Genomic DNA, 109,694 nt, shown 5'->3' on the forward strand with positions numbered 1-109,694 from the left:
TCCTTCCTCGCGGCGATCCTGCCCGAGCTCCTCGGTGTCGCCGTCCTGGCCGCCGCGGGCTACTGGGCCTGGGGCCGGCTCTCCGCCCGGCGCGAGGAGGCCACCGGCTGACGAGGCAGGGACTCCTCGTCACCCTCTGGGTGGCCCCGCCGGTCGGACCTCGTGTCCGACCGGCGCCGTCGTGCGCGGGCGCGCTCAGGCGTCCACGAGCCGCGTGCGCAGGTCGACGAGCTCCTCGACCAGGGCCTGCGCAGCGGCCAGGCGGTCCGCGGCCCAGGCGACCGCCTCGTCGACCCGGGCGGTGAGGTCCTCGGCGCTCAGCGGGTCGAAGAACCGCCCGTCACCGGCCGGGAAGTCCGCCAGGTCCGGCACCGCGACCTCCGGCAGGTCCGAGGCCGCGAGCTCGTCGCGCAGGTGCCCGACGACCTCGTCGGCGGCGGCGACCTGGCGCCGCACCGCGCGCAGCCCGTCGAACCAGTAGAGCCCGCCGTGCGGGTCGGCCATCGAGACCGACGCCTCGATCCCGGCCGCCACGACCGGGATGCGCCGGTGCACCCGCTCCAGCTCGGCCACCAGCTGCCGGGCGACGGGGAGCACCACGTCGACCTCGGCCCGCTGGCTGATCTGCCGCTGCCTCCGCTCGGCCCAGCCGAGGACCTCTCGGGGTCCACGACCTCCTCGGCAGTCCCGCGCGTGGACCGACCGCCGAGGTGACCGCGTGCCCGCGACGCGAGGACGAGGTCGCTGAGCGCCTCCTGGTAGGCCGTCTCGGGGTCCCCGAGCAGGGCGATGTCACCGTCGAGCCGGTCCGCCTCGAGTGCCAGCGTGGCCAGCCTCGCCTGGATCTCCTCCACCCGGGCCGCCGCCTCCTGCGCCTGGGCGAGCTCCTCGACCCGACGCTCGTCCAGCGTCCCGTCGAGCATCGCCCGCAGCCGCGCCACGCCGATGCCGTGCAGCCGGTCGACGTGCGCCTGCTCGGCGGCATACGCCCGCTCGCGCTCGGCGAGCAGCGCGCGGTCGCGGTCGATGCGCGGCTGCAGCAGCTCGCGCGAGAGCCGCAGCCGGCGCCACCGCGAGCGCTCGTGCTCCAGATCGAGCACCCGCTCGCGGAGCCGTCCGAGATCGGCCACGTCAGTCCGCGGTCGCCGGCTCGGCCGGCACCACGGACATCAGCTGCCGCGCCGCGAGGAGGCACAGCACCCCGCCGAAGGCGCTCAGCACCAGGCCCGGCCCCGGCATCCACCCCTGGAGCCCCACCCGGCTCAGCAACGAGACCACCTGCCACACCGGCAGCCCGACCCCCACCGCCCCGCACAGCAGCGCCTGGCCGATCACCAGCGTCCGCAGCCGGGCGGCGGGCAGCAGCCCTCCCGCGAGCGCGAGGAGCCCGGCGTAGAAGACCCACAGCCCCGCGCCGACCGCGCCGCTCACCGGCCCCAGGTGGGTGTAGACCCAGGGGAGGAAGCCGCCCAGCGCCATCATCCCGGCGGCGAGCAGGAGCCGGCCCTGACCGGGGGCACGTCGCGACCGCATGCGGGCACTGTATGCCACCACCGGCCTCCTCCCGGTGCCGCTCGGCGCACCCTGTCCACCGTTCGGCGCACCACGCCACCGCTGTGCTTGCCGCGGCGTCCGGGCTTCGGTTGCGTGGTCCCCCGACCACACGTCCCGCAGAGCAAGGAGGCTCCATGCTTGACGTCGACCAACGGCGTGAGTACTGGCGGCGCAACGTCCGCCTGATGTCGGTCCTGCTGGTGATCTGGGCCCTGGTGTCCTTCGGCGCCGGGATCCTCTTCGTCGACGCCCTCAACACCGTCTCGATCTTCGGCATACCGCTGGGCTTCTGGTTCGCCCAGCAGGGCTCGATCATCGTCTTCGTCCTCCTCATCGCGTTCTACGTGTGGCGGATGGACAAGCTGGACGCGGAGTTCGGCATCACCGAGTACGAGCAGGAGGTGCACCACCAGTGAGCACCATCCAGGCCTGGACGCTCGTCTTCGTCATCCTCACCTTCGGGTTCTACATCTGGATCGCCTACCGCAGCCGGGTCTCGGACACCGCGGGCTTCTACGTCGCCGGCGGCGGCATCCCGGCGCCCGCGAACGGCGCCGCGGTCGCGGCGGACTGGATGAGCGCCGCCTCGTTCATCTCGATGGCCGGCCTCGTCGCCTTCAGCCAGAACGGCTACGCCGGCTCGGTCTTCCTCATGGGGTGGACCGGCGGCTACGTGCTGCTGGCGCTGCTCCTCGCGCCCTACCTGCGCAAGTTCGGGAAGTACACCGTGCCCGACTTCGTCGGCGACCGCTACAACGAGACCGCCCGGCTGGTCTCGGTCGTCTGCGCGCTCGTCGTGTCCTTCGTCTACGTCGCCGGACAGATGGCCGGGGTCGGCGTCGTCTTCCAGCGGTTCCTCGGCGTCGACCGGACGTGGGGCGTCGTCATCGGCATGACGATCGTCTTCCTGTATGCCGTGCTCGGCGGCATGAAGGGCATCACCTGGACCCAGGTGGCGCAGTACTCCGTGCTGATCATCGCCTACATCATCCCGGCCGTGGCGATCTCGCTGCAGCTCTCCGGCAACCCCTTCCCGCAGATCGGCTTCGGCCAGATCCTCGGGGAGCTGGACCAGCTGCAGCAGGAGCTGGGCCTCGCGGCCTACACCGAGGCCTTCACCCAGACCTCCATGGTCAACATGGTCCTCATCACCGCCGCCCTGATGTTCGGGACGGCGGGGCTGCCGCACGTCATCGTCCGCTTCTACACCGCCAAGTCGGTGCGCGCGGCGCGCTACTCGGCGCTGTGGGCGCTGTTCTTCATCTCGCTGCTCTACACCATCGCCCCCGCCGTCGGCGCCTTCAGCAAGTACAACGTGCTGACCCAGATCCCGGGGTCCGGGATCGAGGACACCCCGCAGTGGTTCAACACCTGGCGCGACGTCGGCCTCATCACCACCGAGGACCTCAACGGCAACGGCGTCATCGACGTCGCCGGGGCGATCGGCGAGGGCACCGAGCTGGCGATCAACAACGACATCGTCGTCCTGGCGGCGCCGGAGATCGCGGGCCTGCCGGCCCCGATCGTCGGGCTGGTCGCCGCGGGTGGTCTGGCTGCGGCGCTGTCGACCGCCTCCGGCCTGCTCCTGGTCATCTCCAGCTCGGTGGCCAACGACATCTACTGGAAGAAGGTCAACCCGCGGGCGACGGACGCCCAGCAGCTGCGGGTCGGTCGCATCGCGATGGCCGCGGCCATCCTCGTCGCCGGCTACCTCGGCATCAACCCGCCCGGGTTCGTGGCCGAGGTCGTGGCGCTGGCCTTCGGGCTGGCCGCCGCCTCCTTCTTCCCGATCCTCTTCCTCGGGATCTTCTGGAAGAAGGCGACGGCCACGGCAGCCGCGACCGGTATGGCGGTCGGGCTCGGCGTGACGCTGCTCTACCAGCTGTGGACGCTGCCGACCTTCTTCGGCAACGAGCCGATCTGGGGCATCCCCGCGACCGGCATCGGCACGATCGTGATGATCCTCAACCTCATCACGATCATCGTCGTCTCGCAGTTCACCGAGGAGCCCAGCGAGCTGATGCAGCAGGTGGTGGAGGACGTCCGCTACCCCGGCCGCTCCGAGCTCGTGGCCGCCCACGCCGAGGGCCACCTGGAGGACTACGCCCGTGACCACGACGGGCACGACGAGCACGACCGGCACGACGGGCATACCGGACGGGACGGGGACGGGCGCGGCTGAGCCCACCCTCACCCCACCCGACCGACCGCGCACTCTGCTCGCAGGGTGCGCGGTCGGTCCTCGGGAGGCGGGGGAACCGGGCAGGATGACGCGGCGTCAGAGCCCTGACCGAAGCACCACCCCCGACGAGACTCGTCGCCGAGCCCCGCCCTCTCCCGCCTGGAGACCGCCATGACACCGACGTCAGGCCGCCGCACCGCCCTCATCGCCCCGCTGCTCGCCGTGCCGCTCGCGCTGGCGGCGTGCTCCCCCGCCGACCTCGTCGCCCCGCCCGCCGCCGGCGCGGCCGAGCTCACCGACTTCGGTTCGTGCGAGGAGCTGCTCGACTACTTCCAGGAGCACGCGCTGGAGCGGGTGGGTCCGTGGGGCTTCGGCGGCGGAGGCTGGTTCGGCGCCGACGACATGGTGATGGAGGACTCCGGCGACATGGCCGCCGCGGACTCGGCAGCGGGATCGGCGGAGAGCGCCGCCTCCGGCGCGGCCCAGGAGGGCACCGACTTCTCCGGCACCAACAACCAGGAGGAGGGTGTCGAGGAGCCAGACGTGGTGCAGACCGACGGCGAGATCGTCGTCACCACCCACGCGGGGCGACTGGTGGTCGTCGACGTCGCCACGTCGGCGCAGGTCGGTTCGGTCCGACTCCCGGGCCGCGACACCGGCTCCGAGGCCGAGCTGCTGCTGGACCGGGAGAACGACCGCGTGCTGGTGCTCACCCGGGAGTGGAGCGGCGGCTCCTCGCCGCTGCCGACGATGGACGGCCTGTCCACCTACCCCGCCTTCGAGGCGGTCCGCACCGTGGTGACGCTGGTGGACGTCTCCGACCCGACCGCTCCCGCCGCGGGCGGCACCATCCGGCTGGAGGGTGACTACCGCTCGGCGCGGATGCACGACGGCACCGCGCGGGTGGTCATGGTCACCCCTCCCCCGGGCCTGGCCCTGGCCCAACCACGCAACAGCTCGCTCACCGCAGAGGACGAGGCGGAGGAGCGCAACCGGGAGATCATCGAGTCCTCGACCCTCGACGACTGGCTGCCGCACCTGCAGACCATCCAGGGCACCCGCGGCGACGACACCGACGCCACCAGGGCCGTGCCGTGCGAGGACATCGCCCGCCCGCCCGACTTCTCCGGCCTGTCGACGATGTCGGTGCTGACCTTCGACCTGGCGCAGTCCCAGCTCGACGTCAGCTCGGCGACCGGCGTCGTCGCCTCCGGCTCCACGGTGTATGCCTCCGCCGACCGCCTCGTCGTCGCCACCAGCCCGTGGGAGGCGTGGGCGCTCGCGGACGGCTCCGACGCGGTGCTCCCCCGCGACGCCGGGACGGCCGGCACCGCGCTGCACACCTTCGACCTGACCGAGCCCGGCTCCACCGACTACGTCGCCTCGGGGTCGGTCGAGGGCCGCATGCTCAACCAGTTCAGCCTGGACGAGGCCGACGGCGTCATCCGCGTCGCGACCACGACCGACGCGCGGGGCAGCACACCGTCGTCGAGCTCGCTCGTCGTGCTCGCCGAGGAGGGGGACCGGCTCGTCGAGCAGGGCCGCGTCGACGGTCTCGGCGAGACCGAGCGGATCTACGCGGTGCGCTACCTCTCGGCCGACACCGCGGCCGTCGTGACCTTCCGGGAGACCGACCCGCTCTACCTCGTCGACACCTCCGACCCCACCGCGCCCGAGGTCACCGGTGAGCTCAAGATCCCCGGCTACTCGGCATACCTCCACCCGGTCGGTGAGGACCTCCTGCTCGGCGTCGGACAGGACGCGACCGAGCAGGGCCGGACCACCGGGCTGCAGGTATCGCTCTTCGACATCTCCGACCCGGCCGCGCCGACCCAGGTCGCCAAGCAGACCTGGAAGGACCACTACTCGCAGGCCGAGCACGACCACCGGGCCTTCCGCTACTGGCCGCAGACCGGGCAGCTCTTCCTGCCCGCCGACGCCTGGACCGAGGAGAGCGAGTGGACGGGCGTGATCTCCGCGAGCCTGGACGGGACCGCGCTCGACCAGGGCCCGCGGCTGCAGCTGGGCGGCAGCTCGGCGGCCGGCTGGGACTGGGCGCGCCGCACGCTCGTCATCGACGACCAGCTCTGGGTGCTCGGCGAGGACACCCTGCACGTCGCGGACCTGGCCACGCTGGAGCCGGAGGGGACGGTCGACCTCTGACCCACTCTGCACCATCGTGCGATTCCGCGGTATGCCTGGAACGAGTCATTCTTCTCCTGCCCGACACCTGATGAAGCAAAGAATCCTGGGTGATGTGAGATCCTGACGAAGATATTGCGGAGACCTTGCCTCAAGTCATACCTGCAGCGCATTGACTTCGCCCTGCGCCTGCTGCTTCACTGGCGTCATGACGACCTGGTCCCGCCGAATGCGCCGCTGCTGAGCCCACCCCTCGCAGCCGATGCGCAGCCGACGCGACCGTCGTCCCGTGCCATCCCCTCCCGCTGCTGAGGCGGGCTCAGCAGAGTGATCGACCACCCTGCACCCCTCCGGCGAAGCGAGACACGATGGCCACCTACACCGACTTCAGCACCCGGCAGATCCACGCCGGTCAGACCCCCGACTCCCAGACCGGCGCGCGGGCGCTGCCGATCTACCAGACCACCTCCTACGTCTTCGACGACGCGGACCAGGCCGCGGACCGGTTCGCGCTGGCCGAGCTGGGCCCGATCTACACCCGCATCACCAACCCCACCACCGAGACGGTGGAGAACCGCATCGCCGACCTCGAGGGCGGCGTCGGGGCGCTGCTCCTGGCCTCCGGCTCCTCCGCCGTAACCCTGGCGATCCTCAACGTCGCCGGAGCGGGCGACCACGTCGTCTCCTCCCCCAGCCTCTACGGCGGCACGCAGAACCTCTTCGCCCACACCCTGCCCCGGCTCGGCATCGAGGTCACCTTCGTCGAGGACCCGACCGACCCCGAGCAGTGGCGGGCGGCCGCGCGCCCCACGACCAAGGCGTTCTTCGGCGAGACCATCGCCAACCCCAGCAGCGACGTCCTGGACACCCGGGCCCTCGCCGACGTCGCGCACGAGGTCGGCGTCCCGCTCATCGTGGACAACACGGTCGCCACACCCTTCCTGTCTCGCCCGATCGAGCACGGCGCCGACGTCGTGGTCCACTCCGCCACCAAGTTCCTCGGCGGCCACGGCACGTCGATCGCGGGGGTCATCGTCGACGCCGGGCGCTTCGACTACGGCGCCGACCCGGGCCGCTTCCCCGGCTTCACCGAGCCGGACCCCAGCTACCACGGCCTGGTGTATGCCGAGGCGCTCGGCGAGGGCGGGGTGCTCGGGGCCAACGTGTCCTACATCATCAAGGCCCGGGTGCAGCTGCTGCGCGACCTGGGCCCGGCGGTCTCGCCGTTCAACGCCTTCCTCATCGCCCAGGGTCTGGAGACGTTGTCGCTGCGGATCGAGCGGCACGTCGCCAACGCGCAGCGGGTCGCGGAGTGGCTGACCGGGCAGGAGCAGGTGACCTCGGTCGCCTACGCCGGGCTCCCCGACCACCCCTCGCACGCCCGCGCCCAGGCATACCTGCCGGGCGGTGCCGGCGCCGTCCTCGCCTTCGAGATCGAGGGTGGCGCCGACGCAGGGCGCGCCTTCGTCTCCGCGCTGGAGCTGCACAGCCACGTCGCCAACATCGGCGACGTGCGCTCCCTGGTCATCCACCCCGCGAGCACCACGCACTCCCAGCTCACGCCGGAGGCGCAGGCGGCAGCCGGGGTGACGCCTGGACTGGTGCGGCTCTCGGTGGGCATCGAGGGGATCGAGGACATCCTGGCCGACCTGGAGCGCGGCTTCGCCGCCGCCTCCGCCGCCCGCCGCGACCCCGAGGCCGCCTGAGATGGCCGCCCTCCCCGGCCCGGAGCCGGCGCAGCCCCCTCCCGCCCCGCGCACCCGCCGTCGCACCCAGCCCGTCGGCGACCTGGTCCTGGAGTCGGGTGAGGTCCTCGAGGACGTGCGCGTCACCTACCAGACGTGGGGCCGGCTCAACGCCGACCGCAGCAACGCGGTCCTCGTCCTGCACGCGCTCACCGGCGACAGCCACGTCGTCGGGGACCGCGGCCCGGGCCAGCCGACCTGCGGCTGGTGGCCGGGGCTCATCGGGCCGGGCGCCCCCCTGGACACCGACGAGTGGTTCGTCGTCGCACCCAACGTGCTCGGCGGCTGCGGCGGCACGACCGGTCCGTCCTCGGCCGCGCCGGACGGGCGCCCCTACGGCAGCTCCTTCCCCCGGGTGACGGTCCGGGACCAGGTGCGGGCCGAGGCGCTGCTGGCCGATCGGCTGGGCATTCCCGCCTTCGCGCTGGTCGTCGGTGGCTCGGTCGGGGGTATGCGCTCGCTGGAGTGGGCGGCGACCTTCCCCGGTCGGGTGAAGCGGTGCGTGGTGCTCGCCGCGAGCGCTGCCGCGAGCGCGGACCAGATCGCGTGGTCGGTCCCGCAGCTGCACGCGATCCGGCTCGACCCGGCCTTCCACGGCGGCGACTACTACCCCGGCCCCGGCCCGCGCGCCGGGCTCGAGATCGCCCGGCAGATCGCGCACACGACCTACCGCTCGGCGACCGAGCTGGCGCTGCGCTTCGGCGGCGACGCCCAGGAGGGCGAGCAGCCGCTGCGCGGCGGCCGGTATGCCGTCCAGTCCTACCTGGAGCACCACGGCCGGAAGCTGGTGCGCCGGTTCGACCCCAACGCCTACCTCACCCTCACCGAGGCCATGAACAGCCATGACGTCGGGCGGGACCGAGGCGGCGTGGCGGCCGCGCTGCGGCGGATCACCGCCGAGCTGACGGTGGCCGTCGTGTCCAGCGACCGCCTCTTCACCCCGGCCGACGGAGAGGTGGTCGCGACCGCGCCGGCCTGCCGGGAGCTCGCCGTCATCGACAGCCCGTACGGCCACGACGCCTTCCTCATCGAGACCGAGCAGGTCTTCGCGATCATCGCTCGCGCGCTGGCCGGTGACCGCCCGGCGGGTGACTGCCCCGCGCAGGTCGAGCAGGCGCAGTCCCCTCGCCTCGTCGGCACAGGCCTCTGGTAGGAGCGGGCCCGTCCCACCCCGGCGCACTCCCACCTGGCCGGTGGGGAGCCTGGCCTGCGGTGCATACCTTTGCCCAGGTCGACGGGGCGCGTGGGGCTTGTCCCGCCAACCCCACCGACGCCGGCCAGCCGACCCCGAGCAGGAGCCTCACAGCCCTGTGGGCTCGGCCAACCAGTCGACCTCCGCGCAGACGGCGCCGGGCACGAGCCCGGCGAGGGCCACGGTCGCCGCCGCGGTGGGGTTCACCACCCGGTAGTCGATCGAGGTGACGACCAGGCCGTCCTGCTCCTCCACCGTGAAGGGCTCGCCCTCCAGGCCGGGCGGCAGCCCCAGCGCGTCGGACCACCCGACGCTCTCGGTCGTGGGCCAGGTCTCTGCGAGCGCCACCCGGGCAGCCGCGTCGGCGCGGGCCGCCTCGGGGCCGACGCCCTCCTCGTGGACGAGATCGAGGGTCGCCTCGCTGCCGGTGAAGGCCAGACTCCAGGCCCGGGGCGAGCGCAGGTCGTCGACCCTCGTGCCACCCACGGCGACCTCCTGCTCCTCGACGGTCGCGTCGACACCGAGGGCGGCGGGCCAGGACAGGCAGCCGGGCACGACGAGCCTGCTCTCCTCCTCCCCGTCAAGCAGCGCGGCGATCTCGCCGCGGCTCGCGAGCGGCGCGTCCGTGGCCTCGCCCCGCACCAGGAGGTGCACGTCGCGCAGCACGGTCGCGCCGGCCACGCCGGGCACCCCGTCACGGGTCGCCCGGTCCAGGCCCGCCAGATCCAGGTCGTCACGCAGCCGCAGCGCGAGCCCGTCGGCGTCCTCGTCGCCGGCCCAGCGCACCTCCCACAGCGCGTCGTCCTGGGTGGTGGCATACCGCAGCCGCAGCCGACTGTTCTCCGCGCGCAGCGCACCGTCGGTGAGCAGCACGGTGCTGGACCCGACGGAGCGCCAGAAGGCGATCGTGTCCGTCTGGAGGCTCTCGCTGGTCAGGTCGGCGGCGCCCAGGCGGTCCTTGATCGCCGCCCAGTCCGTGACGGTGAGGTATGCCGTCTCCGCCGGCGCCAGCGCGAGCGCCGCCGCCTCCGGGCCAGGGTCGGGCTGGGGCGCGGGCGCGGGCGTGGAGGTCGAGGTGGTGATGGCGCCCGCCCCAGCCTCGGGATCGACCGTGGCCGAGTTGACGACGTCCGGGGAGGGTGCGGTGCCTCCGGGATCGGTGGTGGAGGCCAGCGGGACGCTGCTGCCGCCGCACGCAGCGACCAGCAGCGGGGCGACGACGACGGTGATCAAGCTGCCTCTCACGCACCTCAGTCTGCCCGCCGTGAGCCATGGCAGGGAACCGGCCGCGCCGCTGCTGCGTCCACGCCGTAGGCTGGACCACCACAGGGGAAAGGAGCCCACGATGCCGGAGTGGTTACGAGACGCGCAATGGCTGTGGTGGGTCGGTGCGGCCCTGGCCTTCGGGATCGTCGAGATGACGACCCTGGACCTGCTCTTCCTCATGCTCGCGCTGGGCGCGCTCGTGGCGGCGATCGTCGCGGGCACCGGCCTCGGCCTCATCTGGCAGGTGCTGCTCTTCGCCGTCGCCTCCGGGCTGTTCGTCTTCGCGCTGCGCCCGGTCGCGCTGAAGTACCTCCGCCTCGAGGGCCGTGGCGGCAAGATGGGCATCGAGGGCAACATCGGGCAGACCGCGACCGTCCTGGAGCCGGTCTCCGACCGCGACGGGCTCGTCAAGCTGCGCGGCGAGGACTGGACCGCCCGGTCCGAGCTGGAGGGGCAGACCTTCGCCACCGGTGACCTTGTCACCGTGGTCCGCATCGACGGTGCCACCGCTGTCGTCACCGCGGCCACCCCCGAGGACAAGCCCTTCGACCTCGAACCGCCCACCATGTGACGCCGTGGCGCGTCCCCGCATACCTCTCGCTCACCCCACCAAGGAGACCTGATGGATCCCATCAACCTCATCGTCTGGGCCGTCGTGCTGCTGCTGGCGCTGTTCGTCGTGGTCGCGATCGCCCGGGCGATCCGCATCGTGCCGCAGGCGACCAGCGTCATCGTCGAGCGGCTGGGCAAGTACGACCGCACCCTCGACGCGGGGCTGCACTTCCTCGTGCCCTTCGTCGACCGCCCGCGCTCGGTGGTCGACCTGCGCGAGCAGGTCGTGAGCTTCCCGCCGCAGCCGGTGATCACCAGCGACAACCTGGTCGTCTCGATCGACACGGTCATCTACTTCCAGCCCACCGACCCCAAGGCGGCGACCTACGAGATCGCCAACTACATCCAGGGCATCGAGCAGCTCACCGTCACCACGCTGCGCAACGTCATCGGCTCGCTCGACCTCGAGCAGACGCTGACCAGCCGCGACATGATCAACGGCCAGCTGCGCGGCGTGCTGGACGAGGCGACCGGGCGCTGGGGCATCCGGGTCAACCGGGTGGAGCTCAAGGCCATCGACCCGCCCGCCAGCGTGCAGGACTCGATGGAGAAGCAGATGCGCGCCGAGCGCGACCGTCGCGCGGCCATCCTCAACGCCGAGGGCGTCAAGGGCAGCCAGATCCTCACCGCCGAGGGCGAGAAGCAGGCGCAGATCCTGCGCGCCGAGGGCGCGGCCCAGTCCGCGATCCTGGAGTCCCAGGGTGAGGCCCGCGCGATCCTGCAGGTCTTCGACGCCATCCACAAGGGCAACCCGGACAGCAAGCTGCTGGCCTACCAGTACCTCCAGATGCTGCCCGAGATCGCCAAGGGCGACTCTAACCAGATGTGGGTCGTGCCCACCGAGCTCACCGCCGCGCTCGCCGGGATCGGCAACGCGCTCGGCGGTGGCAAGGGACCGGACTCCGCCGGCCTGGACGCCCCCTCCAGCGGGATCAGTTCCGAGGTCGGCGACATCGACCTCGGGGTGGACGCACCGATGCTGGAGGACCCGCGCGAGGCACTGCGCCGGGCCCGTGAGGAGGCCGAGGGCGCGACCCGCGACGCGGAGATCTCCACCCGCAAGCGCTCCAAGCAGGACGCCGACGCCGCCATCGCCGAGGCGGCGGAGAAGGCCCGTCAGGCCGCCAAGCCGCACGCGGGCGAGGAGCAGGACGACGCCTCTCAGGCCGAGCTCGGCACCCTGGAGCAGCCGGAGCAGGTCGCTCCCGACCTCGGCCAGCAGGCCGGTGCCGACCAGCCCGACGCGCAGTCCCAGCCGCAGCCGGACCACGAGGCGGGGCCGTGGGAGCGGCCCGAGGGTCAGGGCCAGCCGTGGAAGCGGGACGACCAGGGCTGACCACCGACTGCCGAGCACCGAGACGGGGCGCGACCACCACGGTCGCGCCCCGTCCCGCGTCCGCGGGCCTGCTGCCGAGGTTGGACCCATGTGGATCACCGACGCGCGCCCGTGGGCCGGAGCACCGGCCGATGTCCTGATCGAGGGCGAGCCGATCGCGCAGGTATGCCCGCGCGAGGGCGGCGCGGGAGCGCCCGGGCGTGAGGGCGAGGCCGTCGTCGAGGGGCGCGGACGGCTGCTGCTGCCCGCCTTCGCCGACGTGCACGTGCATCTCGACTCCAACGGCTTCCGCGCCGACGCGCTCAGCCTCGTCTGACCAGCACGACCGACTCCCAGCCCAGCAGCACGCCGCCGTCCTGCACGCCCGCCGCGGCCTCCGGTGAGGTTGAGATCGCCACGTCCGCCTCACGCCAGCCGTCGAGCAGGTCCTCCGGCAGGCTGATCGGCTCCCGGGTGAACGAGGCCAGGGTCAGCAGCCGGGCGTCGCCGAAGTCCCGGCCGAAGGCCCACAGGTCGGGATGCTCCATCGCCAGCGGCGTGACGCCGCCGCGCGCCACGACCGGCTCGTCGTGCCGCAGCGCGATGAGCGCGCGGTAGTGCTCGAGGACCGACCCGGCCACCCCCACCTGGGCCCGCGCGTTGATCTCCGTGTGGTTGGGGTTCACGCCGATCCACGGCTCGCCCGCGCTGAAGCCTGCCCCGGGGCCGGCCGTCCACTGCACCGGCGTCCGGGCGTTGTCGCGACCCACCTCACGCACCCCCGGCAGCAGCTCCTCGACGGAGGCGCCGCCCGCCTGCCGCTCGGCGAGGTGGTTGAGCGACTCGATGTCGCGCAGCTCCTCGGGACCGGCGAAGGGGAGGTTGGTCATCCCCAGCTCCTCGCCCTGGTAGACGTAGGGCGTGCCGCGCAGCGTGTGCAGGACGGTCGCGAGCGTCTTCGCCGAACGCTCCCGCCAGACCGGGTCGTCGTCGCCGAAGCGGGACACGGCTCGGGGTTGGTCGTGGTTGTCCCAGTAGAGGCTGTTCCAGCCGCGCTCGGCCAGCCCGGTCTGCCAGCGCATGAGGCTCTCACGCAGCTGCGGCATCGTCACCGGCACCCGGTCGAACTTCCCGCCCGGCCCGATGCCGAGGTCGACGTGCTCGAACTGGAAGACCATGTCCACCTCCTGCCGCTCCGGGTCGGTGTAGCGGCGGGCCTCGTCGACGTCGACACCCGGCATCTCACCGACGGTGAGGAAGGCGCGGGGATGCTCGGCGAAGACCTCCTGGTGCATCTCGTGGAGGAACTCGTGCATCCGCGGCCCGTCCACCACCGCGTGGGAGGCGTCGCCGTCGGTGAGGGTCGCGGGCTTCGAGACGAGGTTGATGACGTCCATCCGGAAGCCGTCCACCCCGCGGGCCAGCCACCACCGCATCATCGCGTAGACCGCCTGCCTGACCTGCGGGTTCTCCCAGTTGAGATCGGGCTGCTTACGGCTGAACAGGTGGAGGTAGTACTCCCCCGTCGCCTCGTCCCAGGTCCACGCCGGGCCGGAGAAGAACGAGCGCCAGTCGGTCGGCTCGGCGCCCGACTCCCCTCCGGTATGCCCCTCGCGCGGCGGGCGCCACCAGTACCAGTCGCGCCGGTCGGACCCCCGGGAGGACCGGCTCTCCTCGAACCACGCGTGCTCGTCGCTGGTGTGGTTGACCACGAGGTCCATGACCAGCCGGATCCCCCGGGCGTGCAGCGCCGCGACCACCTCGTCCAGGTCCGCCAGCGAGCCGAAGACCGGGTCGACGTCGTGGTAGTCGCTGATGTCGTAGCCGTTGTCGTCCTGCGGGCTGCGGTAGACCGGGCTCAGCCAGACCACGTCGACGCCGAGGTGCTCCAGGTGGTCGAGGTGGTCCAGGACGCCCCGCAGGTCCCCGATGCCGTCGCCGTCGCCGTCGGCGAAGCTGCGGGGGTAGATCTGGTAGACGACGGCGGAGGTCCACCAGTCGCGGGGAAGGTGCTGGTCGAGAGCAGACGGCATACCCGCCAGCCTAGGGGCGGGAGGGGGCAACCACACGCGACGCTCGGTGGGGTCTGAGGGGTCAGTCCCGGTCGAGCTGGGCGAGCACCATCCGCGCGATCCGCTCCGGCGGGTTGGCGACGTCGTAGACCGCGCCCCGTTCCTCGGCGCCGAGCGGCTCCAGCGTGTCGAGCTGCGACTCCAGCAGCGAGGGCGGCATGAAGTGCTCCCGCGAGCTCATCCGGTCCAGCAGCAGGCCCTTGTCACCGACGAGGTGGACGAACCACGTGCCGTCGCCACCGCGTCGCAGGATGTCGCGGTATGCCTCCCGCAGCGCCGAGCAGGTGAGGACCGTCGGCTCGCCACGGGCGTCCCGCTCGGCGGTCCAGGCGGCGAGCGCCTCCAGCCAGGGCCAGCGGTCCTCGTCGACCAGCGGTCGGCCGCTGGCCATCTTGGCGACGTTGGCCTCGGGGTGGAAGTCGTCGCCCTCGGCGAACTCCCAGCCCAGCCGTGCCTCCAGCGCCTGGGCGATCGTGGACTTGCCCGTGCCGGAGACCCCCATGACCACCAGGTGCACCGGCTCGCCGGCCGGGTCCGGCAGCGGCGTCACGGGACCACGAACCAGACGAGCAGACCGATGAGGAAGATCGAGACGCCGAGCGTCGTCTCCAGCACCGTCCAGGTCCGCAGCGTGGTCTTGACGTCCATCCCGAAGAACCGGCTGACCAGCCAGAAGCCGGAGTCGTTGACGTGCGAGAGCACGGTGGCCCCCGCGGCGATCGCCAGCACGAGGCAGGCGATCTTCAGGTCGGACAGGTCCGCCGCCGCGACACCGGCCGCCATGAGCCCGGAGGTCGTCGTCAGCGCCACGGTCGCCGAACCCTGGGCCACCCGCAGCAGGGTGGCGATGAGGAAGGCCGAGACGATGAGCGGCAGCCCGAGGTCGGCCAGGCTCTCCGAGAGCGCGGCACCGATCCCGGAGTAGCGCAGCACCCCGCCGAACATGCCACCGGCGCCGGTGATGAGGATGATCGCGCAGATCGGCCCGAGGGCGTCGTTGAGCAGGCTCTCGACCGTGGCGAGCGAACGGCCCCGCGTGCCGAGGGTGTAGGTCGAGACCAGCAGCGTGATGAGCAGGGCCACCGGTGTCTGGCCGATGAAGACGAGGGCGTCCAGGATGGGGCTGTCGCCCAGCGTGCCCGCGGCCCGCAGCGTCTCGATGCCCGTGTTGAGCGCGATGAGGACGAACGGCAGCAGCAGCAGCCCCAGCACCGTGCCGAAGGAAGGTGGCGCCACCTTCTCCTCGCCCGAGGCGATCCGCTCCGCACGCTCGTCGTCGTCGCCGTCGTCGAGGTCCGAGGGCTCCCCCGAGACCGTGCCGCGCAGGATCGTGTCGTTGATGGGGACGTAGACCCGGCCCGCGTAGCCGACGGTCACGAGGTGGACGCCGACGTACCACGCCACGAAGGCGGCCGGGATGCCGATGAGCATGCTCAGCCCGATCGACCCGCCCAGCTCGGTCGCCGCCGTGACCGGACCGGGGTGCGGCGGCACGATCGCGTGCATGGCGGCGAAGGCACCGGCGGCGGGGAGGGCATACAGGAGCACCGACCCGCCGAACTTGCGGGCGACCGAGAAGATGATCGGCAGGAAGACCATGAGGCCGGCGTCGAAGAAGATCGGTATGCCGAAGAGCAGCGCCGCGACGCCCAGCGCCATGGGGGCGCGTTTCTCCCCGAAGCGGTTGATCATCGTGTCGGCGAGCACCTGCGCGCCGCCGGTGACCTCGAGGATCCGCCCGATCATCGCCCCGAGGCCGACGAGCAGCGCCACCGAGCCGAGAGTCGAGCCGAAGAAGCTGGTGGCGACGCCCGCGAGCTCCCGGAACGGGATGCCGGCCGCCAGGCCGGTGACGAGACTGACGGTGATGAGCGCCACGAAGGCGTGCATCCGCAGCGTGATGATGAGGAAGAGCAGCACCGCCACGGCGACCGCCGCGATGGTGAGCAGGGTCCCCGCTCCGTAGACGGGATCCATGGGCTCCATGAGCACCCCCGGGCGTGTCGACGACGTGGTCCCGACCACCCTAGACCGACGCTGCCGCCATGGCGCGGCCACGAGGGGCAGGGAGGTTTCGCGCCCGTGGGGCCGCGGTGCTGCTCGTCGGCGCCGCTGATCAGGTGTCGTCGGGCGCGTCGACCCAGCGGCGACGGGCGCTGGCGGCGACGAGATCGGCCCGACCGCCGGAGAGCTCGGCCAGCAGGTCCGGCAGCGAGGGCGCGTCCCGCACCGGGACCAGGACCGGCAGCGTGACCTCCTGGGCATACCGCGCCTCGCCGATGCTCACCCCGCGCACCCGCAGGTCGTGCTCCAACCGGCCGGCCAGGTCGTGCCCGATGCGCACGTCGACCTCCTCGACGAGCACCCGGGTGAGCGGCACCGCCTGCTCCAACGCCTCGCGCACCACGCCCCCGTAGGCCCGGGCGAGGCCGCCGGTGCCCAGCTTCGTCCCGCCGAACCAGCGGCTGACCACGGCGACGACGTCGGTGAGACCGGCGTGCGTGAGCGCCTCGAGCATCGGCATACCCGCGCTGCCGGCGGGCTCGCCGTCGTCGTTGCTCCGGACCACCGAGGCGTCCACGCCGAGCACGAAGGCGGAGCAGTGGTGCCTGGCGTCCCAGAGCGTCCGTCGGGCCTCGTCGACGACGCCCCGGGCATCGGCCTCGTCCTCCACCCGGCGCAACCAGCACTCGAAGACCGAGCGCCTGTCCTCCAGACGCGCCACCACCGGGGCGGCGAGGGTGCGGCAGGTCGTGGGCTCCACCTGGTGAGGGTATGCCGCTCAGCCCCGGCTCCTACACTGCAGCCATGGTCCTCACGCGCAGACTCCTCGCGGCCCTGCTCGCTGCCGGCTTCCTCACGGTCCCCGTGGCCGCCCAGGCCCACGACGAGCTGACCGGCAGCGAGCCCGCCGACGGCGACAGCGCCGAGGCGCCCGACGAGCTGACGCTGACCTTCAGCGGGGACATCGCGGAGGTCGGTGCGGCGGTCACCGTCACGGCCCCGGACGGGTCGTCGGTCACCGACGGTGAGCCCGAGGTCGACGGGACCGAGGTCGAGCAGGACCTCGTGGACGAGCTCGGCGACGGTGAGTATGCCGTGGCCTGGCGGGTGACCAGCGAGGACGGCCACCCCATCTCCGGTGAGTTCGCCTTCACCGTCGAGGGTGAGGGCTCGCCGACCGAGGAGGATGAGGACAGCTCGGCGGAGGCCACGTCCGAGGCCGCCGCGCCGGAGGAGTCGGGCGACGCCCCCCAGGAGAGCGACGAGGCCGAGCCGGCGCCGACACCGGAGGACACCGACTCCGCCGCGGCCGAGGAGGAGACCACCGAGGACGCCGGCGAGACCTCGGGCGAGGCCGCCGCAGGGCCCACCGGGGTACCCGCATGGGCCTGGGCCGTGGTGGCCGTCGCCGCCGCGGGACTGCTCGGCATGCTGGCCTGGACCTGGCAGCGGGGACGCTCCTGACGGCGGTCCGGATGCGGGAGCACGGCCCCCTCTCATGTACCGTAGAGCCCACGGATTACACACATTCCCGGGCCGGCTCCGCGACCTGACTCATCAGCCAGCGATGCCGCTCCGGCAGACTCGATGCAAGGGGGTCACGCCATGGGGCGCGGCCGGGCCAAGGCAAAGCAGATCAAGGTTGCACGGAAGCTGAAGTACTCAGCCCCCGACACCGACCTCTCGGCTCTCGAGCGGGAGCTGCACTCCACGCGTGGGGAGTTCGACTACACCCCGCCGAGCGAGGAGTCCGACAGCGACGACGACCTCGACTCCGAGGACGACCCCTACGCCGAGGACGAGGGAGACGACTACGGCTCCTGGGCCGCCGGCGGCCGTTGACACCGTGACGCCGGGGGGTCGTCGGTGAGCACACGCAGCCGGCACGAGGCACGGTGGACCCACGCCGACGCGAAGGCCACCGGTCGGTTGCCCCGCAACGCCTGGTGGATGCTGCCGCTGCTGGCGGCGCTGTCCCTGGTGGCCCTCTACGGCGGCTACCGCGTCTACATGGGCATCGCCACCGTCACCTACGAGGTGCGCCAGTGCCAGGAGCCGCTGACCGAGCAGTCCACCTGGGCGGATGTCCAGTCAGCGGCGTGCGAGCCGGTATCGGCCGACGCGCTGACCATGGCGCTCATGCGCGGTGAGGAGCGGGTGGAGCCGGACGGCGTCTCGGGGTCGGTCCTCACCTGGGAGGCGTGGGCGGTCAACTCCCCCGAGCACAGCGTGGACCTCGACCTGACGCAGCCCGCGGAGACCGTCGTCATCGGCGAGCCCGAGGCCCAACGGGTGCGGGTGGCGCTGACCAGCGACGCGAGCGACACCAGCTGGGGCGGCTTCATCGGCGGTCGCGGGCCGACCTCCTACTGGGTGCTGCTGACCCCAGCCGGCTGACAAGACCTCGACTGCGGGAGCCGGTCAGGGGCGGTAGCTCCCGACGACGCGCACCGATCCTCCGTCCACACCCTTGGCGCCCTGCACGACGTCGGCGTCCGGCTGCCCACCGTCGCCGCGCTCGACCGTGCCGATCGGCCAGGTATCGATGCCGGCCTCGGTGAGCAGGTCGACCGCCCGCTCGGCACGGTCGGGGTCGAGGACCGCGACGAAGCCCACCCCCATGTTGAGCGTCTGCTCCAGGTCCGGCTGGGGCACCTGCCCCAGCTCCTGGACGAGGGTGAAGACCGGCGGTGGCGTCCACGACCGCTCGATCGTGGCGAGCGTCCCGGCGGGCAGGACCCGAGCCAGGTTGGCCGCGAGCCCGCCCCCGGTGACGTGCGAGAGCGCGTGCAGGTCCTCCCCGAGGTCACGGACGAAGGCGAGCAGCGGGCGGGTGTAGATGCGGGTCGGCTCCAGGCACTCCTCGCCCAGCGTGCGGCCGAGCTCGGGCACCTGGCGGTCCCAGGCCCAGCCCGCGGCGGCGACGACCCGGCGGACCAGGGAGAAGCCGTTGCTGTGCAGGCCCGAGCTGGCCAGCGCCAGGACGACGTCGCCGTCGGCCACCCGGTGCGGCCCGAGCACCGCGTCGTGCTCGACCACCCCGGTCGCCGCGCCCGCCACGTCGTACTCCTGCGGGTCGAGCAGGCCCGGGTGCTCCGCGGTCTCGCCGCCGACGAGCGCGACGCCCGCGAGCTCACAACCGCGGGCGATGCCCGAGACGATCGCCGCGATCCGCTCGGGCACGACCTGCCCGCAGGCGATGTAGTCGGTCATGAACAGCGGCTCGGCCCCGCTGACCACGATGTCGTCGACCACCATGCCGACCAGGTCCTGCCCGATCGTGTCGTGCACGTCCATCGCCTGGGCGATCGCCACCTTGGTGCCGACACCGTCCGTGGAGGTCGCGAGCACCGGACGGCGCATGCCCTGCAGCGCGGAGGCGTCGAACATCCCGGCGAAGCCGCCGAGCCCACCGAGCACCTCCGGGCGCTGGGCCCGCCGGACCGACTCCTTCATGAGCTCCACCGCGCGGTCGCCGGCGTGGACGTCGACGCCGGCGCTGGCATACGTGATCGGCTGGTCGCTCATCAGGTGCGTTCCCTCAGGGGTCGGGGCGGGTGCGCCCCCAGGGTATGCCGCCGCTCACCGACGCGGGTGACCGGACCTGCCCCGTCGGCGAGCGCTGAGGCTCAGCCGTGCCCGCCGTCGCGGATCTATTCGCCGTGCCCATCGGCCTCGACGCCACCGTCGCCGTCCGTCGTCAGCGTGGCCTGGTCGGTCTCGAGCTGCTGCGGCTCCTCGTCGTCCCCGGCCACCCAGTCGCCCGGCTGCCGGAAGTCCTCGCCCGCGGCGACGTCGTGGTCGGCCGGGTCGTGCTCCCGGGCGAACTCCTCCTGCCGCCGACGGGTCTCCTCCGCCTCCTGCGCGTCGCGGTCCCCCGCGGCCGACGACGCGTCGGGCGCGTCGTCGGCCGTCCCCTCCGGCTCGTGGGCGGCCTGGTCCTCAGGCTCCGGCGTGGTCTGGTCGTCGTGCTCGCTCATGGCGCCTCCGCATCCCGGGTCGCCGACCCGTCGCCTCGGACGCTAGACCTGGTTCCCCCCGACCGCGCGGCGAAGCGCCCCGCGTCCATCCTGAGCGCACTCGGACCTCGCCAGGCAGCCGGTGCCTACGTTGTACACGATGCACAGCGGTGCACAGGTTCGGCACACCGACGAGGACCCAACCGTTCGCGACATCCCGCCGTTGGGACAGGGTGAGAGGAGGTGCCACGTGGCACGAGCGGCCCGCCCGGTCGACGAGGACTTCGCCCGCTTCGTCGGGGCTCACCAGCACACGCTGCAGCGCGCGGCCTACCTGCTGTGCGGTGATCGTGAGCTGGCCCGCGACCTGACCCAGGAGGCGTTGACCCGGACCGCCCAGCGCTGGCACAGGGTCAGGGACGGACTCCCGCTCGCGTATGCGCGGCGCATCCTCTACACCGTCAACGTCGACCGTTGGCGGCGCACCGGGCCAGAGGTCCTCACCGACACCCCGCCAGAGCGTGCGTCGTCCGGGGACGACGCGTGGGCGACCTCCCTGGCGATCCGTGACGCACTGCAGCAACTACCTCCCCGGGTGCGGGCCGTGGTGGTGCTGCGCTACGTCGAGGACCTCGACGTCGCGACGACAGCGCAGACGCTCGGCATCAGCGACGGCACGGTGAAGAGCCAGACCAGCGACGGCATCCGCCGCCTGCGTGAACTCCTGACCGAGGTGAGGACCGATGCATAACGACGAGCTCAAGGATCTGCTCGAGCGGGCGACCACAGGGGCACCAGGTGAGGATCTGACCGAGGCGGCCTGGCGCGACGGTCGACGCCGCGCTCGGCGGCACAGCTGGAGTGTCGGCTCGCTCGGCGCAGTGGCCGGCGTGGCCGCAGTCGTCGCTGCGTGGTCGCTCGGGGGTGGCAGCACCGACGCCTCCCCCGGGCCGGCCGAGAGTGGTGGCGTGGACGACACAGCGGTCACGAGCATCCCGCCGGGAGCGGAGATGGTGCCCTATCGGGTCGTCTTTGAGGTGGTTGAGGGTGAGCCGCGGCCCGACGGGCCCGTGGACTCCTGGGCCGACGTCGAGGAAGTGGTCGCCTCCCCGACCGAGTTCGTGGTCGAGGGCCCGCGGGGGATCATCAGCACTGACTGGGCGTCGCCGCTGCGGCTCGGCGGACCGATCAACTTCACGGAGCCGGAGACCATGACGCTGGAGGTCGACTGCTTCACCATGGTCTTCGAGGACGTAACCTTCACAGAGAAGGGCCGCATCGCCTCTCCGGAGATCGGTCGACCCGCAGTCGACAGCTGTCTCGGCTACAACGGCGTGACACCTGTGACTGCCCTGGCGACCGATCCGGAGGCGAGCCTGAGCTGGGCAGGCGGGAAGCTCGAGCTGACCGGTCACGAGGATCTCCTCTCCCTCGACGACGCCAGCGAGGAACTGGAGGAGAGCGTCCTGTTGGCCAATGTGCCTCCGACGGAGCTGACCGCTCTTCAGGGCGCGAGCCTCGAGCCCGGAGGCCCTCCCGACATCGAGCGCGTCATCGGCGAGTGGTGGGTCGTCGACACACGATGGCTCGAACCACAGGGGGATGCCGCCCGGATGCGCTTCGACGGCGAACGCTTGACGATCACCGCCTGCGGACGCGCTCTGAGCGCTCCAGCCGTTCTGGTTGGGACGCAGCTCCGGATCGAAGACGACTGGGAATCTCCCACGGGAAGCCATGCAGCTGCCGCGACCGCTGGGCAGCCGGGCTGCCCCTCAAGCGCCTGGCAGAACCTCCACCAGTTGCAAGAGTGGGTCACAGGCGACCGGGAGCTCTGGCTCGAGGAGACGGATGAGGAGGAACTGCTCCTCACCCTCAACCGGTGAGGATCAGGGGCGGCGGACGGCGTCGGCGCCACCCGCGCCGGCGGTGACCCCGACCCGGTCGACGTCCAGGGTGCCGACCTCGGTCGGGTCGACGTCGGCCTCGTTGACCGGGAACTGCAGCTCCAGGACGTCCTTGCCGAGCTGGTCCTCGGCGGGGAGCTCGATCGGGTAGTCGCCCGAGAAGCACGCCGTGCACAGCGCGGCCCGGGGCTGCTCGGTGGCCGCCACCATCCCGTCCTCGCTGATGTAGCCCAACGAGTCCGCTCCCACGGAGGCGCAGATGTCGGCCGCCTCCAGCCCGGTGGCGATGAGCTCGGCGCGGGTGGCGAAGTCGATGCCGTAGAAGCACGGCCAGCGCACCGGCGGGGAGGAGATCCGCACGTGCACCTCCGCGGCCCCGGCCTCCCGCAGCATCCGCACCAGCGCCCGCTGAGTGTTGCCCCGCACGATCGAGTCGTCGACGACCACCAGCCGCTTGCCCTTGATGACGTCGCGCAGCGGGTTGAGCTTGAGCCGGATCCCGAGCTGCCGGATCGTCTGGCTGGGCGCGATGAAGGTCCGGCCGACGTAGGCGTTCTTCACCAGCCCCTGGCCGTAGGGGATGCCGGACTCCTCGGCATACCCGATGGCTGCCGGGGTGCCCGACTCCGGGGTCGGCATGACCATGTCCGCCTCGACCGGGTGCTCGCGCGCGAGCTGGCGTCCCATCTCGACCCGGGAGTCGTAGACCTGCCGCCCGGCGATCGTGGTGTCCGGCCGCGCGAGGTAGACCCACTCGAAGACGCACCGCTTCGGGGCCGCCTGCGCGAAGCGGCTCGAGCGTAGGCCGTTCTCGTCGATGGCGATGAGCTCACCCGGCTCCACCTCACGGACCACCGAGGCGCCGACGATGTCCAGCGCGGCGGTCTCCGAGGCGACCACCCAGCCACGCTCCAGCCGACCCAGGACGAGCGGGCGCACCCCCTGCGGGTCGCGCGCGGCATACAGCGTGCCCTCGTCGCAGAAGACGAGCGAGAAGGCGCCGCGTAGCTGCGGCAGCACCCGCATCGCCGACTCGTGCAGCGACAGGTCCGGGTCCGAGGTCAGCAGCCCGGTGACGATGGCGGTGTCCGTCGTGTTGCCCCGCCCGACCTCGCCGGCGGAGCGGCTGAGATCGCCGCCCAGCGCCTCGCGGAGCAGGTCACGGAGCTCGGCGGTGTTGATGAGGTTGCCGTTGTGCGTCAGCGCGACCGTGGCGTCCGTGGTCCCCCCGAGCGTCGGCTGGGCGTTCTGCCACGAGTTGCGCCCGGTCGTGGAGTAGCGGCAGTGGCCGACCGCGAGGTGCCCCTGGAGCGAGGCGAGCGCGGACTCGTCGAAGACCTGGCTGACCAGCCCCACGTCCTTGTAGACCACGAGGCGCTGCCCGTCGCTGGTCGCGATGCCGGCCGCCTCCTGGCCGCGGTGCTGCAGGGCGTAGAGGCCGAAGTAGGTGAGCTTGGCGACCTCCTCGCCCGGCGCCCACACCCCGAACACCCCGCAGGCGTCCTGGGGCAGGCGCTCCTCAGGGAGCAGGTCGTGCGAGAGCCGTCCGTCAGCGCGAGCCACGCGGCCATGCTCCCACAGCCGGCATGCCCGTCGCACCGGCCGCGGCGGCCGCGGCGGCCGCGCGGGACGTCAGGAGCCGAGCCGCGGGCGGTCGGCGACGAGGAAGGCCAGGGCACCGACGGCCACCCCGGCGCCGCCCCCGATGAGCGCGAAGATGAGGTATTCCTCGAGCCCGTTGACGTAGGGCACGTCGCGTCCGACGACCGCCACCAGCAGGGCGATCAAGGCACCGAGGACTCCCCCGGTGCCGAGGAACCGGGGCAGGCGTGGGTGACGGGGTGCCACGACGGTCAGCGGCGGCCGCTGCGGTCGACGACGAGGTAGACGATCGCGGCGAGCAGACCGCAGAAGATCGCACCGGTGGCCCCCAGCAGGATCGCCTGCTGCCCGGCGGTGCTGCCCGGCGCGTCCGGGCGCGTCAGCGAGATCACGACCCCCACGACCAGACCCAGCACCGCCCCCGCGACGAGGAAGCGGCTGAGCTGGGGTCGCCGGTGCACGGGCGTGCGTGACGGGTCGTCCGGGGTCTGGGCGGAAGCCATCACCCCAGTATCCGTCAGGACGGCGAACGGCGCGGCAGCCGGGTGGCTGCCGCGCCGCTGCGTCACGGGACGCCGGACCTCACCCCTGGGGGATGTTGCTCTCGCTCGACCCTGCGCCGGAGCGCTCGGTCGGGTCGGCGAGCCCGCCGACCAGGCCCAGCAGCTGGGTCTTGACGGTGTCGTGCACCGCCACCTCGCCGCCGACGATGGTGATGAGCGGGAACGAGAAGCCGGTGATCAGCCGCTCGACCTCGTCCAGCACGCCGACGGGGACCGCCTCCGGCCGGGTCAGCGCCACGCCGGCGCCGGTCCGCGCGGCGACCGGCACGGCGGTCAGGCTGTCCGGGAAGTCCTGACCGGGGCGACCAGCACCTTGCCCTCGGCCGGGAACTGCTCGAGCACCTGCTGGGCCGTCGCGTAGCGGTCGGTGCCGCTGTAGCGGGTCCAGGGCATACCCCCGGCGACGTCGTCGAGCACGTCGTCGGTGAGGACCGTGGTGCCTCCGGCGGCATAGACGTCGTCGAAGGACAGCGCGCCGAGTGCCGCGTCCGTGGCCGGCGGCAACCTCGTCGTGCTTGACCAGCACCAACGGCGCCTGGTGCCGCGCGGCGCGCTGAGCACCAACGCGTCCGGGAAGTCCTGGCCCGAGGCGACGAAGAGCTCCGCCGAGCTGTCCTGCACCACGCGTTGCGCGATCTCGCCGGCGGTGCCGTAGCGGTCGGACCCGGAGACCCGCTCCACGGTCGCGCCCGGGAGCGCGGCCTGGACGTCGGCCAGCACCTGGTCACCGACGGCGGTGGTCCCGCCGACGACGTAGACCGAGGTCGGCATGAGCCGTGTCAGCTCGTCCACGGTGGCGGTGGGCAGCCCGCCGGGGTTGGTGAGCAGCAGCGGGGCGCCCAGCTGCGCGGCCCAGGGGGCGGCGGTGAGCGCGTCCGGATAGGCCTTGGCGGTGGCGATCACGGCCGTGTCGGCCATGACGAACTTCTGCTCCGAGAGCATCGCCGCGGTCTCGATCCGCGTCGGGCCGCCGATCCGCTCGACGTCGAAGGTGCACGGGCCGTCGACGTCGTCGGGGTAGAACGGATCCTCGCTCATCAGGGTGGAGACGTCGTTGTCGTCCGCGTCGACGTCGTTGATCTGGATCCCGACGCCCGGGGCGCCGTGGCCGTAGAGGCCGACGAACGAGAGGAAGGCGTGCAGGTCGCGGGTGGCGCCCACCTCGACCTCGAGGGTGCGGCTGTCCATCAGCGTGCCGTCGTCCCAGACCTCGAAGCGCACCCGGTCGAAACCGGCGACGTCGTCGGTGGTGCCGGTGATCGTGGCGTCGATGGCGTACTCGTTGCGGCTGCAGTCGTCGTTGACGAACTGCACGCCGGCGATCTCGTAGTCGCCGAGCGTGGCGGCGAAGGCCGGTACGGCCCCGGCCAGGGCGGTCGTCCCGAGGGCGAGCGCGGCGCCGGCCGCGATCCCCGCCCGTCGACGGACCAGTGGTGTGGTGGGCATGGTGCTTCTCCTTCACGGGCCGGTCAGCACTGACCGGTGACGCCGGGAGGTCCCTCGCCTCCGCCGGGGCGTCGGCGCTACAGAGGGCGCACGCCGACCTCAGATACCGGTGCTCGACGGGACCCGGTCGAGCTCGTGCGCGTCCACGAGGCGCTGCGGGACCCGGACGACGACAGAGGCTGAGCCGCCCTCAGCGCAGCGGGAGGTATGCCGTGAGGTCGGCCCGCTGCCCCGACGCACGCACCGCGCCGCTCGCCACAGCCTCGGCCCAGGTGGCGCGGCCGGTCACCAGCGCGAGCCAGGTCTGCGGATCGGTCTCGACGACGTTCGTCGGTGTCCCGCGCGTGTGCCGCGGCCCCTCGATGACCTGGGCGGCGGCATACGGCGGGACGCGGACCTCGACCGACCGCCCGGGGGCGCGCGCGGCCAGCTCCTCGATCGTGTAGCGCACCGCGGTGGCGAGCATCCCGCGGGCCGGCTCCTCCCCCGCCTCCCAGGCGGCGAGCGCCTGCTCGCCCGCGGCCGGGTCGATCCGGCGCCGCGGCGGCATCAGGTGAGCGGGTCGCGCTCGACCGGGCAGGACATGCAGCGCGGTCCACCCCTGCCCCGGCCGAGCTCGGAGCCGTCGATCTCGAGGACCTCCACCCCCTGCTCGCGCAGGTGGGCGTTGGTGACCGTGTTGCGGCGGTAGCCGACGACGACCCCGGGCTCCAGGGCGAGCACGTTGCAGCCGTCGTCCCACTGCTCGCGGGCCGCGGCCCGCGGGTCCTGGTCGGCGGCCAGCACCCGGAGACGCTCCAGCCCCAGGCCGCGGGCGATGACCTGCTCCATCTGCTCCGGCTCGTGCCGCTCGATCGACAGGTGCAGGTCCGCGGGGTCGGCACCCTGCTCGCCCTCGGCCGCGGTGATCGTCCACGAGGTGAGGTCGGGCAGCCCGAGGTAGCGGGTGAAGGTGCGCTCGTCGACCATCGTCATCACCGTGTCCAGGTGCATGACGGCCCTCGCCTTGGGCATGTCGAGGGCGACCACCCGCTCCGCCTGGCCGGAGGCCAGCAGCCGGCGCGCCAGCCGCTCCACGCCCATGGCGGTGGTCCGCTCGGAGAGCCCGACGAGCACCATGCCGTGACCCGGCACGAGGATGTCGCCGCCCTCGGCCGTGGCGGGCCCGTCGTCCACGCCGTGGCTCCACCACTGCATCCCCGCCTCGGCGAACATCGGGTGGTAGCGGTAGATCGCGTCGTAGTGCACGGTCTCCCGGCGGCGCGCCTTCTTGTGCATGGAGTTGACCGCCACGCCGGAGTAGGCCCAGGCGGAGGTGTCCCGGGTGAACAGGTGGTTGGGCAGCGGCGCCAGCACGGAGTCGTGCGTCCCGAGCTGCTCGATGACCACCGAGCTGGGGCTGCCGATCCGCTCGAGGACCTCGGCCTTGGTGATGCCGCCGATGAGGTGGGTCGCCAGCTCGGCGTCGTCCATCTCGTCGAACATCGCGCGCAGTTCCTCGGCGGCCTGCGGGCCGACGTGCCGCTCGTCCAGGCTGTGGCCGAGCACGTGGGCGCGCGCCTCGGGGACCGCGAGCGACTCCCGCAGCAGCGCGTCGAAGTGGTGCACCGTCACGCCCCGCTCGCGCATCACCTGGACGAAGTAGTCGTGCTCCTCCTGCGCCTTCTCCACCCAGAGGATCTCGTCGAAGAGGTAGCGGTCCTTGTTGTCCGGCGTCAGGCGGTGCATCTCCAGCCCGGGCCGGTGGACGATCACCTGACGCAGCCGACCGACCTCGGAGCCGACGTGGAAGGGCATGAGCGGGGTCCTTTCGCAGGGGTGCGGACATCCTGCCATGCGGGGCGAGGGCGCCGCTCGGGCCACGGAGCAGGACGTGAAGAACCCCTCGCGCACCTGGAAGAGCCCGGTTGCCCTTGCTGCATTCCTGCCCTGGGGGAGTTCACCGAGGTACCACCGCACGAGGGGTCCGGAACCGAGTCTAGGCGTTCGCCGCGGCCCCTCCAAGCCGGCGGGTCGGCCCACCAGGATTAGGGCCGCTCCCTCGCTCTCGGCTATCCTTCTCGGCGGAGGATTCGCATAGCGGCCTAGTGCGCACGATTGGAAATCGTGTTGGGATAAAACCCTCGGGGGTTCAAATCCCCCATCCTCCGCCGATGTCCTCATCTCAGGACATGAGAAACCCCCGGACCCTCGGTCCGGGGGTTTCGTCGTCCGCCCTCGGGTGTGCGGGCGGTATGCCTCAGCGCCGTCGGGTCCCGAAGATCGACCGGCTGATCTCCCGCCCGATCACGGTCCCGGCCGAGCGCAGCATGGAGCGGAACGCGGTCGAGGAGACGACCTGCTCCACCATGCCCCTTTCCTCGCCCCTCTCTTCACCACGCCGTGACCGGCTGCGCCGGCCTGCTCACGCGCATCGGCCTGCGCCGCGGCGTCCTCGGCCGTCTGTGCCTCAGCGGCGTCGGCCGCCCGGGTCGCCTCCTCCATGCGCGCAGCCAGCATCTCGTACGCCGACTCGCGGTCAAGCGGCTCGGCATACTTGCCCGCCAACGCCGAGCCGGCGACCGCGGTGCGCACGACCTCCTCGTCCGAGGGCCCGATCTGACCCTGCGGCGCGCGGAGCATCGTCCGCGCGACCGGGGTCGGCGCACCCTCCTCGGAGAGCACGGTGACCACCGCCTCCCCGGTGCGCAGCGAGGTGAGGACCTCCTCGAGGTCGTAGTCGCTGGTCGGGAAGGTCGAGACGGTCGCCTTGAGCGCCTTGGCGTCGTTGGGTGTGTGCGCACGCAGCGCGTGCTGCACCCGGTTGCCCAGCTGGGCGAGCACCGAGTCGGGCACGTCCTTGGGCGTCTGGGTGACGAAGAAGACGCCGACACCCTTCGAGCGGATGAGCCGGACGGCCTGCTCCACGGCGTCGAGGAAGGCGTCGGAGGCGTCGTCGAAGAGCAGGTGCGCCTCGTCGAAGAAGAAGACGAGCTTGGGCTTGTCCGGGTTGCCCACCTCGGGCAGGTCCTGGAAGAGCTCGGCGAGCAGCCACATGAGGAAGGTGGAGAAGAGCACCGGCTTGTCCTGGACGCCGGGCAGCTCGAGCAGCGTGATGACGCCGGTGTCCTCGGGGGTGGTGCGCAGCAGGTCGGCGGTCTCGAACTCCGGCTCGCCGAAGAAGACGTCACCGCCCGCGGCGGACAGGGCGATGAGCTCGCGCAGGATGACCCCGGCGGTGGACGTCGCCAGTCCGCCGAGTCCCTTGAGGTCCTCCTTGCCCTCGTCCGAGATGAGGTGCTGGATGACCGCGATGAGGTCCTTGAGGTCCAGCAGCGCCAGCCCCTGCTGGTCCGCCCAGTAGAAGATGAGCCCGAGGCTGGACTCCTGGGTCTTGTTGAGCTGCAGCACCTTGGCCAGCAGCGTCGGCCCGAAGGCCGTGATGGTGGCCCGCACCGGGGTGCCCGCCCCGTGCCCACCGAGGTTGAGCAGCTCGACGGGGTAGGCCGAGCCGGTCCAGTCCTGGCCGAGCTCGCCCATCCGCTCCTCGATCTTGCCCCCGCCCGCGGCCGGCGTGGCCAGGCCCGTCAGGTCGCCCTTGATGTCGGCGAGGAAGACCGGGACGCCCGCGTCGGAGAGCTGCTCGGCGAGCACCTGCAGCGTGACGGTCTTGCCGGTCCCGGTGGCCCCGGCGACCAGCCCGTGCCGGTTCATCGAGCCGAGCGGCAGCCGGACGACCGCCTCGCTCACCACGCTGTCGCCGTCCGCCCCCACAGCCCCACCCAGCACGATGCTCGGGTCGGTGAAGGTGTAGCCCTCGCGGATGCGGTCGATCTGGCTGCTCTGCTCGCTCACATAGCAGACTCTAGACTGCGCCGCATGATCTTCAAGGGCGTGGGCGAGACGCGGCCATACCCCTCCCACGGCCTCGACGAGCCCGGTGACTGGGCACACCTGCCGCCCCGGATGCTGCGGCTGGACGAGCTCGTGACGACCCGCGCCGAGCTGGACCTGCGGGCCCTGCTGTCGGCCGACTCGACCTTCTACGGCGACATCTTCTGCCACGTCGTGAAGTGGCACGACGTGCTCTACCTCGAGGACGGTCTGCACCGGGCGCTCCGGGCCGCGCTGCAGGGTCGGCCCGCGGTGCACGGGCGTGTCCTCGACCTGGATGCCGCGCCGACTCGCTAGCCTGCTGCGGTCGGAAGGAGCCTCGGCGTGGGATACGTGCGCACGGCTGGTATGTCCACCGCGGCGCGTCGGGCGCGGCGCCGGGCAGCCATGGTCATCGTCGGTCTGCTGGCCGTGCTGGGGCTCGCGCTGCTCGTCGCGCTGGCGACGATGCAGGGATGGTTCGGCCTCGGGGATGGCGAGACGGACGAGAGCCAGACCACGGTCGCGGTGCCGACCCCCACCCTGGAGGCGGAGGACGTCGTCGTCAACGTCTTCAACTCGACCGGGACCGCCGGTCTGGCCGGACGGGCGAGCGACGGGCTGACCGCCCGCGGCTTCACCGTGGACGGGGTGGACAACTCCGACGCCGACATCGAGGGGCCCGGCCAGATCCTGCACGGCGCCTCCGGCGCCGAGGCGGCGCAGCTGCTGGCCGACGCGCTGCCGCAGGAGGTCGAGCTGGTCCAGGACGAGCGGGAGGACGAGAGCCTGGACCTCGTCCTCGGCGAGGCGTGGGAGGACCTGCCCGCCGCGGAGGACACCGACGCCGAGCAGACCGGGGAGGAGCGGTGAGCGACACCCACGAGGTCTCGGTCGCCCGCCGCCTCCCCCACCACGGTGTGGGACGTCATCACCGACCTCGAGCACGCGCAGGAGCGGCTCTCCCAGGTGACCGACCTGCACGTCATCACCACCGGCCCGTATGCCGTGGGCACCGGCTGGCGCGAGACCCGCCGGATGATGGGCGCCTCCGACACCCAGGAGATCTGGGTGGTCGACAACGACCCGGAGCGGCGCACCGAGACCGAGGCGAGGTCGCGCAACACCGTCTTCCGGACGGTGCTGGAGCTGGAGCCGCTCGAGGAGGGGGCGGCGACGCAGCTGTCGATCAGGTTCAGCGCGGGCACCACCGACCCCAACGCGCTGCAGCGCCTGGCGCTGCGCGCCGTGGGGCCCCTGGGCCTGAAGATGACCGAGAAGGCGTTGCGCACCGAGCTCGCCGACATCGCGGCCGCCGCGGAGGCTCTCGACGCCGACTGACGTCCCCGGCGAGCCTGCCTGATGCTCCTATGACCTGTCAAGCGGCTGGATCGAGGGTTGATGGTGCTTGCGGTGGGGCTGTGTCGTGGGCGAGTTCGGCGCGGATGGTGGGCAGGAGCTCGCGGACGAGGTAGCGCTTGAGGCAGCGGATGATCTCGGGTTTGCTCAGGTTCTGCTCGCTGCGTCGGGCCCGGTAGGCCTTGGTCCTGTCGTCGTGGCCGAGACGGACCATGATGATCCGCCAGAGGGCTTCGTTGGCGTGCCTGTCACCGCCGCGGTTGAGCCTGTGGCGGTCGGTGCGTCCGGAGGATGCGGGCAGTGGGCTGACCCCGCACAGTGCGGCGAAGGAGGCCTCGGACCGGATGCGGTCGGGGTTGTCACCAGCGGTATGAGCAGCTGAGAGGCGGTATCGGGGCCGACACCGAAGTGGTCCAGCAGTCCGGGGGCGGTGTGCTTGACCAGGGCGTCGAGGTCGGCGTCGGCCTCGGCGATCTCCTCGGCCAGGACCAGGCAGCGGCGAGCGGTCCGGCGCAGCGCGAGCTTGACCGCCTGCTCAGGCTCATGCAGGCGGTCGCGGTCCGGGCGCAGCCGCGCACACGCCTCGACGCGGGTGGTGCCGCTGAGTCCGTGCAGCTGCTCGCGGACCGAGTGCGGCGCGGTGATGACCAGCTGCACCAGGGCGGAGCGGGCAGCGACCATCGCCTTCATCGCGGCCCTCTTGGTCGCCTTCAGCGCGCGCAGCGACTCCACCGGCCCGGTGCGCGTCTTGGGTGTCGTCGTGGCCGTCCTGGCCAGCACGGCCCGGGCTGCGGCCTCGGCGTCCAGCGGGTCGCTCTTGCCCCGCTGACGACGCTGCTTGCGATCCGCGCGGTCGACCTCGACCACGTCCACGTCCTGGGCTGTGAGGTAGCGGGCGAGCTGGGCACCGTAGGACCCGGTGCCCTCGACCCCGACGCGGTCGACCTGCCCGTGCGAGCTCAGCCATCCCAGGGCTCGCCTGTTACCCGCCGCGGTCGCCGGGACACTCCTGGTGCCCAGCAGCCGGCCCTGGGCGTCGAGCGCGGCCAGGGTGTGCGTGTCGGCGTGGGTGTCGACCCCGCCGATGACGGTAGATGTCACCATGATTGGCGTCCTTCCGACTCTGATCCAGTTGGTTGGACACGCACCACCGGTCGGGCGGACAGCACAGTGACGAGGCCTACGCCAGGCTCCTATCAGGTCACGATCCGTCTGGCTGGTGCGTGCGCCCCGTCCGGCGACAGATCAGGCCAAAGGCACCAAGCCGGTGGACAACAGGGTCAGCCGGGCGGGACTTCCATCGAGCGTAACGACGGCACCAACAGCATCACTGTGGACAACTTCTGCGGCCGAGGCCTCGCTCCTCCTAGCGTCGTCGCATGGAGCACCTTCAGCACCCGGCCCTGTCGGCGGAGCCCACCAGCTTTCCCGGCCCCACCGGGCACCATCACCCCCGCGGCACGCTGGTCATCGTCCTCGGGGTCCTGGCGGTCGCCGGTGTCCCCGTCCTGGGACCGGTCGCCTGGTCCGTCGCCTCCCGCGCGCTGCGCGAGGCGGACTCCCAGCCCGGACCTGTGGTCAACCGGGGGCAGCTCGTCGCCGGTCGCACGATGGGCATGATCGGCACCGCCGTGCTGGCCCTGATGGTCGCCGTCTTCGTGGCGACCGTCATCCTCGTGGTCCTGTCGGCATCGAGTAGGGCGGCATACCGGCACGGCGGGCGTAGGGTGAGCGACATGTTGCGGTTCGAGCCACCTCCCGCGCCCCGCGCCGGTGGCGGGGCCGAGCCGCAGGACCCCTACGCTGCCTCGCCCCGGCCGAGCAGAGGCGGCGTCGCGCGACCGGTCGCGCACGGCCTGATCGCGACGTGCGACGAGCCCCCGGACCGCGTGGTCCGGGGGCTCGTCGTGTCCCGCGGGACATGGGCGGTGGCGGTGGGATTTGAACCCACGGAGGACTTGCGCCCTCACACGCTTTCGAGGCGTGCTCCTTAGGCCGCTCGGACACGCCACCACCGATGAGGCTACCTGACGGGCAGGGGCCCGCCCAAAATCCTGAGCGTCAGCGCCTGCCCTCGAAGAAGCGGTCAGGAGGCCGGCGCACTCGTCCTCCAGCACGCCCCCGACGACCTCGGCGCGGTGCAGCGCCCTGCGGTCCCGGGGGAGGTCCCACACCGATTCCGCAGGCCCCAGCCTTGTCGTCCAGGCGCCGAAGACGACCCGGTCGACGCGGGCCAGCAGAGCCGCCCCGGCGCACATCGCGCACGGTTCCAGCGTGACGACCAGCGAGCACCCGTCCAGCCGCCATGACCCGAGGGTGCGTCCGGCCTCGCGCAGCGCGACCACCTCCGCGTGCCCGGTCGGGTCGTGCTCTGCCTCCCGGACGTTGTGCCCCCGCCCGACGACCTCCCCCGTCGCGTCGACGACGAGGGCACCGATCGGGACGTCACCCGAGGTGTCGACACGCTGCGCCTCGGCGATCGCGAGACGCACCCACGCGGCATACCGGTCGAGTCCCCACGAGGCGCCGGGGGCCGCCGGGCGAGGTGTCGGGCGCGTGGGTCACGTCCTAGAGTCTGGCGTATGCGCGTCCACCTCGCCGACCACCCGCTCATCGCCCACAAGCTGACCTACCTGCGCGACAAGCGGACCGACACCCCGACCTTCCGCCGGCTGGCCGACGAGCTCGTCACGCTGCTGGCCTACGAGGCGACCCGGGAGGTGCGGGTCTCGCCGTTCCAGATCGAGACCCCGGTCGCCGCGACGACCGGCATCCACCTGGCGACGCCCAAGCCGCTGGTCGTCCCCATCCTGCGCGCGGGCCTGGGCATGCTCGACGGGATGATGCGCATGCTGCCGACGGCGGAGGTCGGCTTCCTCGGGATGGTCCGCAACGAGGAGACGCTGGAGGCGCACACCTACGCCAACCGGCTCCCGGACGACCTCGACAAGCGGCAGTGCTACGTGCTCGACCCGATGCTCGCGACCGGCGGCACCCTGATCGCGGCGATCCGTTACCTCGCCGAGCGCGGCGCCGACGACATCACCGCGATCACCCTGCTCTCCGCCCCCGATGGGATCGAGAAGGTCCAGGCCGGGCTCGCCGACGTCGAGCCGCCGATCACGCTGGTCACCGGAGCGATCGACGAGCGGCTCAACGAGCAGGGCTACATCGTGCCCGGTCTCGGTGACGCGGGCGACCGCCTCTACGGCGTCGTCTGAGGTATGCCTTCCGACCGGTCCTCGCGGGCCCGCGTCTCGGCGCGGTCGGCCGTCGAGCCGTTCCACGTCATGGAGGTGCTCAAGGCCGCGGCGGCCCGGCAGCGCAGCCACGGTGACGTCCTCATGCTCTGCGCCGGGCAGCCCTCGACCCCCGCCCCCGCCGTGGCCCGGGAGGCGGCGATCCGGGCCCTGGACTGCGACGTGCTGGGCTACACCGAGTCCAGCGGCATCCTCCCGCTGCGCGAGGCGATCGCCCGGCACCACCGGGACGCCGCCGGGATCGAGGTCTCGCCGGAGGACGTCGTCGTCTTCCCCGGCAGCTCGGGCGCCTTCACCGCGCTCTTCCTCGCCGCCTTCGACGTGGGCGACCAGGTGGCGATGACGCGGCCCGGCTACCCGGCATACCGCAACAGCCTGGCCGCGCTGGGCTGCGAGGTGGTCGAGCTCGACTGCGGACCGGACACCCGCTTTCAGCCGACCGTCGAGATGCTCGAGGCGCTGCCCGCGCCGCCCGCGGGGTTGATCGTGGCCTCCCCCGCCAACCCGACGGGCACGGTCGTCGACCCCGACGTGCTGCGCGAGCTGGCCGCGTGGTGCGAGGAGCACGGGACGCTGCTGGTGAGCGACGAGATCTACCACGGGCTCAGCTACGGGCGACCGACCGCGAGTGCGTGGGCGACCTCACGCGCCGGGGTGGTCGTCGGGTCGGTGAGCAAGTACTTCTCCATGACCGGCTGGCGGGTCGGCTGGCTGCTCGCTCCCCCGGCGCTGCAGCGACCGCTGGAGGTGCTCACCGGCAACCTCAACATCTGCCCGCCCGCGATCGGCCAGCACGCGGCGGCCGCGGCGCTCGGCGAGGCCGCGCGGGCGGAGCTCGACGGGCACCGCGAGCGGTATGCCGCGAACCGCGACCTGCTGCTGCGCCGTCTGCCCGAGATCGGCCTGCGCGACTACGCCCCGCCGGACGGTGCCTTCTACGCGTGGTGCGACATCGGGCACCTCACGCAGGACTCGGTCACCTGGTGCCGGGACCTGCTGGACGACTGCGGCGTCGCGCTCACGCCGGGTGTGGACTTCGACACGGTGGCGGGACACCGCAAGGTCCGGCTCAGCTTCGCCGGGTCGACGGCCGAGGTGGACGAGGCCCTCGACCGGATGGCCGCCTCGCCGTTGCTGCGGCCCACCACCTCCTGACACCCCTCCCCACCGAGCGCCGCGAATGGTTGGTCACTACCCCACCGCGGTATACCGTCGCGCCAGCTCGCGCTCCCCGACGCCCGGTCGGGCGGGGCGACACGCGCGCGGGGGCGAGAATCGGCATACCCCGCCACATCTGCCACACTGACAACAGGTCCGTGTCCACCCGCGCACTCGCCCGCTCGCGTACTCGTCCACCCGTCCAGCGAAAGGCACCTGACATGCCGTCCACGGTCAAGAAGGTCCTGCACTGGCTGGTGTGGGGCTTCCTCATCTACGCGGTGATCACCAACCCCGACCGCGCCGCCGACATCGTGCGCGCCGTGTGGGACATCATCAGTCAGGGCTTCCTCAACATCGGCCGGTTCTTCAACCAGCTGATGGGGACCTGACACCCGAGGGCACGCCATGCCTGCCGCCCCGCCGCAGGTCAGCCGGCGCGTCGCCAAGCGCTACCTGCTGGCTGACGAGCAGGTCGTCGTCTCCACCCGCTGGCACTGGGCCAAGCTCGTGCGCCCCGCCGCGGCGGTGCTCATCGCGCTCTTCCTCACCCTGTGGGTCGCGGCAGCGGTGACCGACCCCGCCGCTATCGGGTTCGCGCTGTGCGTGCTGGCGGTCGTGTGCGCCTGGGCCGGCTGGCAGGTGCTGGAGTGGCGCTGCGAGTGGTTCATCGCGACCGACCGCCGGCTGCTCAAGACCTACGGCCTCATCACGCAGCGGGTCGCGATGATGCCGCTGGTCAAGGTCACCGACATGAGCTACGACCGGACCATCCTCGGGCGCCTGCTCGGCTACGGCCGCTTCGTCATGGAGTCCGCGGGCCAGGACCAGGCCCTCAGCCACATCGACTACATCCCGGAGCCGGACGAGAAGTACCAGGCGATGTGCGAGACCATCTTCGGCCGCGACGTCCGCGACCCGGGTGAGGACGAGGAGGCCTGGGAGGAGCCGGAGGAGCGGTATGCGCGTGGCCAGGGCGACGACCCGACAGGACCTCGGCCGAGCATCACCCGGTCGCGCGGCACCAGCAGCCGGTGGGAGGCGGTCGACCGTCGCGACCTCCCCCGGGACTGGGACTGGGTGGACGACGAGGCTCGGGGCGGCCGTGCCGCGACCCGTCGCCGCGTGGCCGTCGACCCGGACCCCACCCCGCTGCGCTGACCGGCAGCGGCCGACGCCGTCGGAGTCAGGCCGGCTGCGGGACGTCGAGCACCCACCTGTCCTCGGTCGGGCGGAAGCCGATCCGCTCGTAGTAGGGGTGCTGCATCCCCGCCGGCGAGAGCACCCGGCTGAAGCCGCGTCGCGCGAACAGACCGGACCGGCGGTAGACGAACTCGCCCGGCGAGAAGTCGCGGTGGCTCGGCGTGACCCAGTCCAGGACGACCTCCGCGGTGCCCTCACCCGCGTCCCGCGCCAGCACGACGCCCACCGTCTCGTCACCGCGGAGCACGAGGAAGGCCGAGCGCTGTGCCTCCGGGTCGTGGACGAAGCCCGGGTTGTGCTCGGCGATGTCGTCAGCGTGGACCGTGAGCACGTGACCGAGGTAGGTGTCGTCCGGCTCCACCTCGAGCACGGTGTAGCTCGCCGCGTCGTGCCGGGTCCGCAGCATCCGCCACAGGTAGACGATGTTGATGACCGCCAGCACGACGTTGAGCCCCACCATCGGCCACACGCCGACGGCGGCGTTGTAGCCGATGAGCACGACGCATCCCACGAGATTGATCCAGCGCAGCCGCAGCACCCGCGTCTGCAGCAGCGACACCACCAGGATGGCCGAGCCGACCCAGCCGACGATCTCGATCCAGTTCATGACGGGCAGGGTAACGGGCAGGCCCGGGGCATACCTAGAATCTGCTCCCATGGCAGTCCGACCCATCACCGTCATCGGCCACAAGGCCCTGCACGCGCCGACCAAGAAGGTGCGGGAGATCACCGACGAGGTGCGCACCCTCGTCGACGACATGTTCGACACCATGGCCGCCGCCGAGGGGGTCGGCCTGGCGGCGAACCAGGTCGGGGTCCGGCTGCGGCTCTTCGTCTACGACTGCCCGGTGCCCGGCGCCGACAACGCCCGGGGCGTCATCGTCAACCCGGCGCTGGAGCGGCTCGGGACGCCAGGGCCGCTGGACGAGGAGGACGACGGCGAGGGCTGCCTGTCCGTGCCCGGCGAGTGGTTCCCGCTCGCCCGGCACCCGCGGGCCCGGGTCACCGGCACCGACCTCGACGGCCAGGAGATCGTCGTCGAGGGCGAGGGACTGCTCGCGCGCTGCCTGCAGCACGAGACCGACCACCTCGACGGCTACCTCTACGTCGACAAGCTCACCGGGCCGGTCAAGGCGCAGGCCCGGGAGGCGGTCAAGGACCGTGGCTGGAACGTCGACGGCATCCTCAAGTGGGATCCCTCGGCGACCACCGCCGACGAGGTCTGAGACCGCCTGGGTATGCCCCGCACGGTGCGCCTGCGGCGACGGGCGCTGCTGGCGCTCGCGGGTGCCGGTGCCCTCGCGGCCTGCTCAAGGGCGGACGAGGGGCCTGACGAGGGTGGTGGCCCGGATGACGGGCGGAGGAGCGCGACCGGGCCGCCGGCCGAGCAGGGCAGCGAGGAGAGCGGGATGAGCAGCGAGACCGGCCCAGAGGCGGGCGCCGGGTCGGCCACCGAGCGGATCAGCTACGGCGACCACCCGTCCCAGTGGGTGGAGCGACGGGTCCCCTCGGGTGCGAGCCGGGGCACGGTCGTCGTCGTCCACGGAGGTTTCTGGCGGGCCGCGTATGCTGCGGACCTCGGCACCCCGCTCGCGGAGGACCTGACCGCGCGCGGCTGGACGACGCTCAACGTGGAGTACCGCCGGGTCGGGGACGGCGGGGGCTTCCCACAGACCTTCGACGACATCCACGCCGCCGTCGAGCTCGCGGACGGTGAGGGGCCGGTCATCACGCTGGGGCACTCAGCGGGTGGGCACCTCGCGACCTGGGCCGCAGGTCGGCTGCAGACCGGGCAGTGGTCCGGGCGGGTCCAGGTGACCCACGTGGTGTCGCAGGCCGGGGTGCTCGACCTCACGGCGGCATACCAGGACCGGCTCGGCGGGGATGCGGTTGGAGACCTGCTCTCCGCCACCCCCGACGACCCGCTCTACGACGTCGTCGACCCGCAGCGCATGCTGCCGCTCGACGCGCCCGTCCGGGCCCTGCACGCACCGGACGACGAGCAGGTCCCGATCAGCCAGTCAGAGCGCTACGTCGCCGCGGCCCGTGAGGCCGGGGCCGACGCCGAGCTCATCGAGGTCACCGGCGGTCACTTCGACCTCATCGAGGTCGGCTCGGGCGCCTGGTCCGCCGTCGCGGCGGTCCTCGACGGCATCGCTCCTGCCCGCTGACTTTCGCCCGTCACTTCTACGCAGAAAGCGTTCCTCGGGCGTGATGCATCACGCCCGAGGAACACCTTCTGCGTAGGAGTGGAGCAGCAGCCCGTCCCACGTGGCCCCGGTGCGGCGCCGGTGCGCGTCCACGACGCCCGCCATCCGCCCCGGCGGGCGCTGCACGCTGCGCGCGGCCAGCTCCACGACCGCGCGGATCCGGGCCAGGTCGTCCAGGTCGGCCCACACGAGTCGGGCCATCCCATAACCCAGCCGCCGGATGTCGTCCTCGCGGCGCTTCTCGCGGACGAGGGCGGCCCGGCCCTCCGCACCGTCGTACTTGAGCGCGCCGTCGACCTCGACGACCACCCCGAGATCGGGCAGCAGGAAATCGACCCTGGCGACGAAGGCACCGTCCTGCTCGCGGAGGACGACCTGCGGGATCACCCGGTAGCCCAGCGACAGCAGCCGCAGCCTGGCCTTGGACTCGGCAGCCGACTCCGCCGTCGGGCTCGCGCTCGCGACGACGTGCCGGGCCACCGAAAGGTGCGGGGTGCGCCGCAGACGGTCCACCCAGCCTGACATCTCCTCGACGGTCGCGAGATCCAGCCGCAGCGCGGCGTCGGCGACGCAGACCCCGGCATCGGAGCCGGCCTCCAACGCCGTGCCGACGACCGCCAGGGCTGGGGTCACCACGGGGTGCCCGCCTACGAGCCCGAAGGCGTCCTGTCGACCGGGGCAGGCGTGCAGCGTGAGACCTGGATGACTCCGGGTGGCCGCGGTCCCCGAGGTACGGGTGAGGTGCACTCGGGTCAGCGCGCTGGTGAGCACCGGGAGCCGCCACAGCAGGGCACCGCTCTGGTGGCTCGCCGCCACGCTCGGGCGCGCGCGGCACAGCGCGAGGACAGTACGGCGCGCCTCGATCAGGCGGTCGTGGGACGGCTCGGCATAGGCGCCGCGCCCCACCCGTCGGAGCACACGTCGGGTGACGAGGGACCGGAGTCCGTTGGGGCCTACGCCGAGGCGGCGCGCCTCCTGGGCGGTGATGACGCCTTCGTGCGCGGCGAGGAAGCCAGTGAGGCGTGCGAGCTCGTCCATACCGACGAGCCTGCGACCGCCGTCCGGCGGCCGCCACGGCCGCGGAGAGATCTGTGGACGCCGGACCCGACCCGCCTGTCGTGTGGACAACTCGCTCGGCCCAACACCCACGCAGAACGTGTTCCGCTACGGGGATGCATCACACCCGAGGAACACCTTCTGCGTAGGAGTCGGTCCCGCGACCCGCTGACCGGCCCCGCGCTCAGTCCATGTCCTCCAGCTCGCGCCCGTTGGTCTCGGGGACGAACTTCAGCACGAAGAAGAAGCTCAGCAGCGCGAAGAGGGTGTAGAAGCCGTAGGCGAAGCCCAGGCCCAGCTCGGCCATGCGCGGGAAGCTCGTGGAGATGGCGAAGTTGGCCAGCCACTGGGCCGCCGCCGCGACACCCAGCGCCGTGGCCCGGATCCTGTTGTTGAACATCTCGCCCAGCAGCACCCAGACGCCCGGGCCCCACGACATACCGAAGAAGACCACGAAACCGTTGGCCGCGATGAGCGCCACCAGGCCGGTGCTGTCCCCGAGCTGCGGGGACCCGTCCACGATCGGCGCGTTGGCGAAGATCCACGCCATCGTGCCGAGCGTGAGGAACATCCCGGCCGAGCCGATCATGAGCAGCACCCGCCGCCCGATCTTGTCGATGAGCGCGATCGCGACGATGGTCACGACGATGTTGGTCACCGAGGTGATGACGGTCTGGGTGAGCGCGTCCTCCTCGGTGAAGCCGACCGCCTGCCACAGCGTCGAGGAGTAGTAGAAGATGACGTTGATCCCGACGAACTGCTGGAAGACCGACAGCCCGATGCCGATCCAGACGATCGGCAGCAGCCCGCCGCCGGACTTCACCAGGTCGGACAGCGAGGTCTTGGCGTCGCGGCGCACGGTGCGCTGGATTTCCTTGATCCGCTCCGGTATGCCCCGCAGCATCACGCGCCCCAGCACCTCGCGGGCCTCGTCCAGCTTGCCGAGGGTCACCAGGTAGCGCGGCGACTCGGGGATGGTCGTGGCGAGGACGCCGTAGGCCAGGGCCGGGATGATCTCGGCCCAGAACATCCAGCGCCACGCGGTGCTGCCCCAGAGCGCCTCGGCAGACCCGCCGGCGACCCCCGCGAGGAAGTAGTCGGAGAGCAGCGCGATGAAGATGCCGACGACGATCGCGAGCTGCTGCAGCGAGCCGAGCCGACCACGGATCGAGGCCGGCGCGATCTCGGCGATGTAGGCCGGCGCGATGACCGAGGCCATCCCCACGCCGATGCCGCCGATCACGCGCCACAGGATCATGTCCACCGGCCCGAAGGCGAAGCCGGAGCCGATCGCCGAGAGGGTGAACAGCGCCGAGGCGAGCATCATCACGCGGATGCGCCCCATCCGCTCCGCCAGGCGACCGGCGACGTAGGCGCCGACCATGCAGCCCAGCAGCGCCGAGCTGACGACGAAACCGGTCAGCCCGGCCCCCATCTCGAAGTCGTTGCGCATCGCGTTGACCGCGCCGTTGATGACGGCGGTGTCGAAGCCGAAGAGGAAGCCGCCGAGCGCCGCGACGGACGCGAGCAGGATGGCCTTGCCGAGGTAGTAGTCGCGCTCGCCCACCTGGACCTGTGGTTGCTGGCTCATGTGTCCACCCTCCTGCCGCACCCCGTTGACGCAGCGTCAGGGCACAGTGTGCACCGTGGGCCTCCGTTTCACCAGCGGACGCGCGGTACCGTGGGTCCGCTCGTCGTCGTCGCCGGCGCGTCGGGCACGACTCGGCACTCGACACAAGGACGTGGGGTATGCGGCTCGCGAGCAGACTGGACAACCTCGGCACCGAGACCGCCTTCGCGGTCGCGGCGGCGGCCGCCGACTGGAAGGCGCAGGGCCACGAGGTCTTCCCCTTCCACCTCGGCGACCTCGACTTCCCGCTGGCCGACCACATCGTCGAGGCGATGAACGCCGCGATCGCGGACGGGAGGACCGGCTACTGCCCGGGACCGGGCATACCGGAGCTGCGGGCGGCCCTCGCCGACGACATCGGCTCCCGCCGCGGCATGACCGTCGCCCCCGAGGACGTCACCGTGATGACCGGCGGCAAACCGGTGATCACCAAGTTCCTCCAGGCGGTGATGAACCCGGGCGACGAGGTGCTCTACCCCAACCCGGGATTCCCGATCTACGAGTCCCAGATCGAGTACCTCGGCGGCGTCGCCCGGCCCTACCGCTACCTCCCGACCGACGACGGCTTCCGCATCGACCTGGACCAGGTGCGCGACGCCATCACCGACCGGACCGTCGCCATCATCTACAACGACCTGCAGAACCCGATCTCCGCTGAGTCCACCGACGCCGAGCGGGAGGCGGTCGCCGCGCTCGCCCAGGAGCACGACCTCTGGGTGCTCTCCGACGAGGCCTACTTCGAGATGCGCTACGAGGGCGACTCGACCTCGATCGCGAGCCTGCCGGGGATGGCCGAGCGCACCTGCATCCTCTACACCTTCTCCAAGAAGTTCGCGATGACCGGATCGCGGCTCGGGTGCGCGGTCGCCCCGACCGAGCTCGGGAAGGTCTTCTCGACCATGAACACCAACGACGAGTCGTGCACCACCCACTACGTCCAGTGGGCCGGGATCGCGGCGCTCCAGGGCACGCAGCAGCCGGTCGCCGACATGCTCGACACGTTGCGCGGGCGACGGGACGCCGCGTGCGAGATCGTCAACGGCACGCCCGGTATGTCGGTGGAGACGCCGCGCTCGACGTTCTACCTCTTCCCCGATGTGACCGAGGCGATCCAGATCGTCGGGGCGGACGGGCTCACGGACTTCGCGCAGCAGGCGCTGCACGCGACCGGCGTGAGCTTCTGCACCCGCAACCACTTCGGCCGGCCGCAGCCGGGCGAGGACCGCAGCTACATCCGGTTCGCCTACTCCGGGCTGTCCGAGGACAAGATCCGGCGCGGCCTCGGCGGGCTGCGCGACTGGGTCGGGAGCCACGCGTGAGCCGGGTCGTCGTCACCGGGAGGATCCCCAAGCCGGGACTGGACATCCTGCGCCGCGCCGGCCACGAGGTCGACGCCTGGGAGGGCGAGGACACGCAGCCACGGGAGTCGGTGCTGGAGCACGTGCAGGGCGCCGACGCGCTGCTCACGCTGCTGACCGAGAAGGTCGACGCCGAGCTGCTCGACGCCGCCGGGGACCAGCTGCAGGTCGTCGCCAACGTCGCGGTGGGCTACAACAACGTCGACGTCGAGGTATGCCGGGAGCGCGGCGTCGTCGCGACCAACACCCCGGGGGTGCTCACCGAGGCGACGGCCGACATCGCGATGGGGCTGATCCTCATGGCGACGCGGCGCCTGGGCGAGGGCGAGCGGATCATCCGCAGCGGCACCCCGTGGCAGTGGGGCATGTTCTACCTCCTCGGCTCCGGGCTGCAGCGCAAGACGCTGGGCGTCGTCGGCCTCGGGGGGATCGGGGCTGCGGTCGCACGCAGGGCGCGTGCCTTCGGGATGAACGTCATCTACTCCTCTCGCTCGCAGGCCGCGCGCGAGCTGGAGCTCGAGCTCGGCGCCCACCGCGTCGACATGGACACGCTGCTCGCCGAGTCGGACGTGCTGAGCCTGCACTGCCCCTACTCCCCCGCCACCCACCACCTGATCAGCCACGACCAGCTCGCCGCGATGAAGCCGACGGCATACCTCGTCAACACCGCCCGCGGGCCGGTCATCGACGAGGCCGCGCTGGTCGAGGCCCTGCGCAGCGGGCAGATCGCCGGTGCCGGGCTGGACGTCTTCGAGGACGAGCCGGACGTGCACCCCGGCCTCCTGGACTGCGAGAACGCCGTGCTCGTGCCGCACCTGGGCTCCGCCACCATCGAAACCCGCACCGCGATGGCCACCCTCGCCGCGGACAACGCCGTCGCCGTGCTGGCCGGCGAGGAGCCGCCCTCGCCCATCCGCTGAGGTGGGCGGACGGCATACCGCGCGGCCGCGGTGCCCGAGGGTGACTGGCGGCGGCCCCGCCCGGCCCAACCCACCCCCGGGCCGAACCTGAGCAAAGTTGTCGAGCCGGGACAACGCAATAACCAGCGTCTCGGGCTGACTTCTCTGCTCAGGTTGCCCGGGCACCCGGGGTGAGCGCGGGGACGAGGGCAGCGACCCGGGCGGCGAGGTCGTCGTGGGCCTCGTCGAAGGCGCGCGCCGTGCCGTTCCGGACCGGGTCAGGGACGGACCAGTGCAGCGCATCGGCGCCGCCGAGCTCCTCGTGCGCCCGGTCGCACACGGTGACGACGAGGTCGCCCGGCGTCAGCAGCCCGTCGACCTGCCGCGGCGCGACCTCTGGCAGCTCCAGGTCGTGCCGTCGCGCAGCGGCGAGCGCACCCGGCGCGATGCGCTCCCCCGGGTGCGTCCCGGCCGACACCGTGTCCACGGTGCTGGCCGCGCGCCAGAGCGCCGCGGCGAGATGCGAGCGGGCCGTGTTGGCGGTGCACACGAAGACCACGCGCTCGGCGGTGCCGAGGTCCGGCGCGGCAGGCGCCTCTCCCGGCGGCCCCCCGACGAGCGAGACGTAGGTCCGGCGGCCGTCGCCCTCCGAGCGGTGCCGGCACACCAGCCCGGCGTCCTCGAGCACCCTGAGGTGGTGCGCGAGCAGGTTGGACGAGAGGCCGAGACCCCTGCCGAGAGCCGAGACCGCACGGTCGGAGAGTGCCAGCGCGTCGACGATCCGCAGCCGGGTCGCGTCCGCCAGCGCCGCGTGCCGTCGCACCCGACGCTCCAGCTCGGCACTTTGCTCAATGTTCATTGCCTCAATCTTGACTGAGCAATCAAGGTCCGTCAAGATGCAGTCGTGACCACCCCTCCTCTCCCCCGACGCCTCCTCGCCGAGGGCATCGGCACCGCGCTGCTCGTCACCACCGTCGTCGGCTCCGGGATCATGGCCCAGCAACTCTCCCCCGACGACGTCGGGCTCCAGCTGCTGCAGAACTCCACCGCGACCGTCCTCGGGCTCTCGGTCCTCATCCTCGTCCTGGGCCCGGTGTCCGGCGCCCACTTCAACCCGATGGTGACGCTCACCGCGTGGTTCCTCGGGCGCCGGGACGGCTCCGGCCCGACCGCGACAGAAGGTATGGCGTACGCGGTCACCCAGGTCGTCGGCGGCATCGCGGGCTGCGTGCTCGCCAACCTCATGTTCGCCGTCCCGACGGCGCTGTCGACGACCGATCGGGCGACCGGTCCGCACCTGCTCGCCGAGGTCGTCGCGACCGCCGGCCTGGTGGGGCTCATCTTCGGGTTGCTGCGAGCGGGCCGCGAGGCCGTCGTCGCCCCCGCCGTCGGCGCCTACATCGGCGCCGCCTACTGGTTCACCAGCTCCACCTCCTTCGCGAACCCGGCGGTCACCATCGGCCGCATCTTCTCCGACACCTTCGCCGGGATCGCCCCGGCCTCCGCGCCTGGATTCGTCCTGGCCCAGGTCGTCGGCGCAGCGATCGGTGTGGCGGCCGTCCTCGCCCTCTTCCCCACCCCGCGGGAGTCCACGCCCATCGCCGTTCCCGACGAGCCCACATCCACCGCGGAGGCAGCAGGATGACCCCGACCCCCCTGAACGACGCCGACCCCTACGTCGGCATCGTCGACGACCTCGCCTACAGCTACGACGGCACCTTCTCGCGAGAGAGCATCGCCGCCGCCGTGCAGGAGGCCCGCGACCTGCTCGAGCCGCGCTCCACCATCCACACCTTCCTGCCGGTGCTGGTCGCACGGCAGGCACGCGAGCAGCTCATGGCCGCCGCGCAGGCCGAGGGCACGCCGCCGACGTCATCGTCACCATGGGGTGCGGCGACGCGTGCCCGGTCTTCCCGGGCAAGCGCTACGAGGACTGGTCCGTCGCCGATCCCGATGGTCAGCCGATCGAGCTCGTCCGCGAGATCCGCGACGACATCCAGGGGCGGGTGACGACCTTGCTGCGCCAGCTCCTGGACTGACCAGAGCGGCCCCGTAGCCCCGTCCTACGACCACCCTGACTCACCCTCCCGACGACGTCCGCACCCCGAGGAGATCAGCATGACCGTGACCACCGACAGTCGTCCTTCCGTCCTCTACGTCTGCGTCCACAACGCCGGCCGCTCCCAGATGGCCGCGGCCTACACCCACCACCTCTCCGGCGGCGCGGTCGAGGTCCGCTCGGCCGGCTCCGCCCCGGCGGACGAGGTCAACCCCGCGGTCCTGGAGGCGCTGCTCGAGGAGGGGATCGACATCTCGGCCCAGACCCCGAAGGTGCTCACCACCGAGGCGGTGCAGGCCTCCGACGTCGTCGTCACCATGGGCTGCGGCGACGCCTGCCCGATCTTCCCCGGCAAGCGCTACGAGGACTGGGCGCTGGCGGACCCGGCCGGGCGAGGCGTCGAGGCGGTCCGGCCGATCCGCGACGAGATCCGGTCTCGGGTGAGCGGGATGCTGCGCGAGCTCGGGGTGGAGCCGGTCGAGGGCTGAGCCACGGACATGGCGAAGGCCCCCACCGCAGCCGGTGGGGGCCTTCGTCCATCTGTCTCAACCAGAGCGCGCCCGAAGGGATTCGAACCCCTAACCTTCTGATCCGTAGTCAGATGCTCTATCCGTTGAGCTACGGGCGCTGGCGAACGACAACTCTAACGGATCGCCGTGGGCGGCTCCTAATCCGAGGACCTGGCACTCGCGGTGGTGCTCGGCGGCGCGGGGTGGCAGGCTGACCTTCCCTGGATCGAGGAGGTCGTGCACGATGAGCATCACCCCGGGCGAGGAGCCCCGAGCCCGCACCGACGAGCCCATGCTGGCCGAGGAGCCGCTGCCCCCGGGCAACGGGGACATCGAGGCCAAGGTGGAGGAGCTGGACAAGAAGCTGCGGGCATCGGGGTCGGACGAGGCCGCCGAGGCGCAGGACTCCAAGGAGCAGCCGGACGAGACGTCCGAGGGCGAGGAGGAGGACGTCTCCTGAGCGGGCGCAGACGCACAGAACCCCCGGGGCAGCGGCTCCGGGGGTTCTGGGTGTTCGGCGGAGGTGGAGGGATTTGAACCCTCGATCGGGCTATAAACCCGAAACCCGCTTAGCAGGCGGGCGCCATAGACCAGACTAGGCGACACCTCCACGGCGTGGATCAGGTTACCTGCCACCTCCGGCACGACCAAACACGCCTCTCTCAGCCCGTCACCAGCCTGGACTGGTAGGAGAGTATGGTTCCCGACGACCTGAAAGGCCCCACGCATGTCCGACAGCCGCGGCACCTCCGAGCGCGGGTCCGGTGCACCCGCATCGCGCTCGGAGTGGCGCTCCCGGCAGTCGTGGGCGGACCCGAGCCTGCGCCGCTCGCTCGGCCTCACCACCCTGAGCGCCGTGGTGCCCGGCTCCGGGCTCCTCGGGACCCCGCGACGCCGGCTGGGCCTGGTGATCGTCGCGCTCGCCCTGGTCGCGCTGCTCGTCGTCGGCGGGTATGCCCTGACCAACGGCCTGACCACGACCGCGCTGCAGACCGCCGCCGACACCGGGCGGCTCCGGGCCATCGCGGTCGTGCTCGTCCTCGGGACCCTGGTCTGGGTGAGCGGTATCGCGCTGACCGCGCTGGCCTCGGCACCACGTCGGCCCACCTCGGGCGGCCGCGCCGCGCTCGTGACGCTCACCACGGTGCTGTGCCTGGCGGTGACGGCCCCGGCGGTCTTCGGGGTGCGCTACATCACCGCCCACGTGGACGCTGTCGACAAGGTCTTCAGCTCCGGCGGCGTCGTCGGCGGGAGCGGCGGCGGCGGGGCCACGCCCACGTCGGTGGTCGGTGACGACCCCGACGACCCGTGGAAAGACCTCCCGCGGGTCAACGTCATGCTGCTCGGCTCCGACGGCTCGGACGCCCGCGAGGGGACGCGCACCGACACGATGATCGTCGCGAGCATCGACACCGAGACCGGGGACAGCGTCCTGTTCTCCATCCCCCGCAACCTGCAGCGGATCCCGCTCCCCCGGGACAACCCGCTCCACCGCGTCCACGGACCGGTCTACGACTGCGGCGACCAGTGCCTGATGAACAGCATCTGGACCGAGGCCGAGGCCACCGCCGAGCAGCACCCGGAGTGGTATGCCGACGACCCGACGCCGGGGCAGACGGCGACCCGCGAGGTGCTCTCCGGCATCCTCGGCATACCGATCCACCACACGGTGATCGTCAACATGGAGGGCTTCGCCGACCTGGTGGACGCCATGGGCGGGGTCCTCGTCAACGTCCAGGAGCGGATCCCGATCGGCGGGCGGACCTTCACCGACGCCAACGGCACCCTGCAGCTGGACCAGACCTCGGACTACGAGTGGCTCGAGGCGGGCTCGCACCGGCTCGACGGGCCCCAGGCGTTGGCCTACTCCCGCTCCCGGGTGACCTCCGACGACTTCTCCCGGATGCGGCGGCAGCGCTGCATGGTGGCGGCGGTCGTCGACCAGGTCGAGCCGATGACGATGCTGCAGCGCTACCCTCAGATCATCGGGGCGGTGGGCGACAACGTCGTGACCGACCTGCCGCAGGAGGACCTCGACGAGTGGGCAGGGCTGGTGCTGCAGGTGCAGGGGGCGACGATGAGCAGCCTTCCCTTCACCGGCGCCAACATCGACACCGTCGACCCCAACTACTCCCAGATCCGCGCGCGCGTCTACGAGGCGCTCAACCCCGCGCCGGCCCCGGAGCCCCCGCCCGGGGAGGCCACCGCCACCAGCGCGCCGGAGGACGAGGCGCAGGAGACCACCGAGGCACCCCGGAGGAACCTGCGGCGACCACCTCGGAGGAGCCCACCGACGAGCTCGAGGACGTCGGGGCGGTCTGCGGCTGATCGGCACGAACCACCGCGGTCGATCGAGGTATGCGGAAGGCCCCCGCCACCTGATGGTGACGGGGGCCTTCGCGGAAGCTCTAGGAGCGGCCTACCTCAGACCGGGCGAACAGCGTCCGCCTGCGGCCCCTTGGGGCTCTGGGTGACGTCGAACTCGACCCGCTGGGCCTCCTCGAGCGTCCGGTAGCCGTTGGTCTCGATGGCCGAGTAGTGGACGAACACGTCGGGGCCACCGCCATCCTGAGCGATGAAGCCGAAGCCCTTCTCCGCGTTGAACCACTTCACGGTTCCCTGTGCCATGGGCGATCTTCTTTCTGCTGTGCTTGTGCATGTGCAACCGCCCGCAGGGCGCGGACGGTGGTGGTGGTGAACCCCCCAGCTCACTCGCGAGAAGATGCAACGCCAACCAAGACACCACGCTATCAGCCGCACAGCCCGGACGTGGCATCGCGCCACCGTGCGATGATGGGCACCGCCAGGTCCGGCTCCCCCGCACCGGAGCCGCCCCGGCCTGGAGGGTTCGCATAGTGGCCTAGTGCAGGCGCCTTGAAAGCGCCCGAGGGAGACCTCCGTGGGTTCGAATCCCACACCCTCCGCCGATGTGTCACACGCACGACGTACGCTCCACCGCCACCACAGACGAGGCTGTCGGTCCCGGCGACCCGAGCGCGCGAGGCGCTGCCCCAGCCCGCCGACGGGGCGAGGCGGCTGTATGGTCGGGGACGAACGCACGACCATCACGAAGGAGTCAACGATGCGCAACAAGCTGATGCTGCTCGTCGGTGCGGCCGCAGGCTACGTCCTGGGGGCGCGTGCCGGGCGCGAGCGCTACGACCAGATCGCCGACCAGGCCAACAAGGCCTGGAGCAACCCCAAGGTCCAGGAGACCGTCGAGCAGGTCAAGGCCAAGGCCCCCGAGATCGGCCAGAAGGTCAGCGACCAGGCCCGCGGGAAGGCTGAAGAGGTCAAGTCCCGCGTGAGCGGCCACGAGACCACCGGCACCGACGGGTCCTACGAGAACCGCACCGGCAGCCTGGACGGCGACGGCGAGGCGACCGTCGACACCACCGGCTTCGGCCCGGGTGGCGAGAAGCTGCCCTGACACCCGCCCGAGCACGACGAAGGCCCACCTCCGGTCCGGAGGTGGGCCTTCGGCATACCCGGTGATCCCGCGGTATACCGGTCTTCGCTCAGATCCAGATCGCCGGGTCGTCGTAGAGCGCCTGCTGCGGGTCGCTGCCGGGCTCGGGACGCCGCACCGAGGCGGGGATGCCGGTCGCGACGGCCATGGACGGCACGTCCTTGGTGACCACCGCGTTGGCGCCGACCTGGGCCCCGTGACCGACGGCGATGTCACCCAGGATCTTCGCCCCGGCGCCCACGGTGACGCCGTCGCCCAGGGTCGGGTGCCGCTTGATCGTCGGGTCGAGCGAGCGCCCGCCCAGGGTCACGCCGTGGTAGAGCATGACGTCGTCGCCGATCTCGGCGGTCTCGCCGATGACGACACCCATGCCGTGGTCGACGAAGAAGCGCCGTCCGATGCTCGCCCCCGGGTGGATCTCCACCCCGGTCGCCGACCGCGCCGCCTGCGAGAGCAGCCGGGCGGGCAGTCGCAGGCCGGCCCCCCACATCGCGTGGCTGGCGCGGTGCACCCACAGGGCGTGCAGCCCGGGCGAGGCGAGGGCCATCTCGACCCGGCTGCTCGTCGCCGGGTCACGCTCGATCGCGGCGTCGAGGTCCTCCCGCGCCGAGGCCACGGCCCGCCGCAGGGCACCTGCCCCGCGGCGCGCGTGCTCGCTGAACCGGTGGACCATGCTCAGTCCCGCAGGTCCTCGAAGAGCACGGTGGACAGGTAGCGCTCGCCGAAGGAGGGGATGATCACGACGATGGTCTTGCCGGCGTTCTCCGGCCGCTTCGCGACCTCGAGGGCACCCCAGACGTTGGCGCCGGAGGAGATGCCGGCGAGCACGCCCTCCTCGGTGGCCAGCGAGCGGGCCACGCGCAGGGCATCATCGAGCTGCACGTCGACGACCTCGTCGTAAAGCTCGGTGTCGAGGATCTCCGGCACGAAGTTGGCGCCCAGGCCCTGGATCTTGTGCGGTCCGGGCTGGCCACCGGTGAGGATCGGGCTGTCGGCGGGCTCGACGACGACCAGGCCGACGTCCGGCTTCTGCTCCCGCAGGTAGCGACCGGCACCGGTGATCGTGCCGCCGGTGCCGACGCCGGCGACGAAGATGTCGACCGTCCCGTCGGTGTCCTCCCAGACCTCCGGCCCGGTCGTCTCGTAGTGGACCTTGATGTTGGCCGGGTTGGCGAACTGCCGGGCGCGGACGGCGCCGCGCTCGGCGGCGATCTCGTCGGCCTTGGCGACGGCGCCCTTCATGCCCTCCGGGCCGGGGGTGAGGACCAGCTCGGCGCCGTAGGCGCGCAGCAGGGCACGGCGCTCCAGGCTCATCGTCTCCGGCATGGCCAGCACGACCTGGTAGCCCCGGGCGGCGCCGACCATGGCCAGCGCGATGCCGGTGTTGCCCGAGGTGCCCTCGACGATGGTGCCGCCGGGCTTCAGCTCACCGGCCTCGACGGCGGCGTCGATGATCGAGGCGCCGATGCGGTCCTTCACGGAGGCGGCCGGGTTCTGGGACTCCATCTTGAGCAGGACCTGCGTCCCCTCGGGGAGCCCCTCTGCGAGACGGTTGAGCCGGACCAGCGGGGTCCCTCCGATGGCCTGGGTGATGTCGTCGTGAACGCGCACGGGATGGTGCCTTTCGTCGGGGCCTGGTGCTCTCTCGGCAAGTTATACATCGGGCAACACCACGTTATTCCATGGGACGGCACGCGCACCACGCCGCACGACGTCGGCGGGGGAGTCTAGGCTTCGGTCATGTCGTTCGGAGTGCTGCAGGTCCTCGCCATCGTCGTCGCGGGCCTGGTGACCCTGGCCGCGGTCGCGTTGTTCGTGCGCACGATCGCCGGTTTCGTCGAGCAGTTCCGCCTCGGGCAGCCCACGCAGCGCGCCGACGAGCCCGGCGCGCGGACGGTGACGCTGCTCCGTGAGGTGCTCGGGCATACCCGGATGGGTCGCAAGCCCTGGGTGGCGGTCGCGCACTGGGTCGTCATGGTCTCCTTCGGCCTGCTCTTCCTCACCCTGGTGCAGGCCTACGGTCAGCTGGTCGACCCGCACTTCGTCCTGCCCCTCATCGGCCACTTCTGGCCCTACGAGTGGCTGACCGAGCTCTTCGGCTGGGGCGCCGTCGTCGGTATCGTCGCGCTCATCGTCGTGCGGCAGCGGCAGCACCCGCGCCGCCTGGGCCGCCGGTCCCGCTTCTGGGGGTCGACCTTCTGGCAGGCGTACGTCGTCGAGCTGGTCATCCTCGGTGTCGGGCTGTGCATCGTGGCGCTGCGCGCCCTGGAGTATGCCCTCGGCCGGGTCACCGGCGAGGCCTGGGCCACGGCGCTGCACTTCCCGCTCACCGCGTGGATCGGGACGCTCCTCGACGGCCTCGCGGTCGACACCCTCGAGGGCGCGATCATCGCGGTGGCACTGCTCAAGATCCTCATCTCGATGGCCTGGATGATCATCATCGCGCGCACCCCCACGATGGGCGTCGCCTGGCACCGGTTCCTCGCCTTCTTCAACATCTGGTTCAAGCGGCACCCCGACGGCCGTACCTCGCTGGGGGCCGTGCAGCCGATCGCGGTCGGCGGCGAGCCGGTCGACTTCGAGAACATCGAGGACCTCGACGAGGACGCCGCGCTCGGCGTCGGCAAGGTCGAGGACTTCACCTGGAAGGGCCTGCTCGACTTCTCCACCTGCACCGAGTGCGGCCGCTGCCAGGAGCAGTGCCCGGCCTGGCACACCGAGAAGCCGCTGTCGCCGAAGATGCTCGTCACGAGCCTGCGCGACCAGCACCACGCCGTCGCGCCCTGGCTGCTCGCCGGGCAGGAGCACCGGGACGCCGCCGCCCAGGCGCTGGAGGCCGCGGGAGGTGCGGACGCGGACGGACTCCCCGAGGAGCTGCACGGCATACCGACCAGCGCGGTCATCGCCGCCCAGCGGCCGCTCGTCGGTGAGACCGAGGGCGACCCGACCGTGCCCGACGGTGGCGGCGTCATCGACCCCGACGTCCTGTGGTCGTGCACCACCTGCGGCGCCTGCGTGGAACAGTGCCCGGTCGACATCGAGCACGTCGACGCCATCGTCGACATGCGCCGCTACCAGAACCTCATCGAGTCGGCCTTCCCCCACGAGCTGGGCGGCCTGTTCAAGAACCTCGAGAACAAGGGCAACCCCTGGGGCATGAACGCCCGGCTGCGGATGGACTGGGCCAAGGGCCTCGACTTCGACATCCCCATCGTGGGCGAGGACCTCGAGAGCCTCGCCGAGATGGACTACCTCTTCTGGGTCGGCTGCGCCGGCGCCTTCGAGGACCGGGCCAAGAAGACCACCCGCGCGGTCGCCGAGCTGCTGCACACCGCCGGAGTCAGCTTCGCGGTCCTCGGCGACGGGGAGAGCTGCACCGGCGACCCGGCGCGGCGCAGCGGCAACGAGTTCCTCTTCCAGATGCTCGCGATGCAGAACGTCGAGGTGCTCAACGAGGTCGGCGCCACGAAGATCGTCGTCACCTGCGCGCACTGCTTCAACACGCTGAAGAACGAGTACCCCCAGGTGGGTGGCCAGTTCGAGGTCGTCCACCACACCCAGCTGCTCAACCGGCTGGTGCGCGAGAAGCGGCTGACGCCGGTCTCCCGTCCGGACACCGCCGACACCTCCGGCGTCGCCTCCACCGCCGGCACGGTGACCTACCACGACCCGTGCTACCTCGGTCGCCACAACCAGGTGTATGCCCCGCCCCGTGAGCTGCTCGGCGCGCTGCCCGGGGTGGAGCTCACCGAGATGCCGCGGCACGCCGAGAAGTCCTTCTGCTGCGGCGCCGGCGGTGCCCGCATGTGGATGGAGGAGAAGCTCGGGACGCGCATCAACCTCAACCGCACCGAGGAGGCGCTGGGCACCGGCGCGGACCGGATCGCGATCGGCTGCCCGTTCTGCCGGGTGATGCTCTCCGACGGGCTCACGCAGAAGCAGGCTGAGGGCACGGGCGAGCAGGTCGAGGTGGTCGACGTCGCCCAGATGCTGCTCGCCGCGGTGCGTCGGGGCGAGAGCCCGGAGCCGGCCGAGGCCGCGGACAGCGAGCCGGTCGCCTAGCACCGGGCCGCCGGCCGCCGCAGACCGGCGGCGTCAGCGGCGGACGTCGACGCGGGTGAAGTTGGACCACGACCGGCTGGCGGTCGGACCCCGCTGGCCCTGGTAGTGGCTGCCCTTGGCCGAACTGCCGTAGGGATGCTCGGAGGCCGAGCTGAGCCGGAAGAAGCACAGCTGACCGATCTTCATCCCGGGGTGGAGCACGATCGGGAGGGTCGCCACGTTGGACAGCTCGAGGGTCACGTGGCCGGTGAAACCCGGGTCCACGAAGCCCGCCGCGGCGTGCGTCAGCAGGCCCAGGCGCCCCAGCGACGACTTGCCCTCGACCCGCGCGGCGATGTCGTCGGGGAGGGAGACCTCCTCGTAGGTGGACCCGAGCACGAACTCGCCGGGATGCAGCACGAAGCTCTCCTGCGGCTCGACCTCGACCAGACGGGTCAGGTCCGGCTGCTCCTGCGCCGGGTCGATGACCGCGTACTTGTGGTTGTCGAAGAGCCGGAAGAAGCGGTCCAGGCGGATGTCCACGCTCGAGGGCTGGACCATCTGCGGGTCCCACGGGTCCAGCCGGACCCGTCCGGCGTCGACGGCGGCGAGGATGTCGCGATCGGAGAGCAGCACGCCGACACCCTAACCGGGGCGGCTTTGGTGAGCGCCAGCAGCGATGGTTATCATGGCTGCGCCCTCGTGATCGAGGGCGCTGCGGGCGTAGTTCAATGGTAGAACATCAGCTTCCCAAGCTGAATACGCGAGTTCGATTCTCGTCGCCCGCTCCATCCCGTCGGCTCAGCCGGTGGACTCCAGGCCCCACCCGGCCTGGTCACGGCCCTGCAGGTGGTCGGTGATCCAGTCGACGTACTCCCCCAGGGCAGAGGTCACCGGCACCGCCATCACCTCCGGCACCTCGTAGCCGTGCAGGGACTTCGTCGCCCCGACGAGGTCGTCGAAGTTCCCCTCGGTGGTCTTCGCCAGCAGCAACCACTCCTGGCTCTCGTGGACCCGGCCGCGCCAACTGTAGACGGAGGTCATCGGGCCCAGGATCTGCACGCAGCCCGCCAGCCGACGGCCGACGAGCTCCTCGGAGATGTTCTTGGCCGACTCCTTGGTGGGCACGCTGATGCGTACCTCGATCAGCTGTGGTCGTTCCTTCATGTCGCTCATCTCGTCACGGGGGTCACGGGATCGCGTCCGCCAGCGCGTCCGCGAGGATCCCGACGCCACGATCGGCGTCCTCGTGGCTGATCACGCACGGCGGCACGAGATGCACACGGTTGGCGACGATCAGCGGCCACATCCCCCGCTTCACACAGCCTGCCTGCACCGCCTTCATCGTCTCACCACCGGCCGGTCGGCGCGAGCCTTGGTCCGAGACCAGCTCCACGGCCCAGAAGACTCCCAGCCCGCGCACGTCCCCCACCAGCGGATTCGTGCCCAGCAGCGCGGTCGCCGCGGGGCCGAGGCTGCGCTCGCCCACCTCCGCGGCGTGCTCCACGACCCCCTCGTCGCGCATGATCTCGATCGCTGCCAGCGCCGAGGCGGTCGCGAGCGCGTGGCCTGAGTAGGTCAGCCCCCCGGGCAGCGGTCGCTCGTCGAAGGTCGCCGCCACCTCGTCGGAGACGATCACGCCGCCGAGCGGGACATACCCGGAGTTCACGCCCTTGGCGAAGGTCACCAGGTCGGGGCGGACGCCCCAGTGGTCGAGGGCGAGCCAGGCCCCGGTGCGGCCGAAGCCGCACATCACCTCGTCCAGGATCAGCAGGATGCCCAGCTCGTCGCACAGCGCCCGCACCCCCTCCAGATAGCCCGGCGGCGGCACGAGGATGCCGTTGGACCCGACCACCGTCTCCAGGATGATGGCGGCGACCTGGTGCGACCCCTCCGCCTCGACGGTGTGCCGCAGGTGGGCGAGCGCGCGCTCGCTCTCCTCCTGCGGCGTGCTCGCGTGGAACTCGCTGCGGTAGAGGTGCGGGCCCCAGAAGTGGGCGACGCCGGGCATACCCGGCTCGGCGCCCCAGCGGCGCGGCTCCCCGGTGAGCGTGATCGCCCCCGCGGTCGCGCCGTGGTAGCTGCGGTAGGCCGCCAGGATCTTGTGCCGGCCGGTGTGCGCCCGCGCCATCCGCAGCGCGTTCTCGTTGGCCTCCGCACCGCCGTTGGTGAAGAAGACCTTGCTCAACCCCTCCGGGGCCACGCCGGCGATGGCGGCGGCGGCGCGCGCCCGGCTCTCCTGCGCGAAGGAGGGCGCCACGGTCGTGAGTCCTCCGGCGGCCTCGGCGATCGCCGCGGACAGCCGTGGGTGCTGGTAGCCGATGTTGACGTTGACCAACTGCGAGGTGAAGTCGAGGAAGCGGCGCCCCTGGTGGTCCCAGAAGTAGGCGCCCTCTCCCCCGGCCAGCGGCAGCGGGTCGATCGCGGCCTGCGCCGACCAGGAGGTCAGGACGTGCGCCCGGGAGAGCTCCCGGATGCGCGCCTCGCGGGTCTGGTCGGGTGAGATCGTCATACACGGCACTGTAGGGGACCTCGCCGCGGTGGTGCCCGCGCCGCGGGGCGGGCAGGATGGGGCCATGTCCGAGGCACTGGCGCACGACATCGGCGCGACCGACCCTCCGCTGCTGGACCAGACCATCGGCGAGAGCCTCGACGCCACGGCGGAGGAGCACGGGGACCGCGAGGCTCTGGTCGAGGTCGCGACCGGCCGCCGCTGGACGTATGCCGAGCTGCGCGGCGACGTGAACCTGCTCGCGCGGGCGTTCGTCGCCTCCGGCGTCCGCCGCGGCGACCGGGTCGGCATCTGGGCGCCGAACTGTGCCGAGTGGACCCTCGTGCAGCTGGCGACGGCGAAGATCGGCGCGATCCTCGTGACCATCAACCCGGCATACCGCTCGCACGAGCTCGCCTTCGTGCTGCGGCAGGCGGGGGTCAGCACGGTGGTGGTCGCGCAGGAGTTCAAGGGGTCGCGCTACCCGGACCTGGTCGAGCAGGTGCGCGAGGAGTGCCCCGAGCTGGTGCAGGTGCTCGTCATCGGCGACGCGGCGTGGGAGGACCTCCTCGCCGGGGCGCACCAGGTCAGCCCGGGCCGGCTGGCCGAGCTGCAGGGGTCGCTGACCCCGGACGAGCCGATCAACATCCAGTACACCTCGGGCACCACCGGCTTCCCCAGGGGCGCGACGCTGTCGCACCGCAACATCCTCAACAACGGCTACTTCGTCGGGGAGGGGTGCCGCTACACCGAACGCGACGTGATCTGCATACCGGTGCCCTTCTACCACTGCTTCGGCATGGTCATGGGCAATCTCGCCGCGGTGACGCACGGCTCCTCGATGGTGATCCCCGGGCCCGGCTTCGACCCCGCCGCGACGCTGCGGGCGGTGCGCGAGGAGCGGTGCACCTCGCTCTACGGCGTGCCCACGATGTTCATCGCCGAGCTGGAGCTCATCGGGTCCGACGACGACTACTCCCTCGACGACCTGGCCACGGTCCGGACCGGGATCATGGCCGGCTCGCTGTGCCCGGCCTCGGTGATGCGCTCGCTCATCGATGCGGGCGTGCGGGAGATGACGATCTGCTACGGCATGACCGAGACCTCGCCGGTGTCGACCCAGACCGCCACCTCGGACCCTTTCGAGAAGAAGGTCGGCACCGTCGGCCGCGTCGGGCCGCACCTCGAGGTGCAGGTGGTCGACCCCACGACACGCGAGGTGCTGCAGCGCGGGGAGCCGGGCGAGCTCTGCACCGCCGGCTACTCGGTGATGCTCGGCTACTGGGAGGAGCCGGAGAAGACCGCCGAGGTCCTGCGGGACGGCTGGATGTCCACCGGCGACATCGCCGTGATGGACGAGGACGGGTATGTCGAGATCACCGGCCGCATCAAGGACATGGTGATCCGGGGCGGGGAGAACATCTACCCGCGAGAGGTCGAGGAGTTCCTCTACACCCACCCCGACGTGGTCGACGCCCAGGTGGTGGGCGTGCCGGACGAGCGCTACGGCGAGGAGCTCATGGCCTGGTTGCGGTTGCGCGAGGGCGCCGAGGAGCTCACGGCCGAGGCGGTCAGGGAGTTCTGCACCGGATCGCTGGCGCACTACAAGATCCCCCGGCACGTGCAGGTGGTCGACGAGTTCCCGATGACGGTGACCGGCAAGGTGCGCAAGGTCGAGCTGCGCGAGCGCGGCGAGGAGATCCTCCGCCACCCCTGACCGCCACCGAGCGCCGCGAATGGTTGCCCCCAGCCCCACCGAGCGTCGTTCGTGGTTGCTGGCAGGATCGGGGTATGCCTCTCGACTACGCCCAGATGTTCCGTCTCGACGGGCGGCACGCCGTCGTGCTCGGGTGCGGCGGCATCGGTGCCGAGATCGTGGCCGGCCTGGCCGCGCAGGGGGCGCGGGTCAGCTGCCTCGACAAAGACCCGGCGGTCGCCGAGGCCGCGCTCGAGCGCGCGCCGGGCGGGGCGGCATACCCCGTCGATGTGCTCGACCCGGACGGCCTGCGACCTATGGCTGACGCCCTCGGCGGCGTCGACGTGCTCGTGCTGACCGCGGCGATGAACGTGCGCAAGCGGCTGCTGGACTACAGCGCCGAGGAGTTCGACCGGGTCGTGGCCCTCAACCTGCGCGGGACCTTCGACGCGGTGCGGGCCTTCGCGCCGCGCATGGCCGAGCGGGGTCGCGGATCGATCGTCGCGCTGACCTCGATCCGCGCGGTGACCGTCGAGCCGGGGCAGGGGGTGTATGCCGCGACCAAGGCCGGCGTGCAGCAGCTCGTCCGGACCTGGGCGGCCGAGCTCGGGCCGGCCGGCGTGCGGATCAACGCGGTCGCGCCCGGCGTGGTGGCGACCCCGTTGACCCAGCAGATCCGCGACGACGCCGAGTGGGACCGGGCGTATGCCGAGAAGTCGGCGCTCGGTCGCTGGGCGCGGCCGGAGGAGCTGGTCGGGGCGACGTGCTGGCTGGCGTCCGACGCCGCGAGCTTCGTCACCGGCAGCCAGGTCATGGTCGACGGCGGCTGGACCGCGATCGACGGACGGTTCACCCCGCCCACCTGAGGCGCGCGCCAGGGAGTCAGGCCAACCATGGGCGACGCCCGGTCGGGGTCAGCTGAAGACGATGGTGCGGCCGCCGCGCAGGACCACGCGGTGCTCGGCGTGCCAGCGGATCGCCCGCGAGAAGGCTGCCGCCTCGACCTCCTGGCCCTGCTGGGCGAGCTGGGCGGGGGTGAGCCGGTGGTCGACCCGGCGGAAGTCCTGCTCGATGATCGGGCCCTCGTCCAGGTCGGCCGTCACGTAGTGCGCTGTCGCACCGATGACCTTGACACCGCGGTCGTGCGCCTGGGTGTAGGGCTTGGCCCCCTTGAAGCTCGGCAGCAGGGAGTGGTGGATGTTGATGATCCGCCCGGAGTAGTCACGGCACAGGTCCGGCGAGAGGACCTGCATGTAGCGCGCCAGCGCGATGGTGTCGACGTCGTGATCGTCGACGATCCCGCGCAGCCGCGCCTCGGCCTCCGGCTTGGTGTCGGCGGTGATCGGGACGTGGTGGAAGGGGATGCCGTGCCACTCCGCCAGGCCACGGAAGTCCTCGTGGTTCGACACGATCGCCGGGATCGTCACCGGCAGCTGCCCGGTCCGCGCCCGGAAGAGCAGGTCGTTGAGGCAGTGACCCATGCGGCTCACCATGACGAGCAGCCGGTGCGGCTCGGCGCGGTCGTGCACCTGCCACTGACCCGCCAACCCGTCCGCGACCGGGGTCAGACCGGCCCGGAGCGCCTCGACCTCGATCGGGCTCCCCTCCCGGGTGGCCTCCATGCGCAGGTGGAACTCGCCGGTGCTCGGGTCGGCGAACTGCTGGCTCTCGGTGATCGTCAGGTCGTGCTCGAGCATCGCGCCCGCGACGGCATGGACGACGCCGGCGCGGTCCGGACAGGAGAGGGTCAGCACGAAGTCACGGCTCGTCTCGGGGCTCACGGCCGCCCAGTCTAGGCCGGGCCCGAGGTATGCCGGAGCGCCGGGGCCGCGGTCTCCGGCCGGCCCGGCGTGGACCGGGACGTCACGGAGCAGCGCCCGGTGGCGTGGGACAACCTCGTCGCGGCCCCGAGGCGTCATAGTGACGACACCGACACAGAGGGGATCGTGCATGAGGGGCAGGCTGACGCTGGCGGCACTGACGGTGCTGGAGCTCGGGGGATGCGGCACCGCGGCCACCTCACCGACAGCCACCTCCGGCGTCGCACCCGTCGACCCACCGGCCGCCGTGGCCGACGAGGCCGTCGTCACCGACCCGGGCACCGCGGCGGCGGTGCCGACGCCGGCCGGGCCCTCCCTCAGCTCGGTCTCCGACGCCGCGGCCGAGCTGGACGCCGGGCTCGACGGCGACGTCACCGCGGTGGTCGTCGACCTCGCGACCGGCGAGCGCACGGGCCACCGGGGCGGCACCGCCTTCACCAGCGCCAGCCTCTACAAGCTCTATGTCGTCGCCACGGCGCTGGACCAGGTGGACACCGGCGACCTGGCGCTCGATGCCGTCGTCGGCGGGGGCTGCGGCACAGTCGCCCGTGCCGCCGAGCTCGCCATCACGGTCAGCGACAACGCCTGCGCGATCAGCCTCGGGTCGGTGGTCGGCTGGGACCAGGTGGAGGACTTCGTGGAGCGCGAGAGCTTCTCGGGCACGACCTTCCACCCGGTGGAGCACGCGGGCGGGTGGGGGACGGCCGGTCAGGAGACCACCGCCGACGACACCGCGGACCTGCTGGTGCGACTGGCCGAGGGCGACCTGCTCGGTGCCGAGTCAACCACCTTCCTCCTCACCCAGCTGGACGGGCAGTACTTCGACTCCGCCCTGTCCCTGACGCTCGCCGACGACGACGCCGCCTTCGGGCACAAGCTGGGCACGCTGGCCGAGGTGTCCCACGACGCGGGCATCCTCACCATGGGCGGGCGTCGCTACGTCGTCGCCGTCCTCACCGGCGGCTGGCCCGGCCACGCCGAGCCCGCGGCGGAGCCGGCGCTCGCCGGCGTGGGCGAGGCGCTGCGGGCGTATGCCGTCGCCCGCGCCGACGCCTCACGCTGAGCCGAGTCAGGGACGCAGGCGTGGCCGGGCGAGGGACGGCCGCCTCGGCCCGGCGTGCAGCCATGGCGCGGTCAGTCGCCCCGCCCCGCGCTGGGGAAGGCCTCGCGGTAGCCGCGCCAGGAGCCCGCCGGGGTGGTCACCGACTCCGCCGCCAGCACTCCGCGGACCATGGCGCGGGTCACCACCTCCCCCGCGCCGTGCAGGAGGGCGTGGAAGCCGGCGACGTCCGGCACGCCTCGCGCACCGGTCGACAGGCCGAAGATCGCGTCGCCGTCGAACATCGTGTGGATCGGGTTGACCGCGCGCGCCATGCCGTCGTGACCGCTCGTCGCCAGCCGCGAGCACTGCGCTGGGGTCAGCCTTGCGTCGGTCGCGACCACCCCGATCGTCGTCGCGAGCGAGCGCGGGACGCGGCTGGTCGCGTTGGACTCCTCCGCCGCCCGCCGCGCCGCCTCCAGCTCGGCCGGATCGGGCCGGGCGGGCAGCCCCCCCTCCGGCCATCCTGGTATGCCGCGCACGTCCGCCTCGACCAGGTGGCGGGCGCCCCACAGCTCGCCCGTGCCGAGGTCGACGGCGGACCCGACAGCGTTGACCACGACGAGCGCCGCGAGCGTGGTGCCGTCGGGCAGCACGGCGCTCGCCGTGCCGACCGCGCCGCGCAGCCCGCCGACCTGCGTGCCGGTGCCGGCACCCACGTTGCCCAGCCCCGCGACGCCACCGCTCTCGGCGTCGGCCAGGGCCCGCGCGCCGAAGGAGGCGTCCGGGAAGGAGCCGAAGTCGCCGCCCCGCCCGAGGTCGAAGCAGACCGCCGCGGGCACGATCGGGACCACCTCGCCGGGCCCGCCCATCGGGAAGCCCCGGCCCCGGGCATACAGCTCGCGCATGACGCCGTCCGCCGCGGCCAGCCCGAAGGCCGACCCCCCGGAGAGCACGACCGCGTGCACCCGCTCGACCAGGTTGCGCGGGTCGAGCAGGTCGGTCTCGCGGGTGCCGGGCGCCCCGCCGCGCACGTCCGCCCCGGCGACCGCGCCCTCGGGCGGGCAGAGCACGACCGTGGTGCCGGTGAGGGAGCCGTCGCCGACGCGCTGGTGGTGCCCCACCCCCAACCCGCCGACGTCGAGGAGCGAGTTGGTGGGGCCGGCGGCGGGGTGCATACCCCTCAGCCTGCCAGCGCGGTGAGGATCTCCTCCACCTTGTCTTTGGCGTCGCCGAAGATCATCTGCGTGTTGTCGCGGAAGAAGAGCGGGTTCTGCACCCCGGCGTAGCCCGTCGCCATCGACCGCTTGAAGACGACCACGTCGCGGGCGTTCCACACCTCGAGGACGGGCATCCCCGCGATCGGGCTGCCCGGCTGCTCGATCGCGGCCGGGTTGACGGTGTCGTTGGCGCCGATGACCAGGACGACGTCGGTCGAGGCGAGGTCGTCGTTGATCTCGTCCATGCCGAGCACGATGTCGTAGGGCACCCGCGCCTCGGCGAGCAGGACGTTCATGTGCCCGGGCAGGCGCCCGGCGACCGGGTGTATGCCGAAGCGTACGTCCACGCCGAGGTCGGCGAGCCGCTCGACCAGCCGGGCGACCGGGTGCTGCGCATGGGCCACGGCCATGCCGTAGCCGGGCGTGATGACGACCGACCGGGCCTGCCACAGCAGCTCGGCGACACCCTCGGCGCTGACCTCGCGGTGGGTCCCCTGCTCCTCGCCGTCCCCCGCCGGCCAACCGGGTCGGCGCCGAAGCCGCCCGCGATGACCGAGACGAAGGAGCGGTTCATGGCCTTGCACATGATGTAGGACAGGATCGCGCCCGAGCTGCCGACCAGCGCCCCGGTGATGATGAGCAGGTCGTTTCCGAGCATGAAGCCCGCCGCGGCCGCCGCCCAGCCGCTGTAGGAGTTGAGCATCGAGACGACGACCGGCATGTCCCCGCCACCGATGGAGGCGACGAGGTGCGCGCCGAGCAGCAGCGCCAGGGCGGTGAGCAGGAGCAGCGGCAGCAGGCTCGAGGCCACGACGAACCACACCGACACCGCCAGGCTCGCCAGCACGACGAGCAGGTTGAGCAGGTGGCGCCGCGGCAGCATGAGTGGGGAGCTCTTCATCCGGGCCGAGAGCTTGGCCCAGGCCACGACCGACCCGGTGAAGGTGACGGCGCCGATGAAGACCCCGGCCGCGATCTCGATGCGCTGGCTGACGCCGGCGGCACCGGTATACCCCTCGCCGAGGAAGGTGTTGAGGCCCACGAGCACCGCCGCGACGCCCACGAAGCTGTGCAGGATCGCGACGAGCTCGGGCATACCGGTCATCTCGACGCGACGCGCCCGCCAGATGCCGATGACCGCTCCCAGCGACATCGCCACCGCGATGAGCAGGAGGGTGGTGAGCGCCCCGCGCTGCGCGGTGCTCACCGCGAGCGCCACCGTCGCGACCAGCGCGAGCGTCATGCCGGTGATACCGAGCAGGTTGCCGCGGCGCGCCGACTCGTGCCGCGACAGCCCGGCGAGGGCGCCGAGGAAGAGCAGCGCGGCGACGAGGTAGGCGGCGTCGACCGCCGAGGTGAGCGTCACGACTCCGCCCTCCGGAACATCCCGAGCATCCGGTGCGTGACGGTGAAGCCGCCGAAGATGTTGATCGAGGCCACGGTGATGCCGATCAGCGCGAGCGCGGTGACCCAGGTGCTCTCGCTGCCGACCTGCAGGATCGCGCCGACGCAGATGATGCCGCTGATCGCGTTGGTCACGGACATGAGCGGCGTGTGCAGCGCGTGGGTGACGTGCGAGATGACGTAGTAGCCCGCGATCACGGCGAGCGCGAAGACGGTGAGGTGCATGCGCAGCTCGTCCGGCGCGAAGGCGGCGCCGAGGGCCGCCAGCACCGCGAGGGCGAGGAGCACCGCTCGCCGACGGCGCGGGTCCGGTGGGCGCGCCTCGGTATGCCCGTGCGCCGGGTCGACCTCGGGCGTCACCGTCGCGGCGGGCGCCGGGGCGGCGCTCACCGAGACCTGCGGCGGCGGCCAGAGGACCTCGCCGTCGTGGGCCACGGTCATCGCGCGCAGCACCCGGTCGTCCAGGTCGAGCACGAGCGGGGGGCCGCCGGCGCTGTCGTCCTCCGGCTCCCCGGAGAGCAGTCCGACGAGGTTGACCATGTTGGTGCCGTAGAGCTGGCTGGCCTGGGCCGGCATCCTCCCCGCGAGGTCGGTCCAGCCCAGCAGCACGACCCCGGAGTCGGTGACGACCCGCTCGTCGGCCCGGGTGCCCTCGACGTTGCCGCCGTTGGCCGCCGCGAGGTCGACGACGACCGACCCGGGGCGCATCGCGGCGACGGTCCCGGCGTCGATGAGGCGCGGGGCTGGGCGGCCCGGGATGAGCGCGGTGGTGATGACGATGTCGGCGGTGATGGCCTCCTGGGCGTAGAGCTCGGAGGTGGCGCGCTCGGCGTCCTCGGTGAGCTCGCCGGCATACCCGTCGCTGCGGCCGCTGCTGGTGTCGACGTCGAGCCGGACGAAGGTCGCGCCCATCGACTCGACCTGCTCGGCGACCTCCGGCCGCACGTCGAAGGCGCGCACCTGGGCCCCGAGCGACTGCGCCGCACCGATCGCGGCCAGCCCGGCGACCCCGGCGCCGACGACGAAGACGGTGGCCGGCGGCGTGGTGCCGGCCGCGGTGACCTGGCCGGCGAGCATGCCGCCGTAGTCGTGCGCCGCCTCGATGACCGCGCGGTAGCCGGAGAGATTGGCCATCGAGCTCAGCACGTCGAGGCTCTGCGCGCGGGAGATCCGCGGCACCGCGTCCATGGCCAGCGCCGTCACCCCGTGGTCGGCCAGCGCCTCGAGCAGACCCGCCGAGCGGGCCGGTGCCATGAGCGAGGCGACGGTGATGCCGCGCGGCAGGGCCGCGACCTCGGCCGGCGTCGGCGGGTCCACGGCGGCGAGCAGGTCCACGTCACCGAGCCCGCCCGGGTCGACGAGGGTGGCGCCCGCGTCGCTGTAGGCCACGTCGGGGTAGGACGCCCGTTCCCCCGCGCCCTTCTCGACCAGCACCGTGTGCCCGCGCTTGCGCAGCGTGGCGACCGTGCCGGGCGTGGCGGCGACGATCGCCTGGGTCTCCCGCGACTGCCGCGGTATGCCGATCAGCACCGGTGCTCCCCTCTCGTCCTCGAGCCTCGAAGCGAGACCGACCCTAGCCCGGCATACCGACAGGGCCGCAGCCGACCCCGCCCCACCCCGGAGTGCGGTCAGCTTCCGGCATCCCCCATCACGCTAGAGGGCGGTGGAGGTTGCAGCTTGGTGACCGCACCCCCTGGTCAGTCGCGCGAGGCGCCGCGCGCGAGGTCCTGCGCGGTGCGACCGGCCAGGGCGGCGTGCAGGTCGGGGATGGCGGCCAGCAACGACCGGGTGTATGCGTGCTGCGGCTCGGCGAAGAGCTGCTCGGTCTCCCCCACCTCGACGACCTGCCCGTCCTGCATCACCGCGACCCGGTCGCACACGTGGCGCACCACGGACAGGTCGTGGCTGACGAAGACGAGGGTGAGGTCGAGCCCGTCGACCACCTCGTCGACGAGGTTGAGCACCTGGGCCCGGACCGACACGTCCAGCGCCGACACCGGCTCGTCGGCGACGAGGATGTCCGGGTCGGGCGCGAGCGCGCGAGCCACCGAGATCCGCTGGCGCTGCCCTCCGGAGAACTGGTGCGGGTAGCGGTCGGCGGCGTCCGGGTCGAGGCCCACCCGCTCCAGCAGCTCGCGCACCCGCGCCCCGTGGTCGCCGCCGATGCCGTGCGCCACCAGCGGCTCGGCGACGATGTCGCGCACCCGCATCCGCGGGTCGAGGCTGCTCATCGGGTCCTGGAAGACGAGCTGCAGCTTCTCCCGCAGCCACCCGAGGCGCCGCGCCGGCTGGTCGCCGACCGGGCGCCCCTCGACCAGCACCTCTCCCGACGTCGGCCGGTCCAGCCCGCAGATCAGCCGCAGCAGCGTCGACTTGCCCGACCCGGACTCGCCGACGATCCCGAAGCGCTCGCCCTGCCCGATGGTCAGGGTGACGTCGCGCACCGCGCGGACGACCGGGGGCGCCTCGCGCAGCGACGTGCGCGGGCGGCGGAAGTCACGGCACACCCCGCGGAGCTCGACGGCGGGGGTCTCGGAGTCAGCCACGGCTCCCCTCCTTCTCGGCGGTGGTCTCGCCCGCCGGGTGGTGGCAGGCGAAGCCGTGCGCGAGCTCCCCCGCGGGGTGCTCGCCGCGCGCCGTCCACGGTGGCAACGCCTCGCAGCGGTCGTTGGCGTGGTCGCACCGGCTGCGGAAGACGCACCCGTCGGGGAAGCGGCCGGCGGGGGGCACCGTGCCGGGGATCGTCGGCAGCGCGGCCCGGGCTCGGCGACCCTCCCCGCCGGCGAGGTCGGAGGCGCCGATGAGGCCCTGCGTATACCGGTGGCGCGGGTCGGAGAAGACCTCACCGACGGGGCCTGCCTCGACGATGCGCCCGCCGTACATCACGAGCACCCGCTCGCACACCGTCGCGACGACGGCGAGGTCGTGGGTGATGAAGAGCATCGCGGCGTCCCGCTGCTCGACACCGCGCACCACGAGGTCGAGCACGGTGGCCTGGACGGTCACGTCGAGGGCGGTGGTCGGTTCGTCGCAGATGAGCAGGGCGGGGTCGTTGGCGAGCGCGATCGCGAGCACGACCCGCTGCCGTTGGCCACCGGAGAGCTCGTGCGGGTAGGACCGGGCCAGGTGCGCCGCGTCGGGCAGCCCCACCTGGTCGAGCAGCTCGACGACCCGTCGTCGCGCCCCGGCCTTGTCGCGGGTGCCGTGCATCCGCATCACCTCGGCGACCTGGGCACCGACCCGCATGGTCGGGTTGAGCGCCGTCATCGGCTCCTGGAAGACCATCGACATCGCGTCACCGCGCAGCCGCGCCATCTCGCGCTCGCCGACGTCGAGCAGGTTGCGCGCGGCGGGGGTCCGCCCGGACAGCCGCACGTCACCGCTCGCCCGCAGCCCCTCGCCGAGCAGCCCCATGACCGCGAGCGCGGTGAGCGACTTGCCCGACCCGGACTCCCCGATGAGCCCGACCCGCTCGCCCCGGTCGATGGAGAAGGAGACGTCGTGCAGCAACGGGGTATGCCGGGTCCCCACGTCGAGCCCCTCCACCGCCAGCACCGTGCGCTCGCCGCTGGCCTCTTGCGCCGCCTCGGTGCTCACGGCAACCCCGGCCACGGTTCACCCAGCTCCAAGAAGTCCGCGAGCCACCTGCGGATCTCGCGCAGGACGTCATCCTCGACGTCACCCACGATGCCCTGCAGCCGCTGCCGCGAGAGGGTCCGGACCTGCTCGGTCATGGCGAAGCCGGACACCACACCAGCCTCCACCGCGACATGGTTCTCCCACCCCCGGTCGACGCGGGTGACGGGAACCACCATGGCGAGCTCATCGACCACGTCCAGGTAGCCGCGGCCGCTCACCACGACCACCGGGCGACGCCCACCCTGCTCCCCACCGCTCACCGGATCGAGCCAGGCCCAGCAGATGTCCCCCGGCGACGGTGGCCCAGCGCCCTCACCCATCGGTGACCGAGTCAGCGAGCTCGGCACGCTCCCAACCCGAGGTCTCCCGCGACCAGGAGTCCCGGTCCGCCGGGCTGGTCGCCGCGATCTGTGCCTTGAGCCGGGCGAAGCGCCCCTCTCGTTCCCCTCGGCGTGCGAGCGCGTCCAGGTACTGTCCCAGTGTCAGATCGGCCCGGCCCGCCTGCGCCTTGAGTTGGTCCCGTGTCGCAGACGCCACCTTGATGGTCGTGAGCCCAGTCATACCTGGAGTATGACTCTGGACAGCGGCCGCGGCAACCGCCTGCCTGCTGACCAGGCCGAGATCGCGGAGTGCCGCTGTGCTCGACGTCGCCCAGCGTCACAGAGCGAGGTGCACCCGCAAGGCGTCCTCGAGGTCGACCATGAGCGGTGTCGGCACCCGACCGACGGCCGCCCCGACCCGTCGCACGTCCACCGAGCGGACCTGCTCCGCCTGGGCCTTGGAGTCGACACGCAGGGAGGTCTCGTCGGCGGGCAGGAGCACCTGGAAGGGGTAGATGCGTTCGACGGCGCTCGTCACGGGCACCACCGTCACGACCCCACGCCCGAGGCGCGCTGCTGTGGTGTTGGCACGGTCGTTGCTGACGAGCACCGCCGGCCGACGCTTGTCGGCCTCGCTGCCTCTCGTCGGATCGAGGTCGACGAGGCGGATCTCACCTCGGAGCATCGGCAAGTCCGTCACCGACAACCGACTCCCAGCGACCGCCGTCGCCCTTCGCCCACTCGTCCCACGCCTGGGCGTAGTCGTTCTCGATCTCGGCGTCGGGCAGCCGTCGGATGGCAGCCTGGACGGCTGCCGAGCGGGAGGCCAGGCCGGCCTGGCGGGCATACCTGTCCAGGGCCCCGAGGTCCTCGGCGCTCAGGCTGATACTCACCTTCATACCCCCTATGCTACTCGCGCCCTACCGACGGTGCTACCCCTGGAGCGGCCACGCCACGAGCAGCATCGGCATCGACACGAGCAGCACCATGACCGCGCCGAAGATGGCGAAGAGTGCGATCTGGGGGAAGGTCATGGCTCAGGCGCGGAGCGAGGCGTCGTCGAGCGGCAGACCCACGACTCCTGCGACGCGGTCGAGGTCGACGTCGTGGGCGAGCAGCGAAGCCCCGTGTCGCCACCCGACGGCAGCGATGAGACAGTTCAGCAGCCCTCGTGGCGTGACCCCCGACTCCCGACAGCGCCGGTAGATCCGCGCCGCCGCGTCGAAGTCGGCGACCGGCTCGACAGGCAGCAACGTGACGCTGAGGAGGAGCCGGCGCAGGTCGTCCTCGCGGTCCGCGGTCCGGGCCCTGGCCAGCACCTCCATCATGACCGGCTCGGTGACGGCGAGCGATGATCCGGAGGCGATCAGCTCGGCCATCCGCTCATCGACGGGACTTCCTGTTGCCCGGTCGTACTCGACCCAGGCCGAGGTGTCCGCCAGGATCACGCGACGCCTTGCGGCGGGAGGTCGTCCGGGACCTCCTCGATGGCGCGAGCCCCGCGCATGGCGAGCGCCTCCTGCCTCGACATCGGCTGCCCGGCCAGGTGCCGCAGCGCCAGGTCGACAGCGTCGGTCTTCGTCCTCACCCCGTAGCGGTCCATGATCGTCTCGACGTAGGAGTTGTCGATCTCGATATTGGTCCTCACCCTGCTCATGCACGCATGATACACGTTGCGTGTATTGTTGGTGTATAGCCCTCAGGGTGTACGGAGGACGCGGACGGGGTCTCGGGTGGCGGCGTAGAGGGCGGGGGGTATGGCGGCGGTGGTCGCGGCGATGAGGGCGAGGGTGGCGGTGGCGGTGGTGAAGTCGGCCGGGGGGATGGTGTCGGGGCCGAGGCGTGCGGCCAGGGCCAGGCCTGCTGCCACCCCGAGGGCGGCGCCGAGTATGGCGGGGGCGAGGGTGCGGCCGATGACCAGGGTGATGATCGTGGCCCGGGTAGCGCCCAGGGCGCGGCGGCGGCCGAGGTCCTTGCGGCGGACGAGGACGTCGGCCAGGACGACGATCGCCACGAGCAGGGCACCGCCGCCGAGCACCCCGAGGAGCAGGGTCGCACCGAACGCGGCAAGGTCGCCGGTGACCTGGGCCTGCAGGTCGGCCAGAGAGACAGGGGAGGTGATGGTGACCGCATCCGGGGTGGGCGGGTCGACCAGGCCCAGGACACTGGCCTGGGTGGCCTGCGCGGCGGATGCGTCGGTCAGCACCACCTGCACCGCGTCCACCGGTTGGTCGGCCGGCGCGACGTACAGCACCCCAGCGGCGTAGTCACCGAACGGGTCCCTGGGGGTGAACGTCCCGACCACCGACCAGTCGTCGACCTGGGTGGTCGAGGCCAACGCGACCCACCCGGCCGGGTCGGCCATCCCGAGCTGTGTCATCGCGGTGTCGGTGACGATCGCCTCGCCCGGGCCGGGCCAACGCCCTGCCTGCAGGTTGGCGACCGCGGCGAGGTCACCGTGCACCCCCCACGCGGGCACCCGGGTCCCGCCCTGCCCGATGACCCCGTTGACGACATCGACCGGGATCAGGGTCCCCACCTCACGCTCGACCGTCGACAGGGTGCTCGCCTGGTCCACCACCGTCGGCGGCAACAGACCGTCACCGCGGGCATCGGCAACGGCGAGGACCCGCGACCCGGCCTCGTCCAACCGGTCCGTCAGCTGTTGCTCCGCGGCGGCGGTCCGGCCCACCGTCGCGATCGTGGCCGCGCACATCACCGCGACCAGTAACCCGACCAGCGCCGAGGGCACCTTGGACGCCCACGCCGTCGCGACCGCCTCCCGCACCACCAGCACCCACCTCACAACGCCAGCACCTCATCCGCGTGGTCCAGCACGAACGGGTCGTGCGTGGCGATCACCACCGTCCGCCCCTCGGAAGTCCCCCTGTCGGGGCCCGAGCCTGCCCCGTTATCAGCGTTCCCTGCGGCCTGGTCGCGTCCGCCAGCGGCTGCGGACAATGCGGCCAGCACCCCGGCGGCGTTGTCCCGGTCCAGGTTGCCCGTCGGCTCATCAGCCAGCACGACCACCGGGTCGGTCACCAGAGCACGGCACACCGCGACCCGTTGCGCCTGCCCACCGCTGATCTCCCCCGGCCGGTGACCCGCCCGCGCCGAGACCCCCATCTGCGCCAGCAACCCCGACCCGCGGGCCCGGGCATCGCGCAGCCGCCACCCGGCATACAACGCAGGCTCGATGACCGAGTCCAGCACGGTCCGGGTCGGGTCCAACGCCGCGTCCTGGAACACGAACCCGATCCGGTGCGCCCGCACCCGCGCCCGCACCGCATCCGGCGCGGCAGAGACCGCCTCACCCTCCACCAGCACCCGCCCGCTGGTCGGGGTCAACATCAACCCCAGCACGTACAACAACGTCGACTTGCCCCGCCCCGAAGGACCCGTCACCGCCGTCACCACCCCCGGGGTGAACACATGGGACACCCCTCCAAACAGCTCTTCAGCACCCCTCGCGTAGGAGAACGACACCCCCTTTAGGGCCAGCACGGCTCACCCTCCCCCGGTCTCATCGCCACCATCCCCCGGCACCTGCGCTGGGTCCCCGGCCACCAGCACCCGCAGCCCCTCCACGAGCCCCTCACCTTCGACGACCGCGATCCCCTGCCCAGAGCCGGCCACCACCACGTCCACCTGCCCGTCCTCGGTCACCACGAACGCGCTGCCATCCGCGTGGGTCCGCACCGCTGCCGCCGGGACACTCAACCCCTCCACCCGCGGCACCACCACCACCTCCGAGCGCACCGTCACCTGCTCATCCCCCGGCAGGAGCCCACACTCCTCTCCGCACACCGACCCACCGCCCGGCGCGGTCAGCTCAAACACCGTCGACCCTGACTCGTCCACGCTCGACCCCGCGATCACCCCAGTCCACTCCTGGTCTTCGAAACTCATCTCCACGGTCGCCTCCGCCGGGATCAACCGGGCCTGCTCCGCGGTCACCACCAGCACGAAGTCTCGCTCCCCCGTCGGCGCCAGCACCGCGTCCTCACCACCCGACACCTGACCCCCCACCCTGATTGCCTCACCGACCGTGACCGTGGCCGGCAGCTGCGGCACCGCCACCAGCTCCCCCAAGGAAACTGACCCCGACCCCGGCAACCCCTGCTCCTCCTGCCACGCCTCCACCGCATCCTCAGTCACCTGACCGAAGTCACCATCGGCCTCAGCGTCCAGGTACCCCCCAGCGACTAGCAGCTCCTGCAACGCGACCACGTCCTCACCGCGCGCACCCCGAGACAGCTCCCGCCAGAACGGTTCCTCCGCCTGTACCACCCGAACCGGTGTCCGCCCCACCACGTACACCACACCACCGGTCTCCACCCGGCCCGGCGACGTCGAGGTCACCACCCCCGACAACCCGTTCACCGCCACCACCCCCACCGGCTGCCGCACCGTGGTCGACAACGGCAACGACCGCCCCACCGACCCCTGGACCACCTCACCCCACACCACCTCACCCGCCGGCGAGCTCGACTCGCCCACCGACGTGTCCGGCAACGTCGCCCGCGACGCCCACCACCCCGCCGCCCCAACCCCGATCACCAGCAGCACGACCAGCAGCGCGACGCCCGACTTGCGCGAGGTCCTCCCCGCACTCCTTACCATCCGCCGATCCTTCCACAGATAGCACGAGCCTCCTGGGTTCTTGCTAACGGGCTCCTCCTGTGGGCACCGCTCCTCCACATCGGCCCGTTTAACGTCACTGACCGTGACCTGTTCATAGATGTCGGCTCCCGCGACCCAGGCTCCTGCAGACACTTACCGGTCAGCCGAAGTGCCTCCTCGTCAACCCCTTTGCCTTTGGCGCGACTCTGTCGGTGCTCACCGTAGACGAGAGATCGACCACCCTGCACCCCAGCAACCAGTGCCGGGATGACCACCGGCAACACCATGCTGAGGCGACCACCCAACGAACACTGATCTGCTACACAGAGACAGGTCTTTCTCGCGAGGCCATGAGAGCGCCGTAGACACGTCACACATTTGAGCTACTCTTGCGCGTTGATGTCCGGCTCAGGGCACGATTCGGTCATGATTGACCCTTCGCCGGTTGAGGGCAAGAACGGGGACCAGGGGGACCGTCCTTCACGATAATCTGCCAGGAACACGCCGAAACTCACCGGCTCGGACGGCGAGAATCCCTCCGAAACCAGGCATTCATAGGCCTTGACATTCTCGTCAAACAACCATCGGATCTCTTCATCGGTCAGGGGAGCAGCCGCAGCCCCGTAGTCCACCTCTTGATCGCACGACTCATTAGCCTGCTCGTAGGCCTGCCGTTGTTCGCCCACCTCCACCGTCAGCGTGCCATCGGCGTTTTGCTGAGACGGGAATCCTCGGTCTTCCAAGCACTGTCGACGCTGCTCCAGCGCCTCCCGGGCCGCGGTCCCTCGCAATTGTCGAGACTCTTCGACGCTCAGGGTCGACAGGTCGGTGGCCTGCGAGGCATCAGTGCTTCGCTCCTGATCGACGGTCCCCGGACTACTGCATCCCCAGAGGACCGCGAGGGCTAGCGCAATGGCAGAGAGTCGCCTGACGCGAGCCCCCACTGCGATCCGCAGTCTGCCGGACGCCGGGTTCAGGGCGAACCGTCGCCGCAGAAGGCGTACGTGCCCGGTTTGTCGAGACTCAGACTGCCCGTTGCGGCCCAGTAGCCCCCTTGTGCCATTCCCTTGGTGTTGTGGGTACGCCAACTGCTGCTGTAGGAGATGATGACGTACTGGCTGCTTCCTGGCCCCATGATCTGGCCTTCACCACGCCACCGAGCGTGTGTCCATGGGTCCGTCCACGAGCTGCAGGAACTGTCGTAGAACCATCCCGAATGACGCACAACTGCGGATGCAGGACCCGCAGTTGCTCCGACCACGGCCAGCGCCGCTGCGCCAGCAGTCAGTTTTCGCAAGAATCGCATATATCTGCCCTCCAAGATGCTGGGAGCGTCTTCGCCGCCAAGCTATGATTCGACCGTACCCCCCCCCGATCGGCTTAGCAACATCGAGGCCAGGCTCTTGACCAAACCTTTACTCCAGGAACTCTTCACCTCTTCTCCAGCTTCGGGTCCAGCCAGTCCCGCAGTCCGTCGCCGAAGAGGTTGAAGCCGAGCACCGACAGCGCGATCGCCGCGCCGGGGATGAGCGCCAGGTGCGGCGCCGTGCGCAACGTGGTCTGCGCCTCGTAGAGCATCCGCCCCCAGCTCGCCTGGCCGGTCGGCGTGCCCAGGCCGAGGTAGGCCAGCGCCGCCTCGGCGAGGATCGCGATGGCGAAGGAGACCGACGCCTGCACGATGACGAGCCCCGCCACGTTGGGTATGACGTGGCGCACCGCCATCCCCAGCGGCGAGCGTCCCGCGGCCCGGGCGGCGACGACATACTCGGTCTTCATCACCCCGAGCGCGCCGGAGCGGGTGATGCGGGCGAAGGCCGGGATCGTCGCGATGCCGATGGCGATCATCGCCACCCGCGTCGACCCGCCGTAGAGCGCGGCGAACATGATCGCCAGCAGCAGCGCGGGAAAGGCCAGCAGCACGTCGTTGGAGCGCATCACGAGCTGGCCGAGCCAGCCGGGCGACATGGCCGCGAGGATCCCGAGCGGCACCCCGACAAGCGCCGCGACGCCGACGGCGACGAAGCCGACATACAGGGTCGTGCGTGCCCCGACGAGGATCTGGGTGAAGACGTCGCGGCGGTAGCGGTCGGTGCCGAGCCAGTGCTCGGCGTTGGGCGTCTGGTAGGCCTCGACCGGGAGGACCCGCATCGGCACATACGGCGTCCAGACGTAGGAGACGAGCGCGAGCACGACGACCACGGCGACGAGACCCCCGCCGAGGAGCAGCGAGGGGTTGAGCCGGCGCCCGCCCGAGCCGCCGGCAGGGGCCTGCCCCTCGAGCCCTTGCGCGGCCGCGCCCTGGATCTCGCTCATCGCGACCCCGTCCGCAGCCGTGGGTCGATGACGAGGTAGAGCGCGTCGACGAGGAAGTTGATGAGCAGCGTGGCCACCACGAGGACCATGACGACGGTCTGCACGGTGAGGAGCTCGCGGTCGGCGACCGAGTCCAGCAGCAGCGACCCCAGGCCCGGGATGACGAAGACCTGCTCGATCACAACCGCGCCGATGAGCAGGGTCGCGAGCTGCAGGCCGAGCACGGTGACCACCGGCACCGCGGCGTTGCGCAGACCGTGCCGCCACAGCGCCTGCACCGGGCGCAGCCCCTTGGCCCGGGCGGTGCGAAGGTAGTCCTCGCGGAGCACGTCGAGGACGGCGGAGCGGACATACCGCGCCAGCACCGCCGCCTGCACCATCGCGAGCGCGACCGACGGGAGGACGATCCGCTGCAGGAAGCCCACCGGGTCCTGCGACGGCACGACCCAGCCGCCGCTCGGCACCCAGCGCAGCCGCACCGCGAAGACCGAGATGAGCACGATGCCGGCGAGGAAGGCCGGGATCGCGACGCCGACCTGGGACAGCGCCGACATGAGGAGCCCGTCGAGGTGGCGGTGGCGCACCGCCATCCAGATGCCGACCGGGACGGCGACGAGCACGGCCAGGACCATGGCCGTGACGACGAGGATGAGGGTGACCTGCAGCCGGTCGGCGATCTGCGGGCCGATCGCCGCCTTGGAGACGAACTCGATGCCCGGGTCGAGGGTGACCAGGCCGCGCATCCAGTCGAGGTACTGCACCACGAGGGGCCGGTCCAGCCCGAACTGCTCGCGCAGCCGCGCGACCGCCTCGTCCGAGGCATTGATCCCGAGCGCCACCCGCGCCGGGTCACCCGGCAGCACCCGCATGAAGCCGAAGACCAGCACCGACGCCGCCAGGACGCTGGCCACGAGGACCAGCGCGCGGTGCAGCAGGCGCAGGAGCATGGCTCAGCACCCTAGAGGGTGACGCGGGCACGGACCCGGCGGCAGGCATACCTCGACCTGGGCAAGGGTGTGCTGCACGTCTGGGACCTGCGCAAGGTTGTGCACCAGATGCGCCCTTCTCGACGGCGGATCCGGTGCACAAGGTTGCCCAGGTCAGGCGGAGGCGCCGAGAGCCCCGGGCGCCGTCACTCCCGCGCGAGGTCGCCCAGGTCGAAGGACTCCCGGAGGGCGTTGGTCGGCAGCCCGGTGATGTCCGGGTCGGCGACCATGAGGTTGGGCAGCAGGAAGAGGAAGTCGGCGGCGGCCTCCTCGCTGATGAGCGCCGCGGCCTCCTGCAGCTTCTCGGTCTGCTCCTCCTCGGTGCCGGCGTCAGCCTCCTCGAAGAGGGTCTGGACCTCCTCCGTGCCGTAGGTCGTGTAGTAGTCCGGGTTGCCGAACACGGCAGACATGTCACGCCCCTCGACGTGCGACACGATCGACATGTCGTAGTCCTTGTTGGTGAAAACGGTCTCCAGCCAGGCCGCGGGGAACTCCAGCTCGTCGATGGTCACCTCCAGCCCGGCGTCCTCGAGCATGGACTCGACGACCGTGCCGCAGGAGACGGCATACGGCAGCGACGGTATGCGCAGCCGCAGCTCGGTGCCCTCGGCGCCGGCCTCGGAGATGAGCCGCTGCGCCTCCTCGAGGTCGAAGGGGTAGTCGCCGGTGCGGTCCTCGTACCACGGGTCGGTGACCGGGACCATTGAGCCGATCAGCTCGCCGCGTCCGGCCCAGCAGGTGTCCATGAGGGCCTGGTGGTCGATGGCGTGCCGGACCGCCCGCCGCAGCTCGACGTCGGCCAGCGGGTTGCCCTCCTCCTGGTTCATCGACAGCACGACCTCGCCGTTGGTGGTCCCCTCGACGATCTGGAAGTCGCCGCCCTCGAACTCGGCCAGCGACTCCGGGGCCTGCACCGTCGAGACGACGTCGATGGAGTCGGTGAGCATCGCGTTGTTGAGCGCGTTGGCGTCGTCGAAATAGCGCATCTCGACGGAGGCGAAGTAGGGCGCATCGCCGTGGTAGTCGGGGTTGCGCTCCAGCGTGATCTGCGAGCCGCGGTCCCAGTTCTCGAAGACGTAGGGGCCGGTGCCGATCGCCTCCTCGGCGAGGTTGTCGACCCCCTCGGTGTCGAACATCGCCCCGACGAGGGTCGTCAGGTTGTAGAGGAACTGGTTGCTGGGGCGGGTGAGCGTGACCTCCAGCGTGGTGTCGTCGACCGCCTCGACCGACTCCACGACGTCGAACTTGGCCTTGAGCCCGTTGGTCCAGGCGTCGGAGGAGACCCGCTCGATCGAGAACTTCGCGTCCTCGGCGGTGAACTCGCTGCCGTCGGAGAAGGTGACGCCCTCCTCGAGCGTGAAGGTGTAGGTCAGCCGGTCCTCGCTGACCTCCCACTCCGTGGCGAGTCCCGGCACGATCTCCGCGCTCTCCCCGTCGATCTGCACCAGGGTCTCGTAGACGTTGTCCATCATGACCTGAGGGATCGCCGCCCCTCCATTCGTGGTGAAGTCGAGGCTGGCCGGCTCGGCGACGAGGCCGATGCGGACCGTCTCGTCCGAGCCACCGGGCTCCGGGGCCGCGGCGGTGTCGTCGCCGCCGTCACCGGAGCCGGCGGACTCCCCCTCCTCCTGCGACCCGGTGTCCGAGCTGGTGCCGGCCCCGGCGTTGCAGCCGGCGAGCAGTGCGGTCGCGGCCAGCGCGGCGATGAGCGAGCGAGTCTTCGTCGACGTCGTCATGCGCGCCATCATCGTGCATCCGCACACGCCCGCGCCAATCCTTGCCCTAGGGTCAGGGCTGTGAGCACCGCCGCCGACACCCCCGCCCGCCCCGTCGTGCTGATCGCGCCGGACAAGTTCCGCGGGTCGCTGACCGCTCCCGAGGTCGTCGCGGCCGCTCGCTCCGGGGCGCAGGCGGCGGGCTGGGACGTCATCGGTATGCCGATGGCCGACGGCGGTGAGGGCATGCTCGACGCCTTCGGCGGGGCCAACCGGACCAGCGCCGTGACCGGACCGCTGGGCACGCCGGTCGAGGCGCAGTGGCGGCTGGGGGACGACGGCGTGGCGGTCATCGAGTCCGCGGCGGCCAGCGGGCTGGTGCTGGCCGGCGGCAAGGAGGGCAACGACCCCGTAGGCGCGACCAGCGCCGGCACCGGTGAGCTCGTCGCGCAGGCCGTGCGTGACGGGGCGACGCGCGTGATCGTGGGCCTCGGGGGGTCGGCGATGAGTGACGGCGGGCGCGGGGCGGTCGAGGCGGCGCGGGCCGTGCTCGACGGGCAGACACCGGCCGAGCGCGGGGTGGAGCTGCTCGCGGCGTGCGACGTGCAGACACCCTTCGTCGAGGCCGCTCAGGTCTTCGGGCCGCAGAAGGGCGCCAGCGGCGACCAGGTCGTCGAGCTCACCGGGCGCCTCTTCGAGCTGCAGGGCAGGTATGTCGAGGAGTTCGGCGTCGACGTGTCGACCACTCCTGGCGCGGGTGCGGCCGGCGGCCTCGGGGGCGGGATGCTCGTGCTGGGCGGCTCCCTCGTGCCGGGGCTCCGGCTGGTGGCCGAGCAGGTCGGGCTGGCCGACGCGGTCGCGCGGGCCGACGCGATCGTCACCGGCGAGGGCGCCCTGGACGCCGAGTCGTTCAACGGCAAGGTCGTCGGCGGGGTGGTCGACGAGGCCGAGCCCTACGGCATACCTGTCATCGTCGTCGCGGGCGTGGTGCGCGAGGACGCCCCCGCGGCGCGGCTCGCCGGGCTCCGCGTCGTCGACCTCTCGGCGACCTACGGCGCCGCCGCCTCCTGGACCGACACCGCCGACTGCCTCGAGCGCGCCGTCACCGAGCAGCTCACCACCCTCGCCTGACCGACCGCACGGCCAAGCACGCACCGACCGCACGGTCTGCAGGGCCGAGCGGTTACCCGCGGGTAGGGAGCTGAGGGGCCGGTATAGACTGACGCCAGATACGGCGTACCGTCGGTACCGCATACCTGACCAGAGGTCAGGACCGCACACCTGAGGAGCCAGCGTGGGCCACTACCGCAGCAACGTCCGGGACGCGGAGTTCGTCCTCTTCGACGTCCTCGGCCGCCAGGACGTCCTGGGCCGGGCGCCCTACGAGGAGGTCGACGTCGAGACCGCCCGCGCGGCGCTGGCGCAGGTCGCCGAGCTGGCGGAGGGCCCGATCGCCGCCTCCTTCACCGAGTCCGACCGGACACCGCCCGTCTTCGACCCGGCCACCGGCGAGGTCAGCATGCCGGAGAGCTTCGTCCGGTCCTACCAGACCTGGGTGGAGAACGAGTTCTGGCGGCTGGAAATCGAGGAGGGGCTGGGCGGTACGCCCGCTCCCCCGAGCCTCACCTGGGCGATGTCCGAGCTGGTCATGGGCGCCAACCCGGCGGTCAAGATGTTCGCCGCGGGCTACACCTTCGCCAACGTCCTCCACCGCCTCGGCACCCCGCAGCAGCAGCAGCTCGCGCAGCTCATGGTCGACAAGGCGTGGGGCGCGACCATGATGCTCACCGAGCCCGACGCCGGCTCCGACGTCGGCGCGGGCCGGACCAGGGCGGTCAAGGCCGGCGACGGCACCTGGCACCTGACCGGCACCAAGCGCTTCATCACCAGCGGCGTCGCGCCGTTCTACGACAACGTCGTCCACTTCGCCCTGGCCCGCCCGGAGGGCGCCGGCCCGGGCACCAAGGGGCTCTCGCTGTTCATCCTCACCGACCGGCACGTCACCGACCTCGAGACCGGTGAGCTCGGCGAGCGCAACGGGGTCCGGGTCACGGGCCTCGAGCACAAGATGGGCCTCAAGGTCTCGACGACCTGCGAGGTCTCCTTCGGCGAGGACCCGGACCGCCCGGCCGTCGGCTACCTCCTCGGCGAGGTACACGACGGCATCGCGCAGATGTTCCGGATCATCGAGTATGCCCGGATGCTCGTCGGCACGAAGGCGATCGCCACGCTCTCGGCCGGCTACCAGGCGGCCCTCGCCTATGCCAAGGAGCGGGTCCAGGGCGCCGACCTCACCCAGATGGCGGACAAGACCGCCCCGCGGGTGACGATCACCCACCACCCCGACGTGCGCCGCTCGCTGCTGCTGCAGAAGTCCTACTCCGAGGGGCTGCGGGCGCTCATGCTCTACACCGCCAGCGTCCAGGACCAGGTCCACGCCGCGCAGGACCAGGGCGAGGACACCGGCGACGGCCCCGACGTCGGGCTGGCCGCTCGGGTCAACGACCTGCTGCTGCCGCTGGTGAAAGGCTGCGGCAGCGAGCGCGCCTTCACGCTGCTCGGCACCGAGTCGCTGCAGACCCTGGGCGGCTCCGGCTTCCTGCAGGACTACCCCATCGAGCAGTACGTCCGCGACGCCAAGATCGACAGCCTCTACGAGGGCACCACCGCGATCCAGGGGCAGGACTTCTTCTTCCGCAAGATCCTGCGCGACCGCGGTCAGGCCCTCGGCCACGTCGCGGCGCAGGTGCAGCAGACCGCCTCGGCGCAGGTCGACGACGGCCTCGGCGACATCCGGGGCGCGGTGCTGCGCGGGCTCGGCGAGGTCAACGAGATGGTGGAGTTCCTCACCGCGAGGGCGGTGGAGAGCCAGACCCGGCCCGAGGCGGTGTATGCCGTCGGCCTGGGCACCACCCGCCTGCTGCTCGCCACCGGTGACCTGCTCATCGGCTGGCTGCTGCTGCGCGAGGCGGAGGCCGCCCAGCGGCTGCTGGACTCCGGCGAGCGCGGCGTCAGCGGGGTGAGCGCCGCCGACGACGACGGCCAGGCCTTCCTGCAGGGCAAGGTCGCCGCGGCCCGCTTCTTCGCCACCGAGGTGCTCCCGCGCCTGGGCGCCGACCGCCGCACCGTCACCGCCGCCGATGACGGTCAGGTGGCGTCCGTGATGGGTCTTCCGGAGGCCGCCTTCTGAGCGCACTCGCCGCCCGGTCGCGCCGCCGGAGCGGAGCGTCTCAGGTGTAGCGCTTCAGCCGGAAGACGAAGCTGCGCATCATGAGATACATGAAGACGGCCTCGCACGCACCGGCGATCAGCCGCGCGGCGAGGAACTGCACGCCCACCCACTCCAGGGTCGTGGACAGCGCGAGGATGAAGAGCAGGTAGTTGGCGACGACGGTCAGGACGTAGCGCCCGGTCTGGCGGCCCACCGGGCCGTGGCTCTGGAAGTTGAGCCAGCGGTTGAGCACGAAGGCGAGCCCGAAGGCGACGACGTAGCCCGTGGTCACCGCGAGCGGGTAGGGCCAGCGCAGGACGTCGAAGAGGACCGCGAGCAGCGTCAGGTCGACGGCATACGTGAAGCTGCTGATCGCGGCGAAGCCGATCGCGGTCTCCGGGACCCACCGACGGAGCAGCCGCGGGAGGGCGGCGTAGACCCGGGCGCGGGCCCGGGCGAAGCGGTCGGCGGCGCTCCGGCGCTCAGTAGCCGTCGCGGTCGCGGTAGCGGGTCTCACCACGGTTGTTGCGCTCGATGATCTCGCGGTGCGTGGTGTTGTTGCGCTGGGTGTTCATCACCAGCCCCAGCAGCAGCGAGAGCACACCGGCGGCCATGAGGATGTAGCCGACGGTCGGGAGGTCGACGACGCTCGTCAGGTCGCCCACCGCGAACGACAGGATGGCGCCGACGGCGAGCAGGAAGATTCCGAGGCCGATGCCCATGAGTGATCCTTTCGATGTGCCTGGGGCCACCCTAACCGGCGGCCCTCACAGACGGCGGTCGGAGAGCACGGGGAAGGCCTCACGCACCCGCCCCACCTGCGAGGCGTCGATCTCGACCGAGAGCGTCTCCTCCCCTGCCCCAGCCTCGGCGAGCACGGAACCCGCGGGGTCGACGACCGCGCTGTGGCCGCCCATCTCGACCCCGGCGTGCGTGCCGGCGGTGTTGGCGGCGACGACGAAGCACTGGTCCTCGACCGCGCGCGCCCGCAGCAGCAGCCGCCAGTGCTCGACCCGCGCCATCGGCCAGGCCGAGGGGATGACGAAGACCTCGGCGCCGCGGTCCAGCTGGGCGCGGTAGAGCTCGGGGAAGCGCAGGTCATAGCAGGTCGACAGCCCGATCCTCAGCCCGTCCGCCGGGGCCGGCAGGTCGGTGACGACCACCTCGCCGCCGGCCTCCATGAGCTTCGGCTCGCCGCCGCCGAAGCCGAAGCGGTGGACCTTGCGGTAGGTCGCGCACACCTCGCCGCGCGGGTCGAGCACGACCGAGGTGTTCCACAGGTGGCGCCCCTCCTCGCCCGGCTCGGCGGTCCGCTCCACCACGGACCCGGTATGCACGACCGCACCGATCTCGCGCGTCGCCTCGGCGACCGGCACCAGGGCCGGAGGCAGCTCGCCGCGCTCCAGCCCGGAGAGGTCCTGGCTGCGCTCCTCCCACTCCGTCGAGGCGAAGCCGCCGGCGCTCCACAGCTCGGGCAGCAGCACGAGGTCGTGGCCGGCGCCGGCCGAGCGCACCAGACCGGCGACCCGCTGCGCCCGGGCCTCGACGCTCTCGTCGGCACCCTCGGCATACCCGAGCTGGATGATCGCGACCTTCACCTGCTGCTCCTCTCCGCCAGCCGCTGGAGCCGCGCGTTGTAGGCGGCCAGCTCGGCGTCGTCGTCGCGCTCGGCCCGCCGGTCCGAGCGTCGGGTCTCCCGGTCGTCGCTGCGCATCCAGTCGACCATGACCATGAGCACGAGCACCACCGTCGGCAGCTCTCCCACGCCCCAGGCGATGGTGCCGCCCAGCTGCTGGTCGACGAGCAGGTCCTCGACCCAGGGCACCTCGATCGTCTTGAAGAAGCCGGGCGCGAGCAGCCAGGTGCCCTGCATCAGTGCCAGCCCGAAGAAGGCGTGCGCGGCCAGGGTCCCCAGCAGCACCATGATCCGCAACGGCGGCGCCCACCGCGGCGGGCCCGGGTCCTGCCCGACGAGCGACCAGACGAAGGCGAAGCCGGTGAGGGTGAAGTGGGCCACCATGAGCACGTGACCGGTGTGCGTGGTCAGGGCGAGCTCGAACAGCCCGGTCCAGTAGAAGGCGATGAGGCTGACGAAGAAGATGACCCCGGCGACCAGCGGGTTGGCGACGAAGGCGGCCCACCGGGAGTGGACCACGGCGGTGAGCACCTCGCGCGGCCCGAGCGTGCGGTCCTTGCGCGCCGGCAGCACGCGGTAGGCCAGCGTGATCGCCTGAGCGGGCACCAGGAAGATCGGCACCGCCATCATGAGCGTCATGTGCATGACCATGTGCTGGGAGAACATCACCCGGCCGTAGACCCCTGGAGCGCCGTTGGTCGCGTAGCCGAAGACCGCCCAGCCGAGCACCCACACGAGCAGCCGCCACCAGGGCCACCGGTCCCCGCGCCGCCAGAGGCGCACGCAGCCGACGGCATACAGGCCGACCGCGATCAGCGCGACGAGCAGGAAGAGCCAGTTGACCTGCCACACGTCCAGCAGTCGGGCCGGGGCGTAGGGCGGCGGCATGGGGTAGCCGGTGAGGGCGTAGACCGCGGTGTCCGTCGCCGCGGAGGACTCGACCTCCGGCGGGGGGGTGCGTGACAGCACGGTCCCCAGCGCGACGGCGGCGGCCATGACGGCGAGCTCGCTCGCGGCGAGCGCGGCGAAGAGCCAGGGCCGGTCGGCGCCGCGGGCGATGATCGCCCGTCGCTGGAGCACCCCGAAGGCCCCGAGCACACCCAGCAGCACCACCTTGGCCCAGATCACGGCCCAGTAGGCGGTGGTGAGGTCGCCGAGGTCGTCCGCGGTGAGCAGCGCGAAGAGGACACCGGAGAAGCCGATCGCGACGAACGACCAGGTGGCCAGCGCGGAGTAGCGACGCAGCGTCTCCGGCAGGGCCGAGCCGAGGACGGGCAGCAGCAGGCCCAGCGCCATGAGCCCGCCGACCCAGACGGTCATCCCGCCCAGGTGCAGCAGCAGCGCGGTGACGGCCGTCTCGTGGCCGTCGGTGCCGCTGGCGTGGCCGCCGTAGGCCTGCGGCACCAGGGCGGCCAGCGCGAGCGCCGCGGACCAGGCGAGCGCGCCCCGGGTCCGCGCCGCCGCGGCCAGCGGCACGAGCAGCGCGACGAGGAGCACCTCGATCAGCCGTAACCGGAGCGGCTCCAGGCCCCAGAGGTTGGCGGTGAGGTCGGACAGGTAGCCCGGTGTGCTCGGCGGTATGCCCGCCAGGTCGCCGAAGCCGACGACGAGGATCGCCGCGGCGCAGGTGGCCCAGAGCAGCGCGGCCAGGGCGGCGACGCGGGCGGCGGTGCGGCGCCGGTCGGTCTCCCGGCCCTCCCGCACCAGGAAGGCCGCGACCACGAGCAGGCCGATGGTGAGCGCCGCGGCCAGGTGGTGGACCGTCTCGACGACAACCATCCCCCAGCGCACGAGCGGCCCGGCGTCGCCGATGACCAGCGGCGCCGCCGCCCCGCTCAGCGCGGCGGCCGGGACCGCGACGACGAGCGCGGTCAGGACCGTGGTGACGGGGACCGTCCAGCGCAGTGCCGCTGGGGTCGCGGCAGGGGGCACGGGCATACCTCCATGGTAGGTCGCCTCGTTAGGCTGGCCATATGGTCGTCCACCCCGCCCCGCCCGCCGACGTGCCCGGCTTCGTCGAGGCATACCGCCAGGTGCTGCTGTCCCTGGTCAACGTCTGCGACGGGCTGCGCGAGGCCGAGTGGGAGCTGCCCACCGACTGCCCCGGGTGGAGCGTCCGCGACCACGTGGCGCACGTCGTGCACGTCGAGGACTACCTCTCCGGCTCCGCCCAGCCCGTCGTCGAGGAGACGATCGAGGTCGGCACCCCCGAGCACGTGCGCAACGACCTCGGTGTCTGGATGGAGCAGGGGCTGCGCTCGCGGGCCGCCCTCTCCCCCGAGCAGCTGCTGGCCGAGCTCCGCTCCCTCGTCGAGATCCGCACGGCGGACCTGTATGCCCCGGACCTGGAGCTGGAGTCGACGGTCCGCTCGATCCGTGACCAGGAGGCGCGCTTCGTCGACCTGGTGCGGCTGCGGCTGTGCGACATCTGGACCCACGAGCAGGACATCCGGGAGGCGGTGGGACGCCCCGGGTCGCTCGACGGCGACGGCGCCGCGCAGTGGACCGCGATGGTGCTCGACGCCGTGCCGCGCGTCGTGCTGCGCCGCGTGGCGCCGGAGCCGGGGACGGTGGTCATCGTCGAGAGCACCGGCCCGGTGACCGGGCGGGCCGGTGTGCGGGTCGACGTCGACGAGGCCGGTGAGCCGGTCGCGCACGAGCTCTTCACCGGCCACTCGGCGGCTGAGGAGGAGGACGACGTGCCGGTCACCGAGTCCGATTCGGGCGTGGGGTCGTCGCCGACGACCACGATCGCGATGTCCACCCACGCGCTGGCCCGCCGCACCGCCGGCCGCACGCCCACCGGGCAGACGGCATACCACGTGAGCGGCGACGAGGAGCTCGCCCGCCGGGTGCTCGACGCGCTGACGCTGACGCGGTGACGCTCAGCGCGCGTGCAGGCCGCGGCTGAAGCTCCACAGCCCGCCGACGAAGATCGCCAGCACCCCGAGCGCGGTGCCGGCCACCCACAGCCCGGGCGGCCACTGCAACGTGAGGTCCAGGATGACGCCGACCAGCGCGATGAGCAGCGCCCCCTGCCCCGCGAGTCTGGTCGCGCGGAACTGCGCCATCGCTTCGGCGCGGTCCGCCTCGCTGCCGGTGAGCAGCCGCGCGGCCGGCTCGAGCCGCCGGGTGACCGCGTGCAGCACGCCGTAGCCGAGGAAGAACGCCGCGCCGATCACGGCGACCCGGGTGTTGCCGCGGGACATCCCCGCGACGAAGATGACGACCGCCGCGAGCGTGGTGAGGATCGTCAGGAGGCGGTCCTGCAGGCGCGGGCGGGCGGGCATACCTCGATGGTATGCGTCGGGTGCACCTAGCCTGTCCGTTTCTCGCCGCCGGGCCCGTCACCCTCGCGCTGAGCAAGCACGAGGGTGCGGGCCATCCGTTCGGTGGCCTTCTCCATCAACGGGGCCATCCGCTCCTGCGGGGTGGTGCCGGTCACCATGGCCATCCCGGTGGTGCCGGGCGCAGGGACGTAGACTGCCTCGGAGTAGGTGGCTGCACTCCCATTAGGCTGCTCGGCGTGACCGACACCTCCTCCGCCACGGCTCAGACGTCCGGCCGCAGCCGGCTGCTGCTGCCCCTGGACCTGCTGCGCGGCTTCCTCATCGGCATGGCCGAGCTCATCCCGGGTGTCTCGGGCGGGACGGTCGCGCTGGTGACCGGGCTCTACGAGCAGCTCATCGGCTCGGCCTCGCACGTCGTGTCCGCCGCCAAGGCGCTCGTCGTGGGCGGCGAGCAGGGCCGCGTCGCCAGCGCGCTCACCGAGCTGCGCCGGACCAACTGGTGGCTGCTCGTGCCTGTCGTCGTCGGGATGGGCCTGGCGGTCCTCACGATGGCCGGGGTGATGAGCAGCTTCGTCACCAACACGCCCGAGCACGCGCGCGGACTCTTCCTCGGCATGGTCGCCATGAGCGTCCTCGTGCCGCTGCGGATGCTCCCCGAGCGCCGCCGGCCGGTCTGGCTCGAGGTCGTCCTCGCCGTGGGTGCGGCCGTGCTCGCCTGGACGCTCATCGGCCTGGCCGGTGGGGGCACCGTCTCCGACCCGCCGCTCATCCTCGTCTTCGCCGTCGCCGCCGTCGCGATCTGCGCGCTCGTCGTCCCGGGTGTCTCCGGCTCCTTCTTCCTGCTGGCCGTCGGTCTCTACACCGCCACCCTGGAGGCGGTCGACTCCCGCGACCTCGTCTACATCGGCGTCTTCGCCCTGGGCGCCATCACCGGCCTGGCCTCTTTCGTCCAGCTCATCAGCTGGCTGCTGGAGCACCACCGGCGCAGCACGCTGCTGGTCATGTCAGGACTCATGGTCGGCTCGCTGCGCGCGCTGTGGCCCTGGCAGGAGTCCGCGGGCGACGACCACGGGCCGGGTGCGCTGGTCGCTCCCTACGACCCGGTCCTCGGTCCCACCATGCTCACCCTGCTCGGTGCCGGTGTCGTGGCCGCGCTGGTCGTCGTCGAGGCCCGCAGCAGCGACGACGCGTAAGCGACCGTGCACGCCAGCACCGAGGCCATCCACGATTTCTGGGGCCGGAGCCCCAGAAACGCTTGTCCAGAACCTGAGGTCAGGTCCAGGCGAGAGCGCGAGCCGGGTCCTCCAGCACGGCGGCCAGGTCGGCGAGGAACCGCGAGCCGAGCTCGCCGTCGATGAGCCGGTGGTCGAAGCTCACCGCCAGCTGGGTCACCCAGCGCGGCTCGATCCGCTCCTCGGCCCCGCTGCCCACGACCCACGGCATACGCCGGACCGCGCCGAAGGCGACGATCGCCGACTCGCCGGGGTTGATGATCGGGGTGCCGGTGTCGACGCCGAAGACGCCCACGTTGGTGATCGTGATCGTCCCGCCGGACATGTCGGCCGGCTGCGTCCTCCCGGCCTTGGCGGTCGCGACGAGGTCGGTCATCGCCTCGGCGAGCTGACGCAGGTCCATGAGGTCGGCGTCCTTGATGTTGGGCACGACGAGCCCGCGCGGGGTCGCCGCGGCGATGCCGAGGTTGACGTAGTTGCGCTGCACGATCTGCTGGGCGTCCTCGTCCCAGACGGCGTTCATCCCCGGGTTGCGCCGCACCGCGACGGTCATCGCCTTGGCCAGCACGAGCAGCGGGTTGATCCGCAGGTCGCGCAGCTCCCGGTCCGCCTTGAGCCGGTCGATCAGCTCCATCGTGCGGCTGACGTCGACGGTGATGAACTCGGTGACGTGCGGCGCGCTGAAGGCCGAACCGACCATGGCCTGCGCGGTCATCTTGCGCACGCCCTTGACGTCGATCCGCTCCTCCCGCTCACCGGAGCGGTCGAAGACCGGCCGCTGGTATGCCTGACCGCCAGACCCCGCGGCCGCCGCGTCTGCGGTGGCGCCCGCGTCGGCGCGAGGCGAGCCGGTGGCGGCAGCGGGCTCGGGCTGCGCCTCCGGCGGGGCACTGCCGCCGTCGAGGAAGGCGTCGATGTCGGAGCGGCGCACGATGCCGGTCGGTCCGGCGGCGGGCACCTGGTTGATGTCGACGCCGCGGTCCTGGGCATACTTCCGCACCGGCGGTGACGCCTTGGCCTTGCGCTGCGGGGTCGTGGCCGCCTCGGCCTCGGCGCCCGAGGCCCCCCGGCGCCGCTTGCGCCGGGTGGTCGAGCCCTCGATCGCGCCGTAGCCGACGAGCACCGCCTCCCGCTTGCTGCCGGTGCCGCCCTCGCCGCCGTCGGGCGGGCTGGGCACCAGGTCGTCGGAGGCCGCGGCCTGCTCGTCGGTGACGTCCTCGGCGTCGGTGCCGCCTGACCCGCTGGAGGCCCCCTCGCCGCTCCCGTCGTCGACGACGACGATGGGCGTGCCGACCTCGACCTCGTCGCCTTCCGCGGCGAGCAGCTCGGTGACCGTGCCGTCATACGGGATCGGCAGCTCGACCAGCGACTTGGCGGTCTCGACCTCGACGACGATGTCGTTGGTCTTCACGGTGTCGCCGACGGCGACCTTCCACTCGACGATGGTGGCCTCGACGAGACCTTCGCCGGGGTCGGGGAGCTTGAACTCTGGCACGAGGATCGCCTCTCTGTGGCGTGAGCCGTCAGTATGCGAGCAGGGTCTCGACCGCGTGCAGGACGCGGTCGAGGTCGGGGAGGAAGACCTCCTCGTGCCGGCTCGGCGGGTAGGGGATGTTGTAGCCGCCGACCCGCAGGACCGGCGCCTCGAGGTGGTAGAAGCAGTGCTCCTGGACGTGCGCGGCCAGCTCGGAGGTGATGCTGGAGAAGGTCTGCGCCTCGGACAGCGCGATGCAGCGTCCGGTCTTGCTCACCGACTCCTCGATGAGCTCGGTGTCCAGCGGCGAGAGCGAGCGCAGGTCGATCACCTCGATCGAGGGGCCGTCCTCCAGCTCGGCGGCCTGCGCCGCGGCGTGCGCGACCTTGACCATGGGGCCGTAGGTCAGCACCGTGACGTCGCTGCCCTCGACCCGGACCACACCCTCGTCCAGCGCGTGCGGCGCGTCGTCGAGGGAGGCCCCCGATCCGGCCTCGCCGAGGTCGAGCACCCCGCGCTCGTGGTAGCGCCGCTTGGGCTCGTAGAAGACGACCGGGTCGTCGCTGGCGATCGCCTGCTGCATCATCCAGTAGGCGTCCTCGGTGCTCGAGCAGGTCACGACCCGCAGGCCCGCGGTGTGCGCGAAGTAGGACTCGTTGGACTCGCTGTGGTGCTCCACCGCGCCGATGCCGCCGCCGTAGGGGATGCGGATGACCATCGGCACCTTGAGCGCGCCGAGGCTCCGGTTGTGCATCTTGGCGACCTGGCTGACGATCTGGTCGAAGGCGGGGTAGACGAAGCCGTCGAACTGGATCTCCACCACCGGCCGGTAGCCGCGCAGCGCCATCCCGACGGCCGCACCCATGATCCCGGCCTCGGCGAGCGGGGTGTCGATAACGCGGTCCTCGCCGAAGTCCTTCTGCAGCCCCTCCGTGATCCGGAAGACGCCGCCGAGCTTGCCGACGTCCTCCCCCATGAGGACGACCTTGGGGTCGCGTTCCATCGCCGCGCGCATCCCCGCGTTGAGCGCCTTGGCGATCGTCATCCGGGTGCCGCTGCTCGCGCCGCCGCGCGCCTGTGCCTGCGTGCTCATCGCCTCGCCCCTCAGTCCTCGAACCCGGCCTGGTAGTCCGCGAAGGACGCGGACTCACGCTCGATCAGCGGGTGCGGCTCGGCATACACGTGCGCGAACATCTCCTCGTGCGGCGGGTCGGGCATCGTCTGGCAGGCCTTGCGGATCCGCTTGGCGAGCTCGTCGGCCTCTCCTTCAGTCTGCTCGACCCAGGCGTCGTCGATCGCACCCTCGGCCGTGAGGTATGCCTTCATCCGGTCGATCGGGTCCTTCGCCTTCCACGCGTCGACCTCGGCGGAGATGCGGTACTTCGTCGGGTCGTCAGAGGTGGTGTGCGCGCCCATCCGGTAGGTGAACGCCTCGATGAGCGTCGGGCCCTGGCCGCTGCGGGCCCGGTCGAGGGCATACCGCGTGACGGCGTAGCTGGCGAGGACGTCGTTGCCGTCGACCCGGATGCCGGGGAAGCCGAAGCCGTCCGCGCGGCGGTAGGGCGGGATGGTGAACTGCCGGTCGTTGGGCTCGGAGATCGCCCAGTGGTTGTTCTGCACGTAGAAGACGACCGGGGCGTTCGTCACCGAGGCGAAGACGAGGGCCTCGTTGAAGTCGCCCTGCGCGGTGCCGCCGTCGCCGGTGAAGGCCATGACCGCGGTGTCCCGGTCGGCGTCGCCGGTCGCGACATCACCGTCGCGGGCCACGCCCATGGCATACCCGACCGCGTGCAGCATCTGGTTGCCGATGACGATCGTGTAGAGGTGGAAGTTGTTCTCGTTGGAGTCCCACCCGCCGTGGTTGACCCCGCGGAACATGCCGAGCAGGTTCTCCGGCGGCACCCCCTTGCACCAGGCGACGCCGTGCTCGCGGTAGCCGGGGAAGGCATAGTCCTGCAGGCGCATCGCGCGGCCGGCGCCGACCTGGGCGGCCTCCTGGCCGAGCAGGCTGGGCCAGAGCCCGAGCTCGCCCTGACGCTGCAGCGCGAAGCCCTCGGCGTCGACGCGGCGGACGAGGATGAGGTCGCGCAGGAAGCCGACCATGGTCTCGTGGTCGACGTCCTCCAGGTATGCCGCGTAGGGCTCGCTGGTCTCGCTCGGCTCGACACGGGTGCCGTCCGCGGCCAGGAACTGGACCATGTCGGGCCCGCCGTCGGTGATGTCGCGCTCGGGCGGTTCGTGACCGGTGGGGCTGCCGCTGCTGGCCGCGACCTCGTCGTCGCTCACGCGTGACTCCTTCGTGCTGGGGGCGTGTCACGGGACGTTACCGCAGACGTCAGCCTGACCCCGGGGCATGCTGACCGTGCCGGGCCGGGCACCGGCATGCTCAGTCGCGACCGTCGGGCAGGAGCATCCCGACGACCATCGAGACGGCCGAGACGATGACCGCCCCGAGGACGGCGTCCCACCAGAAGTCGTCCACCCGGAAGTCCAGGCCGAGCACGCCGGCTAGCCACGAGGTCAGCAGCAGCATGAGGGCGTTGACCACGACGAGGAACAGGCCCAGCGTGAGGATGATGAACGGCAGCGACAGCAGCTGGGCCAGCGGCCGGACCACGGCGTTGACCACGCCGAAGACGGCGGCCACGAGCACGACGGTGAGCACCGTCGACCACCCCTGCCCGCCGAACTCGATGCCGGACACGAGGGCCGAGGCGACCCAGAGGGCCACGCCGTTGGCGACGACGGTCGCGAGGATTTTCATGCCGCTCATCGTCCCACGGGCGGTCGGCTCGGTGCGGGGCCGTCCGCAAGGTCGGGGTGCTGCCGGTGCGGCCGGCCGGGCAGGAGGTAGAACGGTAGACCGGCGCGACGGTAGACTGGCGCCATGAGCCTCAACATCAAGAGCGAGCGGGTCCATGCCCTCGCCCGAGAGGCCGCGCGCGTGACCGGGCGGTCGCAGACCGGCGCCGTCGAGGAGGCGCTGACCCGGCTGCTGCGCGACTACGAGATCGATCCGGACAGGGCGGGGCTGGAGCCCCGCATGGAGCGGGTGAGGGCGGTGGTCGACGCATATACCGCTGCCGACGCCCAGCTCGGACCGGAGGTGGAGATCACCACGACCGACGATCTCTACGACGACCGGACCGGGCTGCCCCGATGATCGTCGACTCCTCCGCCCTGCTCGCGATCGCGCAGGCCGAGGAGGGCTTCGAGGACCTCGCCCGGACGGCGCTCGCGCACCCGTGCCGCATGTCGGCGGCGACCTGGCTGGAGGTCGGCATCGTGGCCGACCAGCGGTCCACCACGCACGGCGCCCGCCTGGACGACCTGGTGCGCGAGCTCGCCATCGAGGTCGTGCCCGTGACGCCGCGGGACGCCGAGGTCGCGCGGGCGGCATACCGGCGCTTCGGTCGTGGCTCCGGTCACCCGGCCCGGCTCAACTACGGCGACTGCTTCGCGTATGCGCTCTCGGTCACGAGCGGCGAGCCGCTGCTCTTCGTCGGCGGGGACTTCGCGGCGACCGACGTGCTCCCGGCGCGTCGCTGACCTCGCCAGCCTCGGTCATACCTGGGCACGCTTGCTGGGGCGGAGCCGAGGAAATATCTGCAGCCTTGCTTCAGCAAGCGTGCACAGGTGCGGCTGGGGTTCCTGTGGCGTGCACAGGCTGCAGATCCGTGCACAGGGAGGGGCTGAGGGTAGGCAGCTCCGGCCGCGGAGCCCTGGCTACGCTGAGCTCATGACCGACCAGCCCGCGCCCGTCCGTCTCCGCAGCACCCTGGCCGGGGTTCCGGCCTACGTCCCGGGGAAGCCGCCGGCGCCCGTCGAGGGGGTCACGTCCTACAAGATCTCGTCCAACGAGAACCCCTTCCCCCCGCTGCCCTCGGTCACGCAGGCCATCTCGGACGCCGCGCAGCAGGTCAACCGCTACCCCGACATGGGGGTGGTCGCGCTCACCGAGGCGCTGGCCGTGCGGCTGGGCGTCCCCGTCGAGCAGCTGGCCACCGGCACCGGCAGCGTCGCGGTCCTCGCGCAGCTCGTGGCCATCGCGTGCGACCCGGGCGACGAGGTGGTGTATGCCTGGCGCAGCTTCGAGGCCTACCCCATCGTCGTGGCGCTCTCCGGGGCGCGCTCGGTGCAGGTGCCGCTGACCGACGACGCGCGGCACGACCTCGACGCCATGGCCGAGGCGATCACCGACCGCACCCGGCTGGTGCTCGTCTGCACGCCCAACAACCCGACCGGTCCGGCGGTCACGGAGGCCGAGCTGCGGGCCTTCCTCGACCGGGTGCCCCGCGACCTCATCGTCGTGATCGACGAGGCCTACCTGGAGTTCACGACCGAGGAGTCGGTGCCCGACGCGCTCGCGATCGCCCGGGAGCACCCCAACGTCGTAGTCCTGCGCACCTTCTCCAAGGCCTACGGCCTGGCCGGGCTGCGGGTGGGGTATGCCGTCGCCCATCCTGAGGTCGCGACGGCCCTGCGCAAGGCGGCCACGCCGTTCGGGGTCACCGACCTCGCCCAGCATGCGGCGATCGCCAGCCTGGAGGCCGAGGACGAGCTGCTCGCCCGGGTCGCGGAGCTCGTCGCCGAGCGCGAGCGGGTCGTGGCCGCGCTGCGCGAGCAGGGGTGGTCGGTGCCGCAGGCCCAGGGCAACTTCTGCTGGCTGCCGCTGCTCGACGACGCCGTGCCCTTCGCCCAGGCCGCCCAGGCGCGCGGGCTCATGGTGCGGCCGTTCGCCGGCGACGGGGTGCGCTGCACGATCGGCGAGACCGAGGCCAACGACCGGCTGCTGGACGTCTGCGCGGAGTGGCTCCAGCGCGAGGGCTGAGCGCCCCGTTCACCGCCCCCGTCGGCGCACGGTGACCCGCGTCAGGGTCGAGACCACCCAGGTCATACCCCAACTGGTCACCAGGACGACGAGCGAAGGCAGCAGCACCCCCTGGCCCTGCTGGGCGAAGGCGAGCCCGAAGAACCACGGCACGGTCATCCCGACGGCCCCCGCCGTCGCCATCATCCAGGCGCGGCCACGCGGCCCGGCGACGAGTTGGGCCGCGACCGCCATGACCGCCAGGTTGCCGTAGGCCATGAGCACCTGGAAGACCTCGCCGGAGCCGCGCTGCACGCTCCACGACTGCCCCGCGACCCACGCGAGGACCCCGCCGAGCAGCATGATCGGCAGGCCCTTGCGCAGGGAGCCGGTCGCCACGGCGCTGGATCCGTGCGGGGAGAGAGTCATCGGGCCTCCTCGGGTCCCGCCCACGATAGTGGGAGTGGGACCCTCGCGCCCGCGACCGGTAGCGGCACCCGGTCAGCCACCGCTGACCGGCGAGACCGACTCCCCCGCATAGGTCACGACCTGGCCCGGCCGCACCTGCGTGCCGCGCCGCATCACGGTCTCGCCGTCCACGGCGACCTCGCCGTTCTCGATGACCATGCGGGCCATCGCGCCGTCGGGCACCAGCCCGGCGAGCTTGAGCAGCTGGCCCAGGCGGATGCTCTGGTCGCGGATCTCGACGGTGGGCACGTCGCCCGCCCCGTCGTCGGGCTCGTCTTCGCCGACCACCTCGTCGTCGTGCCGCGGTTGCGCCACGTCCCCAGCACCCACGATCAGGTCGGCGTGCTCGGGGTGCTCGGCGACGTAGCGTGGGACGAACGGGCAGGTGGGCCGCACCCGCAGCCCTTCGTCCCGGGCATACCCCAGCGCCTCCTCGACCAGCCGGCCGCCGAGCCCCTGGCCGCGCGCCTCGGGCTCGACAACCGTGTGCTGCAGGTCGAGGACGCCGCCCTCCAGCTCGTAGGACAGGTAGCCGATCTCGCGGTCCTCGGACCGGGCGACCCAGCGCTCGCGCTCGGGCAGGTGGTCGATCTGCGTCATGCGCCCAGGGTATGCCGCGGGCCACGCCACCCCGCGCCGTCCCTACGCGGTGCCACCACCCGTGGTCGCGTCGGCGTCCTCGTCCGTGCTCCCCTCGGTGTCCTGCTCCGTCTCGTCCGGGGAGCCCGTCCCGTCCGGCTCGCCCTGGTCCTCCGGGTCCCAGGGCAGGTCGGCGCCCTCCCGGCCGGGCACCGTCCCGCCGACCTCACCCTGCGGGCCGCCCGGTGGGACCATGCCGCCGCCCGGCCCCACCATCCCGGCCATCGGCTCGTCGAGGAGCGCGGTGAGCCGCTCCTGCGCCTGCACCATCAGGGCGTCGACCACCTCCTGCCGGTCCACCCCCTGGGCGTCGGCGATCGCGCCGAGGGTGGTGCCCTCGGCCAGCCGGGCGAGCAGATCGTCCTCGGTCAGCCCCAGCGTCTCGGCGGCCGTCGCGAGCGACACCCCGTGCGGTCTGGCCGTCCCGCGCGTCCCGTGACCGCCCGGCACACCCCCGTCCGCCGGCGCCGCGGAGCCGTCGGGCTCTACCGTGTCCGCCGCGGCGGCGGTGCTGGTGCTGGTGCCGTTGTCGCTGTCCTCGGCGAGGCTGGGCACGGCCACGCCGAAGCCGATGACGGCGGCGGTCAGGCCCGTGACACCGAGGGCGGTGGCGGTGGCGGTGGAGGTCTTCATGGTGGATCCTTCCGGCTCGTCGGTCCGCCGCAGGGAGCGGCGATGACCCCACGCTCCGCTCCCCCGGTATGCCCTTGCCCAGCGCGACCTGTGCCTTACCTGTCAGTCCCGAGGTCAGGTCCCGGCGGGCCCGGTCGAGCCCCCACCGCGTCCGCACGCCCCTACAGTGGTCCGCAGGACCCGGATGCGCCGTGACCAGGGAGGTGACATGGCTGCCGACCGCAGACCCGCCGCGTGGCACGCCGCGCTCCTCCTGTGCCTGCTCCCGACCGTGTCGGCGTGCCTGGGCGACCCGCCGCCGGACCCTGCCTCCGCACCGCTCGAGGTCGTCCTCGACGGGTGCGGCCTCAACCGCGACAAGGTCGCGCCCGGCGAGCACGAGGTCAGCGTGGTCGGCGAGGGCAGGCTCGTCGTCACGGACGCGGCGGGCCAGGAGGTCCTGAGACTGCCCGGTGGCACCAGCACCCTGGCCACGACGGCCCAGACCTACACGATGACCTGCGTGGTCGAGGGCGAGGAGACCACCGCGACGCTGACCTCGGTCGCCGAGGGCGGCTGAGTCAGGCTCAGAGCCAGTCGACCCGGCCGGCGAGCGCGGCATACCCGACGAAGGCCACGACGTCGAGCAGCGTGTGCGCCACGACGAGCGGCATGACCCGGCGGGTGCGGGTGTAGAACCAGCCGAGGATCACGCCCATCGCGACGTTGCCGACGAAGCCGCCGAAGCCCTGGTAGAGGTGGTAGCTGCCGCGCAGCAGCGCCGAGGTCAGGATGATCGCCCACGTCGACCAGCCGGCCTGCGCCCACCTGGTGAAGAGGTAGCCCACGACGACCACCTCCTCCACCACGGCGTTCTGCACGGCGGCGAGCACGAGGACCGGCACCGCCCACCAGACGTCCGCGAGGTTCGAGGGGGCGACGGTGGTGTTGACGCCGAGCCCGCGGGCGACGAGATAGAGCCCGAGGCCGGGTATGCCGATCACGGCGGCGAGCATCGTCCCCTGGGCGAGGTCGCGGACGGGCCGTGACCGGTCGAGCCCGAGCAGCCGCCAGGGACGCGCGACGTCGCGCCCGAGCAGGTGCACCGCCAGCAGCACCGGCACGAGGGCGAGCCCGATGCCGACGAGCTGGTAGGCCAGGTCGAGCCAGGGCCGGTCGGGGGTGGCGCTGGTGTTCATGCTCGTCGTCTGCGCCGCGAGGCCGCCCTCGGCGGTGAGCTTGCGGATCAGGGACAGGACCGACCAGATCGCCGAGGCCCCGAGGCTGACGCCGAGCACGAGCAGGGTCTCGACGAGCAGGCTGCGCCGCGCCAGGGCGGTGGGCGGTGTCGGCGGACCCTGGGTGCTCACCCGTTCAGACTAGGTGCGGCCAGCGCGCGTCAGTCGTCGTCCCGTCGAAGTCGTCGTCCCAGTCGTCGTCGCACTCCCCCCACCCGTCGTCGTCCCAGCACTGGACGGGCCCGGGTTGCACCGGGGCGGGTTGCGACTGCTCGACCTGACGGGCGGCCTCCTGCTCCGCGGCCGGGCAGCGGCCCGTTCTTCGTCCGCCCTGACCAGCAGGCGATCGCGCCACCAGGGGACAGAAGGCGTGGACCGCCGCGAGCCCCGTGACCGTCGGCTCGGCCCCGCCGCTCCTCCTCAGCTCCTGCTCCACCTCTTTCGTGCACCCCGGCGCGCGGCGAGCGGCGCTGCACCCTGAAAGGGCCACACGCCCCCATACCTCAGCGCTCACGACCGGTCCAGGGCACCGTCGGCGAGCAGCGCGAAGGACACCAGCCAGTGGGTAGCCATGAAGTCGCCGTCCGTGATGTGGCCCAGCACCGCCGCCTCCTGGTCGTCGGCCGCCGCCCGCAGCCGTGCGGCCGCGCGCTCGTGCCCCCAGGGTGCCAGAGCCCGCAGCGCCCAGGCCCGCGACAGGGCGAGCCCGAGCAGGTGGGCGCCCTGCCCGTCGGTCGGGTCGCGGACCTCCGGCACGGCCAGCAGGGGCGCATGCCGGCCCTCCCCGAGCCCGGGCAGCACCCGCTCGAGCCAGCGCCGCGCGTCGCCCGGCTCGAGCACCGCCGTCATGAGCAGCGCCTCGGTGAGCGCCGGCGACAGGAAGTCCGACCCGCCGGGCTCTGCGTCCGTGGGCGCCGGCCCGTCGTCGGCGAACCACGCCCGCGCCGCCTCCTCGCAGGCGCGCACCACGTCGTCCCGGCCCAGCCGGCCGTAGGCGTCGCGCAGGAGCAGCAGGGCGAAGGCGTCGTTCTGGTGCTTGCCGTGGCGGACGGGGTAGGCCTGCCGCGGCAGGTGACCGAGCACCCGCTCCGCGAGGAGGTCCGACAGCGGGACGAGGGCCTGCGCCCAGCGGGCGGCCTGCTCGTCGCGCCCGCCGAGCTCGCGGGTGGCCGCGGCGAGCTGGGCGGCCCAGGCCCAGCCGTAGGGCCGCTCGAACCCGGGGCGGGCGCGCAGGTAGGCGACCTCCACCTGCAGGTGCTCCGGCGTGAGCCGCTCCTCCAGCAGCGAGCGCGCGGCGGCGGCCTCGCGCGCGCCGAGCGCACCGGCATACCTCGTGAGCAGGGTGACCAGCGACCACTGCATGTGCACGCAGGAGTGCCAGTCGAGGGCGCCGTGGAAGGCCGGGTGCAGCCGGTGCGGCGTGACGTCGGTGTCGTCCGGGCCGGTGACCACGTGCGCCGGCGCCCAGGGGTATGCCGTGCCGATCACCTCTCGGGCGATCCGGCTCCAGTCCGCAGCGTGCCGGGCGGCGGCGGACCGTGCGCCGGTCGGGTCGCCCGGGGTCGTTGCGCGAGATGGCATGGGTCCATTACTACACTCGCGCACCATGACAGCGGACGGGCGGCACTACTTCACAGCGCTGGGCGAGGGGAGGTATCAGCCGACCGAGCACGTGCAGGGGGCGTGGTCGCCGGACGAGCAGCACGTGGCCCCGGTCATCGGGCTGCTGCTGCACACGCTGGAGCTGAACCATCCGCGCGAGGACCTGCAGTGGGCGCGGCTGAGCGTCGACATCCTGGGCTTCATCCGCCGCGAGGAGATGACCGTCACGACGCGGGTGCTCCGGCCGGGGCGCACCATCGAGCTGCTGGAGTCCAGCGTCGAGATCGCCGGTCGTGCTGCGGTGCGGATGACCGCGTGGCGGCTGGTCACGGGCGACACCACCGCCGTGGCCGAGACCGAGCACGCCGACCTGCCCGGCCCCGAAGGTCTCGAGGCATGGACCGGGATGGACCACTGGGACGGCGGCTTCATCCGCTCGCTGGACTTCCGCTCGGTGCCCGGGTCGCGGGCCGGGCGCGGCCGGACCTGGGTGCGGACGTCGGTGCCCCTGGTCGGTGGTGCGGAGGAGGCCTCGGCCCTGGCCTCGTGGGTGGGGCTGCTGGACACCGCCAACGGGACCGCGGGGCGGGCGGCCCCGCACGACTGGGCCTTCCCCAACGTCGACCTCACGCTGCACCTGCACCGCCTGCCCGAGGGGGCGTGGGTGGGGCTGGACACCCGCGTCTCGTGGGGGCCGACCGGCGTGGGCCAGACCTCGAGCGTCGTGCACGACGAGGCGGGTCCGGTGGGCACGCTGGTGCAGGCGCTGACGCTGCGCCCCGCGCGCTGAGGCATACCTCGAGTGAATGTGATGCATATCACAGTATCTGGATGCAACGAATCGGCTCTCACCGACGTCTAGGTAGTGTCGGTTCGGGACAGCCGACACACCCCGTCGTGAGGGGCCGCACTCGTGCGGGACGGTGGGGGTGACAGGAGGGTGGGGCGCCGGATCAGGGACCGGCGCCCCACACTCTCACCCTCATCGCACCGCGGATCACGCCCCGATGCACCGACCTAGACTGGCGGGGACGCGACTTGGAGGTGTCATCCCATGACCCGCACCCGCCCGATCACGCTCGCCCTCGCGGCTCTCTCGCTCAGCGCCGCGCTCGCCGGCTGCGGTGATACCGATGCGACCGCAGGAGCCGAACCGACCGCGTCGTCGGCAGGCGCGAGCGACGAGGCTGCCGGGGAGAGTGGCGACGAGACCGGCGACGAGACCAGCGAGGACGGGAGCACCGTGACCAAGGACGAGCCCATCGGGGACAAGCCGATCCAGACCGGACCTGCCGGTGAGGCGTCGCTGCCGCTGGGGGCCGTGCCGGACGCGATCGTGCAGCGCGACGACGTGCAGGCCGCGATCGACGCGGAGGCCAAGCGTGCCGGGGTCGGCCGTGAGGCCGTGACGGTGGCGGGGTATGCCGACGTCACGTGGAGCGACGGCTCGATCGGCTGCCCGCGCGAAGGGATGATGTATACCCAGGCGCTCGTCCCCGGGCACCAGCTCGTCCTGGAGGTCGACGGCGAGCACGCGAGCTATCACGCGGCGCAGGGCAAGGACTTCAGCTTCTGCGCCCAGCCCGTCGGCCCGGCGACCTCGGAGTCTTCCGGCGGGCCGGTCACCGACCGCTGAGGCACCGGACCGCAGCCACGACCGCTGCGGCATACCGGCCCGCAGCCACAACCACTGAGGCACACCGGCCCGCCGCCACAACCGCTGCGGCATACCGGCCCGCAGCCACAACCGCTGCGGCATACCGGGCGCTCCGACCGTGACCACCGGGACGTCGCGCGCGGCCGGCCTGCTCATCCCTTCAGCCCCAGGCGTCCCACCCGCCCCGGAACGCCGGGACATTCTGATCCGCGCAGGTTATAGCTCGCGCGGATCAGAGTTTCCCGGCATCACGTGATGCGCGGTGCCTATGGGGCGGACGGGGTCAGCCGAAGGCGGCGGCGAAGCCCCGCGCCAGGTCGGCGCGCAGGTCGTCGATGTCCTCGAGCCCGACCGACAGCCGGATCGTGCCCTCGGTGATGCCCGCGGCCCGGCGCGCCTCCTCCGGCAGCCGCCGGTGGGTCGTCGTCGCCGGGTGGGTGGTCAGCGACTTCGTGTCACCCAGGTTGTTGGAGATGTCGACCACCTGCAGCGCGTTCATGAAGGCGAAGGTCTCCTCCTGCCCGGCGTCGAGGGTAAAGGTCACCACGGTCCCGCCGCCGGTCATCTGCCGCCGTGCGAGCTCGGCCTGCGGGTGCGACTCCAGCCAAGGGTGGTGCACGGCCAGCACCCGCGGGTCGGCCTCGAGCTCCTGCGCGAGGGTGAGCGCGGTGGCCGCCTGCCGCTCGACGCGCAGGGCCATCGTCTCCAGCCCCTTGAGCGTGACCCAGGCGTTGAAGGGCGACATCGCCGGTCCGGTATGCCGAAGCAGCGTCTGGATCGGGCCCGCCACGAGCTCCTCCGGGCCCAGGATCATGCCGCCCATGACCCGACCCTGACCGTCGATGTGCTTGGTCGTGGAGTAGACGACGATGTCGGCGCCGTGGTCCAGCGGCCGCGAGAAGACCGGCGTGCCGAAGACGTTGTCGACCACGACCGTGGCGCCGGCCGCGTGGGCGAGCTCGCTCACCGCCGCGATGTCCACGAGCTCCTGGGTCGGGTTGCTCGGGGTCTCGAAGAAGACGGCTTCGGCAGGGGTGGCGAGCGCCTCGCGCCAGGCGTCGAGGTCGGTGCCGTCGACGAAGGTGCTCTCGACGCCCCAGCGCCGCAGCACCTCGTCGATGATGACGAAGCAGGAGCCGAAGAGCGCCCGGCTCGCGACGATCCGGTCACCGGCGGCGCACAGCCCGCCGAGCGCGGTGAAGACGGCGGACATCCCCGAGGCGGTGGCCTGCGCCGCCTCGGCGCCGTGCATGACCCGCATCCGCTCCTCGAGCATGGCGACCGTCGGGTTGCCGTAGCGGCTGTAGACGAAACGCTCGATCTTCTCCTCGAACGCCGCCTGCGCCTCTTCGGCGCTGGAGTAGACGTAGCCCGAGGTCGGGTAGAGCGCCTCGGCCGTCTCGTCGAAGGGGCTGCGCATGAGGCCGCCGCGCACCGCGAGCGTGTCCGGCCGCCATCCGTCAGGGGTCTCCATGGGGCACCAATCTAGGGCCTGACACCCGCGGTTCCGGCATCGGCATACCACCTTGCGGTATGCAGGTCCTTCCGCCAGAAGCACGCTTCCCGCAGCAACGCGGTAGCTTCCGCACAGATGCGCCGCCTCGACCGCAGATCAGTCGGAGAGCGGGGCGACGCCGCGGTGATCCACCGCGAGCCGGACGATGTCGCCGACCTGCGGCCCGAGGTCGGCGGAGAGTGCCTCGCAGCGACCGAGCTCCTCGACGTCGACGGTGAGGTGCACGGCGTCGGAGACGGTGGTGGACCGGCGGACCGTGCCGGAGAGCGTGCCGCGCGGGTCGACCCGCAGCGCGCTGCGGCGCAGGGCGAGGACCGGACCGGCCGGGCGGGGGACAACCATTCGCGACGCTCGGTCGGGAGATGTGGCGGCGGAGCCGGGGCCGGCCGGGTCGGGGGCAACCATTCGCGACGCCCGGTCGGGTGGGAGGTGCTGGCGCAGGACGGCTGCGGCGGGGCCCTCGAGGATCGTGTCGTAGCCGATGAAGGCCGCGACCTCGCGGGAGGCCGGCGTGTGCCAGACCTCGGTGGAGGCACCTTCCTGGGCGATCCGGCCCTGCAGCATGACGGCCATCCGGTCGGCCACGGAGAAGGCCTCGTCGTGGTCGTGCGTGACGAGGATCGCGGTGGTGCCGGTCGAGACGAGGATCTCCCGCAGGTCCCCGGCGAGCCGGTCCCGCAGCGCCCGGTCCAGCGAGCTGAGCGGCTCGTCCAGCAGCAGCAGCTCGGGGTCGGCGGCCAGCGACCGGGCGAGCGCGACGCGCTGCTGCTCGCCGCCGGAGAGGGTGGCGGGGCGGCGGTCGGCATACCCGGGCAGCCCGACGAGCTCCAGCAGTTCGGCGACCCGGGCGGCCCGCGCGCCGCGCCCCGCGCCGCGCAGCCGCAGCGGGTAGCCGATGTTGTCGCCCACGCTGGCCTGGGCGAAGAGCTGCCCGTCCTGGAACATCAGGGCGAAGCCCCGCTCGTGCGTGGGCACCCCGGACAGGTCGGTGCCGCGCCAGCGGATGGTGCCGGCGGAGGGTCGTTCCAGCCCGGCGACCGCCCGCAGCAGCGTGGACTTGCCGCAGCCCGACGGCCCGAGGACCGCGAGGACGTCACCCCGCGCCACCTGCAGCGACACGTGGTCGACGGCGGTGGCCCCGGGGAAGGTCACGGTGAGGTCGGTGAGCTCGAGCATCAGAACGCCCCTACGGAGCCGACCCGCAGCCGCTCGACCACGCCCATGACGACGACGGTCACCAGCGCGAGCAGCACGCTGGCGGCGAGCGCCATCCCGAGGTGGTCGGCGCCGGGCCGGGAGATGAGCTGGTAGATGACGACGGGCACGGTAGGCCGGTCCGGTCGGGCGAGGAAGCTGGTCGCGCCGAACTCCCCCAGCGAGACGGCGAAGGCGAAGCCGGTCGCCGCGAGCAGCGGGCGGGCCAGCACGGGCGCCTCGGCGGTCCACGCCGCTCGCCACGGGCCGGCGCCGAGCGTCGCGGCCGCCTCGCGCTGGCGCGGGTCGACCGAGCGCAGCACCGGGGCCAGGGTCCGCACGACCAACGGCAGCGCCACCATGGCCTGCGCGATCGGCACGAGGATCGGAGAGGTGCGCAGGTCCAGCGGCGGACGGTCCAGGGTGATGAGGAAGCCGAAGCCGACGGTCACCGCGGAGATCCCGAGCGGCAGCATGAAGACCCCGTCCAGGACCGACACGGTGCGCGCCCACCCCGGCCGACGTGGCCGGCGGGAGACGATGACCGCGACGACGAGCCCGAGGACCATCGCGAGCACGGTGGCGTCGACCGCGGTGCGCAGCGAGTTGGCCATCGCCTCGGTCACGCTGACCCGCAGGGCGTTCGTCGCCTCCGGGTCGGTCAGCGCACGGTAATGGGCGAGGCCCCACCCCTGCCCCACCCGCAGCGACCGGGCGACGAGCGTGCCGACCGGCAGCAGCACGAAGCCGACGACCAGGGCGGTCACCGCCAGGGCGGGTGTGTCGTCGCGCCGGGGGCGGCGCGCGGAGGCCTGGACGTCGACCCGGCGCAGCGCCTGCTCGCGGGTGCTCCGGGCGCGGGCGGCCACGGCGAGCATCGCCACGACGGCGACGAGCTGAAGGACCGACAGGACGGCCGCGCCCTGCAGGTCGAGGAACTGCACGGTCAGCAGGTAGATCTCGGTCTCGATGGTGCCGTAGCGCAGCCCGCCGAGGGTGAGCACGACCCCGAAGGCGGTGGAGCAGAAGAGGAAGACGAGGGTGCCGGCCGAGATGACGCCGGGCGCGAGCGCGGGGAGGGTGACGGTGCGCCATACCTGCCAGGGCGTCGCGCCCAGGGTCGCGGCGGACTCCTCGGCGCGCCGGTCCATCCCCTCCCAGAGCCCGCCGACGGTCCGCACGACGACGGCGAGGTTGAAGAAGACGAAGGCGAGCAGGATCGGCACCCACGTGCCGTCCAGCCCGAGGCCGCCCAGCGGCCCGCCGTCGGAGAGCAGCGAGCGGAACATCACGCCGACCACGACCGTCGGCAGCACGAACGGCATGACGACCACGGCGCGCAGCAGCGTCCGGCCGGGGAAGCGCAGCCGGTAGAGGACGAAGGCGACCGGGATCCCGAGCAGCAGGGTGACGACGGTGCCGGCCAGCGAGCTGACGAGGGTGAAGGTCAGGACGCGCAGGGTGCGGGCACGACCGAGCACCTCCGGGACCGCGCTGAGGTCGAGCCGGCCCTCCGGCCACAGCCCCCGCGCGAGCATCCCGCCCACCGGCAGGGCGAAGAAGACCGTGAGGAACGCCAGCGGGATCAGGGCGGCCAGCCCGAGGGCGATGCCCGGGCCGCTGAGGTATGCCGACGGCCCGCGTCGCGCTCGGCGCGCGGCAGGCTGGTCCACGTCGACTCCCTTCGCCGGTGCTAGCCGGAGCAGGTGCTCTAAGGGTCTGCGGGCCGTGCCGCACTCTCAGCTCGAGGCTCCCCTGTCGGTCGCCCGCAGCCTACAGGGCAGGCCGGGCCCGGGGTGCCCAGGGTCGGGGTCCACCCGGACGGTCCGGCGCGCGGGAGGCGACCGGCGGACCTAAGGTGTCGCTGGTGCGCCGCGCGGGACCCGCCGGGCGCCGTCCGGGTCGACCCCTCGTCTAGCCCGCGCCGTAACCGTTAAGGAGGACCACCGGTGCACGTCGTCGTCGTCGCCCACACGCGCCACCCCATCTCCCAACCCTTCGCGGGCGGGCTGGAGTCGGTGACGTGGCACCTGGCCCGCGGCCTGGTGGCGCGCGGTCACCGGGTGAGCGTCTTCGCCGACCGGCACAGCGATCCCATCCCCGGCGTGGACTACCTGTGGCCGGACCGGCTCGAGCTGTCCGAGGCGGCCCGGCGGGACGTGTCGATGCCGGAGGAGGGCTGGATGGAGCGTCATCACGCCTATCTCCAGCTCATGCTGCACCTGGCGCGGCGCACCGATGTGGACCTGGTCCACACGCACGCACTGCACCACCTTCCGGCGGCGATGGCGCCGAGCCTGGGCGTGCCCACCGTGCTGACGCTGCACACACCGCCCACGCCCTGGCTGGAGTCGGCCATCGCGATCGCCGGCACCGCTCCCCGCCGCGACCGCCTGCACGTCACCGCGGTGAGCCGGTGGACGGCGGCGGCCTGGCGCCACGTCACCCCGGCCCGCGTGGTGCGCAACGGGGTGGACGTGCGGGAGTGGACACCAGGGCCGGGGGGCCCGGGCCTGGTGTGGTCCGGCCGCATCGTCCCGGAGAAGGCGCCGCACCTGGCGGCCCGGATCGCCCGCCGCGCGGGCCTGCCGTTGACCATCGCCGGTCCGGTCAGCGACGAGGACTACGCCCGGGAGATGCTGTGGCCCTGGTGCGGGCGGGACGGCGGGGTGAGCTATGCCGGGCACCTCCCGACGGCCGAGCTGGCCCGCCTCGTCGGCCGCAGCGCGGCCCTGCTCGTGACGCCCGCCTGGGACGAGCCCTTCGGGTTGGTCGCCGCCGAGGCGCTCGCCTGCGGCACCCCCGTGCTGGGCTTCGCCCGGGGCGGGCTGCCCGAGGTGGTCGGACCCGGCGTGGGTCGGCTGGTCCCCCCGGGCGACGACGCGACCCTCGTGGAGCAGGCCGCGGCGCTGGTCCCCGACGTGGTGCGGCTCCCCCGCGCCAGGGCCCGGGCGCACGCGGTCGCCCACCACTCGATGGACCGCATGGTCGAGGACTACCTCGGCGTCTACGACGACGTGCTCGCGGCCGCACCACCCCGCCCCCTGGGTGCGGCGGTCGGCCCGGCGGCCGCGCGGTGATCGGCTACTACCTGCACCACGTCGGGCAGGGCCACCGGCGCCGCGGCACGGCGGTGGCGCGGTCGCTGCGGACCGAGGTGGTCGGGCTGGGCTCGGGTGGGCCGCCCGCGGGCTGGCCCGGTGACTGGGTCGAGCTGGAGCGCGACGACCATCCCCCGGTGGACCCGCGACTCTCGCAGCCGGAGGCCGGGGGTGCCCTGCACTGGGTGCCGCTGCACCATCCGGGGGTGGCTGGGTCTGGCCAGGCGTTCAGGTCGCCCGGTGGCTGGACCGCGCCCGTCCCGACCTCGTCGTGGTCGACGTGTCGGTGGAGATCGCCGTGCTCGTGCGGCTGTGCGGCGTGCCGGTCGTGCTGGGCGGCATGCCCGGGGACCGCGAGGACCAGCCGCACCGCCTCGCGCGATCCCTCGCCGAAGCCGTCCTGGCGCCGTGGCCGCCGGGCGCTCACGGCGACGGCGCTGCGAGCGGGCCGGCGCCCAGGACGTGGGAGGTCGGGGGCATCAGCGCCCTCGCGGTCGCCGGTGGCGCGTCCGGTGAGGGCTCGGCGCGGCCAGGGACCGGGCAGGGCGAGCCGGGTGCGCTCCCCGCCGGGAGCGGGCAGGGTGCCACGGGCGCGGTCGAGCCGGGGCGGGGCCCGCTGGGCGCGGTCGAGCCGAGGCGGGGCGGGGTCCTGGTCGTCTGGGGCTCGGGCGGCGCCGGACCCGGTGAGCACGACGTCGAGGCGGCACGGGCCAGCACGGGTCGGCGCTGGCTGGTCCGGGGCGGTGACCACCCGCCCTCCCCCGACCTCCTCGCGGAGATGCGGGCCGCCGAGGTCGTCGTGTGCCACGCCGGGCAGGGTGCGGTGGCCGATGTCGCGCTGGCGGGGCGCCCCGCCGTCGTCCTCGCCCAACCCCGGCCGCACGGCGAGCAGGAGGCCACGGCGCGCGCGCTGGAGCGCCGCGGCCTGGCCGCGACCGCCTCCGGGTGGCCGGCCGCCGAGGCCTGGCCCGGTCTGCTCGACCGCGCGCTGGCGACCGGTGGCGAGGGCTGGTCGGCCTGGGGGTCGCAGCAGGGCGCCGCCCGCGCGGCGCAATGCCTCGACGAGGCCGCCACCCGGCTGCAGGAGCAGCGGTGCTGGCCGTCCTGACCCTCGCCCACGGCCGTCACGACCATCTGCGTGCCCAGGTGGCCGGGCTGGCGGCCGGGGTGCGCCGACCGGACCTGCACGTGGTGGTCGCGATGGACGACCCTGCCGTGGCGCAGGTCGCCCACCGGGCGTGGCGGGCGGCCGGCAACCCTCCCCCGGTGCTGGTGGAGCCGCTCGCGGCCGACCCGCTCGGCCTGCCCCTCGCCGCGGCGCGCAACGCCGCCGCCCGGGTGGCCACCGCCGCGGGCGCCGACCGGCTCGTCTTCCTCGACGTCGACTGCATACCCGGCCCCACCACGCTGACCACGTATGCCCGCCACCTCCACCCGAGCCCCTCCCGCCCGTCCCCGGCGGTGCTGGGCGCCGACGTGGCCTACCTGCCGCCGCGGCAGCCCGGGTGCGGCGGCTGGGAGCACCAGCTGTACCGGCTCGCCGAGGTCGGCGTGCACCGTCCCGACCGGGTGCGACCGGCACCCGGGGAGACCCGGGCCGAGCCGGACCTCACGAGGTTCTGGTCGCTGAGCTTCGCCCTCACCGCCGCCGACTTCGCCCGCACCGGAGGCTTCTGCCCGCTCTTCGTCGGCTACGGCGGCGAGGACACCGACTTCGCCCAGGTCGTCGGCTCCCTCGGGGGCAGCCTCACCTGGGTGGGGGGCGCGACGGCATACCACCAGCACCACCCCACCCGGACGCCGCCGGTCGACCATGTCGAGGCGGTGGTGCGCAACGCCGGCGTCTTCGCCGACCGGTGGGGGTGGTGGCCGATGCTGGGGTGGCTGGAGCAGCTGCGCGAGCGCGGTCTCGCGGCTCCCGACGGCGACGGGCGTTGGCAGGTGACCCGGTGACCATCCGGGTCCGGCAGATCCCGGCCGGGCACGCCTACGTCGCCGCCCTCCTGCCCGTCCGCCCCGACCCCCGCACCGAGCCCGCCGTGGTGCACCTGCCGGACCCGCCGGTGCCCGGCGCACCCCCCGGCCAGTGGTGGCCGCACCCCGCCCTCGACCCGGCCTGGCTGCGGGAGCACGCCAGCGAGCAGGACCTGGTGCACGTCCACTTCGGGCTGGAGGGCCAGGACACCGCCCGGCTCCGGACCTGGCTGGACATGCTGCGCGAGCAGCGCCTGCCGCTGGTGCACACCGTCCACGACCTGGACCACCCCCAGCTGCGGGACCAGCGGCGGCACCGGGAGCACCTGGAGCTGCTCGTCGAGCACGCCGCCGGGCTGCTCACCCTAACCGAGGGGGCCGCCGAGGCGGTGCAGCGGACCCTGGGGCGACGACCGCTCGTCGTGCCGCACCCGCACGTCGCCCCGCTGCCCCTGGTCGGCCGGCCCCGGCCGGCCCGGTCCGGGCCGCTGACCGTCGGGCTGCACCTGAAGTCGCTGCGCGCCAACCTGGCCCCGCTGCGCTCGCTGCCCGCCCTGGCCGCCGCGGTGCGGGAGGTCGACTCCGTGCTCCCGTCGGGCGCCCGGCTCGAGGTGCGCGCCCACCCCGAGGTGCTGGACCCGGACCGGCCCGGTCACGACCCCCGGGTGGTGGGGCTGCTCACCGAGCTGGGTGGGCCGGCCTGGGGGGTCGTCGACGTCCGGGTCGCCCCGCGGCTGCCGGACGACCAGCTCTGGGACTACCTGCGCGGTCTGGACGTGTCCGTGCTGCCCTATGCCTGGGCCACCCACTCCGGCTGGGTCGAGGCCTGCCGCGACCTGGGGACCTGGGTGCTGGCGCCCGAGGTCGGGCACCTGCGCGAGCAGGGGGGCGTGCTGTCGTGGGGTCCGGCGTCCCGGCCGCCGGACCCGGGCCGGCTGGCCCAGCTGCTGCTGCGCGCCGCGGGGTCCCCGCCGCCCCGCGTGGACCGGGAGGAGCGGGTGAGACAGCGGGAGGCAGGTGCCGCACTGCATACTGCGGTGTATGCGGCGGTGCTCTCGGGCCGCCGGGTCGACGCGGAGACGGAGGGCGTGCTGTGAGCGATGAGGGCCGACGCCGGCACTACGGCGCTTCTACGGGATCGACCCCCTGCCCGACGAGGGACTGCCCCTGCTGGCGGTCCACGGCAACTGCCAGGCGGAGGCGCTGCGCGTGGCGGTGGGCACCTCGGGCCGGGTCAGCGGGGTCCGGCTGCCCCCGGTGCACGAGCTGGTGGAGTCCGACCTGCCGCACCTGTGGCGCCTCCTCGAGCGGCTCGACGTGCTGGTGGCCCAGCCTGTCGGCGCGGACTACCACGGTATGCCGCTGGGCACCGCACAGGTGGCCACGCGGCTGCCGGAGGGGGCCCGGGTGGTCCGGGTCGCCAACTACTTCTCCGAGGCGCTCTACCCCGAGCAGGTGCTGGTCCGGCACGAGGACGATGAGGTGGTCGACCCGCCGGTCGTGCCCTACCACGACGTGCGCAGGCTGGGTCTGGCCGCCGGCTGGAGCGGCCCGGCCACGCTCCCCGCCGAGGCGGTGCGGCAGGTGGCGGCGGACTCCGGCGCCGAGCTCCGCCGGCGCGAGCAGGCGGAGGGCACGCTGCCGGTGAGCGACCTGGTCGCCGAGGCCGGGGCACGGGCCGGGTGGACGGTTGACCACCCCGGCAACGAGGTGCTCCTCGGGCTGGCCCAGCGCGTCGTGGACGACATGGGAGGAGACACACCCCGCGCCCGGGTCTCGGACCCGGGCCGGGTGCTGCTGTCCTCGGTGCGCACCCCGCTGCGCGCCGAGGTGCTGCAGGCCCTGGGGCTGCCGGGTGAGCCACGCGAGCACTGGCTGGTGGACGGCGAGGAGGTCACGGACGAGGAGGTGGCGCAGGCGCACCTGGAGTTCTACGCCCGGCATCCGCGCGTCGTCGAGGTCGGCCTGGACAAGAAGGGTGCCCGCCTCGCGGCGCTGGGATGGCGCCCCTGACCCTGGCCCACCTCGTGCCCGGCCCGGCCGAGCACGGCGTGGTGCGGCACGGGGTGACGCTGCACCCGCACCTGGGCGATGCCGAGCTGCTGCGGCCCGGCACGCTGGAGGACCTGCCCGAGGGTGCGCTGGCCGGCAGGACGGTGCTGGCCCAGGTGACCGACCGGCTGCTGGCGAGGCAGCCCGCCGGGGCTCTCCCCGCGTGGCGCCGTGCCTGCGCCGGCGCGGCACGGGTCACGGTCGTGCTGCACGACCTGCCGCAGGCCAGCGACGGGCGGTGGCGCGCCGACCGGGTGCGGCTCTATGCCGCGCTCGCCGCCGGGACCGACGCGGTCGTCGTGGCCAGCGAGCACGAGCGGCTGCTGTTGCGCGCCGCCGTCCGGCACGCCCGGGGCGGCCTGGTGGCCGACGCCGTGGACCGCCGCACCCACGTGGTCCCGCTGCCGGTCGACCCGCTGCCGGGTGCGGTCACGCCGGACCGCCCTCCAGTCGAGCCGCGGGCAGGCGGGCCGCGCAGCGTGGTGACCCTGGGCTACCTTTATCCGGGCAAGGGCCTGGAGCAGGTGATCGACGCGACGGCGGCCGCGGCGCGGGAGCCGGCGCTCCGGCACGTGCCGGTGGTCGGACGCAACCTGGGGCGGGCATCCCGCGGCCACGAGGACCTTCCCGACCTGCTGGCGGACCGCGCCCGGCGGGCGGGGGTGTCCTGGTCGACGACCGGGTGGGTGGCGGACGAGGCGCTGCCCGGCCTGCTGGCCGCGGCGACGGTGCCGGTGGCCGGGCACCAGCACGTGTCCGCCTCCGGGTCCATCGCCACCTGGCTGGCGGCGGGCAGGCGACCCCTGGTGCTCCGCTCGCGCTACACCAGCGAGCTGGCGCACCGGTTGCCGGGCGCGGTGCAGCTCGTCGAGCCGGGAGGGCTGGCGCGGGCGGTGACCACGGCGCTGCTGGACCCCGACCTCACCTGGCTGGGCGAGGGGGTCACCCTGGGTCCGTCCTCGCCGGAGGCGGCGCGGGCGGTGCGGGAGGTGGCCGACCGTCCCGCGTGCACGGTGGTCGTCCCCTACTACCGCGACCAGCCGATGCTCGATCTCGTCCTGGCCCGGCTGGACGCCCAGCGCGGGGTCCTCGGGGGGCTGG

General features: G+C 72.5%; 114 protein-coding genes, 6 tRNA genes, 1 other RNA gene and 6 pseudogenes (2 of these 127 only partly in view). 54 read left to right on the forward strand and 73 right to left on the reverse strand.

The features are described 5' to 3' along the window. On the forward strand, positions 1-111 hold the end of the coding sequence (locus FU792_RS13640; protein WP_022925905.1) for a PspC domain-containing protein. It extends 396 nt beyond the left edge of the window; only the last 111 of its 507 coding nucleotides appear in the window; its start codon lies off the left edge, out of view; it ends in the stop codon at positions 109-111. Between the two features lie 84 nt (positions 112-195). Here FU792_RS13640 and FU792_RS13645 read toward each other — a convergent pair whose 3' ends face one another. Then, complete coding sequence (locus FU792_RS13645) at positions 196-597, reverse strand: hypothetical protein (RefSeq protein ID WP_161600260.1); 402 nt, start codon at positions 595-597, stop codon at positions 196-198. 534 nt (positions 598-1,131) lie between these two features. Continuing rightward, positions 1,132-1,533, reverse strand: a complete 402-nt coding sequence (locus tag FU792_RS13650) for a hypothetical protein (RefSeq protein ID WP_033419053.1) — start codon at positions 1,531-1,533, stop codon at positions 1,132-1,134. Between the two features lie 155 nt (positions 1,534-1,688). Here FU792_RS13650 and FU792_RS13655 point away from each other — a divergent pair, with 155 nt between their 5' ends. The 5 genes from FU792_RS13655 (at position 1,689) to metX (ending at position 8,776) form a co-directional block, all read left to right on the forward strand. Beyond that, the gene (locus FU792_RS13655) at positions 1,689-1,970 is read left to right on the forward strand and encodes a DUF4212 domain-containing protein (protein ID WP_022925902.1); all 282 of its coding nucleotides are present in this window, start codon (positions 1,689-1,691) and stop codon (positions 1,968-1,970) included. After that, a complete protein-coding gene (locus tag FU792_RS13660; RefSeq protein WP_238705996.1) occupies positions 1,967-3,736 on the forward strand; it encodes a sodium:solute symporter family protein in 1,770 nt (589 codons plus the stop codon). The genes FU792_RS13655 and FU792_RS13660 overlap by 4 nt, the downstream gene beginning before the upstream one ends. A 171-nt stretch (positions 3,737-3,907) precedes the next feature. Then, positions 3,908-5,899 (forward strand): beta-propeller domain-containing protein, encoded by a 1,992-nt coding sequence (locus FU792_RS13665; protein ID WP_022925900.1) that lies wholly within the window; start codon positions 3,908-3,910, stop codon positions 5,897-5,899. Between the two features lie 347 nt (positions 5,900-6,246). Further along, positions 6,247-7,584 (forward strand): bifunctional o-acetylhomoserine/o-acetylserine sulfhydrylase, encoded by a 1,338-nt coding sequence (locus FU792_RS13670; RefSeq protein WP_022925899.1) that lies wholly within the window; start codon positions 6,247-6,249, stop codon positions 7,582-7,584. 1 nt (position 7,585) lies between these two features. Further along, positions 7,586-8,776: a homoserine O-acetyltransferase MetX gene (gene metX, locus FU792_RS13675; RefSeq protein WP_022925898.1), complete on the forward strand. Its 1,191-nt coding sequence runs from the start codon at positions 7,586-7,588 to the stop codon at positions 8,774-8,776. Positions 8,777-8,923: 147 nt separating this feature from the next. On the opposite strand, the gene FU792_RS13680 is transcribed toward metX, so the two are convergent. Continuing rightward, a complete protein-coding gene (locus FU792_RS13680; protein ID WP_149814829.1) occupies positions 8,924-10,060 on the reverse strand; it encodes a hypothetical protein in 1,137 nt (378 codons plus the stop codon). Between the two features lie 100 nt (positions 10,061-10,160). On the opposite strand from FU792_RS13680, the gene FU792_RS13685 reads away from it, so the two are divergent. The 3 genes from FU792_RS13685 to FU792_RS13695 all read left to right on the forward strand — a co-directional run bounded on the left by FU792_RS13685 (position 10,161) and on the right by FU792_RS13695 (position 12,345). Then, positions 10,161-10,652 (forward strand): NfeD family protein, encoded by a 492-nt coding sequence (locus tag FU792_RS13685; RefSeq protein ID WP_022925896.1) that lies wholly within the window; start codon positions 10,161-10,163, stop codon positions 10,650-10,652. 51 nt (positions 10,653-10,703) lie between these two features. Continuing rightward, positions 10,704-12,029 carry an SPFH domain-containing protein gene (locus tag FU792_RS13690; RefSeq protein ID WP_028131184.1) on the forward strand — a complete coding sequence of 442 codons (1,326 nt, stop codon included), beginning with the start codon at positions 10,704-10,706 and terminating at the stop codon, positions 12,027-12,029. A gap of 88 nt (positions 12,030-12,117) precedes the next feature. Beyond that, positions 12,118-12,345, forward strand: a complete 228-nt coding sequence (locus FU792_RS13695) for a hypothetical protein (protein WP_052327887.1) — start codon at positions 12,118-12,120, stop codon at positions 12,343-12,345. Here FU792_RS13695 and FU792_RS13700 read toward each other — a convergent pair. From FU792_RS13700 to FU792_RS13715, 4 genes are all read right to left on the reverse strand, one after another. Further along, a complete protein-coding gene (locus FU792_RS13700; protein WP_022925895.1) occupies positions 12,332-14,041 on the reverse strand; it encodes a glycoside hydrolase family 13 protein in 1,710 nt (569 codons plus the stop codon). The genes FU792_RS13695 and FU792_RS13700 overlap by 14 nt on opposite strands. 61 nt (positions 14,042-14,102) lie before the next feature. Further along, entirely contained in the window at positions 14,103-14,630 is a 528-nt protein-coding gene (locus FU792_RS13705) for a gluconokinase (RefSeq protein ID WP_022925894.1), read from the reverse strand. Then, positions 14,627-16,066: a GntP family permease gene (locus tag FU792_RS13710; RefSeq protein ID WP_028131182.1), complete on the reverse strand. Its 1,440-nt coding sequence runs from the start codon at positions 16,064-16,066 to the stop codon at positions 14,627-14,629. The genes FU792_RS13705 and FU792_RS13710 overlap by 4 nt, the downstream gene beginning before the upstream one ends. 130 nt (positions 16,067-16,196) lie before the next feature. Beyond that, complete coding sequence (locus FU792_RS13715; RefSeq protein WP_022925892.1) at positions 16,197-16,844, reverse strand: IMPACT family protein; 648 nt, start codon at positions 16,842-16,844, stop codon at positions 16,197-16,199. A 44-nt stretch (positions 16,845-16,888) separates the two neighbouring features. Here FU792_RS13715 and FU792_RS13720 point away from each other — a divergent pair, with 44 nt between their 5' ends. From FU792_RS13720 to FU792_RS13730, 3 genes are all read left to right on the forward strand, one after another. Next, entirely contained in the window at positions 16,889-17,548 is a 660-nt protein-coding gene (locus tag FU792_RS13720; RefSeq protein ID WP_161600261.1) for a copper resistance CopC family protein, read from the forward strand. 141 nt (positions 17,549-17,689) lie between these two features. Further along, complete coding sequence (locus tag FU792_RS13725) at positions 17,690-17,926, forward strand: DUF3073 domain-containing protein (RefSeq protein WP_022925890.1); 237 nt, start codon at positions 17,690-17,692, stop codon at positions 17,924-17,926. A gap of 24 nt (positions 17,927-17,950) precedes the next feature. Beyond that, positions 17,951-18,481: a hypothetical protein gene (locus FU792_RS13730; protein ID WP_022925889.1), complete on the forward strand. Its 531-nt coding sequence runs from the start codon at positions 17,951-17,953 to the stop codon at positions 18,479-18,481. 24 nt (positions 18,482-18,505) lie between these two features. On the opposite strand, the gene purM is transcribed toward FU792_RS13730, so the two are convergent. Together purM and FU792_RS13740 are read right to left on the reverse strand one after the other, a co-directional pair. Then, complete coding sequence (gene purM, locus FU792_RS13735; protein WP_022925888.1) at positions 18,506-19,612, reverse strand: phosphoribosylformylglycinamidine cyclo-ligase; 1,107 nt, start codon at positions 19,610-19,612, stop codon at positions 18,506-18,508. Positions 19,613-19,737: 125 nt separating this feature from the next. Further along, on the reverse strand, positions 19,738-20,064 hold the full coding sequence (locus FU792_RS13740) for a hypothetical protein (protein WP_022925887.1): 327 nt from the start codon (positions 20,062-20,064) through the stop codon (positions 19,738-19,740). Between the two features lie 229 nt (positions 20,065-20,293). Between FU792_RS13740 and FU792_RS13745 the strand changes: the two genes are divergently transcribed. Together FU792_RS13745 and FU792_RS13750 are read left to right on the forward strand one after the other, a co-directional pair. Continuing rightward, positions 20,294-20,794 (forward strand): SigE family RNA polymerase sigma factor, encoded by a 501-nt coding sequence (locus FU792_RS13745; protein ID WP_022925886.1) that lies wholly within the window; start codon positions 20,294-20,296, stop codon positions 20,792-20,794. Next, a complete protein-coding gene (locus tag FU792_RS13750) occupies positions 20,787-21,926 on the forward strand; it encodes a hypothetical protein (protein WP_022925885.1) in 1,140 nt (379 codons plus the stop codon). Before FU792_RS13745 ends, FU792_RS13750 begins: the two co-directional genes overlap by 8 nt. A 3-nt stretch (positions 21,927-21,929) precedes the next feature. Here the strand turns inward: FU792_RS13750 and purF are convergent, their stop codons facing one another. From purF to ffs, 8 genes are all read right to left on the reverse strand, one after another. Next, positions 21,930-23,510 carry an amidophosphoribosyltransferase gene (purF, locus tag FU792_RS13755; protein WP_022925884.1) on the reverse strand — a complete coding sequence of 527 codons (1,581 nt, stop codon included), beginning with the start codon at positions 23,508-23,510 and terminating at the stop codon, positions 21,930-21,932. Positions 23,511-23,579: 69 nt separating this feature from the next. Beyond that, positions 23,580-23,795, reverse strand: coding sequence for a hypothetical protein (locus FU792_RS13760; RefSeq protein ID WP_022925883.1), 216 nt, complete (start codon positions 23,793-23,795; stop codon positions 23,580-23,582). Between the two features lie 5 nt (positions 23,796-23,800). Next, positions 23,801-24,052: a hypothetical protein gene (locus FU792_RS13765; RefSeq protein WP_149814830.1), complete on the reverse strand. Its 252-nt coding sequence runs from the start codon at positions 24,050-24,052 to the stop codon at positions 23,801-23,803. Between the two features lie 79 nt (positions 24,053-24,131). Beyond that, on the reverse strand, positions 24,132-24,380 hold the full coding sequence (locus tag FU792_RS16850; protein WP_161600262.1) for a hypothetical protein: 249 nt from the start codon (positions 24,378-24,380) through the stop codon (positions 24,132-24,134). Positions 24,381-24,385: 5 nt separating this feature from the next. Then, positions 24,386-25,558 (reverse strand): cell wall-binding repeat-containing protein, encoded by a 1,173-nt coding sequence (locus tag FU792_RS13775; protein ID WP_149814832.1) that lies wholly within the window; start codon positions 25,556-25,558, stop codon positions 24,386-24,388. 190 nt (positions 25,559-25,748) lie between these two features. Beyond that, positions 25,749-26,108: a sterol carrier family protein gene (locus FU792_RS13780; protein WP_022925880.1), complete on the reverse strand. Its 360-nt coding sequence runs from the start codon at positions 26,106-26,108 to the stop codon at positions 25,749-25,751. Then, positions 26,108-27,355, reverse strand: coding sequence for an arginine deiminase (locus tag FU792_RS13785; protein ID WP_022925879.1), 1,248 nt, complete (start codon positions 27,353-27,355; stop codon positions 26,108-26,110). The genes FU792_RS13780 and FU792_RS13785 overlap by 1 nt, the downstream gene beginning before the upstream one ends. A 77-nt stretch (positions 27,356-27,432) precedes the next feature. Next, an RNA gene (gene ffs, locus FU792_RS13790) (signal recognition particle sRNA small type) lies at positions 27,433-27,527 on the reverse strand. 96 nt (positions 27,528-27,623) lie between these two features. On the opposite strand from ffs, the gene FU792_RS13795 reads away from it, so the two are divergent. Continuing rightward, positions 27,624-27,708, forward strand: a tRNA-Ser gene (locus FU792_RS13795). A gap of 89 nt (positions 27,709-27,797) precedes the next feature. Here FU792_RS13795 and FU792_RS13800 read toward each other — a convergent pair. Continuing rightward, positions 27,798-29,392 (reverse strand): annotated as a pseudogene (locus FU792_RS13800) (helicase HerA-like domain-containing protein). Between the two features lie 24 nt (positions 29,393-29,416). On the opposite strand from FU792_RS13800, the gene FU792_RS13805 reads away from it, so the two are divergent. The 3 genes and pseudogenes from FU792_RS13805 to FU792_RS13815 all read left to right on the forward strand — a co-directional run. Next, positions 29,417-29,728: a type II toxin-antitoxin system VapB family antitoxin gene (locus tag FU792_RS13805; protein ID WP_022925877.1), complete on the forward strand. Its 312-nt coding sequence runs from the start codon at positions 29,417-29,419 to the stop codon at positions 29,726-29,728. A gap of 27 nt (positions 29,729-29,755) precedes the next feature. Continuing rightward, the gene (locus FU792_RS13810; protein WP_149814833.1) at positions 29,756-30,283 is read left to right on the forward strand and encodes a LytR C-terminal domain-containing protein; all 528 of its coding nucleotides are present in this window, start codon (positions 29,756-29,758) and stop codon (positions 30,281-30,283) included. A gap of 21 nt (positions 30,284-30,304) precedes the next feature. After that, positions 30,305-30,751, forward strand: a pseudogene (locus FU792_RS13815) (SRPBCC family protein); the annotation flags it as partial. A 37-nt stretch (positions 30,752-30,788) separates the two neighbouring features. Here the strand turns inward: FU792_RS13815 and FU792_RS19335 are convergent. The 5 genes and pseudogenes from FU792_RS19335 to FU792_RS19345 form a co-directional block, all read right to left on the reverse strand. Continuing rightward, a complete protein-coding gene (locus FU792_RS19335) occupies positions 30,789-31,265 on the reverse strand; it encodes a transposase (RefSeq protein ID WP_420876877.1) in 477 nt (158 codons plus the stop codon). A 224-nt stretch (positions 31,266-31,489) separates the two neighbouring features. Beyond that, positions 31,490-31,873 (reverse strand): annotated as a pseudogene (locus FU792_RS19340) (IS110 family transposase); the annotation flags it as partial. A gap of 343 nt (positions 31,874-32,216) precedes the next feature. Continuing rightward, complete coding sequence (locus FU792_RS16855) at positions 32,217-32,441, reverse strand: hypothetical protein (RefSeq protein ID WP_161600263.1); 225 nt, start codon at positions 32,439-32,441, stop codon at positions 32,217-32,219. Positions 32,442-32,695: 254 nt separating this feature from the next. Beyond that, positions 32,696-32,782: transfer RNA gene (locus FU792_RS13825), tRNA-Ser, on the reverse strand. Positions 32,783-33,033: 251 nt separating this feature from the next. Further along, positions 33,034-33,261, reverse strand: a pseudogene (locus FU792_RS19345) (nucleoside deaminase); the annotation flags it as partial. Positions 33,262-33,351: 90 nt separating this feature from the next. On the opposite strand from FU792_RS19345, the gene upp reads away from it, so the two are divergent. The 4 genes from upp to FU792_RS13845 all read left to right on the forward strand — a co-directional run bounded on the left by upp (position 33,352) and on the right by FU792_RS13845 (position 36,348). Next, a complete protein-coding gene (upp, locus tag FU792_RS13835; protein ID WP_149814834.1) occupies positions 33,352-33,990 on the forward strand; it encodes a uracil phosphoribosyltransferase in 639 nt (212 codons plus the stop codon). 3 nt (positions 33,991-33,993) lie between these two features. Continuing rightward, positions 33,994-35,184, forward strand: coding sequence for a pyridoxal phosphate-dependent aminotransferase (locus tag FU792_RS13840; RefSeq protein WP_022925999.1), 1,191 nt, complete (start codon positions 33,994-33,996; stop codon positions 35,182-35,184). A 224-nt stretch (positions 35,185-35,408) separates the two neighbouring features. Beyond that, on the forward strand, positions 35,409-35,579 hold the full coding sequence (locus FU792_RS17080) for a hypothetical protein (protein ID WP_022926000.1): 171 nt from the start codon (positions 35,409-35,411) through the stop codon (positions 35,577-35,579). A 16-nt stretch (positions 35,580-35,595) separates the two neighbouring features. Beyond that, a complete protein-coding gene (locus FU792_RS13845; RefSeq protein ID WP_022926001.1) occupies positions 35,596-36,348 on the forward strand; it encodes a PH domain-containing protein in 753 nt (250 codons plus the stop codon). A gap of 25 nt (positions 36,349-36,373) precedes the next feature. Here the strand turns inward: FU792_RS13845 and FU792_RS13850 are convergent, their stop codons facing one another. Beyond that, the gene (locus tag FU792_RS13850; protein WP_022926002.1) at positions 36,374-36,997 is read right to left on the reverse strand and encodes a YgjV family protein; all 624 of its coding nucleotides are present in this window, start codon (positions 36,995-36,997) and stop codon (positions 36,374-36,376) included. A 49-nt stretch (positions 36,998-37,046) separates the two neighbouring features. Here FU792_RS13850 and def point away from each other — a divergent pair, with 49 nt between their 5' ends. Together def and FU792_RS13860 are read left to right on the forward strand one after the other, a co-directional pair. Then, positions 37,047-37,616 (forward strand): peptide deformylase, encoded by a 570-nt coding sequence (def, locus tag FU792_RS13855; RefSeq protein ID WP_022926003.1) that lies wholly within the window; start codon positions 37,047-37,049, stop codon positions 37,614-37,616. A gap of 12 nt (positions 37,617-37,628) precedes the next feature. After that, positions 37,629-38,561, forward strand: coding sequence for an alpha/beta hydrolase (locus FU792_RS13860; protein WP_022926004.1), 933 nt, complete (start codon positions 37,629-37,631; stop codon positions 38,559-38,561). Between the two features lie 48 nt (positions 38,562-38,609). Here FU792_RS13860 and FU792_RS13865 read toward each other — a convergent pair whose 3' ends face one another. Then, positions 38,610-39,638 (reverse strand): type IV toxin-antitoxin system AbiEi family antitoxin domain-containing protein, encoded by a 1,029-nt coding sequence (locus tag FU792_RS13865; protein WP_022926005.1) that lies wholly within the window; start codon positions 39,636-39,638, stop codon positions 38,610-38,612. Positions 39,639-39,840: 202 nt separating this feature from the next. Further along, entirely contained in the window at positions 39,841-41,247 is a 1,407-nt protein-coding gene (locus FU792_RS13870; protein WP_022926006.1) for a sugar porter family MFS transporter, read from the reverse strand. Positions 41,248-41,405: 158 nt separating this feature from the next. Here FU792_RS13870 and FU792_RS13875 point away from each other — a divergent pair, with 158 nt between their 5' ends. Both FU792_RS13875 and FU792_RS13880 read left to right on the forward strand, forming a co-directional pair. Next, positions 41,406-42,605: a pyridoxal phosphate-dependent aminotransferase gene (locus FU792_RS13875; protein ID WP_022926007.1), complete on the forward strand. Its 1,200-nt coding sequence runs from the start codon at positions 41,406-41,408 to the stop codon at positions 42,603-42,605. Beyond that, on the forward strand, positions 42,602-43,564 hold the full coding sequence (locus FU792_RS13880) for a 2-hydroxyacid dehydrogenase (RefSeq protein ID WP_022926008.1): 963 nt from the start codon (positions 42,602-42,604) through the stop codon (positions 43,562-43,564). The genes FU792_RS13875 and FU792_RS13880 overlap by 4 nt, the downstream gene beginning before the upstream one ends. Positions 43,565-43,712: 148 nt before the next feature. Here the strand turns inward: FU792_RS13880 and FU792_RS13885 are convergent, their stop codons facing one another. Then, the gene (locus FU792_RS13885) at positions 43,713-44,402 is read right to left on the reverse strand and encodes an arsenate reductase/protein-tyrosine-phosphatase family protein (RefSeq protein WP_022926009.1); all 690 of its coding nucleotides are present in this window, start codon (positions 44,400-44,402) and stop codon (positions 43,713-43,715) included. A 45-nt stretch (positions 44,403-44,447) separates the two neighbouring features. On the opposite strand from FU792_RS13885, the gene FU792_RS13890 reads away from it, so the two are divergent. The 3 genes from FU792_RS13890 (at position 44,448) to FU792_RS13900 (ending at position 46,090) form a co-directional block, all read left to right on the forward strand. Next, positions 44,448-45,188: an aquaporin gene (locus FU792_RS13890; protein ID WP_022926010.1), complete on the forward strand. Its 741-nt coding sequence runs from the start codon at positions 44,448-44,450 to the stop codon at positions 45,186-45,188. Then, positions 45,185-45,553, forward strand: coding sequence for a three-helix bundle dimerization domain-containing protein (locus FU792_RS13895; protein WP_420329319.1), 369 nt, complete (start codon positions 45,185-45,187; stop codon positions 45,551-45,553). The genes FU792_RS13890 and FU792_RS13895 overlap by 4 nt, the downstream gene beginning before the upstream one ends. A 108-nt stretch (positions 45,554-45,661) precedes the next feature. Beyond that, positions 45,662-46,090, forward strand: a complete 429-nt coding sequence (locus FU792_RS13900) for an arsenate reductase ArsC (RefSeq protein WP_022926012.1) — start codon at positions 45,662-45,664, stop codon at positions 46,088-46,090. A gap of 67 nt (positions 46,091-46,157) precedes the next feature. On the opposite strand, the gene FU792_RS13905 is transcribed toward FU792_RS13900, so the two are convergent. Further along, positions 46,158-46,230, reverse strand: a tRNA-Arg gene (locus FU792_RS13905). Positions 46,231-46,355: 125 nt separating this feature from the next. Between FU792_RS13905 and FU792_RS13910 the strand changes: the two genes are divergently transcribed. Further along, positions 46,356-46,571: a hypothetical protein gene (locus FU792_RS13910; RefSeq protein WP_022926013.1), complete on the forward strand. Its 216-nt coding sequence runs from the start codon at positions 46,356-46,358 to the stop codon at positions 46,569-46,571. A gap of 58 nt (positions 46,572-46,629) precedes the next feature. On the opposite strand, the gene FU792_RS13915 is transcribed toward FU792_RS13910, so the two are convergent. After that, positions 46,630-46,721 (reverse strand) — tRNA-Ser (locus tag FU792_RS13915). 117 nt (positions 46,722-46,838) lie between these two features. Here FU792_RS13915 and FU792_RS13920 point away from each other — a divergent pair. Beyond that, complete coding sequence (locus FU792_RS13920) at positions 46,839-48,626, forward strand: LCP family protein (protein ID WP_149814835.1); 1,788 nt, start codon at positions 46,839-46,841, stop codon at positions 48,624-48,626. On the opposite strand, the gene FU792_RS13925 is transcribed toward FU792_RS13920, so the two are convergent. After that, on the reverse strand, positions 48,536-48,739 hold the full coding sequence (locus FU792_RS13925; protein ID WP_022926015.1) for a cold-shock protein: 204 nt from the start codon (positions 48,737-48,739) through the stop codon (positions 48,536-48,538). The two genes, FU792_RS13920 and FU792_RS13925, sit on opposite strands and share 91 nt — an antisense overlap. A 213-nt stretch (positions 48,740-48,952) precedes the next feature. Between FU792_RS13925 and FU792_RS13930 the strand changes: the two genes are divergently transcribed. Further along, positions 48,953-49,035, forward strand: a tRNA-Ser gene (locus FU792_RS13930). Positions 49,036-49,193: 158 nt separating this feature from the next. Continuing rightward, positions 49,194-49,541 (forward strand): YtxH domain-containing protein, encoded by a 348-nt coding sequence (locus FU792_RS13935; protein WP_022926016.1) that lies wholly within the window; start codon positions 49,194-49,196, stop codon positions 49,539-49,541. An 88-nt stretch (positions 49,542-49,629) separates the two neighbouring features. On the opposite strand, the gene epsC is transcribed toward FU792_RS13935, so the two are convergent. Both epsC and cysK read right to left on the reverse strand, forming a co-directional pair. After that, the gene (gene epsC / locus FU792_RS13940; protein ID WP_022926017.1) at positions 49,630-50,253 is read right to left on the reverse strand and encodes a serine O-acetyltransferase EpsC; all 624 of its coding nucleotides are present in this window, start codon (positions 50,251-50,253) and stop codon (positions 49,630-49,632) included. A gap of 2 nt (positions 50,254-50,255) precedes the next feature. Continuing rightward, positions 50,256-51,191 (reverse strand): cysteine synthase A, encoded by a 936-nt coding sequence (gene cysK / locus FU792_RS13945; protein WP_022926018.1) that lies wholly within the window; start codon positions 51,189-51,191, stop codon positions 50,256-50,258. Positions 51,192-51,320: 129 nt separating this feature from the next. Here cysK and FU792_RS13950 point away from each other — a divergent pair, with 129 nt between their 5' ends. Further along, positions 51,321-53,642, forward strand: a complete 2,322-nt coding sequence (locus tag FU792_RS13950) for a (Fe-S)-binding protein (RefSeq protein ID WP_022926019.1) — start codon at positions 51,321-51,323, stop codon at positions 53,640-53,642. Positions 53,643-53,675: 33 nt separating this feature from the next. On the opposite strand, the gene dcd is transcribed toward FU792_RS13950, so the two are convergent. Continuing rightward, positions 53,676-54,257: a dCTP deaminase gene (gene dcd / locus FU792_RS13955; RefSeq protein ID WP_149814836.1), complete on the reverse strand. Its 582-nt coding sequence runs from the start codon at positions 54,255-54,257 to the stop codon at positions 53,676-53,678. A gap of 81 nt (positions 54,258-54,338) precedes the next feature. Between dcd and FU792_RS13960 the strand changes: the two genes are divergently transcribed. Next, a tRNA-Gly gene (locus FU792_RS13960) sits at positions 54,339-54,412 on the forward strand. A 10-nt stretch (positions 54,413-54,422) separates the two neighbouring features. Here FU792_RS13960 and cutA read toward each other — a convergent pair. Together cutA and FU792_RS13970 are read right to left on the reverse strand one after the other, a co-directional pair. Then, complete coding sequence (gene cutA, locus FU792_RS13965) at positions 54,423-54,797, reverse strand: divalent-cation tolerance protein CutA (RefSeq protein ID WP_238705997.1); 375 nt, start codon at positions 54,795-54,797, stop codon at positions 54,423-54,425. Between the two features lie 13 nt (positions 54,798-54,810). Beyond that, positions 54,811-56,133, reverse strand: coding sequence for an aminotransferase class III-fold pyridoxal phosphate-dependent enzyme (locus FU792_RS13970; protein ID WP_022926022.1), 1,323 nt, complete (start codon positions 56,131-56,133; stop codon positions 54,811-54,813). 64 nt (positions 56,134-56,197) lie between these two features. Between FU792_RS13970 and FU792_RS13975 the strand changes: the two genes are divergently transcribed. Together FU792_RS13975 and FU792_RS13980 are read left to right on the forward strand one after the other, a co-directional pair. Then, positions 56,198-57,829, forward strand: coding sequence for an AMP-binding protein (locus FU792_RS13975; RefSeq protein WP_022926023.1), 1,632 nt, complete (start codon positions 56,198-56,200; stop codon positions 57,827-57,829). Positions 57,830-57,903: 74 nt separating this feature from the next. After that, positions 57,904-58,674, forward strand: coding sequence for an SDR family NAD(P)-dependent oxidoreductase (locus FU792_RS13980; protein ID WP_022926024.1), 771 nt, complete (start codon positions 57,904-57,906; stop codon positions 58,672-58,674). Positions 58,675-58,722: 48 nt separating this feature from the next. Here FU792_RS13980 and purU read toward each other — a convergent pair whose 3' ends face one another. Next, a complete protein-coding gene (purU, locus tag FU792_RS13985; protein ID WP_028131205.1) occupies positions 58,723-59,589 on the reverse strand; it encodes a formyltetrahydrofolate deformylase in 867 nt (288 codons plus the stop codon). Positions 59,590-59,758: 169 nt separating this feature from the next. On the opposite strand from purU, the gene FU792_RS13990 reads away from it, so the two are divergent. Then, a complete protein-coding gene (locus tag FU792_RS13990; RefSeq protein ID WP_033419083.1) occupies positions 59,759-60,691 on the forward strand; it encodes a serine hydrolase in 933 nt (310 codons plus the stop codon). Between the two features lie 71 nt (positions 60,692-60,762). Here the strand turns inward: FU792_RS13990 and FU792_RS13995 are convergent, their stop codons facing one another. The 19 genes and pseudogenes from FU792_RS13995 to FU792_RS14080 all read right to left on the reverse strand — a co-directional run bounded on the left by FU792_RS13995 (position 60,763) and on the right by FU792_RS14080 (position 76,908). After that, on the reverse strand, positions 60,763-61,845 hold the full coding sequence (locus tag FU792_RS13995) for a P1 family peptidase (RefSeq protein ID WP_022926027.1): 1,083 nt from the start codon (positions 61,843-61,845) through the stop codon (positions 60,763-60,765). A gap of 5 nt (positions 61,846-61,850) precedes the next feature. Next, on the reverse strand, positions 61,851-62,339 hold the full coding sequence (locus FU792_RS19350; RefSeq protein WP_420876878.1) for an NAD(P)(+) transhydrogenase (Re/Si-specific) subunit beta: 489 nt from the start codon (positions 62,337-62,339) through the stop codon (positions 61,851-61,853). 128 nt (positions 62,340-62,467) lie between these two features. Beyond that, positions 62,468-63,253, reverse strand: a pseudogene (locus FU792_RS19355) (NAD(P)(+) transhydrogenase (Re/Si-specific) subunit beta); the annotation flags it as partial. Beyond that, a complete protein-coding gene (locus FU792_RS14005; RefSeq protein WP_022926029.1) occupies positions 63,250-64,821 on the reverse strand; it encodes a Re/Si-specific NAD(P)(+) transhydrogenase subunit alpha in 1,572 nt (523 codons plus the stop codon). The pseudogene FU792_RS19355 and the gene FU792_RS14005, both read right to left, overlap by 4 nt. A 167-nt stretch (positions 64,822-64,988) precedes the next feature. Next, complete coding sequence (locus FU792_RS14010; protein WP_028131206.1) at positions 64,989-65,837, reverse strand: ATP-binding cassette domain-containing protein; 849 nt, start codon at positions 65,835-65,837, stop codon at positions 64,989-64,991. Further along, the gene (locus FU792_RS14015) at positions 65,830-66,888 is read right to left on the reverse strand and encodes an ABC transporter ATP-binding protein (protein ID WP_237740063.1); all 1,059 of its coding nucleotides are present in this window, start codon (positions 66,886-66,888) and stop codon (positions 65,830-65,832) included. The genes FU792_RS14010 and FU792_RS14015 overlap by 8 nt, the downstream gene beginning before the upstream one ends. Then, a complete protein-coding gene (locus FU792_RS14020; RefSeq protein ID WP_022926030.1) occupies positions 66,885-67,250 on the reverse strand; it encodes a type II toxin-antitoxin system PemK/MazF family toxin in 366 nt (121 codons plus the stop codon). Before FU792_RS14020 ends, FU792_RS14015 begins: the two co-directional genes overlap by 4 nt. Further along, the gene (locus FU792_RS14025; RefSeq protein WP_022926031.1) at positions 67,243-67,491 is read right to left on the reverse strand and encodes a hypothetical protein; all 249 of its coding nucleotides are present in this window, start codon (positions 67,489-67,491) and stop codon (positions 67,243-67,245) included. Before FU792_RS14025 ends, FU792_RS14020 begins: the two co-directional genes overlap by 8 nt. A gap of 96 nt (positions 67,492-67,587) precedes the next feature. After that, entirely contained in the window at positions 67,588-67,935 is a 348-nt protein-coding gene (locus tag FU792_RS14030; RefSeq protein ID WP_022926032.1) for a type II toxin-antitoxin system PemK/MazF family toxin, read from the reverse strand. After that, positions 67,922-68,149 carry a ribbon-helix-helix domain-containing protein gene (locus FU792_RS14035; RefSeq protein ID WP_022926033.1) on the reverse strand — a complete coding sequence of 76 codons (228 nt, stop codon included), beginning with the start codon at positions 68,147-68,149 and terminating at the stop codon, positions 67,922-67,924. The genes FU792_RS14030 and FU792_RS14035 overlap by 14 nt, the downstream gene beginning before the upstream one ends. A 138-nt stretch (positions 68,150-68,287) precedes the next feature. Next, positions 68,288-68,698 carry a type II toxin-antitoxin system VapC family toxin gene (gene vapC, locus FU792_RS14040; protein WP_022926035.1) on the reverse strand — a complete coding sequence of 137 codons (411 nt, stop codon included), beginning with the start codon at positions 68,696-68,698 and terminating at the stop codon, positions 68,288-68,290. After that, positions 68,695-68,907, reverse strand: a complete 213-nt coding sequence (locus FU792_RS14045) for a type II toxin-antitoxin system VapB family antitoxin (RefSeq protein ID WP_022926036.1) — start codon at positions 68,905-68,907, stop codon at positions 68,695-68,697. Before FU792_RS14045 ends, vapC begins: the two co-directional genes overlap by 4 nt. 42 nt (positions 68,908-68,949) lie before the next feature. Next, on the reverse strand, positions 68,950-70,056 hold the full coding sequence (locus FU792_RS14050; protein ID WP_149814837.1) for an FtsX-like permease family protein: 1,107 nt from the start codon (positions 70,054-70,056) through the stop codon (positions 68,950-68,952). Further along, entirely contained in the window at positions 70,053-70,754 is a 702-nt protein-coding gene (locus FU792_RS14055; protein WP_022926038.1) for an ABC transporter ATP-binding protein, read from the reverse strand. The genes FU792_RS14050 and FU792_RS14055 overlap by 4 nt, the downstream gene beginning before the upstream one ends. A 3-nt stretch (positions 70,755-70,757) precedes the next feature. Beyond that, positions 70,758-71,588: a peptidoglycan-binding domain-containing protein gene (locus tag FU792_RS14060; RefSeq protein WP_161600264.1), complete on the reverse strand. Its 831-nt coding sequence runs from the start codon at positions 71,586-71,588 to the stop codon at positions 70,758-70,760. A 668-nt stretch (positions 71,589-72,256) separates the two neighbouring features. Further along, on the reverse strand, positions 72,257-72,817 hold the full coding sequence (locus FU792_RS16860; protein ID WP_022926040.1) for a hypothetical protein: 561 nt from the start codon (positions 72,815-72,817) through the stop codon (positions 72,257-72,259). Between the two features lie 487 nt (positions 72,818-73,304). Next, on the reverse strand, positions 73,305-74,186 hold the full coding sequence (locus tag FU792_RS14070; protein WP_022926041.1) for an ABC transporter permease: 882 nt from the start codon (positions 74,184-74,186) through the stop codon (positions 73,305-73,307). Continuing rightward, positions 74,183-75,133: an ABC transporter permease gene (locus tag FU792_RS14075; RefSeq protein WP_022926042.1), complete on the reverse strand. Its 951-nt coding sequence runs from the start codon at positions 75,131-75,133 to the stop codon at positions 74,183-74,185. Before FU792_RS14075 ends, FU792_RS14070 begins: the two co-directional genes overlap by 4 nt. A gap of 185 nt (positions 75,134-75,318) precedes the next feature. Beyond that, positions 75,319-76,908 carry an ABC transporter substrate-binding protein gene (locus FU792_RS14080; protein WP_028131209.1) on the reverse strand — a complete coding sequence of 530 codons (1,590 nt, stop codon included), beginning with the start codon at positions 76,906-76,908 and terminating at the stop codon, positions 75,319-75,321. Positions 76,909-76,968: 60 nt separating this feature from the next. Here FU792_RS14080 and FU792_RS16865 point away from each other — a divergent pair, with 60 nt between their 5' ends. Together FU792_RS16865 and FU792_RS14090 are read left to right on the forward strand one after the other, a co-directional pair. Then, on the forward strand, positions 76,969-78,018 hold the full coding sequence (locus tag FU792_RS16865; protein ID WP_022926044.1) for a glycerate kinase family protein: 1,050 nt from the start codon (positions 76,969-76,971) through the stop codon (positions 78,016-78,018). Between the two features lie 163 nt (positions 78,019-78,181). Continuing rightward, complete coding sequence (locus tag FU792_RS14090; RefSeq protein ID WP_022926045.1) at positions 78,182-80,077, forward strand: acyl-CoA dehydrogenase; 1,896 nt, start codon at positions 78,182-78,184, stop codon at positions 80,075-80,077. A 40-nt stretch (positions 80,078-80,117) separates the two neighbouring features. Here the strand turns inward: FU792_RS14090 and FU792_RS14095 are convergent, their stop codons facing one another. From FU792_RS14095 to FU792_RS14110, 4 genes are read right to left on the reverse strand one after another with little or no spacing between them, the layout of a single operon-like run. Continuing rightward, on the reverse strand, positions 80,118-80,615 hold the full coding sequence (locus tag FU792_RS14095) for a GtrA family protein (RefSeq protein ID WP_022926046.1): 498 nt from the start codon (positions 80,613-80,615) through the stop codon (positions 80,118-80,120). Further along, complete coding sequence (locus FU792_RS14100) at positions 80,581-80,820, reverse strand: DUF6458 family protein (RefSeq protein WP_022926047.1); 240 nt, start codon at positions 80,818-80,820, stop codon at positions 80,581-80,583. The genes FU792_RS14095 and FU792_RS14100 overlap by 35 nt, the downstream gene beginning before the upstream one ends. Positions 80,821-80,865: 45 nt before the next feature. Next, positions 80,866-81,696, reverse strand: coding sequence for a carbon-nitrogen family hydrolase (locus tag FU792_RS14105; protein WP_022926048.1), 831 nt, complete (start codon positions 81,694-81,696; stop codon positions 80,866-80,868). After that, positions 81,693-83,672 carry a bifunctional copper resistance protein CopD/cytochrome c oxidase assembly protein gene (locus FU792_RS14110; RefSeq protein ID WP_022926049.1) on the reverse strand — a complete coding sequence of 660 codons (1,980 nt, stop codon included), beginning with the start codon at positions 83,670-83,672 and terminating at the stop codon, positions 81,693-81,695. The genes FU792_RS14105 and FU792_RS14110 overlap by 4 nt, the downstream gene beginning before the upstream one ends. A gap of 35 nt (positions 83,673-83,707) precedes the next feature. Here FU792_RS14110 and FU792_RS14115 point away from each other — a divergent pair, with 35 nt between their 5' ends. Next, on the forward strand, positions 83,708-84,616 hold the full coding sequence (locus FU792_RS14115) for a maleylpyruvate isomerase family mycothiol-dependent enzyme (RefSeq protein ID WP_022926050.1): 909 nt from the start codon (positions 83,708-83,710) through the stop codon (positions 84,614-84,616). A 3-nt stretch (positions 84,617-84,619) separates the two neighbouring features. Here the strand turns inward: FU792_RS14115 and FU792_RS14120 are convergent, their stop codons facing one another. Next, entirely contained in the window at positions 84,620-85,024 is a 405-nt protein-coding gene (locus FU792_RS14120; protein WP_028131211.1) for a hypothetical protein, read from the reverse strand. Positions 85,025-85,260: 236 nt separating this feature from the next. Here FU792_RS14120 and FU792_RS14125 point away from each other — a divergent pair, with 236 nt between their 5' ends. Continuing rightward, positions 85,261-86,217: a DUF368 domain-containing protein gene (locus FU792_RS14125; RefSeq protein ID WP_028131212.1), complete on the forward strand. Its 957-nt coding sequence runs from the start codon at positions 85,261-85,263 to the stop codon at positions 86,215-86,217. Positions 86,218-86,296: 79 nt separating this feature from the next. Here FU792_RS14125 and FU792_RS14130 read toward each other — a convergent pair whose 3' ends face one another. From FU792_RS14130 to FU792_RS14145, 4 genes are all read right to left on the reverse strand, one after another. Then, positions 86,297-87,757 carry a dihydrolipoamide acetyltransferase family protein gene (locus FU792_RS14130; RefSeq protein WP_028131213.1) on the reverse strand — a complete coding sequence of 487 codons (1,461 nt, stop codon included), beginning with the start codon at positions 87,755-87,757 and terminating at the stop codon, positions 86,297-86,299. 22 nt (positions 87,758-87,779) lie between these two features. Continuing rightward, positions 87,780-88,823, reverse strand: coding sequence for an alpha-ketoacid dehydrogenase subunit beta (locus FU792_RS14135; protein ID WP_022926053.1), 1,044 nt, complete (start codon positions 88,821-88,823; stop codon positions 87,780-87,782). 11 nt (positions 88,824-88,834) lie between these two features. After that, a complete protein-coding gene (gene pdhA, locus FU792_RS14140) occupies positions 88,835-90,016 on the reverse strand; it encodes a pyruvate dehydrogenase (acetyl-transferring) E1 component subunit alpha (protein WP_022926054.1) in 1,182 nt (393 codons plus the stop codon). A 100-nt stretch (positions 90,017-90,116) separates the two neighbouring features. Then, positions 90,117-90,503: a phage holin family protein gene (locus tag FU792_RS14145; RefSeq protein ID WP_338101128.1), complete on the reverse strand. Its 387-nt coding sequence runs from the start codon at positions 90,501-90,503 to the stop codon at positions 90,117-90,119. Between the two features lie 114 nt (positions 90,504-90,617). Here FU792_RS14145 and FU792_RS14150 point away from each other — a divergent pair, with 114 nt between their 5' ends. The 3 genes from FU792_RS14150 (at position 90,618) to hisC (ending at position 92,561) form a co-directional block, all read left to right on the forward strand. Next, a complete protein-coding gene (locus FU792_RS14150) occupies positions 90,618-90,893 on the forward strand; it encodes a type II toxin-antitoxin system VapB family antitoxin (protein ID WP_022926056.1) in 276 nt (91 codons plus the stop codon). Next, entirely contained in the window at positions 90,890-91,279 is a 390-nt protein-coding gene (locus FU792_RS14155; protein WP_022926057.1) for a type II toxin-antitoxin system VapC family toxin, read from the forward strand. The genes FU792_RS14150 and FU792_RS14155 overlap by 4 nt, the downstream gene beginning before the upstream one ends. Positions 91,280-91,469: 190 nt before the next feature. Further along, positions 91,470-92,561 (forward strand): histidinol-phosphate transaminase, encoded by a 1,092-nt coding sequence (gene hisC, locus FU792_RS14160; protein ID WP_022926058.1) that lies wholly within the window; start codon positions 91,470-91,472, stop codon positions 92,559-92,561. Positions 92,562-92,570: 9 nt separating this feature from the next. Here hisC and FU792_RS14165 read toward each other — a convergent pair whose 3' ends face one another. From FU792_RS14165 to FU792_RS14175, 3 genes are all read right to left on the reverse strand, one after another. Further along, positions 92,571-92,969 (reverse strand): hypothetical protein, encoded by a 399-nt coding sequence (locus FU792_RS14165; RefSeq protein ID WP_022926059.1) that lies wholly within the window; start codon positions 92,967-92,969, stop codon positions 92,571-92,573. Positions 92,970-93,041: 72 nt separating this feature from the next. Beyond that, positions 93,042-93,638, reverse strand: coding sequence for a GNAT family N-acetyltransferase (locus FU792_RS18970; protein ID WP_337587855.1), 597 nt, complete (start codon positions 93,636-93,638; stop codon positions 93,042-93,044). Positions 93,639-93,650: 12 nt separating this feature from the next. Next, entirely contained in the window at positions 93,651-94,280 is a 630-nt protein-coding gene (locus FU792_RS14175; protein ID WP_022926060.1) for a hypothetical protein, read from the reverse strand. A 208-nt stretch (positions 94,281-94,488) separates the two neighbouring features. On the opposite strand from FU792_RS14175, the gene FU792_RS14180 reads away from it, so the two are divergent. Continuing rightward, positions 94,489-94,839, forward strand: coding sequence for a hypothetical protein (locus FU792_RS14180; RefSeq protein ID WP_149814840.1), 351 nt, complete (start codon positions 94,489-94,491; stop codon positions 94,837-94,839). Positions 94,840-94,846: 7 nt separating this feature from the next. On the opposite strand, the gene FU792_RS14185 is transcribed toward FU792_RS14180, so the two are convergent. The 3 genes from FU792_RS14185 to FU792_RS14195 all read right to left on the reverse strand — a co-directional run bounded on the left by FU792_RS14185 (position 94,847) and on the right by FU792_RS14195 (position 97,078). Then, the gene (locus FU792_RS14185) at positions 94,847-95,629 is read right to left on the reverse strand and encodes a CPBP family intramembrane glutamic endopeptidase (RefSeq protein ID WP_022926062.1); all 783 of its coding nucleotides are present in this window, start codon (positions 95,627-95,629) and stop codon (positions 94,847-94,849) included. A 4-nt stretch (positions 95,630-95,633) separates the two neighbouring features. Further along, positions 95,634-95,933 carry a hypothetical protein gene (locus tag FU792_RS14190; RefSeq protein WP_022926063.1) on the reverse strand — a complete coding sequence of 100 codons (300 nt, stop codon included), beginning with the start codon at positions 95,931-95,933 and terminating at the stop codon, positions 95,634-95,636. Positions 95,934-96,007: 74 nt separating this feature from the next. After that, entirely contained in the window at positions 96,008-97,078 is a 1,071-nt protein-coding gene (locus FU792_RS14195; RefSeq protein ID WP_052327897.1) for a DUF2891 family protein, read from the reverse strand. Between the two features lie 25 nt (positions 97,079-97,103). Here FU792_RS14195 and FU792_RS14200 point away from each other — a divergent pair, with 25 nt between their 5' ends. Both FU792_RS14200 and FU792_RS14205 read left to right on the forward strand, forming a co-directional pair. Next, complete coding sequence (locus tag FU792_RS14200) at positions 97,104-97,889, forward strand: thioesterase family protein (protein WP_022926065.1); 786 nt, start codon at positions 97,104-97,106, stop codon at positions 97,887-97,889. A gap of 264 nt (positions 97,890-98,153) precedes the next feature. Continuing rightward, complete coding sequence (locus FU792_RS14205) at positions 98,154-98,735, forward strand: hypothetical protein (RefSeq protein WP_022926066.1); 582 nt, start codon at positions 98,154-98,156, stop codon at positions 98,733-98,735. Positions 98,736-99,039: 304 nt separating this feature from the next. Here the strand turns inward: FU792_RS14205 and FU792_RS14210 are convergent, their stop codons facing one another. From FU792_RS14210 to FU792_RS14220, 3 genes are all read right to left on the reverse strand, one after another. Further along, positions 99,040-100,230, reverse strand: a complete 1,191-nt coding sequence (locus FU792_RS14210; protein WP_022926067.1) for an O-succinylhomoserine sulfhydrylase — start codon at positions 100,228-100,230, stop codon at positions 99,040-99,042. Between the two features lie 138 nt (positions 100,231-100,368). Then, complete coding sequence (locus tag FU792_RS14215; RefSeq protein WP_022926068.1) at positions 100,369-101,448, reverse strand: ABC transporter ATP-binding protein; 1,080 nt, start codon at positions 101,446-101,448, stop codon at positions 100,369-100,371. Next, positions 101,448-103,139, reverse strand: coding sequence for an ABC transporter permease (locus FU792_RS14220; protein ID WP_022926069.1), 1,692 nt, complete (start codon positions 103,137-103,139; stop codon positions 101,448-101,450). The genes FU792_RS14215 and FU792_RS14220 overlap by 1 nt, the downstream gene beginning before the upstream one ends. A 276-nt stretch (positions 103,140-103,415) precedes the next feature. Here FU792_RS14220 and FU792_RS14225 point away from each other — a divergent pair, with 276 nt between their 5' ends. From FU792_RS14225 to FU792_RS18605, 6 genes and pseudogenes are all read left to right on the forward strand, one after another. Further along, complete coding sequence (locus FU792_RS14225) at positions 103,416-104,546, forward strand: glycosyltransferase (RefSeq protein ID WP_022926070.1); 1,131 nt, start codon at positions 103,416-103,418, stop codon at positions 104,544-104,546. Between the two features lie 292 nt (positions 104,547-104,838). Further along, complete coding sequence (locus FU792_RS14230; RefSeq protein ID WP_202980383.1) at positions 104,839-105,675, forward strand: glycosyltransferase; 837 nt, start codon at positions 104,839-104,841, stop codon at positions 105,673-105,675. Next, entirely contained in the window at positions 105,660-106,520 is an 861-nt protein-coding gene (locus FU792_RS14235) for a glycosyltransferase family 2 protein (protein WP_202980384.1), read from the forward strand. Before FU792_RS14230 ends, FU792_RS14235 begins: the two co-directional genes overlap by 16 nt. Next, positions 106,517-107,638, forward strand: a complete 1,122-nt coding sequence (locus FU792_RS14240) for a glycosyltransferase (RefSeq protein WP_052327899.1) — start codon at positions 106,517-106,519, stop codon at positions 107,636-107,638. Before FU792_RS14235 ends, FU792_RS14240 begins: the two co-directional genes overlap by 4 nt. A 73-nt stretch (positions 107,639-107,711) precedes the next feature. Next, on the forward strand, positions 107,712-108,554 hold the full coding sequence (locus FU792_RS14245; RefSeq protein ID WP_420876879.1) for a WcbI family polysaccharide biosynthesis putative acetyltransferase: 843 nt from the start codon (positions 107,712-107,714) through the stop codon (positions 108,552-108,554). Then, a pseudogene (locus FU792_RS18605) lies at positions 108,542-109,694 on the forward strand (glycosyltransferase); its annotated part runs 536 nt beyond the window's last position; the annotation flags it as partial. The gene FU792_RS14245 and the pseudogene FU792_RS18605, both read left to right, overlap by 13 nt.

The organism is Serinicoccus marinus DSM 15273, from assembly GCF_008386315.1.
Classification (GTDB): domain Bacteria; phylum Actinomycetota; class Actinomycetes; order Actinomycetales; family Dermatophilaceae; genus Ornithinicoccus; species Ornithinicoccus marinus.

Coding starts and splice junctions, on each gene's coding strand:
- FU792_RS14215 (WP_022926068.1), bottom strand. CDS start 101,448: ATGCTCGAGCTCACCGACCTCACCGTGACCTTCCCCGGGGCCACCGCC.
- FU792_RS13860 (WP_022926004.1), top strand. CDS start 37,629: ATGCCCCGCACGGTGCGCCTGCGGCGACGGGCGCTGCTGGCGCTCGCG.
- FU792_RS14145 (WP_338101128.1), bottom strand. CDS start 90,503: ATGAGCGGCATGAAAATCCTCGCGACCGTCGTCGCCAACGGCGTGGCC.
- FU792_RS14035 (WP_022926033.1), bottom strand. CDS start 68,149: ATGAAGGTGAGTATCAGCCTGAGCGCCGAGGACCTCGGGGCCCTGGAC.
- FU792_RS17080 (WP_022926000.1), top strand. CDS start 35,409: ATGCCGTCCACGGTCAAGAAGGTCCTGCACTGGCTGGTGTGGGGCTTC.
- FU792_RS14150 (WP_022926056.1), top strand. CDS start 90,618: ATGAGCCTCAACATCAAGAGCGAGCGGGTCCATGCCCTCGCCCGAGAG.
- FU792_RS14210 (WP_022926067.1), bottom strand. CDS start 100,230: ATGGAGACCCCTGACGGATGGCGGCCGGACACGCTCGCGGTGCGCGGC.
- FU792_RS14155 (WP_022926057.1), top strand. CDS start 90,890: ATGATCGTCGACTCCTCCGCCCTGCTCGCGATCGCGCAGGCCGAGGAG.
- FU792_RS13695 (WP_052327887.1), top strand. CDS start 12,118: ATGTGGATCACCGACGCGCGCCCGTGGGCCGGAGCACCGGCCGATGTC.
- FU792_RS14175 (WP_022926060.1), bottom strand. CDS start 94,280: ATGAAGACCTCCACCGCCACCGCCACCGCCCTCGGTGTCACGGGCCTG.
- upp (WP_149814834.1), top strand. CDS start 33,352: ATGCGCGTCCACCTCGCCGACCACCCGCTCATCGCCCACAAGCTGACC.
- FU792_RS13895 (WP_420329319.1), top strand. CDS start 45,185: ATGACCCCGACCCCCCTGAACGACGCCGACCCCTACGTCGGCATCGTC.
- metX (WP_022925898.1), top strand. CDS start 7,586: ATGGCCGCCCTCCCCGGCCCGGAGCCGGCGCAGCCCCCTCCCGCCCCG.
- FU792_RS14165 (WP_022926059.1), bottom strand. CDS start 92,969: ATGACTCTCTCCCCGCACGGATCCAGCGCCGTGGCGACCGGCTCCCTG.
- FU792_RS14080 (WP_028131209.1), bottom strand. CDS start 76,908: ATGACGACGTCGACGAAGACTCGCTCGCTCATCGCCGCGCTGGCCGCG.
- FU792_RS14070 (WP_022926041.1), bottom strand. CDS start 74,186: ATGAGCGAGATCCAGGGCGCGGCCGCGCAAGGGCTCGAGGGGCAGGCC.
- FU792_RS14120 (WP_028131211.1), bottom strand. CDS start 85,024: ATGCCCGCCCGCCCGCGCCTGCAGGACCGCCTCCTGACGATCCTCACC.
- FU792_RS13980 (WP_022926024.1), top strand. CDS start 57,904: ATGCCTCTCGACTACGCCCAGATGTTCCGTCTCGACGGGCGGCACGCC.
- FU792_RS14205 (WP_022926066.1), top strand. CDS start 98,154: ATGACCCGCACCCGCCCGATCACGCTCGCCCTCGCGGCTCTCTCGCTC.
- FU792_RS13780 (WP_022925880.1), bottom strand. CDS start 26,108: ATGCCGCCGCGGCGCCGGATCGACCCGGCCGCGGGCGAGCAGGCGCTC.
- FU792_RS13725 (WP_022925890.1), top strand. CDS start 17,690: ATGGGGCGCGGCCGGGCCAAGGCAAAGCAGATCAAGGTTGCACGGAAG.
- FU792_RS13870 (WP_022926006.1), bottom strand. CDS start 41,247: ATGAGCCAGCAACCACAGGTCCAGGTGGGCGAGCGCGACTACTACCTC.
- FU792_RS13765 (WP_149814830.1), bottom strand. CDS start 24,052: ATGGCTTCCGCCCAGACCCCGGACGACCCGTCACGCACGCCCGTGCAC.
- FU792_RS13950 (WP_022926019.1), top strand. CDS start 51,321: ATGTCGTTCGGAGTGCTGCAGGTCCTCGCCATCGTCGTCGCGGGCCTG.
- FU792_RS14135 (WP_022926053.1), bottom strand. CDS start 88,823: ATGAGCACGCAGGCACAGGCGCGCGGCGGCGCGAGCAGCGGCACCCGG.
- FU792_RS13740 (WP_022925887.1), bottom strand. CDS start 20,064: ATGAGCGAGCACGACGACCAGACCACGCCGGAGCCTGAGGACCAGGCC.
- FU792_RS14180 (WP_149814840.1), top strand. CDS start 94,489: ATGGCTGCCGACCGCAGACCCGCCGCGTGGCACGCCGCGCTCCTCCTG.
- cutA (WP_238705997.1), bottom strand. CDS start 54,797: ATGAGCGACATGAAGGAACGACCACAGCTGATCGAGGTACGCATCAGC.
- FU792_RS13805 (WP_022925877.1), top strand. CDS start 29,417: ATGATCTTCAAGGGCGTGGGCGAGACGCGGCCATACCCCTCCCACGGC.
- FU792_RS13865 (WP_022926005.1), bottom strand. CDS start 39,638: ATGGACGAGCTCGCACGCCTCACTGGCTTCCTCGCCGCGCACGAAGGC.
- hisC (WP_022926058.1), top strand. CDS start 91,470: ATGACCGACCAGCCCGCGCCCGTCCGTCTCCGCAGCACCCTGGCCGGG.
- FU792_RS13665 (WP_022925900.1), top strand. CDS start 3,908: ATGACACCGACGTCAGGCCGCCGCACCGCCCTCATCGCCCCGCTGCTC.
- FU792_RS14020 (WP_022926030.1), bottom strand. CDS start 67,250: ATGGGTGAGGGCGCTGGGCCACCGTCGCCGGGGGACATCTGCTGGGCC.
- FU792_RS13900 (WP_022926012.1), top strand. CDS start 45,662: ATGACCGTGACCACCGACAGTCGTCCTTCCGTCCTCTACGTCTGCGTC.
- FU792_RS13700 (WP_022925895.1), bottom strand. CDS start 14,041: ATGCCGTCTGCTCTCGACCAGCACCTTCCCCGCGACTGGTGGACCTCC.
- FU792_RS14030 (WP_022926032.1), bottom strand. CDS start 67,935: ATGCTCCGAGGTGAGATCCGCCTCGTCGACCTCGATCCGACGAGAGGC.
- FU792_RS13650 (WP_033419053.1), bottom strand. CDS start 1,533: ATGCGGTCGCGACGTGCCCCCGGTCAGGGCCGGCTCCTGCTCGCCGCC.
- FU792_RS13910 (WP_022926013.1), top strand. CDS start 46,356: ATGAGCATCACCCCGGGCGAGGAGCCCCGAGCCCGCACCGACGAGCCC.
- FU792_RS13720 (WP_161600261.1), top strand. CDS start 16,889: ATGGTCCTCACGCGCAGACTCCTCGCGGCCCTGCTCGCTGCCGGCTTC.
- FU792_RS14075 (WP_022926042.1), bottom strand. CDS start 75,133: ATGCTCCTGCGCCTGCTGCACCGCGCGCTGGTCCTCGTGGCCAGCGTC.
- FU792_RS13990 (WP_033419083.1), top strand. CDS start 59,759: ATGAGGGGCAGGCTGACGCTGGCGGCACTGACGGTGCTGGAGCTCGGG.
- FU792_RS13885 (WP_022926009.1), bottom strand. CDS start 44,402: ATGAACATTGAGCAAAGTGCCGAGCTGGAGCGTCGGGTGCGACGGCAC.
- FU792_RS14025 (WP_022926031.1), bottom strand. CDS start 67,491: ATGACTGGGCTCACGACCATCAAGGTGGCGTCTGCGACACGGGACCAA.
- FU792_RS13750 (WP_022925885.1), top strand. CDS start 20,787: ATGCATAACGACGAGCTCAAGGATCTGCTCGAGCGGGCGACCACAGGG.
- FU792_RS13845 (WP_022926001.1), top strand. CDS start 35,596: ATGCCTGCCGCCCCGCCGCAGGTCAGCCGGCGCGTCGCCAAGCGCTAC.
- FU792_RS14200 (WP_022926065.1), top strand. CDS start 97,104: ATGACAGCGGACGGGCGGCACTACTTCACAGCGCTGGGCGAGGGGAGG.
- epsC (WP_022926017.1), bottom strand. CDS start 50,253: ATGGTCCACCGGTTCAGCGAGCACGCGCGCCGCGGGGCAGGTGCCCTG.
- FU792_RS13995 (WP_022926027.1), bottom strand. CDS start 61,845: ATGCACCCCGCCGCCGGCCCCACCAACTCGCTCCTCGACGTCGGCGGG.
- FU792_RS13975 (WP_022926023.1), top strand. CDS start 56,198: ATGTCCGAGGCACTGGCGCACGACATCGGCGCGACCGACCCTCCGCTG.
- FU792_RS13920 (WP_149814835.1), top strand. CDS start 46,839: ATGTCCGACAGCCGCGGCACCTCCGAGCGCGGGTCCGGTGCACCCGCA.
- FU792_RS13655 (WP_022925902.1), top strand. CDS start 1,689: ATGCTTGACGTCGACCAACGGCGTGAGTACTGGCGGCGCAACGTCCGC.
- FU792_RS13850 (WP_022926002.1), bottom strand. CDS start 36,997: ATGAACTGGATCGAGATCGTCGGCTGGGTCGGCTCGGCCATCCTGGTG.
- FU792_RS14110 (WP_022926049.1), bottom strand. CDS start 83,672: ATGCCCGTGCCCCCTGCCGCGACCCCAGCGGCACTGCGCTGGACGGTC.
- FU792_RS13710 (WP_028131182.1), bottom strand. CDS start 16,066: ATGGAGCCCATGGATCCCGTCTACGGAGCGGGGACCCTGCTCACCATC.
- purM (WP_022925888.1), bottom strand. CDS start 19,612: ATGAGCGACCAGCCGATCACGTATGCCAGCGCCGGCGTCGACGTCCAC.
- FU792_RS13670 (WP_022925899.1), top strand. CDS start 6,247: ATGGCCACCTACACCGACTTCAGCACCCGGCAGATCCACGCCGGTCAG.
- FU792_RS14195 (WP_052327897.1), bottom strand. CDS start 97,078: ATGCCATCTCGCGCAACGACCCCGGGCGACCCGACCGGCGCACGGTCC.
- FU792_RS16855 (WP_161600263.1), bottom strand. CDS start 32,441: ATGACGGTCGCCACGAAGACGGCGACCATCAGGGCCAGCACGGCGGTG.
- FU792_RS13925 (WP_022926015.1), bottom strand. CDS start 48,739: ATGGCACAGGGAACCGTGAAGTGGTTCAACGCGGAGAAGGGCTTCGGC.
- FU792_RS13875 (WP_022926007.1), top strand. CDS start 41,406: ATGCGGCTCGCGAGCAGACTGGACAACCTCGGCACCGAGACCGCCTTC.
- FU792_RS13685 (WP_022925896.1), top strand. CDS start 10,161: ATGCCGGAGTGGTTACGAGACGCGCAATGGCTGTGGTGGGTCGGTGCG.
- def (WP_022926003.1), top strand. CDS start 37,047: ATGGCAGTCCGACCCATCACCGTCATCGGCCACAAGGCCCTGCACGCG.
- FU792_RS13775 (WP_149814832.1), bottom strand. CDS start 25,558: ATGCCCACCACACCACTGGTCCGTCGACGGGCGGGGATCGCGGCCGGC.
- FU792_RS13935 (WP_022926016.1), top strand. CDS start 49,194: ATGCGCAACAAGCTGATGCTGCTCGTCGGTGCGGCCGCAGGCTACGTC.
- FU792_RS14100 (WP_022926047.1), bottom strand. CDS start 80,820: ATGGGCATCGGCCTCGGAATCTTCCTGCTCGCCGTCGGCGCCATCCTG.
- FU792_RS13970 (WP_022926022.1), bottom strand. CDS start 56,133: ATGACGATCTCACCCGACCAGACCCGCGAGGCGCGCATCCGGGAGCTC.
- FU792_RS14115 (WP_022926050.1), top strand. CDS start 83,708: ATGGTCGTCCACCCCGCCCCGCCCGCCGACGTGCCCGGCTTCGTCGAG.
- FU792_RS13690 (WP_028131184.1), top strand. CDS start 10,704: ATGGATCCCATCAACCTCATCGTCTGGGCCGTCGTGCTGCTGCTGGCG.
- FU792_RS13840 (WP_022925999.1), top strand. CDS start 33,994: ATGCCTTCCGACCGGTCCTCGCGGGCCCGCGTCTCGGCGCGGTCGGCC.
- FU792_RS13785 (WP_022925879.1), bottom strand. CDS start 27,355: ATGCCCTTCCACGTCGGCTCCGAGGTCGGTCGGCTGCGTCAGGTGATC.
- FU792_RS14045 (WP_022926036.1), bottom strand. CDS start 68,907: ATGAGCAGGGTGAGGACCAATATCGAGATCGACAACTCCTACGTCGAG.